We start from the raw sequence: 89230 nt of genomic DNA, 5'->3' as shown, positions 1-89230 counted from the left end.
CTGCGTATATCATAACCTTATTCCTCTCTTTGGTTCTTTATGATTAAATGTTAAAGTTAATAGATTGCTAACTTAAGACGTATAGACAACTACTCTCACAATAATTCATCTTTTGGTAGTAAAGCATCAAAAGAAATTAAAGAATTTTTATATGTCATAGAATTTGAATTTATCTATAACAATAAAACTTATAAAAATGAATGCTTTTTTGAACACAAATCTACCTTTGAAAACATTTCTTTTGAAACAGAATTACCTATCAAGTTTTTAAAGAACAATCCTAAAAAGACATTTTTAAGACGTAGAAAATTATCCTATCAAATCGGAATCCCTGAAAAAATGTGTCAATAAATTACCTAAACTCATTAAAAAATTAACTTCCCTAATCAAGAATACAGCTTAACTCAATATTCATTTTAAAAAGCATAACTTAAAAGTAAGTTTGATGTATAACATTAAAACTTACAATTATGAACAATGCCATTAAATTAAACATCAAATCACCTTGCAGTGAAGATTTTAACCAATTTAAGCTAACTGCAAAAGGTGGTTTTTGCGCTACGTGCACCAAAGAAGTCATTGATTTTTCTAAAATGAATTCTGAGGACATCATCAACTATTTCAACACTAAAAACACAGCAAACACTTGCGGTAGATTTAAAAGTGAACAATTAACCACATATCAAATTCCTGTAAAACGAAGTAAATTAAGTTGGTTAACTGGTATTGGATTAGCGTGTTTATCTTTTTTTACATTTGGAACAGCTAACGCACAAGTAAAAACTACTGAAAACAATACAATTGAAAGCACTTCTGCAAAAGACAACTTAACCATAAAAGGTACAATTACAGACCAAGATGGTTTACCACTTCCTTCTGCAACCATTTTGCTTGAAGGCACTTCAATAGGAACAGCAACAGACTTTGATGGTAATTTTGAATTTCCTCAACCATTAAAAAAAGGTGATATTTTACAAATAAACTACGTCGGTTACGAGCCTAAAAAAGTGGTAATAGACGGAAAAGCCAAAGCCCAAACTATTCAATTAAATATTAGTATGGATGTTGGCTCTGTAATAATGATGGGAAAAGTATCCTCTAAAAAATTATACAAATCTAAAAAGGATTAATAGCTATGCGAAATGTACTTACTATCATTTCTGTTTTAATCTTAAATGTTGCTTTTGCGCAAGTTTCAGATTTTAAATCTATCGATTTTACCATTGCAGATAATATTGCAAAACTCAACAATGGTAAAAACTTAGATAATTTACCACTGCTTGCGCATGAGCTAACTTATAAATTAGATACAGATGTTGAAAAATTTAGAGCCATCTACACATGGGTTTGCAACAATATTAAAGGCGATTTAAGTGTTAGCGATAAAGTATTACACAAAAGAAAAAAACACAAAAATGACAGTTTAAGCTACACACAATGGAACAACAACTATCTAAAAAAAGCATTTAAAAAACTATTTAAACACAAAAAAACAATGTGTACTGGTTATGCTTATTTAATAAAGCAACTTTGCTTTTTTGCAAATATTGAATGTGAAATCATTAACGGTTACGGAAGAAGTTTTGATACAAATGTTGAAAGTTTAGAGCTTATCAACCATTCTTGGAATGCAGTAAAACTAAACAACAAATGGTATTTATGTGATGCCACTTGGTCTAGCGGCTATTTTTTAGGTACAATTTTTATTGAAGATTATAATTTAGGCTACTTTTTAACCGAGCCTACATTATTTGCAAAAAACCACATTCCAAAAGATAAAAAATGGTTCCTTAATGAAACTTTAATTAATCGTGAATACTCAGTTGCTCCAGTAGTTTACGGCGAAACTTTTAAACACAAAACACTTCCTATTAGTCCTCAAAACATGCATGTAGAATTAAAAAAAGGAGAGCATCTAAATTTCAGTTTTAAAGCTTTTGAATCTATTGATATCGATAAGGTTTCGTTAGTCCAGTTTGTTGGAATCAATCCTGTAAATTTTGAAATAAACAATCTAAAAGAAGACAACGGAATGGTTTCATTTTCAACTACATTTAAACACAAAGGGTTTTACGACGTGCATTTAGCTATTGGTGATGATGTTGTTGCAACCTATACTGTAAAGGTCACTAAATAATCGTAAATAATTTAGCTACCTTTGTATAAATAAATTAGCTAAATGTCATTTAAAGACTTACAATTAAATAAACCTTTACGTCGTGCTGTTGCAGAAGCTGGTTACGACAACCCAACTTTGGTGCAAGAAAAAGCAATTCCTGCTATTTTAAATAAAAAAGACGTTATTGTTTCTGCGCAAACAGGTACTGGTAAAACTGCAGCATTTGCGTTACCAATTTTACAGTTACTTTTTGATCAACAAGACGCACCTAAACGCGGTAAAAAAATTAAAGGGCTTATTGTAAGTCCAACACGCGAATTAGCTGTACAAATCGCAAAAAACTTCGAAACCTACTCTACTTACACCAACCTAAGAACAACTGTGGTTTTTGGTGGCACATCTGTAGAACCTCAAAAAGATATACTAAAAAAAGGCGTTGATATTTTAATCGCTACACCTGGTAGATTGTTAGATTTACATAAGCAAACAGCTTTACATTTAGATCAAGTTGAAGTATTGGTTTTGGATGAAGCCGATTTAATGCTAGACATGGGATTTATTGATGATGTAAGAAAAATTGAACGCTTATGTCCTACCGAAAAACAAACACTTTTATTTTCGGCAACAATACCTCATAAAGTTGAAGATTTAGCAAAAACCATTTTAAATAATCCAGAGCGTATTTTGGTTGCCCCAAATGCTTCAACTTCAAAAAAGTTAGAACAATTATTATACTACGTACCAAAACGCAACAAAATAGAACTGTGTTTGCACTTATTGCGTAACACAATAAAAGGACATATTATCATTTTTAGACGTACCAAATTTGGTGTTAGTAAATTAGAACAAACACTACTAAAAAACGGTTATAAAGTAGATAGTATTCATGGTGATAAAAGTCAAAGTGCAAGACAGGAAGCGCTAAATAAATTCACAAAAAAAGAAGTTAACATTTTAATAGCTACAGATGTTGCTGCACGTGGTATAGATATAGACAGTTTGGATGCGGTAATCAATTTTGATTTACCTAACATACCAGAAACTTATGTACATAGAATTGGTCGTACAGCACGTGCTGGTCAAACTGGTGTTGCGCATTCGTTTTGTAGTGCAGACGAAAAAAATTATATTAAAACCATCCAACAATTAATTGGTTTACAATTAGATATTATTGAGGATCATCCATATCCTTTAGATCCCAAAGCAAAACCTATTGTGCATACCTCAAATAAAAAGAGTAAGCACAAAAAAGGCAGAAAAGGAAAAGGAAGTAAACAAAAGAAAAAACGTTGGTATTAAACACATTACTTTTTTAGATGAAATATATATCATTTTTAATTTTCATAGTTTCTATACAATTAGGCTTTAGTCAAACCTTTGTAAAAGACAGCTTAAACAATCAACCTGTATCTTTTGCAACCATAGATTTTGGCAATGGTTATGGTACTTTTGCAGACGAAGAAGGTAAATTTTATTACAGCGAAAAACTTTATAAAGGTATTGACACTTTAATAATTTCGGCTTTAGGATATAAAAAGAAAAAAATTGCTACTAACAAACTAACAGACACCATCAAATTGCCTCACGAAGCTTCTATATTAGAAGAAGTTATAGTCACAGCAAAACCCAAAGGGAAATTTAAAATAATGACTATAAAGCCTAACGGACATGAAGATTATTTTAAATGCTGGTTACCAACAATAGAAAGTGAAATTGCTGTATATTTCCCAAATAATTCGCCAAACACAAAACGAATTTCAAAACTTTTGCTTCCTATAAAAACGGAAGCTAAAAATTGGGACAAACGCCATAAAGACAAACACGAAAAAAGACCATTTTCAACCCTTTTTAGAGTTCATTTTTATGAAAATAACAAAGGGTTGCCAGGCGATGTTTTAACTTACGAAAAGATTTTATTCATAGCCAATCAAAATACAGATCCTATTTTTGAACTAGATGTTACTAAAAGCAACATCATGATTCCTAAAGATGGTATTTTTGTATCCATTCAAGTATTAGGATATACCGATAAAGACGGAAAATTATTACCCAACAAAAAATATAAAGAAGTCGAGACAAAACGAGGTATTGTTAGAGTTTCTACAACATTTAGACCTTTATTACCATTTACAGACAAGATTGCTAGCAAACAAACCTTTGTAAAACGAATTTTTCATAATAACGGAAAATGGGTGTTATTCGACTTAAAAAATATTAATAACTCTAATCTTTTAAAAGCTGGTTTAAACAACTACGGAATGGGATTAGAAGTAGAAGTTTATAAAGAAAAATAAAACTTCAATTTTTAAACTTGGATAAAGCTTTTTAGTTTCAATTAAAATTACACGATTACAGCTTGTACATTAACAATTTTGTAGTATTTTTAATATTCATTCATTATAATAATATAAGGCTATAATTATATGACAGAGGTTGATATTGAAAAAGAAAATGCAGCAATTGCCAAAGCCTACAAAGAGCTTTTAAAAGTTAGCTACCGCACACTTTCTAAAGAAGACAAACAACTAATTAGAAAAGCGTTTAACGTTGCTGTAGAAGCACATAGCGATCAACGCCGTAAAAGTGGAGAAGCTTACATCTTCCATCCTATTGCTGTTGCAAAAATTGTAGCGCAAGAAATTGGTCTAGACGCTACTTCTATCGCTGCAGCTTTACTTCATGATGTCGTAGAAGATAACGAAAACTATAACATAAAAGACATAGAAAATCTGTTTGGAGAAACAGTTGCTAGAATTGTTGACGGATTAACCAAAATTTCGTCTTTAAAAAAAGACATGAATGTTTCTCTGCAAGCAGAAAACTTTAGAAAAATGTTACTTACTCTTAATGATGATGTTAGGGTAATTATCATAAAAATTGCAGACCGTTTGCATAATATGCAAACTATGGACTCTATGCGTCCAGACAAGCAAGAAAAAATTGCTAGCGAAACACTTTACATTTACGCTCCTTTAGCGCATAGAATTGGTCTTTATAACATTAAAACAGAACTTGAAGACCTTGGCTTAAAGTATACAGAACCAGAAGTATACAACAGCATCTTATTAAAGATGAAAGAAAGCAAAGAAGAGCAAGATGCATACATAAACGAATTTAGTGATCTATTAAAAAAATCTTTAGATAAAGAAGGTCTAAATTATATTATAAAAGGTCGACCTAAATCTATTTTTTCAATAAAGAAAAAAATGGATAAACAAGGTGTTTCTTTTGACGAGGTTTATGACAAATTTGCCATAAGAATAATCTATAAATCAGACCGTGATAACGAAAAATTCTTAGCTTGGAAAATATATTCGATTGTCACAGATCACTTTAGACCAAACCCAACACGCTTACGCGATTGGATATCTTCACCAAAATCTACAGGATACGAAGCCTTACACATAACCGTTGTTGGATCAAAAAGCAGATGGGTAGAAGTACAAATTCGTAGTGAACGCATGAACGAAATAGCCGAAAAAGGTTACGCCGCTCATTACAAATACAAAAACGTAGATGATAACGACGATAATCTTGATATGTGGATTAACCGTCTACAAGATGCTTTAGAAAACGCGTCTACAAATGCAGTAGACTTTGTAGAGCAATTCAAACTAAACCTATACTCTAAAGAAATATTTGTTTTTACACCTAAAGGCGAATTAAAATCCTTACCAAAAGGCGCAACACCTTTAGACTTTGCTTTTAGCATTCACACAGAAGTTGGTAGCAAAACAAGAGGCGCAAAAGTTAACGGAAAATTAGTCCCATTAAGCCACGTTTTAAGCAGTGGTGATCGTGTAGAAATTATTACTTCAGAAAATGCTAAACCTAATCCAAACTGGCTAGATTATGCTACTACAGGTAAAGCAAGAAGTAAAATTAAATCACTTCTAAAAGAAGACACTAAGATAATTGGTGAAGAAGGTAAAGAAATTTTAAGAAGAAAATTAAAACAACTTAAAATTGAGCTAAACGAAAAGTCGGTTAACGAAATGGTTAATCATTTTAAACTAAAAACAAGTTTAGACCTTTTTTATCGCGTTGGTACAGGAAACATAGATAGTAAAGCATTAAAAGAATATGCTGCATCACGTAGTAATGCTTTAGTTAGTTTTATAAAAAATAAAATTAACAGAAAGCAAACCGTTAATCAAGAAGACATTAATAAAGACGAAATCACACACAAATACGATTTATTAGTCTTTGGTAAAGAAGAAGAAAAACTTGATTACAAATTTGCAAACTGCTGCAATCCTATTCCTGGCGATCCTGTTTTTGGTTTTGTAACCATAAACGATGGTATTAAAGTACACAAAAAATCATGTCCTAACGCTGTTAGTCTTCAAGCAAATTATGCGTATAGAATTATGCAAGCCAAGTGGATAGACTCTTCTCAGCGCGAGTTTGCAGCTCAAATAAAGCTTTCAGGAATCGATAATTTAGGATTAGTTAACGAGATTACTAAAGTCATTTCATCAAACATGCACGTTAATATGAAAAGCATTAACTTTAGTAGTGATGATGGCGTGTTTTCAGGAAAAATAAATGTAGTGGTTCGTAACAATACACTACTAAAAAAGTTAATGGAAAACCTAAAAAAAATTAACGGTATAGATAAGGTATCAAGAATTTAATCTTCAAGTTGTTAATAACTATTAATAACACATCTTTTAATCCAACAAAAAATAGCATTTAACCACAAAAAAAAATGTAAATTTGTCGGATAATTATGAGTGCAAATACGGACATAAAAAATCAAGAAATCGTTAAAAATGTGTTTACAGCTTTTTTAGAAGAAAAAGGGCACCGTAAAACACCAGAACGTTATGCTATACTTCAAGAAATATATTCTAGTAATGAGCATTTTGATATCGAATCTTTATATCTAAATATGAAGAACAAAAAATATCGTGTTAGTCGTGCAACACTTTACAATACGATAGATCTTTTGTTAGATTGTGGTTTGGTTAGAAAACATCAGTTTGGGAAAAATCAAGCACACTACGAAAAATCATATTTTGACAAACAACACGACCACGTTATTTTACAAGACACAGGAGAAGTTATAGAATTTTGCGATCCACGCATTCAAGCAATCAAAAAAACCATAGAAGAAGTGTTTGATATAGAAATTAATAAACACTCTTTATACTTTTACGGTAACCGAAAAAAATCACAAAACAACTAAATATAATGGCAGTAGATTTACTACTTGGTTTACAATGGGGCGACGAAGGCAAAGGAAAAATTGTTGACGTTTTAACCTCTAAATATAATATTATTGCGCGTTTTCAAGGAGGACCCAACGCTGGTCACACATTAGTATTTAATGGTAAAAAGCACGTATTACACACAATCCCTTCAGGTATATTTCATGAAAACGCAACTAACCTAGTTGGTAACGGTGTTGTGATAGATCCTGTTATTTTTAAAAAGGAATTGGACAAGTTAGCAGAGCAAGACGTAGATTATAAAAAGTCATTATTAATTTCGCGTAAAGCGCACATCATTTTACCTACGCACCGCTTACTAGATGCCGCTAGTGAAGCCTCTAAAGGAAAAGCAAAAATAGGTTCTACTTTAAAAGGAATTGGACCAACTTACATGGATAAAACAGGTCGTAATGGTTTACGTGTAGGAGATTTAGAATTAGATAATTGGCAAGAAAAGTACCGTAGTTTAGCAGACAAGCACGAATCTATGATTGACTTTTACGACGCTAAGATAGAATACGATTTAAAAGAATTAGAAAGCGAGTTTTTTGAAGCTGTAAACGTTTTAAAAAGCTTAACATTTATAGATTCTGAAGAGTACGTTTTTCAAGCTCAAAAATCTGGGAAAAGTATTTTAGCAGAAGGTGCTCAAGGATCATTATTAGATATCGATTTTGGAACATATCCTTTTGTAACATCTAGTAATACCACTGCTGCAGGTGCTTGTACTGGTTTAGGCGTAGCACCAAACAAAATAAAAGAAGTGTTTGGTATATTTAAAGCTTACACAACACGTGTTGGTTCTGGACCTTTCCCAACAGAATTATTTGACGAAGACGGCGCAACTATGGCTCGCGTTGGACATGAGTTTGGAGCAACAACAGGTAGACCAAGACGTTGTGGTTGGTTAGACCTAGTAGCATTAAAATACGCTTGTCAAGTTAATGGCGTTACACAATTAATGATGATGAAAGCAGATGTTTTATCTGGTTTTAAAACTTTAAAAGTAGCTACAGCATATAAATATAAAGGTGAAGAGATTAAGCATTTACCATACAATATCGAACCTGAAAATGTAGAACCAGTTTACACAGAGTTTAAAGGTTGGTCAGAAGATTTAACTGAGATGTCTGAAGCTTCTACATTACCTAAAGAACTAAATGAATACATTGCATTTTTAGAAAAAGAATTAGAAATTCCTATTACAATAGTTTCTGTTGGACCAGACAGAAAACAAACTATTTTTAGATAAAAATTTCTTTTAAAAAAGATTTAAAAACCTGCTAACAATTTAATTAGCAGGTTTTTCAGTCTTAAATAAATACTAATAGATAATACGAAGTAAGTTAAATCGTTATTTTTGCATCAAACACATTAAAATTGAAGTCAATAAAAACAAAATATCTCCTACTCTTTCTAATAGTTTTTATATCTTATTTTGCATCTGCACAACGTAAAACTATTGAGATTAAATACGCTGGTTTTGGAGAAAAAGACGAAGAAAAATTTCCTGGTGCACAAATATTAACCAGAAATGATGCACAACAAATTCATATTTTCCATGATGGTATAGACATGTATTGTGACAAAGCCATTTTTTACGGAAAAGAAGATTTTGTTGAAGCCTACGGAAATGTTAAAATGGTTCAAGGCGACACCATAAACCTGAATTCAAAATACGCAGAATATTCAGGAAAAACCCAATTAGCATTTGCTTCTGGAGATGTTATTTTAACCGAACCACAATCTATTCTAACTACAGACACTTTATACTTTAACCGTGCTAAACAAGAAGCTTATTATAAAACAGGCGGTAAAGTTGTAAGAGATTCTTCTGGAACAATTACCAGTAAAATTGGACGCTATTTTATGCCAAGAAAAAAGTATAGATTTCAAGATAGCGTTAAGCTTGTTAATCCAGAATATACTTTAAAAACAAAAATTTTAGATTACTATACAGATACAGGTCATGCATATATGTATGGACCATCAACTATTGAAGATGCTGCAAGTAAAATTTATTGTGAACGCGGTTTTTACGACACCGAATCTGACACTGGTTACTTTGTAAAGAAATCAAGAATAGATTATGACAACCGTGTTTTTGAAGGCGATAGCATGTATTTTGACCGTAATAAAAACTTCGCTTCTGCAACAAACAATATTAAAGTCACAGATACATTAAACAATAGTATTGTTAAAGGTCACTATGCCGAAGTCTACCGTGCAAAAGACTCTGTTTTTATTACAAAGCGCGCATTAGCCATTACACTTCAAGAAAAGGATAGCATATTTATGCATGCAGATACGTTAATGGTAACAGGTAAACCAGAACACCGTATTACTAGAGCCTATTATAATGCCAAGATTTACAAATCAGATATTAGCGGTAAAGCAGATTCGGTACACGTAGATCAAAAAACAGGATTAACACAGCTAATCAATTTAGCAAGAATGAATAAAGGCGATGCATTTTCAGCAGCAAGAAAGCCTATTCTTTGGAATGTAAAAAACCAAATGACTGGAGACACTATTCATCTTAAATCCAACCCAAAAACCGAAAAACTAGACTCTTTAATTGTATTTTATAATGCATTTGTAATCAGTAAAGACACATTAAGTGACGATGGTTACAACCAAATTTCTGGAAAGCGATTAATTGGTCTTTTTGATGATGAAAATAATCTGAAGCAAGTTGATATTCTTAAAAATGCAGAATCTATTAATTATAGTAGAAATGAAAATGGCGAATTAATAGGTATTGAAAAGTCAAAATCTGCAGATATTGAAATGTATTTTGAGAATAAAGAATTGACAGAACTAAGAAAACTACGTCAATTTGACGGAAAACTTTACACCGAAGAAGATTTTCCTGCAAACGCCAGAAAACTAAGAGGATTTGATTGGCGTGAAGACGAGCGACCTGCATCTGTAGAAGACCTTTTTGCAGATGATCCACCATTAAATTTACCAGTAATAAAAGGTTTAGAGCCTTACAATGACGAAGAAGAATTTTTTAACGACGATTTAATTGGTCGTGTAAAAAAAGCAGATCAAGAAGCCGAAGATAAAAACTTGATTAAAAAAGACGAAAAACCAAAAGCGTCAAGAAACGTACCTAATAAGTTTTTAAACAAAAAAGACACTTCAAAAGAAAAAACGGGTAAAAAACTAAATAAAATACCTGAACTAAAAAAGGATTAAACTATTGAAAGATTTATTCTTTAAATATCAAGCGCAAACGTCGCCATTTCCTTTAGGTATGGAAGTTTCTCACGCCAAAGGAAGTTATATATATGACACCAACAACAATGCACATTTAGACTTTGTAGCTGGTGTATCTGCATGTACTTTAGGGCATTGTCACCCAAAAGTTATAGAAGCAATAAAACATCAAGCCGATCAATATTTACACGTCATGGTTTATGGCGAGTATGCTCAAGGTCCTGCAGTAGATTTATGTCAATTTATAGCAGACCATTTACCTGATCCGTTAGAACAAACTTATTTAGTAAATTCTGGTACAGAAGCTATTGAAGGTGCATTAAAACTAGGACGTCGTGTCACTGGAAGAAGTCAAATTATAGCGATGAAAAATGCTTATCATGGCAATACAATGGGTTCTTTAAGTTTAATGAATTATGAAGAAAGAAAAGCGCCTTTTAGACCATTAATTCCTGATGTGCATCATATTAACTTTAATAGTGAAACGGACTTAGATTTTATTTCTAAAAAAACTGCTGCTGTTATAGCAGAAACTATTCAAGGTGGTGCAGGTTTTATAGAACCAACTAATAATTACTTAGCTAAATTAAAAGCAAAATGCCAAAGCGTTGGCGCTTTATTAATTTTAGACGAAATCCAACCAGGTATTGGTAGAACAGGTAAACTTTTTGGTTTCGAAAACTATAATGTTATTCCAGATATTGTCGTAACTGGTAAAGGTCTTGGTGGCGGTTTACCTATTGGTGCTTTTACAGCTTCAAAAAAGCATATGTCACTATTAAAAGACAACCCAAAAATGGGACACATCACTACTTTTGGTGGTAATCCTTTAATTGCTGCTTCTGCTTTAGCAACATTAAAAGAAGTAATTAACAGCAATTTAATGCAAGAAACTTTAGAAAAAGAGAAATTGGTAAAAGACCTTCTTTTACAACATCCTTTAATTAAAGAAGTGCGTGGTCGTGGTTTAATGTTAGCTGCAATTACAAAGTCTGCAGAAGTTACTAACCATGTAGTTTTAGAAGCTCAAAAACAAGGTTTAATTCTATTTTGGTTACTATTTGAACCAAAAGCCATACGCATAACACCGCCACTAACAATCAGTAAAGACGAACTTAAAAAAGGCTGTGGCATTATTATTGACATACTTAATAAATTACTGTAATAAAGTTATCTTCTAACCGACTAAAGCTCAACTAAAAAACAATTAAAATAGTAATTGTTCATTACTTTGTTAAAAACAAATCATCTAAAAGTTTAAAAAAAGTACAATAGAACATTACATTTATTACAAGGAAATTAAAAATGCCTATGGAATTTAGCCAAGATAGCCCTAACAATAATGTTTCTCTAAATAAATTTGAGTCAATGCTAAAAACAAACAATGTATTGTTTTTTGACTCAGAAGAATTTGAAAACATTATACATCATTACCTAAATCAAGGTAAAGTTGCTCTTGCAAAAAAAGCAATAAAATTAGGATTAGAACAACATCCATCTTCAACTAATTTAAAATTATTTAAAGTTGAAGTTTATGTTTTTGAAAACAAATTAAAAGAGGCTAATCAACTACTAGATGCACTTTATGTTTTAGAGCCATCAAATGAAGAAGTGTACATCCAAAAAGCTAATATTCTTTCTAAAGAAGACAAGCATGAAGACGCAATCAAAGTATTAAAAATAGCATTAAACTTTTCTGAAGAAGTTTCAGAAATACATGCTTTAATAGGCATGGAATACTTGCTCTTAGACGACTTTGAAAAAGCCAAGCAAAGCTTTATGAGTTGTTTAGAAGAACAACCAGAAGACTATTCTTCATTATATAATATTATATACTGCTTTGATTTTTTAAATCAAAATGAAGAAGCAATTACATTTTTAAATAAATACTTAAATTCTAATCCTTATTGTGAAGTTGCATGGCATCAATTAGGCAAACAATACTTCTCTGCTAAAGATTATAAAAAGGCACTTAGCGCATTTGACTTTGCGATAATTTCTGATGACCGTTTTATAGGTGCTTACTTAGAAAAAGGTAAGGTTTTAGAAAAATTAAAACGCTACAAAGAAGCGATAGAAAACTATTTACTTACACTAGAACTTGATGACCCAACTAGCTTTGCTTTATTAAGAATGGGTTGTTGTTATGAAAAGTTAGGTCAATTAGATTTAGCAAAACAATACTATTATAAAACAGTAAAAGAAGACCCATTACTAGACAAAGGTTGGATTGCAATTACTAAATTTTATTTAAAGCAACATAATTACCAAAAAGCATTATATTACATCAATAAAGCAATAAATATTGATGCAGAAAATGTAATCTATTGGAAACTTTATGCCCAAATAAATCAAAGACTTAACTTTTTAGAAGAAGCAGAAAAAGGTTATAAAAAAGCAATAGAATTAGGTAATTACGAACTAAACACTTGGCTGTCCAGAACAGATATACTTATTCAGATAGGAGAATTAGATGCTGCTAGTTTAAATTTAATACAAGCAACAGAATTTTATCCAGAAAATGCCGAAATAGAATTTAGACTAACCGGTATATACTATAAAGTTTTAGAAACCGAAAAAGGCAGTTATCATCTTAAAAACGCAATGACTTTTAATAAAGAATTCTTGTTTATTGTAGAAGAGCTATTTCCTGAAGTATATCACTCTATTACTTTTCAAAAGGCGTTAAAAAAGGTACAATAAAGTAATCTTGTTTCTAATTTTACATACCTTTGAAGCTTTAAAACAAAAAAGATGCAAAGACGTTTAAAAGACTATCTTTTTATTAGCTTAAAAGGTGTTGCAATGGGCGCAGCAGATGCTGTACCTGGTGTTTCTGGAGGAACTATAGCATTTATTTCTGGTATTTACGAAGAACTAGTAACAACTATAAGTAATGTAGACTTTTCTTTATTTAAAACCTTAAAAAAAGAGGGCATTCTTCCTTTCTGGAAACAGTTAAACGGTAATTTTTTATTAGCGCTTTTAACAGGTATTATAATTAGCTTTATTTCCTTTATGAGATTGGCTAAATTTCTTTTAGAAGAACATCCTGTACTTATTTGGTCTTTCTTTTTTGGATTAATTATTGCAAGCATTTACTTTGTTGGTAAACAAATAAAAAAGTGGTCATCATCTACTATTATTGCTCTTATTGCTGGTGCTGTAATAGCTTTTTACATTACAGGTTTACCGTCCTTAGCTAGTAATACTAATTCTTATTTTCTTTTTATTGCTGGTGCTATAGCTATTTGTGCTATGATTTTACCAGGGATTTCTGGTAGTTTTATTTTAGTTATTCTAGGTGCTTACAAGACTTTAAGTGATGCATTTCATGATTTTGATATCAAAAAAATAGCCCTTTTTGCATCTGGTGCTGTAGTTGGTCTTTTATCTTTTAGTCGTGTTCTTAAATGGCTATTTAAAAATTATCATAATCTAACATTAGCTTTATTAACTGGTTTTATTTTAGGCTCTTTAAACAAAGTTTGGCCATACAAAAAAACCTTAAAGGTTATGGAAGATACCACAGGAAATATTGTTGATTTTGAGACGGTATCAAACTTTGGAACATTAGGTATATATCAAAAATCTATTCAGAATTTTGACAGTTACAAAATGGTAATAGAACAGAGTATTTCTCCTTCATATTACGCCGAAATTAATCAAGTCAATGCGCAACTACCGCTAGCAATTGGCTTAATGGTTGTAGGATTTTTAACTATTTTTATACTTGAAAAAGTAGGAAACAAACCAGAATAATGCAAAGCACCAGAACATTAAAAGATCGTATTTTTTTAGTTCTTAAAGGTTTAGGAATGGGCGCAGCAAACAAAGTGCCTGGTGTTTCTGGTGGTGTGGTTGCTTTTGTTGCAGGCTTTTATGAAGAGTTTATTTATTCTCTTCAAAAAGTAAATATAAAAGCGTTTAAACTACTATTTAATGGTCGTTTTAAATCATTTTATAATTATATAAATGGTAGATTTTTAAGTCTCTTATTTTTAGGGATGGTAATTAGTTACTTTAGTGTTTCTAAAATATTAGACTATCTAATAACCCACTATCAGCTTTATGTATGGAGTGTGTTTTTTGGGATGATTATTGGATCTATTTATTATATAAGTAAAGATTTTAAAGATTGGAAACCTACAACATACTTAGCATTAACTATTGGTATTGCTATTGGTTTAAGTATTAGCTTTTTAGATCCTGCAACACAAAATGATAATTTATTATTTGTGTTTTTTTGCGGGATAATTAGTGTATCAGGTATGACTTTACCTGGTTTTTCAGGTTCCTTTATTTTAATACTTTTAGGTAATTACGTGTTACTATTAGTAGACTCTGTTAATGCTTTGTATGACACTGTAACCGAAATTATAACCGGAGACTTTAGCTTTACATCTAATTTAGAGCGCATAAGAATGCTTAAGGTTTTAGCTGTTTTTACGCTTGGTTCTGTAGTTGGATTAGTCACATTTTCTCACGCATTAAATTATATTTTAAAACATTATAAAAGTGTAACTATCGCATCAATAATTGGCTTTATCGTTGGCTCTTTAGGCGTCGTTTGGCCATTTAAAGAAACCATTTATAAAACCAATAATAATACTTTTGTACTAGACTCAAGAGGAGAAAAAATCATCGAAAATTACAAACGTTATTTACCAGAACTAACACCAGAAACCTACTATGCTATTGCTTTTACAATAATTGGTATAGCTATAGTTTTAGCTTTAGAGTTTTACGGACAAAAAACAAGGCAAGCCAATGCGTAGATTTGGATTAATCGGTAGAGATATCTCCTATTCATTTTCTCAAAATTATTTTTCAATAAAATTTAAAGATGAAAATATTAAAAATGCATCTTACGAAAATTTTGATATAGAAAACATAAATCAATTTAAAACTGAGGTATTAAATCAAGATATAAAAGGTTTAAACGTTACAATTCCTTATAAAGAAGAAATTATTCCTCAATTGGATAGCTTAGATAAAAAAGCAAAAAAAATTGGAGCTGTAAACACTATAAAAATCTCAAAAAAAGGAAAAACAAAGGGTTATAATACCGATTGTTATGGTTTTAAAAAATCACTTAAACCTCATCTTAAAAAAAGACATAAAAAAGCACTTATTTTAGGTACTGGTGGCGCAAGTAAAGCTATAGCATTTGTTCTTAAAAAATTAGGGATTAAATACAAATTTGTTTCAAGAACATCTTCAACAAAAGCAGATTATACGTATTTAGATTTAACAGAAGACATCATAAACGACCACAAAATAATCATTAATTGCACACCTGTAGGCACCTATCCCAATATAGATAACGCTCCTGACATACCTTATAATTTCATTTCTAAAAAACATATTTTATTCGATTTAATTTATAATCCTTCGGAAACTACGTTTCTAAAAAACGGAAAACTAAAAGGCGCAAAAATCATTAATGGTTACGATATGTTGGTATTTCAAGCAGGAAAAGCTTGGAAAATATGGAATAAATAGCGCATAGCTTAGAATTTTGTTTGTAGTTTTTCAACTTGTTACTATCTTTAAAATCTAAATTTTAAAACATTTTAAAGATGTCAGAGCTAGATAACCTGCAAAACGCAGACGGAACGGAAGAACAAAAAGAAACTGTACAACCAACAACAGAAGACAATTCAAACAACGACGATGATAAAGTCTTAAATGAAATTGAAGACTCTAACGCAGAAGATGCCGAAGATGAAGGCAATAAAGACAGACATAATATTGAAGAAAAAGATTATGAGTCTTTAAACATGGAACAATTGGTTATAGAACTTGAACGTTTGGTAAAAAACGAAAAAGTACAAGCTATAAACAAACATGTTAATGCCTTAAAACAAGAGTTTGATAAACAATTTAATGACTTACTTGAAGAAAAGAAAGAAGAGTTTTTAAGTAATGGCGGTGTAGAGATGGACTTTAGATACAACTCTCCGTTACAACGTAGCTTTAGAGACACTTATAAAGACTACAAACAACGTCTAACTGCACACTACAAAAATTTAGAAAAAAACTTAAAGCAAAATTTAAATAATAGGCTAGAAATTATTGAGCAAATAAAAGCACTTACAGAAGATGCAGAAGACTTAATGAGTTCTAAATATAAGACATTTAAAGATTTACAAGACCAATGGAGAAATGCTGGTCCAATACCAAGAGATAAATATAATAACGCTTGGAATAGCTACCATTTTAATGTAGAACGTTTCTATGATTTATTACACTTAGATCGAGATTTACGCGATAAAGATTTTGAACATAATTTAGAACAAAAAACAAAAATTATAGAGCAAGCAGAAGCACTAGCTAAAGACGATAATATAAACAGAGCCTTTAGAGAACTTCAAAATCTTCATAAAATCTGGAAAGAAGAGCTTGGTCCTGTAGCAAGAGAACACAGAGAACCAATCTGGGAACGATTTAAAGAAGCTACAAAGAAAATTAATGAAAATAGACAAGAATACTTTAAAAGCTTAGATAAATTATACGAGCAAAATCTTGTAAACAAACAAGCTATTATAGATAAGATTGCTCAAATTTCTTCAGAAAATATAAATACTCACAAAGGTTGGCAAAATAAAATTAAAGAAGTTGAAGCGTTAAGAGAAGAATTTTTTAAAGCAGGAAAAGTACCTATTAAAGTCAATGAAGCTACTTGGGCAAAATTTAAAGATGTGGTACGTTCTTTTAACCGTAAGAAAAATCAATTTTATAAAGACTTAAAAAAGGAACAATACATTAACCTTCAAAAAAAGGAAGAATTAGTAAAAATTGCTGAAGAAAACAAAGACAATGACGATTTTGAAGCAACGACACCTTTAATGAAAAAAATACAATCCAATTGGAAACAAATTGGACACGTACCAAGAAAGGATAGTGACAAAATCTGGAAGCAATTTAAAAAAGCTTGCAACCATTATTTTGACAGATTAAAAGACCAACGCAATGCAGCTACAGCTGAAGAAGAACAAGCTTTTAAAGAAAAAGAAGCTTTATTAGCTCATGTTAAAGAATTAAAACTTTCTGGAGAACAAAAAGAAGATTTAGCGACCATAAAAGAGCAAATTAATAAGTGGAAAAATATTGGTCGTGTACCAAGAAACAAAAGACATATTGAAGGCGACTTTAATAGTACTCTAGATGGTTTATTTAAAAACTTAGACTTAAATAAATCTGAAGCAGAAATGATAAAATTTGAAAACAAACTTCAAGATTTATCATCTACAGATAATCAAAGAGTGATTGATAATGAGCGTTTTTACATTCAGAAAAAAGTAGATGAAATTAAAGGCGAAATTAATCAGTTAGAAAATAACCTTCAGTTTTTCACTAATGTTAAATCTGATAACCCTTTAGTAAAAGAAGTGCATAAAAATATTAAAAAGCACAAAGAGGAGTTAGCACTTTGGAAAACCAAACTTAAAAAAATTAAGTCTTTATATTAATGAAAGGTAACCATTGGTGGGATAAGCTTATAAATTACATAAAGTTTAAAAACTTTTTTGCTTTAATAATTTTGGGTATTTTACTTATAACTTTGATCGTTAAAATCATTATTGAAAACTTATTTTAATAAAAAAACCAAACCCTATTTCTGAGAAGAAATAGGGTTTTGGCTCCTAACTAAACTAACCAATTATTTCTCTTCGCTTACAAGAAATAATTCTACTTTCTATGACACCTAATATGATGTGTGCTATTAATCAACTTTATGTGTGTAAAGGAAAGATTAAATGTCATATATTTTATATACGACACATATTTTATTTTGGATGTTTTGGATTTAAAAAAAGTATATTTTTTTAAAATTTTAACATAACAATCAGTAAAACAATAGGTTACAACCTTTTAAAATTACATTTTTTTGGCTTCTTCCCAAAAAACATCCATTTCAGCAAGTGTCATTTGTTTTAAATCCTTGTTTAATGCTTTTGCTTTATTTTCTAAATACATAAAACGTTTTGAAAATTTTTTATTAGTACGTTCTAATGCATTTTCTGGATTAATTTTCAAGAACCTTGCGTAATTTACCATAGAAAATAGCACATCTCCAAACTCGCTTTCCATAGCGTCTTTGTTTCCTTTTTGTACTTCTTCTTTAAATTCAGATAACTCTTCTTCTACTTTCTCCCAAACTTGTTCTGGTTGTTCCCAATCAAAACCAACGCCAGCTACTTTATCTTGTATTCTATTTGCTTTTACTAGTGCTGGCAAGCTATTTGGTACGCCTTCTAAAACACTTTTTTTACCTTCTTTTAGTTTAAGGTTTTCCCAATTTCTTTTTACATCGTCTTCATTTTCAACTTTTACATCTCCATAAATATGCGGATGCCTATGTATTAGTTTATCGCAAACAGTATTTAGTACATCGGCTATATCAAAATCATTAGTTTCACTTCCTATTTTTGCATAAAAAACTAAGTGAAGCATTAGGTCTCCTAGTTCCTTTTTTACTTCTTCTAAATCATTATCCAAAATAGCATCGCCTAGTTCGTAAGTTTCTTCTATAGTAAGATGGCGTAAGCTTTGCATGGTTTGTTTTTTATCCCATGGACATTTCTCGCGTAACTCATTCATAATAGTTAATAAACGGTCAAATGCTTTTAATTGATCAGGTCTTCTATTCATAAAAAAGGGTTTTGGTAAAAGTACAATGATTTATTATTGCGTAAAACATTGGCACAAAAAAATCCAGCTTTAAGGCTGGATTTTTTTATATTTTAATAAACAAGTTTATTATTCTTCTTCGTCACTTGTTGTTACTTCTTCTTCTAAATTTAAAAGATCATTTTTAACAAGTAAATTATACCACTGAATTACTTTTTTAATATCACTAACATATACTCTATCTTCATCATAATCTGGTAATACTTCAAAGAAGTATTCTTCTAACTTATCTTTAGAGTCTTTATGGCTAATAGCTGTTTCTTGTCCGTTTTCTTTTTCGCTTATTTTTCTAAAAACATCTGCTAAAGGCACTTCTTCGGTTAAAGTATATATTGCTATCTCGCTTAATACACTTACATTTTGTTGTATACCAATAGATAATCTTTTTTGATCTATTAAAGATTCTGCTATAAAGCCCGTTCTTGTTTGAGTTACTAATTTGTATAATCCAGGTTTACCTGAAATTGCTAAAACTTTTTCTAAAGCCATAAATTTATTTTTAAGGGTCGCAAATATCTAATGTTACTTTGGGTTTTCCAAACGTTTAACGTTTCTTTTTCATTAACGGAAACTTCATTCGGTAATCTACGTTTATTTTTCCTTTAGAAATATTGGTTAGCTTTCCTTTAATTAAGCGTTTTTTAAGTGCAGATAATTTATCTGTAAATAACACGCCTTCAATATGGTCATACTCATGTTGAAATACTCGTGCTGCAAGACCTGACAACTCTTCTGTATGTGTATTAAAATCTTGATCTTGATATTGTATTTTTATATTTGGTTGTCTAAACACGTCTTCTCTAACATCTGGTATACTAAGACAGCCTTCGTTAAATGCCCATTCGTCTCCAGTTTCTTCTAGTATAGTTGGGTTAATAAAAACACGTTTAAAATCTTTTAATTGTTCTTGCTCTTCTTTTGACAAATCATCATCTTCTGCAAATGGTGATGCATCTACTATAAAAAGTCTAATCGATAACCCAATTTGTGGTGCTGCAAGACCAACACCGTATGCACCATACATAGTTTCAAACATGTTATCTATTAATGTGTCAAGATTTGGGTAATCTTTTGTTATTTCTTTGGCTTGCTTTTTTAAAACGGGATCGCCGTAAGCAACTATAGGTAATATCATAAACTATTATTTATTATAAAGGTAACTTTGTAAGATGATAGTTGCACTAACCTCATCTAACAAAGCTTTGTTTTGTCTTTGTTTTTTCTTTAATCCACTATCAATTAAGGTTTGCGCTGCCATTTTGGAGGTAAAACGCTCGTCTACTCTTTCAATAGGAATGTGCGGAAATGTAGATCTTAGTTTAGAAATAAATGGTTTAATTAAAGCTTCGCTTTCGCTAGCTGTATTATCCATTTGTTTTGGCTCTCCAACTAAAAAAAGCTCTACATTCTCTTTTTCTGTATATGTCTTTAAGTAATCTAAAAGCTCTTTTGTAGCTACAGTAGCTAGTCCTGATGCTATAATTTGCATATCGTCTGTAACTGCTAATCCTGTTCTTACTTTACCGTAATCTATTGCTAATATTTGAGCCATCTTAAAATTTTATGCAAATTTATGGTTTTATAGATTAACACCTTAAATATTATGCCATATTTTAATTTATAGGAATTATATTTGCGTGAAGGATTGAAGCGACATCCTTTTTTTGCTGCCATATATGGCAAAAAAAGATATAGCGTAAAGCCTGACCTTTAGGGCACGCCAAAAAATTGAAATTACAAAAAATGAAAGATTTACAACAAATTATTGAAACTGCTTGGGATAACCGAGAGCTTTTAACCGAGACATCAACTATTAAAGCAATTAGAAAAGTGATAGCGCTTTTAGATGAAGGTACACTTCGTGTTGCTGAACCTACTACAGATGGTTGGCAAGTTAACGAATGGGTAAAAAAAGCAGTTGTTTTATACTTCCCGATACAAAAAATGGAAACTTTAGAGGTTGGTATTTTTGAATATCATGATAAAATCCCTTTAAAAACTGGTTATAAAGAAAAAGGAATTAGAGTTGTACCTCATGCTGTGGCACGTCATGGCGCATATATTTCTGCAGGTACTATTTTAATGCCTAGTTATGTAAATATTGGCGCTTATGTAGACGAAGGTACTATGGTAGATACTTGGGCTACTGTTGGTAGTTGTGCGCAAATTGGTAAAAACGTACATCTTTCTGGTGGTGTTGGTATTGGTGGTGTTTTAGAACCTTTACAAGCTGCTCCTGTAATTATTGAAGATGGTGCTTTTATTGGTAGTAGATGTATTGTTGTAGAAGGTGTTAGAGTTGGTAAAGAAGCTGTTTTAGGTGCAAATGTTGTTTTAACTATGAGTACTAAAATTATTGATGTTAATGGTGATAAACCTGTTGAAATGAAAGGCTATATACCAGAACGTTCTGTAGTAATCCCTGGAAGTTATACTAAAGAGTTTACTGCTGGAAGTTACAACGTACCTTGCGCTTTAATTATTGGTAAGCGTAAAGAAAGTACGAACAAAAAAACATCGCTTAACGATGCGTTACGCGAATATGATGTGGCTGTTTAAATGAAAATATTAATCATACAACAGAAAATGATTGGTGATGTGTTAACAAGCAGTATTCTGTTTGAGGCACTTAGAGAAAAATATCCTAACGCTCAATTGGATTATTTAATTAATTCTCATACCTACCCTGTTGTACAAGAAAATCCTTTTATTAGCGATTTTGTATTTATTACCCCCGAAATTGAAAACAGTAAGTTTAAGTTTTATAAATTTCTAAAATATATTAAGCATCAAAAATATGATGTAGTAATAGATGTTTATGGAAAAACAAGTAGTAATTTAATCAGCGTATTTTCTGGTGCAAAAATTAGAATAGCATATTATAAAAAACACACTTCGTTTTTATATTCACACACATTAAAAAGAAGCAAAAAACCTTCATCCAATGTTAGTTTAGCAATAGAAAACAGACTAAGATTATTAAAGTTTTTGCATATAGACTTTAAAACCTATAAACCAAAAATAACGCTTTTAGAATCTGAAAAAAAAACAGCTAAACTTTATTTGCAAAACAACGGAATCGTTTTTTCAAAACCATTATACATGATAAGTGTTTTGGGAAGTAACCCTAATAAAACTTATCCATCTAAATATATGTCTAAAGTTTTAGATATTATTATCCAAAACAAACCTGACGCTCAAATTTTATTTAATTACATTCCTAAACAAGCAGAACATGCAAGAGCAATTTTAGAAGCTTGCAAACCAAAAACAAAACAACAAATTTATTTTAATGTTTTTGTTAAAAACCTAAGAGATTTTTTAGCAATTACATCATTTTGTAAAGCTATGATAGGCAACGAAGGTGGTGCTATCAATATGGCTAAAGCTTTAGATATTAAAACATTTACAATATTTTCTCCTGGTTTAAATAAACAAAATTGGTTTGGACACGAAGAAACTAATAAACATATTGCAATACATTTAGCAGACTATATTAATTTAGAAGATAAAGATTATATTAGTGCTAAAGCCAATCCTAAAGAAGCTTATTTGAAATTAAAACCTGCTTTTTTTATAGATGAGTTAAACTTATTTATAAACAACTTAAATAATGAACTATAAATTTTTAATATATATATCTTACAGTTATGCTGTACCCATTGGTAACCCTCTTGAAAAAGAAATAAAAAAACAAGGCTATACTATTAAATGGTTTAGTGATTTAGATGATGGTAAAAATGCTTTAAGTGACAAAAATGATGTAATAAAACATATTAAAGATGTTATTAATTATCAACCTGACATTGTTTTAACTGCAACAGATAATGTCCCAGATTTTATTTCTGGTCTAAAAGTACAAGTGTTTCATGGATTTTTAACTTACAAAAGGCCCGAAAAATCTAATATAGAAGCTCACTTTAGAATAAGAGGTTTCTTTGATTTATATTGTACTCAAGGTCCTTCTTCGACTCAAGGTTTTTTAAAACAACAAAAAAGACATCCTCATTTTGAAGTTTTAGAAACAGGATGGTCAAAAGTAGACCCTTTATTTCCTCTACAAGACATAAGGAAAACAGAAAAAAAACCAATTATTTTAATTGCTTCAACTTTTACAGAAAGATTAAGTTTAGCTTACAGAGATGATGTTTTTGATAAAATAAAAGAATTATCCTTAGGGAACAATTTTATATTTAAAATGGTATTGCATCCAAAAATACCTAAAGAGATTAAAGAAAAATGGAATCGTTTAGATAATGATAATTTTAAATTTTATAACACAACAAATTTAATTCCTTTATTTAAAGAATCTGACATACTATTTGCTGATACGACATCTGCTATTCAAGAATATTTATTACAAATCAAACCTGTTGTTACCTTTAATCATACCTTTAATCATAATTATTTGATAAACATTAACGATGTTAGCCAAATAGAAAGTGCTTTTGTTAAGGCTTTAAAATATCCTAAGGCTTTAATTAATGAAGTAGAGGACTTTGTAAATCAGCTTCATCCTTATTTTGACGGAAAATCTAGCGAAAGAATTATTAATGCAAGTATTTTTCAACTAACAAGAGATAAAAGTTATTTAAAAAACAAGCCATTAAATTTAATCAGAAAGCTTAAAATGAGAAAACGTTTAGGTCATTTTACATTAAAAAGCTATAATAAACCCTACACAAAATAAATTTTTACTTAATAATACCAAACTTAGTAAATGTACTTTTATTAGATTTTGTTTGCTTTCTTATCTCTTTATTAATAATTATTGCCTCTTCATTTTTATATGGTCTTTCATGATGCAAATGAACACATATTAAGCTATACCTGGCTTGAATTGGTATAATACCCAAGTTAATTAATCGTTCGCCCATTTCTCTATCTTCACCTCCGTACTTCATTCTCTCATCAAAACCGTTTACTTTTAAGATATCTTTTTTCCATCCAGAAGTGTTCATTCCATCCCAAGTAGCTTTAGTTGTTGTAAAAGTGTTTAAAAACCACTCTTTAAAACCAAAAGAAGTAAGTTTATTAATTTTAAAATTAATCTTCAAGCCTTTAGACAACAACCAGTCTTTATCAAAGCATCTCTGTTCTATGATATCTTCATGGCTAATAGCTTTAGAAATATGCTTTGGAAGTTTAAAATATCCACCTGATAAAAAACAATTTTCTTTTCTTAATTCTAAATGTTTTTTTACAAAATCTGACCTTGGGATACAATCTCCATCAGTAAAAATCAAATAATCAGAGTCAACAACTTTAATTGCTTTATTAAGTATTTTCGTTTTATTAAACCCATTATCTTCTTGCCATACGTGTTTTACAGATATATTTGATAATGATTTAAATTGATCTATTACTAATTTAGTTTCTTCTTTAGATCCATCATCAGCTATTATGATTTCAAAATCAGATTCTATTTGCTGTTCGAATCCTTGAAGCACTTTTTTTAGCCATTTAGGCTGATTATAAGTGCTAATAACTACAGAAGATTTAGGTTTTTTCATTTTGACAAATGTAGTATTTTTACATTTAATTAAAGTAGCTAAAAATGGTTAAAATTTCGGGAGTAGTAATAACTTATAATGAAGAAAAACATATTGACGCTTTAATTAAAAACTTAAATTTTGTAGATGAAATTCTTGTTATTGACTCTTTTAGCACTGATAATACAGCTGAAATTTTAAAAAATCACCCTTCTGTAAGTTTCATTCAACATAGATTTAAAAATTTTGCTTCTCAAAGAAACTATGCAATTTCTAAAGCTTGCGGTGAATGGATTCTGTTTTTAGATGCTGATGAAAGAATCTCTACTGATTTAAGAAATGAAATATTAACAATAATAAACAAACCAAGTCAACCAGTTGCTTATAAAATCCCTAGAAAATTTTATATAAATAAAAAACCTATCAACTTTAGTGGTTTACAAACAGACTATATTTTTAGGCTATTTAAAAAAGGTAAAGCTTTTTATGACGAAAACAAATATGTCCACGAACAACTTAACTTTTCAGGTGATTTTGGATTATTAAATGCTTATATTAAGCATTATACCTACAAAAATTTTAGTGATTACAAAAACAAAACAATTTTTTATGCTAATTTGAAAGCTAAAGAGTTGGTAGATTCAAAAAAACAATTTTCTTATTTTAAACTTATTCTAAAACCTCTTTACAAATTTTTTTATAATTATATTTTTAGATTAGGTTTTTTAGATGGAAAACAAGGCTTTATAATTTGTTATCTTAACGCTTATGGTGTTTATATTCGATATAAAAAATTAAAAGACTTAACATCTTAATTTTTCCAAAATTTAATTTTCTTCTTTAGTTTTCTTTTGTTGTGAAATTTTCTTTGAAATAAAACAGTCTCATTCCACATATTTTTAAAAACTCTTTCATAATTAAATCCAGAACATTTAGCATATTCATCACTCATAATTTCAACCATAAATTTATGAGTAGTTAATCTATTAAAATTTTTAATTCTCTCTTCAAATGAAAGCTTTTTAAATTTCATTCTGTTTAAGTCTACTAAATAAAACTTATAATCATTATCTAACCTTTTTATTAAAGTATTACCAGGAGAATGATCTAAAAATAAAATATTCTTTTCATGCAATTCATATGTAAATCTTGTAAAGGCTCTTAAAATATTTTCGTAATCTGGTATATTAAAATCTTTTGTTAGGTCCCTATAAGTATAATCACAATCTAACTGTTTACTTACATAAAAACTTTTTTTAAATAAAAAAAGGGTTGTAAACTCATAAAATGCTATGGGCTCTGGTGTACCTATTTTTAAATGGTTTAATTTATTGGCATATATAAATGATCTTTGCGCCTTACTTTTTCTAAAAAATTTATAGGTTATTTGATTTATTAGATTGGGTATTTTAAATGATTTGATATTAATTATTGTACCGTCTAAATCAAATAACTTTATAGTATTTCTATCTGCTTTTCCAAACAGCTTTCCTTTAGTCTCAAAAACAGCAATAAACTTAGAGACCTGTTCTTTCTTATTTTCGTATTTTTTATTAAAAACTTTATACATATTGCAATATTACAATTAGTTTTATTTTTTATTTAAAAAAAATACAATTAACTACATTTTTAATTACTTTGCACAAAAAGAATTTAATGCCTAATATTTTTTTAGAATCTCATAATATAAAAAATTTAAATTTTGGTTTTGGACAGTTTAATTATCATTTAATTCAAGGGATTTATAAGCAAAACCCAAAAGATTTTAAGATTACGCTTCATGCAAAAAATATAAATAAATTAGAAAGTGAATTTGGTGATTTTTTTGACTACAAAAAGTATTATTCTTTTAGACGTTATAAATCTTTTGCTATTAGAAAAAAATTTAATTTATGGCATAGTTTAAATCAAAATTTAAAAATTGAACCTTATCATAACATTCCATATTTACTTACTGTACACGACGTTAATTTTATTGATGAAGTTTCTAGTAAACTAGATCACCCACGCAATATTAGGTTTCAAGAAAAACTAAATAGAAGTCATGCTATAACTTACATTTCAAATTTCTCTAAAACTTCAACACATAAACATTTTAAAGTTCCTAATGTACCAGAGTATGTTATTTACAATGGTAATACCATTAAACAAATTATAGATTTTAAAGATTATAAACCACAAATTGTTTTTAGAAAACCTTTTTTATTTAGTATTGGAGAGTTTACTATACGTAAAAACTTTCATTCGTTAATAGAGATGTTAAATTTTTTACCTGACTATAATTTAATTTTATCTGGTAATAACAATACGGCTTACACAAAAGAAATAATATTACCTCTTATAAAAAAATACAAACTTAACAAAAGAGTTATTATAACAGGAAAAATATCTGAGAAAGACAAGCAATATTATATGTCACATTGCCAAGCTTTTGTTTTTCCTTCTTTACGTGAAGGTTTTGGTATACCTCCTATAGAAGCTATGCGATTTGGCAAACCTGTGTTTTTATCTAACCTTACATCTTTACCAGAAATTGGTGGCAAACACGCCTTTTATTGGGATAATTATGATCCAGAATACATGGCTAATATTGTTAAAAATGGTCTGTCTTTTTTTAAATTAAATAAAACTGAATTACAAAAAAAATATATTACACACGCAAAATCTTTTAACTGGGACAATGCAGCTAAAGCTTATATAGAAGTTTATCAAAGTTTACTTAAATAAATGCTTAAAATATTGACCTAGATTTTTTGCTACTATATAAATACTAGAGGGTATTATTTTGTTTATATCAAGATTCTTTTTTAATTCATAAATATTTTCTCCTTCACAAAACTCTAAATATTTCCATTTTTCTGGTTCTATATAAAAAAAATCTTCTCTTTCTTTATAGTTGGATTTATTTGTAGTTCGCCATTTTTCAATAAACCCTTTTTTATCTTTCATGTCTGTATTATGTCCCCAATTATCAAACTTAAACAATAATTCTTCTTCATCTCTAGCTATGCTTTCATGTAATAACAAGTTTTTTGTATAGATAATACGCTTTCTTGTTACTCTAGCTACTTTATAATTTGGATAATTTGTTGCCACAACAGCTTTTGTTGGCTTTTTTACATATAAAACACCACCATCTGTATACTTATATAAATTAAGAGAATATAAAGCTATTTGAATATTGTTTTCTTTAGGTTTTTTTAAAAATCTATCATATTTTTTTAAATCTTTAACAAACTTTTCAAAATCTAAAAAATATTCATCACTATCTATTTGTATTAGCCAATTGCCTATCCCCATTTTTAATGAAAGCATGTGGCGCTCTCTATTATCATTTTCTATTGCTTTTAAATTTGGATCGTAAAAATCGTCTCTGTACAATGTAATTTTATTATCAATATCAAAGTTTTCTAACCAATTAAAAAAAGAATCATCTACTTTAAAAGTTTCTCCAGACCAAGTTCTTAAATCTTTATCTATTGCAATAAATATGTGATCTGCTGCTTTGTAAACAGGTGGTATTGATTTTTTTAATTTTTCATAGTCATATGACAATAAAAAGCCAACATGTATTTTTTTCATCATTAAGATAATTATAAAACAAATATATAAACTTAAGGTAGTAAATTTAAGTAATTTGCTAATTTTACAGTTTTAATTTAAATTTAAAAATGACTCAAAAAATTTGTTTAATAAGTTTTGACCATTGGGATTATGATTACCATATTGTTAACGAATTAAATAACCAAGGATTTGAAAGTTACCATATTAAAATATCCAACTACAAACACCTTAGTATTAAAGATAAAATCACAAATGCTTTTAGTAAGTTATTTCTAAAAAAAAACTTAAAAAAAATAAGAAGACAAGAGGCTATAATTAAACAGCTTGATAGGCTTGGTTTTCAAGATCAAATTTTAATCATTAACCCAGAATTGGTAGATTACAAATATCATCTAGAAATAAAAAAAAGAACCAAATCATACAAAGCTTATCTTTATGACAGTGTAAAAAGAAACCCTATTAACCATTTATTAGATGGTATCTTTGATGAAATTTATAGCTTTGACAAATATGACATCGAGAAATATAATTTCAAAAAAGCATCAAATTATATATACTTACCTGTTCAATCAAAAAAATCAAAAATTGAATATGAAGTGTTGTTTGTTGGCTCATTAGATGAACGAATCTACAGTCTAATCAAATTGGGGGATTATTTAAAATCAAAAAAAATTTCTTTTAAGTTTATTGTAATTGGCAAAAGAAAGAAACTAAAAAAATTTAATTTATCAGAAGAAGAGCTTGACTTAATAGATTTTCAAGAAAAAAAAATAAATCAAGAACAACTTATTGAGTTTTATAAAAAATGCAATATAATTGTGGATCTTGTTAGAAAAAATCAAACAGGTTTAAGCTTTAGATTTTTTGAAGCTATGCCTTTACAGAAAAGAATTATCACTAATAACTTAAATGTAAAAAACTACTCCTTTTATAACACAAATAACATACTAATAATAGATGACGATAAAATACCTGATAGTTTTTTTGAAAATAAATTTGAAAAATTAAGTACTAAAATATACAATAACTACACTATTTCGTCATGGGTAAAAAGGATTTTTGATTTGAATTAGTAAAAAAATTTAAAATTACAAACAACATAAAAATGAAGCTATCTGTTGCGCTATGTACATTTAATGGAGAGATTTTTTTAAAAGAACAATTAGACTCTATACTTAACCAATCTATTAATATTGACGAAATTATTGTTTGTGATGATCAATCAACTGATAATACCAAACAAATATTAGAATCTTACAAAAAAGATAATCCTGACTTATTTAAAATTTATTATAATGAAAAAAATTTAAGAAGTAATAAAAATTTTGAAAAAGCAATAAAATTAACTTCTGGAGATTATATCTTTTTATCAGATCAAGATGATATTTGGAAAGAAAATAAAGTAGAAGAAACATTAGCTGTTTTCAAAAAAAACAAAGAAGCACTTGGAGTTTTTTCCAATGCAGATTTAATTGATGAGAATGGGAATTTAATATCAAAAAAAAAGTCTTTATGGGATAGTGTTCATTTTTTTGAAGAACACATACCAAAACCTATTGACTTGAATAAAATATTAATTTTTAGAGGTAATTTTTTAACTGGTGCTACACTATGTATAAAAAAGGACGTTAAAGAATTTTGTTTCCCTTTTAGGACTATAGAGAAAAAATTCCTTCATGATGAATGGTTTGCTTATATTTTATCAAAAAGAAAATCCTTATTTTACTCAACTAAAAAACTAATCTCTTATAGACTACATAGCAATCAACAGATTGGAGTTGGTACCTTAAACAAAAGGTCTTTTAAACCGACAAAGTATTATAAATTTATTTCTGGAATCGAAAAACCTAAATCATTCAAAGATTACAAAATTTTAACAAGAAATCTATTTAATCAATATGAAAAATATAAAAATTTAAACAGCAAACATCCTGTTTTTGCAGAAGACATTGAGAATAAACTACTTGAAACATATTTAGAAGCAGACATAAATATGAAAAAAAGTAACCCAATATTATATTTTTTTAGAAAAAGAAAAGACAAAAAGAAAGGTAAGAGACAATTAAACTAGCTCTAATAAGACAAATGCTAAAACAACTTAAAATAATTAAAACGTTAAAAGGTAATTTTTCTTTATTTGAATCGATAAAAATTTATTTTGCTTTAAAAAACCAAAAAGAAAAAGTATACCTAAGTAAAAGAAAACAAAACATATTTTTTCGAAAAGACACGAAAGATTACGAAACTTTTGAGGAAATTTTTATATCTAAAATTTATAATTTAGAGCTTACATTTAAACCCATCACTATTATTGATGCAGGTGCAAACACAGGTTTTGCCTCTTTATTTTTTAAATTTAAATATCCTTTATCAGAAATTGTTGCTTTAGAGATTGATAAAGGAAACCTTAAAATGATTAACAAAAATCTTAACAATCATAAACGAATAGAAATAATTAATAAAGGACTTTATAACAAATCTTCTTTTTTTAAAGTAGAAAACCCATACAATGCTACAAATAGTTTTGTCATCAAAGAAGTTAATAAAAACGAAAGCTTTGATATAGAATCCATCACTATAGATAAAATTCTAGAGCACAAAAAATGGAACACCATAGATATCTTAAAAATAGATATTGAAGGAGCTGAAAAAGAACTTTTTGAAAAAAATTATGAAAATTGGTTACCTAAAGTAAAAGTTATTTTTATAGAAACTCATGATAGAATGAAGCGTAATTGTGCCTATACTGTTTTTAGAACAATTTACAAGTATCAACAATTTATTCTATATACAACTACCGAAGGTACGCTTATTTTTTACAATACAGATTTAGTACGATTACCGTAATGCTAACCGAGATTACAAACACAATAAACCAACTAAAGAAAGGCAACACCATACTTTACCCAACAGATACGGTTTGGGGAATTGGTTGCGATGCTACAAATTTTGAAGCAGTAAAAAAAATCTATCAATTAAAACAGCGTGAAGCCTCTAAAGCATTAATATGCTTGGTTAGTGATTTAAAAATGTTAGAAAAATATATTCAAGAGGTACCAGAAGTTGCTTACCAAATAATAGAATTTAGTGACAAACCAACAACTATTATTTATGATAATCCAATTGGTTTAGCTACTAATCTAATTGCTGAAGACAACACGTTAGCTATTAGAATTCCAAAAGATGAATTCTGTCAAAAACTTATCCAACAATTTAGAAAACCCATCGTTTCTACCTCAGCAAATATTGCTGGAGAACCAACACCAAATTCCTTTAAAGAAATAACTCAAGCGGTTTTAAAAGGTGTGGATTATGTTGTAAATTTGCAAAACGAAAAAATTAACACCAAACCATCTACAATTATAAAATTGTCAAATAATGGTGAAGTAAAGATTATTCGTGAGTAAGACAAGCCACTAATTCACAAATATATTTTTGTAAATGAATAAACTGATTTATAAAGATGAAAGTTATGCTATAATAGGAGTGCTTTTTGAGGTATATAATAATCTTGGCAGTGGCTTCTCCGAGATTGTTTATAAAGATGCTTTAGAGTATGAATTTAAGCAGCAAAATATACCTTTTGAAAGAGAAAAAGAATACAAAGTAAACTACAAAAACATCACTTTAAAACATAAATTCTATGCAGATTTTGTTGTTTTTGATAAGATTATTTTAGAAATAAAAAGTGCCGAAAACATACATGATAAACATATATCACAATGTATTAATTACTTAAAAGTATCTGAAAACAAGTTAGCTATTTTAGCTAATTTTCATAAAGATTTTTTAGACCACAAAAGGATAGTTTTATAAAACATTCGTGTATTCGTGGCAAAAAATAATATTTAATGAATTACAAACAAGCACTACAAAACCCAATATTTAAAATAATCTCTCAAGCCTCTAAAAACCTTAACTTAGACAGTTATGTAATAGGTGGTTTTGTAAGAGATTTTATTTTAAAACGTGGTAATGCAAAAGATATAGATGTGGTAGCAATTGGTAGTGGTATAGCACTTGCAAAAGAAGTGTCTAAATTATTACCAAACAAACCAAAAGTTCAAGTATTTAAAACCTACGGAACAGCAATGCTACGGTATGAAGATATCGAAATAGAATTTGTTGGTGCACGTAAAGAATCCTACAACGAAGATAGTCGTAATCCTGTTGTAGAAAATGGTACGTTAGATGACGATCAAAACCGTCGTGATTTTACTATAAACGCATTAGCTTTAAATCTTTCTGAAGCTAATTTTGGAGACTTACTAGATCCATTTAACGGTATTGAAGATTTAGAAAAAAAAATCATACGTACGCCATTAAATCCAGATATCACTTATAGTGACGATCCATTGCGCATGATGCGCGCAATACGATTTGCTACACAATTAGATTTTAAAATCGAAAATCAATCGTTAAGAGCCATTTCTAAAAACAGCGAGCGCATTAAAATTATCACTAAAGAACGTATTGTAGTAGAACTAAATAAAATTTTAGAAAGTCCAACACCTTCAATAGGGTTTTTACTTCTTGAAAAAACTGGACTTTTACAAATAATTTTACCAGAATTAACCGCTTTAAAAGGTATTGACGAAAAAGAAGGACAACGTCACAAAGATAATTTTTATCACACTTTAGAAGTTGTTGATAATATCGCAAAACATACCGAAAATGTTTGGTTGCGTTGGGCTGCATTATTGCACGATATTGGTAAAGCACCAACAAAAAAGTTTAGCAAAAAAGTAGGTTGGACGTTTCATGGTCATGAATTTGAAGGTTCTAAAATGGCATATCACTTATTTAAGCGCTTAAAAATGCCTTTAAATGATAAGATGAAATACGTCCAAAAACTAGTCTTTATGAGCTCTAGACCAATTGTTTTAGCTCAGGACATCGTAACAGATTCGGCAGTTAGACGTTTATTATTTGATGCTGGAGATTATGTTGATGATTTAATGACGCTATGTGAAGCAGACATCACGACAAAAAATCCTAAAAAATTTAAAAAATATCATAACAACTTTAAAATTGTAAGAGAAAAATTAGTTGAAGTTGAAGAAAAAGACTCTGTAAGAAACTTTCAGCCACCAGTTTCTGGAGAAGAAATCATGGAGACTTTCAACTTAAAACCTTCAAGAGAAGTTGGATTAATTAAAGAAGCTATAAAAGAAGCAATTTTAGAAGGCGATATTCCAAACGATCACGAAGCAGCTTTCAAATTAATGCTTGAAAAAGGTAAAGCTTTAGGTTTAAAAACTTAATAGTTATGAAAAAGAAAGACAACAAAAAAGTAATTTATTGGCTACTAACAGGCTGTTTATTAATTTTTATAATGGTTATTGTTGGAGGCATCACACGTTTAACCCATTCTGGTTTATCAATTTCTAATTACAAATTAATTTCTGGTACAATTCCTCCAATGAATAACGCCGAATGGAATGCTGCTTTTGACCTTTACAAACAATACCCAGAATATCAAAAACTTAATAACCATTTCACTTTAGAAGATTTTAAAGACATCTACTTTTGGGAATGGATCCATCGTGTTATTGGTCGTGTTATTGGGTTAGTGTTTTTCTTTCCTTTTGTATACTTTTTAATTACAAAACAACTCACCAAACAAACTATAAAAAAAGCAATAGGCTTGATGTGTCTTGGTGCTTTTCAAGGATTTTTGGGTTGGTACATGGTAAAAAGCGGTTTGGTAGATCGACCAGATGTTAGTCACTTTAGATTGGCTGCACATCTAACTACTGCTTTTATCACTTTTGCACTAACATTTTGGGTTGCATTAGATTTAATATTTCCTTTTAACAAGGTTACAGATTCTGCTTTTAAAAACTTGTTACGAGTAACTACATTTGTGCTATTAGTACAGATAATTTATGGTGCTTTTGTTGCTGGTTTAGATGCAGGTTGGATACATAACCATTGGCCAATGATGAGTGAAGGTAAATTTATTCATGAAACTGTGTATACCGAACAAAACTCGCTTTTATTAAACCTAACCGAAGGTAAAAGTGGTGTACAGTTTGTACATCGTACACTTGCTTATTTTGTAGTTGCATTAATACTAATCGTATTTTTTAAAGGACAAAAATTTATAGAAACCAAATACCAAAAACTAGCTTTAAATAGTCTTGTAGGCTTAGTCTTTTTACAATTTGTTTTAGGTGTATTGACCCTATTATTACAAGTTCCGGTTTGGTTAGGTGTTGCACATCAAGTTGGTGCATTTTTCTTATTAACAGCAATGACATTTACTTTACATAGATTTAGCAAATAAGGATTAAAACCTTATCTTTGTAAACTTATTTTTTTAATTATGATTTACCGTTTTAGAGCTATTTTAGACAACGATACAGAAGAAGATATCTTTAGAGATTTTGAAATTCGTGAAAACGATACTATGGAAGATCTACACAATGTTATCACTCAATCTTTTGGGTTTGATGGTACAGAAATGGCGTCTTTTTATATTAGTGATGACGAATGGAATCAAGGTGAAGAAATTAGCCTTTTTGACATGAGCGATGGTTTAAATCAAGTTAAATTAATGAATGAAACTACCATTGCAGACATCGTACACGAAGCACAAACAAAACTTATCTATGTTTACGACTTTTTAAGTATGTGGACATTTTTTGTTGAATTAGCTGAAATTGTTGAAGAAGCGCAAGGTACAGATTACCCAAACCTAATGTATGTGCAAGGTCAAGTTCCTACAGAAGCTCCAGAAAAAGTTTTTGAAGCCGATAGTGATGACGACTTTAATGAATTTGACGACGACTATGATGTTGATGATTATGAAAGTTTAGATTTTGATGAAAACTGGAATTAATACCCTTTGGTATTAACATCTTGATAGTTTCGTTTTACAAAATCTAAAGCGTTTTTTAAGATTTCGCCCATATTTTTGCTACGCCTAAACTCTATATCCATAGTATAATCATAGATTTTAGATTTAAGCATTTCGATATGTTTTTCAATAGAAATAGTATCGTTAGTCATACAATCTAACAACTCTCCTATTCTATCTTGATAACTAATCATACGTTTTGCTATAGTAGATCGTTCTTCTATTTTGTATTGATCAATAGAATCTTTTGTAAGTTTTTCTGCAACTAATGCCACCATTTTATTATTCTCTTTAAAAAATTGTGGTCGGTAAACATTAAACTTACCTTCATAACATTGCTGATCAAAATCTATAGCTCTAATTTTAAACACCACATGATCAAAATCGTGCGTTGGTACAATGACATAATTGTATGCGCGCATATCACCAAGTAATCTAATCATACAACGCTCGTTAAACTTTACAAACTCTTTGGCGATTTGAGATTTTTCTGAAGGAGAGCAATCCTCCAACATATTTTCTATAAATTCATCACCAGGTATTCCTGCAATATGCTCTTCAATTAAGGTGTTTTTATAAACCAAAAAATTTAGGTTGTAAGGCGATAGCATATGCTCTAATTCTAATCCATAAATTCTTGACGCATCTGCTTTTTTTACATAAAAATAGGTGTAATTATCGTTTAAAATATTTCTAACTTTTACTCTAAAAGGCTTACTATTACCAAACGTACAGTAATCTACAGCATCTACATTTAAAAAAGGAATGGTTTTTTCATTTCCGTCAGAGTGTAATTGCGTGTAGACTTTTTTTAGGTTAAGATCAATTTCTGCGCGATCAAATTCGTTATAATATACGCGTATCCAAAGCGTGTCATTATCATCTTTATCATAAACGGTAACAGAACCTTGAAAACGCAACAAATCTTCATATAAAATCGAAATTTTTAAATTTCTATTATATTCATTTAAATACTTGTGTAATTTTTCATTTACAGGATATGATGGTTTCTTTTTAGAAATTTTTAAATCTTGCATAGACACTAATTTACTCAAAATTAGTAACAAATTTTATAAATTGTAACAAAACCAAGCGACAATCGTCTTACTTACATCAATCAAAAACCAAAAATATTTTGAGCACAATTTTAACCATCTCAAACCTTACAAAAAAGTACGGATATTTAACCGCAGTTAACAATCTATCTTTCACTATTGAAAAAGGAAATGTTTACGGAATTTTAGGACCTAATGGAAGTGGTAAATCTACTACTTTAGGTATTACACTTAATGTTGTAAATAAAACTTCAGGAAATTTTCAATGGTTTAACGGAGATTTATCTACACACGAAGCATTAAAAAAAGTTGGCGCTATTATAGAGCGTCCTAACTTTTACCCTTACATGTCTGCTTACAAAAACCTTAAGCTAGTTTGTAAAATTAAAGATATTGCTGAAGAAAAAATAGACGAAAAATTAGAACTTGTTGGACTTATTGAAAGAAAAAATAGTAAGTTTAAAACATTTTCTTTAGGGATGAAGCAACGTCTTGCTATAGCTAGTGCACTGCTTAATGATCCTGAAATTTTAATCTTAGACGAGCCTACAAATGGGCTTGATCCACAAGGTATACATCAAATTAGATCTTTAATCAAAGAGATTGCAAGTAAAGGTACAACTATACTTTTAGCATCTCATTTATTAGACGAAGTTGAAAAAGTATGTACCCACGTTGTCGTTTTAAGAAAAGGCGAAAAACTTTATGAAGGTCCTGTAGACCAAATGATTACTAGTAATGGTTTTTTTGAACTAAAAGCAGAAAACACAGATGCATTAATTAACTTTTTAAATAACAATCCAAACATTAAAGATGTAAAAGTTAATGGCGATCTAGTAACTGCATTTTTAGATCAACCTATGTTATCTAGCTCTTTAAACAAGCTGTGTTTTGATAATGGCATCAACCTATCTCATTTAGTTTTACGTAAAGAAAGTTTAGAAGAGCAATTTTTACAACTTACAGACCAATTATCTTAAACAAACCCAACCAAAAAACCGACAATAATGTTACGACTTTTAAATATAGAATTAATCAAACTTTGGAATAACCGATCAAGTAAGGTGCTTATTTTAGCATACTTTATATTATTAACATCAATAGCATTAATAGCTTCAATCAAATTTGATATTGGACCTGTAAAGTTTCATTTAGCAGAACAAGGAATTTTTGACTTTCCTTACATTTGGCATTTTAATACTTATGTTGCTGCATCGTTAAAATTTTTCTTAGCAATTGTTATTGTGTCTATGATGGCAAATGAATATAGTAACAAGACCATTAAGCAAAACTTAATAGATGGTTTAAGTAAAAAAGAATTTATCGCCTCTAAATTTGTAACCGTAAGTGTTTTTGCTTTAGTATCAACCGTTTTCGTATTTATAATTACACTAATATTAGGATTTGCATTTTCTGATATAACTGAGCTTTACCATGTGTTTTCTGACACAGAATACCTTTTAGCCTTCTTTGTAAAATTAATAGGTTTCTTTTCTTTCTGCTTATTTTTAGGTATTTTAATTAAACGATCTGCATTTGCATTAGGCTTTTTATTTGTTTGGTTTATTATAGAAAAAATAGCATACGGATTATTACGTTGGGAAATAGAGCTTACCGAAAACTCATGGAGATCAATTACACAATTCTTTCCTTTAGAAAGTATGTCAAATCTAATCGTAGAACCAGGATCAAGACTTGGCGCAGCTAAAGAACTAGCCAAACAGGTAGGAGAAGATTTTAATTTTGATTACTCTGTACATTGGTATCAAATTGTTATTGTTTTAGCATGGACAGCTTTATTTATTTACGGCTCTTACAAACTGTTGCAAAAAAGAGATTTATAGGTATTTAACATTTTATATCTTTTCGTTTTTCATTTTTGTAATATCTTTACAAATCTGGCTATACTAGATTATGAAAAAGATATTATTACTAACATTTTTGCTGTTAGTGTCATTTGTTCATTCTCAAAATGAGGCTTCCAACTGGTACTTTGGTAACAATGCAGGAATCAATTTTGATCTTTCGACAAATACTGTAACAGCACTTACCAATGGGCAATTAGCTACAGATGAAGGTTGTACAAGTATTTCTGATGGAAATGGTGATTTATTATTTTACACAGACGGAATAACTGTATACAATAAAAACCATCAGGTAATGACTAATGGAAATGGTTTAAAAGGAAATCCTTCTAGCACACAATCTGCTATTATAATACCAAAACCTCAAGATGCTGATATCTATTATATTTTTACTGTAGATACAGAGTTTCAAGGTAATCCAGACGAAGGTTTTCATTATTCCGAAGTAGACATGACAGCTAATGGCGGTTTAGGAACTGTTACAACAAATAAAAATATTAATCTTTTAAACAATACTTCAGAAAAATTAAGCGCTGTCTTAAAAGACTGTCAAACAGAAAATATTTGGGTAATTACATTTGCAGACACTAATGGTGGTGACTTAAACAACTCAATATTTGCTTACGAAGTAACTGCTACTGGTGTAAACACTACTCCTGTAATTTCAGACCTAAATATAGTTGTTCCAGAAAGAAGAGGTTATCTTAAAATCTCTCCAGATGGGACAAAAATAGCATGTGCTAATATTGCTTCTGGATTATATCTTTTTGATTTTGACACTAATTCTGGTCAAGCTTCTAATGCTCAACAAATAAACATTAATTTAAATCCAGATGGAAAAACGCAAAGACCTTACGGTGTAGAGTTTTCCCCGAATAGTCAAATCTTATATGTTTCAACCTATTTTGAGACTCCTCAAGATGACTTTAATAATGCTAATGCACAATATGGAGCCTTGCTTCAATATGACTTAAACGCCAACAACATTAGTGCTTCAGAAGAAATATTGGACCAAAGAATTATGTATAGAAGTGCATTGCAACTTGGACCTGATGGTAAAATTTATAGATCATTAAGTGCTACTTATAATCAAGGTACGCCTTTTTTAAGTACAATAAATTCTCCTAACAGCTTAGGGCAAGCAGCAGATTATCAACACCAATCTGTAGATCTAAATGGACTAGTTTCTAGACAAGGCTTACCGCCATTTATCGCATCCTTTTTTGTTGAAAAAATTGATATTATCCCAACCGATAATGCTAATACTGTAGATTTACCATTATGTACTGGAGATGACTATACACTAATTGCAGAAGATATTCCTGGTGCAACATATACTTGGACTCAAGATGGTAATGCAATAGCAACACCAGCAATTCCTAATGAATTATTAGTGACACAAAACGGAAATTACGAAGTTATAATAGACTTAAATAACGGTGATTGTGATACAAAAGAAGGTCAAGCAATTGTAACCTATTACGATATTCCTACTGCAACAACGCCAAATAACATTGTAATTTGTGATGATAATAACGACAATATTTGGGACTTTAATCTGACTGATCTAAACACAGAAATATTAAACGGTCAAGATGCTGCAGTTTACGAAGTTAAATACTTCAAAAACCAAGCAGATGCAGATAATAACCAAAACGAAATTACCGGTAATTACCAAAACACATTACCTCAAGAAACAATTATTGCTCGTGTAGAAAACATTAATAACCCTAACTGTTATGCTACAACTAATTTTGATATTTCAGTATTTCAAACACCGGTAATAGATAGCTTAAATGACTTTGAAGTTTGTGATGATTTATCTGATGGTGATGATACAAACGGTCAAACAACTGTAGACTTATCAAGTTATAATAGTCAAGTTTACAACGGACAAAACACTACTTTATTCAATATTAGTTATCACGCTAATTTAAATGATGCAGAAAATAATTTAAGTCCATTAAACCTAAACTACTATAACAACACACCTTTTCAAGAAGAAGTATATGTAAGACTAGAAAACAGTAATAACACAGACTGCTATGCAGTTAATAGCTTCAATTTAATTATCAATCCAGTACCAGCATCTTTTGACCATACGTTATTACAATGTGACGAAGATGGTATACCTGACGGGTACACTATTTTTAATTTAGAAGAAGCTATAACTAATATAACTAACAACAACGCTAATTTATCTGTTGTTTTTTATGACACATTAAACGATGCTAATAATGAAGTTACACCAATTACTAACCCAACATCTTATAACAACTTAAGTAACCCACAAATAGTTTATGCGGTTTCAAAAGACAGTAATACTGATTGTGTAAACATTACAGAACTAACACTAGAAGTTAGTACCACTCAAATTAATAATTATGAATTTGAAGTATGCGACGAGTTAGGCTCTGAAGATGGTTTTAACACTTTCGATTTAAATGAAATAAGCACTAACATGACATCGGCATTACCAGGAAATATTTCAATTAATTTTTACGAAAACTACAATGATGCGTTGACAGAAAGTAATGCCTTACCTTCAACTTTCACCAATACTTCTGCTTACTTTCAAACTATATACGCTCGTGCAGAAAACAATAACAATTGTTATGGTATTAGCGAAGTCGATTTAATTATTAATGAAAGACCTGATTTAGATGAAGACGAAACTGTTTTTTACTGTCTTAATTTCTTCCCAGAAACTGTTACACTAAGTGCTACTTCACCTATTAATAACAACTATTATTTTAATTGGTCAACAGGACAAAACACAAATAGTATAGAAGTAAATCAACCAGGAAATTATACCGTAACTGTTACAACGGTTGATGGTTGCGAAAAAGTAAAAACTTTTACTGTAGAAGCATCTAACATAGCTACAATTGAAAATATTGATATTTTAGACGGAAACACAACTAATAATCAAGTTAGTATTTTAACCTCTGGAGAAGGTACTTATGAATACGAATTAATCAATAGTGAAGGAGAAAGTACAGGCTTCCAAAGTGACTCTGTTTTCACTCAAGTACCACCAGGAATATATACTGTTAATATTATTGACGTAAAAAATGATTGCGGATTAATTTCAGATACATTATCTGTTATTGGTTTTCCTCAATTTTTTACTCCTAATAACGATGCAATTAATGATTATTGGCAAGTTTATGGAGTATCAAGTCAATTTCAACCAAATTCTAAAATATATATTTTTGATAGATACGGTAAATTGTTAACCCAAATAGATCCTAAAAGTAAAGGTTGGGACGGTACTTATAATGGACAACCAATGCCAAGTAATGATTATTGGTTTTCTGTAACACTACAAGATGGACGTGTTTTTAAAAGTCATTTTACTTTAAAAAGGTAGTTTTTTGTAATTTTAGAAAGTAATGTCCTAAATATGAAAAACTTTACTTTCTTATACTTAGTAATTTTACTTTGCTTTTTAAATACTTTAGAAGCTCAGGATATTACATTATTTCAGCAATTTAATGGTAGGTATGATTACACTGCAATTGGCAATACATTAAACCCAGCAGAGAATAACCTTGACAGTAGTTTTTGTACGTTGCCTACTTCTGCTTCAGCTAATTTAAACTTACCTAATAATGTTAATATAATTGCGGCTTACCTGTTCTGGTCTGGCTCTGGTAATGGAGATACTCAAGTTTCCTTAAACAATATAACTATTAATGCTCAAGACACATATAACGTAAATTATGATGCTGGTAGTAATGGACAACTCACTTACTTTGCCTGCTATGCAGATGTGACAAATCAAATAATTAACGAAGGTAACACAACATATAACCTTTCTAATTTAGATGTCAATTCGGTCCTAATAAGTACACCTGGATTTTGTAACAATCGTACTAATTATGCTGGTTGGAGTTTATACGTTATCTACGAGGATAATAACTTACCTCTTAATCAAATTAATCTGTTTCAAGGTTTAGAAATTATAAATTCTGAAGTTCAAGAAAAAACAATTATCCTAGACAACATTGATGTTTTAGATAATGACAATGCTAAAATTGGTTTTTTAGCTTGGGAAGGAGACAATGCTTTAAACTACGGAGAAAGTCTTTCTATTAACGGAAACATTCTATCCAATCCACCTTTAAACTTACCAGATAACGCTTTTAATGGCACAAATACTTTTACAAATTCTACAAATTTTTACAATGCAGATTTAGATGTTTATAATATTGAAAACAACATATCTATAGGCGACACACAGGTTACCATTAAAATGACTACTGGCGGTGTGGACCAATTTGGAATTTTTAGAGCAGATTTAATTATTCTTAACAACATAATTACGGTTTTAAACAGCCAATTACCAGACGCCACAATTGCAATAAACAATTATGATGTGTTTTGTGCAAATCGGGAAATAGATATAAATTACACCGTTTATAACACTAACAGCACAGATATTTTACCTGTTAACACACCAATTTCATTCTATATTGACAATACACTAATTGGGCAAAGTACAACACAAAATGACATACCAATCAATGCTTCAGAAAATAACCAAACAACCTTAACAATACCGCCTAATTATCCCGATAATTTTATTTTAGAAATCGTAGTAGATGATAATGGATCTGGCAACGGAATTGTTACTGAAACCAATGAAAACAATAATAATACGTTTCAAACTATTCAATTAATTCCATTACCAGAAACTATATTACTTAACCCTATATCTGCTTGTAACCAAGGAAAAAAGAAAGCTAATTTTGATTTAACACAAGTGTTTAGCCAAATAAATGAAATAGAATATAACAGCTTTAGTTTTTTTGAAAGTTTAGAAGATATAAATGAAGATTACCCTATCCTTTCACCAGCAAATTACGCTTCAAACTCTACGCCTCAAACAATATATATAACTGCAGAAACAGAAGAGTGTTTTGATATTTTTCAATTTGAATTACAAACTGAAAACTGTCCACCTTTTGTTCCACAAGGGTTTTCTCCTAATGGAGACTCAAAAAACGATTTCTTCAACATACAAGGATTATATGATATATTTGAAAATCACGAGCTTTTAATATACAATCGCTACGGAAAGCTAATTTTTAAAGGCAATAATAATCTAAAGTGGCATGGTCAAACCAATCAAGGCATATTAGCTTTTAGTGATGTTGTACCAACAGGAACATATTTTTACGTATTAAAACTTCATGATCCTAAATACGATGATTTGGTTGGCTGGGTATATCTTAATAAATAGTTAATAACATTTTAACGCTAAAATTTGCATTTTATCGATTAATTAAATACGTTTGTTCGCAACATAAACATACCCCAAGTTTATTTAATTGACTGATACATAGCATGAAAGCGCATAAAACCTACAAAAATAGTCTAATATTTTGGCTAACAGTAACTCATTTTCTTATTGGTTACTTATCTTTTGGACAACAAATAACTGTAAATGACAGTTTTACCTCACAACAACTTATCGAAAATAATTTAGTACAAGGTTGTGTAGAAGTTAGTAACATAAACTCTAATTATAATGGTCAAGTTGATGGTTTTCAAAGCTTTGGATATTTTGAAAGAGCAAACTCAAACTTTCCATTTGAAAATGGTATTGTTTTATCTACAGGACAAGTAACTTCTGCAGGAAATACAACTAACACTAGTGCATTAAACGAAGGTAGCGATAGCTGGACTACAGATCCTGATTTAGAAGCTGCACTTGGAATAAATAATACCCTAAATGCTACATCTATTGAGTTTGATTTTATTTCTACCTCTAGTACAATTTCTTTTAATTATATATTAGCATCAGAAGAATATTTTGCAGATTACCCTTGTCAATACTCCGATGGATTTGCTTTTTTAATTAGAGAAACAGGAAGTAATAATCCGTATCAAAATATTGCATTGGTACCAGGCACATCAACACCTGTAAACACTAATACTATTCATGATGAAATAGTTGGTTTTTGCCCAGAAGAAAATAGTAATTATTTTGAAGGTTATAATATTGGAGACACTAATTTTAATGGTCGTACTACAGTAATGACAGCTTCTGCAAATATTACACCTAACGTACAATATAGCATAAAACTAATAGTAGCCGATCAAACAGACAGAAACTTTGACACTGCAGTATTTATAGAAGGAAACAGCTTTACAGACTCTGTAGATTTAGGTGAAGATATTACAACTTGTGATGCATCTATAACTTTAGATGCAAATACTAACAATCCACAAGCTACATACCAATGGTTTTTAGACGGAAATATAATTAATAACGAAACTAGTAGTACTTTAAATGTTACTACAGATGGTAATTACACTGTTGAAGTTACAGTACCTTTAAGCTCAGATTTTTGTTCTTTTCAAGATAGTATTAATGTTGTATTAAACACCGTTCAAAATGGACCAACAATTTCTGATATTGAAGTGTGTGATGATGCCTCAAATGATGGCACAGAGATATTTGATTTAACACCAAAAACTTCTGAAATCGAAGCTACACTTCCGCCTTCAACTTACGATATAACGTTTCATACCTCTCAAAATGATGCAACTAATGACCAAAACCCAACAACATCTGTAACTAGTACTACAGCTGTTTTACCTATCTTCTACAATGCTCAAGATACCACGTCTGGTTGTATTTACATAGGTACTTTCAACTTAATAATTAATCCTTTTCCTACAATAGTTAATCCATCACCTTTATCTGTTTGTTCTGATGGTGGAGGCAATGTAGATATGACTGTTAAAGATGATGAAATAACGTCTTCAAATACCAACTATGTAGTGTCTTATCATTTTTCTAATGCAGATGCTTTAACAGGAGACAATCCAATACCTCAACCTTATACACCTTCTAACCCAACCGAAACTGTTTTTGTACGTGTTGTAGATATAACTACAGGCTGTTTTACAACTACAACGCTTGATATTGAAGTTAATACAAATCCGCAAATTAATCCTGAAACTGTTCAATTAGATGCTTGCGAGCAAGATGGCGATGGTTTTGACACATTTGATCTTACTCAAGAAATTGATCAAATATTACAAGGGTTAACAAACGTAACTGTGACTTATCACGAGTCTCAAGAAGATGCTAATAATGGAACAAATCCAATAGTAAACCCAACAAGTTATGATAATATAGACCAAGATGTTCAAACTGTTTTTGTACGTGTTGAAGATAATACAACTGGTTGTGCTTCTGTTGTACCTATGGAGCTTCACGCATTTCTTTTAGAAACAGGCACAAATATTACCGACTTTTATGAGTGTGATGATGCATCGAATGATCAAATTGTAGATTTTGATTTATACCATATAGGATTAGAAATTATTAATGATTTAGAAAACGTTACTATTGATTTTTACGAAACAGAAACTGATCAAATCAATAATACCAATGCTATTAATCAATCTGTACCTTATACTATTAATGCTAGTCCTACTCTATTATACATAACCTTAAATAGTAGTAGCTGCAGTCATTTTTCAAATATTCAACTATTAATAAACGAAGGTTTTGAAGTAATTTTAACAGATACACAAACTTACTGCGATACAGATGACGACGGATTTACAAGTATAGATTTAACCTCTTTTGATGCGTTTTCTGGTAATGGTATACCTAATCCATCTGTAGATTACTTCTTAACACAAGCAGATGCAGATAATAATACTAATAGCTTGCCTGCATTTTACACCAACACAACAAATCCTTTAACATTATATGTACGTGTACAAAATACCATGACTGGTTGTTACGCAACGTCTTCTTTAGATATTGAAGTTTTACCAGCTCCAACCATTAATCAACCTTCAGATATTATAATTTGTGATGATGATCAAGATGGTTTTTTTATAGTAGATTTAGACGCAAAAATTCCAGAGATTGTTAATACCACTACAGATCGAGCTTTTAGCTTTCATACCTCATTAACTGATGCAGAAACTAATAGCAGTCCGATTACAGATACGCAAAATTATAATGCTAATACACAAACTGTATATTGCCGTGTAGAGAATACTAATACCGGTTGTTACGCTGTGCAATCTATTACTATAATAGTAAACACATTACCTATATTTACACCAATAGAAACTTATACCAATTGTGAAAATGATGGTAATCAAACCGCAGACTTTATCTTTCAAGAAAAAGATGCAGAAATTTTAAACGGTCAAACAGGAAAAGAAGTTTTATATTTTGAAACTGCTCAAAATGCTATAAACAACGTAGCTCCTATTGATAAAACTGTTGCGTATCAAAATACATCTTCGCCTCAAACTATTTTTGTTAGAGTACATAATATTACAGATCAAAGTTGTTACGATACAACTTCTTTTGATATAGAAGTTGGCGCTTACCCAATTTACAATACTCCAACAGATATATTTGTTTGTGACGACAACTCTAATGATGGATCAGAAACTTTTAATCTAGATGATATTACTTCAGAAATCACTCAAGGTTCATCAGAAAATTTAACGGTTACTTATCATTTATCTCTAGCTGAAGCTGAAGCGCAAACTAATCCTTTACCAAATTCTTTTACAAATACAGTAAATCCTCAACAGATTTTTGCTGTTGTTGATAATGGTACTTATTGTAAAGGTATTTCTAGCTTTGAATTTAATGTTATACAAGTCCCGATAACAAACACACCAAACAGCTTAGAGACTTGCGATAATGATACAGACGGTTTTACAACTTTTGATTTAACCGTTTCAGAAATTGAAGTATTGCCAATTAGACAGAATAATACAGAGATTGAATATTACACAAACCTTACAGATTTAGAGCAAGGTACAAACCAGATTGCTAACCCAGAAAACTTTACAAATACAGTAAATCCACAGACAGTTTTTATTAAAGTTGTAAATACTATTTCTAATTGTTATGCAGAAATTCCTTTAGATTTAATTGTTGAAGTACCACCTGTTATTAATCCAAATGTAACTACTCAAATTTGTGAAGAAAATACTTTATCTTATAATTTAAACAATATATTACCAGACTTAGTAGACACAACACAGCCTATTGAAACTGAGTTTTATTTATCTTTAAACGACGCTCAACTTCAACAAAATACTTTAGACTCAAATTACAATTACAACGTTGGTAATCAGACTATTTTTGTAAGATCTAATTTTACTGGAAGCAACTGTTTTAACGTAGAGTCTTTTACACTACAAGTAAACCCTTTACCAACAGCAAATACTATTCAAGATTTAGAAACTTGTGATGATGATGATGATGACTTGTTTGCTAATTTTGATCTAGGCGAGCAAACTCCGCTTGTATTAGGTAATCAAAACTCTTCAAACTTTACGGTAAGCTATTATACATCTCAATTAGATGCTAATAATAATGAAAACGCCTTAACAGATTTAAATGTATTTAGTGAAGATGGAACAACATATTTTATCCGTATAGAAAACAACACTACAGGATGCTACAACACTACAAGCTTTAATACAATTGTACATAGAAAACCAGAATTAGATATTGAAGACCAAGTACTTTGCTTAGATAATTTACCATTGTTAATTTCTGCCGAAACAAATGTACCAACAGACAGCTATTTATGGTCTAACGGAAGTACAAATTCTTATATAGAAGTTAATCAAACTGGAACATATTCTGTAACTGTTACAACACAATTTGGTTGTTCTACTTCTACAAGTTTTTCTGTTTCTCAATCTGAAGCTGCTACTATTGACTTTACAGAAACTATAGATTTTTCAGACCCAAACAATGTTACTGTAGAAGTTTCAGGAATTGGAGATTATTTGTATCAATTTGATGATGAAGATCCACAAGAATCTAATTTCTTTTACAACGTACCAATTGGTCCTCATACAATAACAGTAATAGATTTAAACGGATGTAATTCGACTTCAAAAGACATAATAATTATTGATGTACCTAAATTTGTAACACCTAATAATGATGGATATTTTGATACTTGGCATATTACAGGTGTAGAGCAGTTAGAAGGCACAATAGTACATATCTTTGATCGTTACGGTAAACTTTTAAAAACACTAAATCATACCTCTCAAGGTTGGGACGGAACTTATAACGGAAATCTATTACCTGCAACAGATTACTGGTATGTTGCTAATGTTAAAAAAGGCGCTATAGAATTTGAAATTAAAGGGCATTTCACATTAAAGCTTTAACATTTTTATAGTCCTAATAATTAGATTTGTTACGTATATTTGCATGCCAGTTTAAAATGTATGAAACAAGCGTTTATTTTATTTATTTTACTAAGTATAAATTTAGCTGTATCACAAAATGTAACTACAGATTGGACATCTTACACACCACAACAATTAATTGAAGATGTTTTAATAGGTAATGCGTGTATATCTAATGTTCAAGTCACTAATGTCGTTGGTGGTAATTTTAACACAAACGATTTAAGTTACGGATATTTTAATGCTAACGGATCTTCATTTCCGTTTCAAGAAGGTGTTGTTTTAAGCACAGGTAAACTCTCTAACGTAAACGGACCAAACACAAGTCTTAGTGATGATAATGCTAATAATTGGCAAGGTGATACAGATTTAGAACAAATTTTAAATGAAAGTAATACAATTAATGCTACCATTATAGAGTTTGAATTTACTGCTCCTGCAAACCAAATAAGCTTTAGATATTTATTTGCATCAGAAGAATATCAAGAAGGTAATCCCAACACCTGTCAATATTCCGATTTATTTGGATTTTTAATTAGGCAAAGTGGCACACAACAGTACGAAAACATCGCTTTGGTACCAGAAACTAATACTCCGGTAAAGGTAACGACTGTTCATCCAGGAATACCTGGTGCTTGTCAAGAAGAAAATCAAGCGTATTTTGGAAGTTGGAATAACAGCAATGCACCAATAAATTTTAATGGTCAAACAGCTGTACTTACTGCTATTGCAAATACAACACCTAATGTTACTTATGAGGTAAAATTAGTTATAGCAGACGAGCAAAATTACCGTTATGATTCGGCAGTATTTTTAGAAGCAAGTAGTTTTGAATTATATACAGACTTAGGTCCTAATTTACTTCAAAACACTAATAATGCATTATGCGAAAATGACACCACAACATTAGACGCCTCACAACCAAACGCAACAACTTACACATGGTTTAAAGATAATGTTTTACAGCCCGAAATTACTTCTGATTTTTTAGTAGATTCTCCAGGAACCTACAGTGTAGAAGTTACTTTAAATAATGGATGCATTTCTTATGGTGAAGTTGTTATTGAAGAGTTTCAACAACCTATTGTTCAAAACACATCATTAACAAATTGCGATATTGATCAAGATGGATATACCACATTTAACCTAAACTATGCAGAGCAGACTATTATAAACAATGATAGCAATTTATTTGTAGTAGATTATTTTACTAATTTTAATGATGCGCAACAACAAATTAACCCAATACAAACGCCTGATAGTTTTAATAACACACAATTAAATCAAACTGTATTTGCACTGGTTAGCTCTACTCAGTCTAATTGTTCTAGCATAGCAGAAGTTAACTTAAGTATTTCAAATAATACATTATCAAGTTTTTCTTTAGACGCTTGCGATGAAGGTGAATTAGACGGTTTTACAACCTTTGATTTAACCCAAGTACAATCGCAAATTGCTAATGCTGTTCCTGCAAATTCAACAATAACATTCTATCAAAATTTAGATAACGCTTTCGCGGAAACAAACCCTTTACCTTTAAGCTTTGAAAATACCGAAGTTAATTTTCAAACTATATATGCTAAAGTTACTAGTAATGGTAATGAATGTTTTGCAGTTACTAATGTAGATTTATCTGTGTTATACACACCACAAATAGAAGCAGATCAATCTTTAGATTACTGCTTAAATAATTACCCTGAAACTATCACGCTTTATGGTGGTGTTTTAAATGACTCACCAAGCAATTATTATTACCAATGGTTATTAAATGGTGTTGACACTGGAGTTAACACAAGTTTTATTGATATTAATGAAATTGGTACCTATACCGTAATTATTACAGATCCTAACGGTTGCTCAAACTCAAGAAATATAATTGTAAATCCAATTGAAGCACCAATAATAGAAAGTATAGATTACACCGACTTTTCTAATAACAATACAGTAACTATTAATTTAGAAAATACTGGTCAATTTAGTTACGCAATAGATGGTCAAGCTTATCAAAACAGTAATACATTTACTAATGTTTCAGCTGGTTTACATACTGTTTATGTTACAGAAATTAACGGTTGTCAAACTGTAGAGCAAACAATAGCAATAATTGGTTTTCCTAAATACTTTACACCAAATAATGATACAATACATGATTTTTGGAAACCATACGGAATGACAGATGGTTACAACACTAATCTTGATGTTAAAATTTTTGATCGCTACGGTAAACTTATACATATTATTAACCCAAACACAAAAGGCTGGGACGGAACTTACAGAGGAAGGTTAATGCCAGCAAATGACTATTGGTTTTTACTTACAGATACCAATGGTAGAACATATAGAAGTCATTTTGCTTTAAAAAGATAAACAACTAACTTTTACTTAACACAAATAAGATAAAATATTGTTTTATTTGCCGTCCTATTTATACAAATGAAACATATTTATTTTTTAGTTCTTTCTAGTAATACGCTTTTAGCTACAAGTTGTCCAGACCCAATAATTAATACAATTAACCCTAGTTCTGGTCCCGCAAACACGTTAATTACTATAAATGGCAGCAATTTTTTTACAACATCTCAAATTACTATTGATGGTATTTCTGCGACTTATAACATCATTGACAATACTCATATAGAAGTTTTTATTCCTACAGGAACTAATGGTTTATCAGATTTAATAATAAATACTTCTGGTGGTTGTTCTACAACAGCAGCAACGCAAATAAATGTATTAGATTCTTCTTGTAATACTAGCGAAATTTATATTTCAGAAATATATGACTCAGAACCTGGAAGTTATGGCGTTATAGAACTTTACAACCCTTCCAACACTACTGTAACTTTAGATGGCATTTATGATATAGAACGCTACGGAGATATTGGTAATGCTACACCTTCTATAACTGTTCCTTTAGTTAATACCATTGGGCCACAACAAACTTATATCTTGCAAATGGGTAGTAATGGAAATACCTGTTCTGTTTCTGCAGACGAAAGTGTTGGTTCTGGTTTTAACGATAATGATGAATTTAAATTACTTAAAAATGGTGTCGTTATCGATGTAGTAGAAGCTTTAAACGAAAGAGGCTATAGTTTTATAAGAAACCCTAACGCTATTGCTCCTATTAGTATTTTTAACGCTTCAGACTGGTCTATCTCAGGGACAGAAAATTGTAGTGATTTAGATAGCCACACAACTAATTTTAATAATAGCAACCCAACGATAACTCATCCAAACTCTCAAACAATTTGTGATAATTCAAATATAAGTTTTACAACAAATGTAGACACAGGTTCGTATACTTACCAATGGTTTACTTTAAATTCTGTTGGTGTTTGGGTTCCATTAAATAACGACTCTATTTTTTCTGGAGTTAACACTAATACTTTATCGATTACAAATGCACCAACTGCTTTAGATAACAGTCAATATTACTGTCAAATGGTTTCTACAGATTGCAATTTATACAGTAATACCGCTCAACTTTATATTTTAAATCCACAAGTTGATACTCTTTCAGACCAAACCGTTTGCCAAGATTATACTTTACCTACTTTAACCAACGGAAGTTATTTTACTGGTACCAATGGTAGCGGAACCATGTTAAACGCTGGAGATATTATTTCTACATCACAAACTATCTATATTTATAATGAAATTGGTACTGTGCCAAACACGTGTAGTAACGAGTCTAGTTTTACAGTAACAATATCTGGTAATCCACCAGTTGATACTATCGCAGACCAAACCGTTTGCCAAGATTATACCTTACCTACTTTAACCAACGGTAATTATTTTTCTGGTGCTAACGGTAGCGGAACCATGTTAAACGCTGGAGATATTATTTCTACATCACAAACTATCTATATTTATAATGAAATTGGTACTGCGCCAAACATGTGTAGTAACGAGTCTAGCTTTACGGTAACAATATCTGGTAATCCACCAGTTGATACAATCTCAGACCAAACCGTTTGCCAAGATTATACCTTACCTACTTTAACCAACGGAAATTATTTTACTGGTGCCAATGGTAGCGGAACCATGTTAAACGCTGGCGATGTCATTTCTACATCACAAACTATCTATATTTATAATGAAATTGGTACTGCGCCAAATACCTGTAGTAACGAGTCTAGCTTTACGGTAACCGTCTTAAATATTGATTTCACTTTAGATCAAAACAACATAACAATTATTGAAGATACTATAACAGTTTCTATGTCAGACAATACTATATTTTATGAGTATTCTTTAGACAATATAACTTATCAAAACAGTAATACTTTTTCAAACTTATCAAACGGAACGTACACATTATTTGTAAGAGATATTAATGGTTGTGTAGTTAGACAGTTAAATTTTGATATAAATGTTTCTGTTGTAAATGAGCTTTTCATCCCTAAGTATTTCACTCCAAACGGAGATGCTTACAATCAAGTTTGGCAAATTATAGATCCTAATCAAATCATAAAAGAAGTATATATTTTTGATAGGTATGGAAAATTGTTAAAACAAGTATCTACTGTTCATTTAAGTTGGAATGGTATGTATAACGGAAACGTTTTACCTACTAACGATTATTGGTATCTTATTAACTTAAAATCTGGAGAACAGCTTAAAGGTCACTTCACCTTAAAACGTTAACTTTTATAAAAGAAAATATCTGATTTTTATTCAGTAATTTTACAATATGAAATTCAAAATAAAATCAGAATTTAAGCCAACAGGTGATCAACCACAAGCTATTAAGCAATTAGCAAGTGGTTTAGATAATAATGAAAAATACCAAACCTTACTTGGTGTTACAGGATCTGGTAAAACATTTACGGTTGCTAATGTTATAGAAGAAGTACAAAAACCAACGTTAGTTTTAGCACATAACAAGACTTTAGCTGCTCAGTTATATTCTGAATTTAAACAGTTTTTCCCTGATAATGCTGTAGAGTATTTTGTATCGTACTATGATTATTACCAACCAGAAGCTTATATACCAACATCTGGTGTTTACATAGAAAAAGATTTATCGATTAATGAAGAAATCGAAAAAATGCGACTTAGCACAACATCGTCTTTACTTTCTGGTAGACGCGATGTTTTAGTAGTTGCTTCTGTTTCGTGTTTATATGGTATTGGTAATCCTATTGAATTTCAAAAAAACGTAATAAGTTTAGAAGTTGATCAAGAAATATCACGCACTAAACTACTTCACATGTTAGTTCAAAGCTTGTACTCTCGTACCGAAGCAGATTTCAGACATGGTAATTTTAGAATTAAAGGAGATACCATAGATGTATTTCCTAGTTATGCTGATGATGCATTTAGAATTCATTTTTTTGGTGACGAAATTGAAGATATAGAGCAATTTAACATCCAAACTAACGAAGTCATAGAGCATTATGATCGCTTAAACATTTATCCTGCAAATATGTTTGTAACATCACCAGATGTACTGCAAGGTGCAATAAGACAAATTCAGGATGATTTAGTTAAGCAACACGATTATTTTAAAGATATTGGTAAACACCTTGAAGCAAAAAGACTAAAAGAACGTACCGAATTTGATCTTGAAATGATTAGAGAATTAGGCTATTGTTCTGGTATAGAAAATTACTCTAGATACTTAGATGGTCGCGAGCCTGGTACGCGTCCATTCTGTTTATTAGATTATTTTCCTGATGATTATTTAATGGTAGTAGACGAGAGTCATGTGACCATTTCTCAAGTTCACGCTATGTATGGCGGCGATAGAAGTCGTAAGGAAAATTTAGTAGAATATGGTTTTAGATTACCTGCTGCAATGGATAACAGACCGTTAAAGTTTGAAGAATTTGAAGCATTACAAAATCAAGTAATTTATGTATCTGCAACGCCAGCAGATTACGAACTTGAAAAAACAGATGGTGTTTACGTAGAGCAAGTAATTAGACCAACAGGTTTATTAGATCCAATTATCGAGGTAAGACCAAGTTTAAATCAAATAGATGATTTAATTGAAGAAATACAGCAACGTGTAGAAAAAGACGAGCGTACGTTAGTTACAACCTTAACAAAGCGAATGGCTGAAGAGTTAACAAAATACTTAAGTCGAATTCAAATACGTGTGCGCTACATACATAGTGATGTAGATACTTTAGAACGTGTTGAAATTATGCAAGACTTGCGTAAAGGTTTGTTTGATGTATTAGTTGGTGTAAACTTGCTTCGTGAAGGTTTAGACTTACCAGAAGTATCTTTAGTAGCTATTTTAGATGCCGATAAAGAAGGGTTTTTAAGATCTAACAGATCATTAACCCAAACTGTAGGTCGTTCTGCGCGTAACCTAAATGGTAAAGCAATAATGTATGCAGACAAAATAACCAAAAGTATGCAACAAACTATTGACGAAACTGAGTACAGACGCCAAAAACAAATTGCTTACAATACAGACAATAATATCACGCCAAAAGCTTTAAAGAAAAACTTAGATAGTGTTTTAGCTAAAAACTCGGTTAGTACTTATAGTTATGAGTTGGAAGCTGCTAAAGCTGCAGAACCAGAAAGCGAATATTTAAGTAAACTTGAATTAGAAAAGAAAATTAGAGAAAAACGAAAAACTATGGAGCAAGCTGCAAAAGCTTTAGACTTTATTGTTGCAGCACAGTTACGTGATGAGATTAAAGCCTATCAAGAAAAGTTAGAAGCCATTAAAAGTTAATTATACTGAGTTCTAAATATATCTATTAAAACTGCAGCTGGAACAATACGATCAGGAAAACCGTCCATAAGATAAAGAACTCGCAATATAGAATCGTGATTTAAGCCCATTTTAAGTCCGTAATTAAATAGTTTAGCTTCTTCTGCTGGATTTTTACTACTATCTAAATGAGCTAATAAAACTAACCTATGAAACTGTACAATACGTTCACTATAAGATTTTAAAGTAATACCTCCTATCGGGTTTGAAATTAAATAATCAAAATCTTCTCTAGAAATGTTTAGTTGTTTAGATACACCTAATAAAAAATTAAACTCAATAGGCTTTAAAGTATCATCTTCTTTTGCAAAAGCAATCATTTCTGATAAAAGACTTAATTTCTCAACTCGGTTAGACACAACTATTTTTTTCTTTTATAAAATTACGTATTATGTTTTTTTTATAGTCGTTAAAAGTGTGCCACTTATCGAAAAATGAGTAGTTTTACAACGTATTTAAACGTATTTTATCTTTATAACCCAATAAAAATACAGTTTTAATTATTGATTTTCAAATACTTAAACATGACAAACAACGATATTTTCAAAAAACTAAGAGTTGCTCATAAGCTTCGTGATACTGATATAATTGAAATTTTAGCTCTTGTTGATTTTAGAGTTACAAAGTCTGAATTAAGTGCTTTTTTTAGACGTGAAGATCATCCTAATTATGTAGAATGTGGCGACCAAATCTTACGTAATTTTTTAAACGGTCTTATTATTCATTTACGTGGACCAATGCCTAAAAAAGGAGAGCAACAAAAGGTAATCCTACAACAAAAACAAATCCAAAAAAATTTAATAACAAGAAAAACTTTAATAAGCCAAAGTCAAAAAAAGACTAATAAATAAGTTTTTATATTGTATTAAAAACACCATTAAACAGACAATTCAATAATTAAACTTTAGTTTTTATTGTAATTACTTAAAAATTTTTCGACAAATTTCATATCCAAAAAATCATTGCTATCTTGCAAGTTCGTAAAGATTGATTATGTTCGAGACAACTCCCAAAACAATAGTTAAGCCTAACATTTCTGAAGAAGAAATAAAAGCGCTAAATAAAAAGTATAAAACCTTATCGGTTACAGAAAGAATAGCAGAACTTTATAAAGATTTTAAACAAGAAGACGTGATGTTAACCAGCTCTTTTGCTGCAACATCTGCTTTTTTATTAAAATTAGTTTCTGATGTTAATAAAACTCAAAAAGTATATTTTATTGATACAGGTTATCATTTTGAAGATACTTTAAAATATAAAGAAGCATTAACTAAAAAATATGGTTTAAATGTTGCTTCTATAGGTGCTTTAAAAGAAGAACATGAGTTTACTACTAAAGACGAAACTTGGCGAAAAAACCCTGACTTTTGTTGCTCTATAAACAAAGTAAAGCCTTTAGACCTTATTAAAAACCAATATAAAGTTTGGGTTTCTGGTTTAATGAAATGGCAAAGTGACCACAGATCTACTTTGGATATTTTTGAACTAAGAGGTGATATTTTAAAATTTTATCCGCTTTTAGATGTAACAAAAGAAGAGCGTGATGCTTATATTGAAGAGCATCAACTTCCTTTTCATCCTTTAGTATCTAAAGGGTATCACTCTATAGGTTGCAAGCATTGTACTGTTCCTGGAGAAGACCGATCTGGTCGATGGAATAACAACCCAAAAACAGAATGTGGTTTACATTTATAAGACAATAAAAACAAATAAAAAAAAAGAGCAACTATTAAGTTGCTCTTTTTAATTTATATCTATTTAAAGTATTAAGATAATACTTCTTGTACTTTATCTGCAGCTTCTTGGAATTCAGTTGCACTTAATACATCTAATCCTGAGTTGTCAATTAATTCTTTAGCGATATCTGCGTTAGTACCTTGTAATCTTACAATAATTGGTACTTGTATTGCATCACCCATATTTTTATAAGCATCTACAACACCTTGTGCTACACGGTCACAACGTACAATACCACCAAAAATATTAATTAAGATAGCTTTTACGTTTGGATCTTTTAAAATAATTCTAAAAGCAGCTTCTACACGAGCAGCATCTGCAGTACCACCAACATCTAAGAAGTTAGCTGGCTCACCACCTGCTTGCTTAATTAAATCCATTGTAGCCATTGCTAAACCAGCACCGTTAACCATACAACCAACGTTTCCGTCAAGGTCTACATAGTTTAATCCTAATTCTCCAGCTTCAACTTCAATTGGGCTTTCTTCACGTAGGTCACGTAATTCTGCTAAATCTTTATGTCTGTATAATGCGTTAGCATCTAAAGTTACTTTGGCATCTACTGCCATAATTTTATCATCACTTGTTTTTAATACAGGATTAATTTCAAATAATGAAGCATCAGATTTGTCGTAAGCTGTATATAATGCTGTAACAAATTTTGTCATTTCTTTAAACGCAGTACCGCTTAAACCTAAGTTAAAAGCTACACGACGTGCTTGGAAAGGTAAAATTCCTGTTGCTGGATCTATTTCTTCAGTAAATATTAAATGAGGTGTTTTTTCTGCTACTTCTTCTATATCCATTCCTCCTTCTGTAGAGTACATAATCATGTTACGACCATTACCTCTATTTAAAAGTACAGACATGTAAAATTCGTTTGGTTCAGAATCTCCAGGATAGTATACATCTTCTGCTACTAATACTTGGTGAACACGTTTACCTTCGGCAGAAGTTTGAGGCGTTACAAGGTCCATTCCTATAATTTGACCAGCTATATCTTTAACTTCGTCTAGATTTTTAGCAAGTTTAACTCCGCCACCTTTACCACGTCCACCAGCGTGAACTTGAGCTTTAATAACGTGCCAACCTGTACCAGTCTCTTCTGTTAATTGTTTAGCTTTTGCAACTGCTTCGTCTGCTGTTTGGGCAACTAATCCGCGTTGGATACGTACACCAAAACTGCTTAATAATTCTTTTCCTTGATATTCGTGTAAATTCATCTTGTTTAGAGTAAAATTTTAAGTTCAACAAAAATAAATAATCACATTTACTTACCCTAATATTTAGGAGCTAAAAAAGATAATTCTTTTAAATAGAATTTTTCTACTTGTTAAATAATTAACATTTTGTATCAAATTTGTAATATTATAAAGTATTCCTTTTTTTATTCTTCTAAAAAAATACCTTTGACAAAAAATTGATGTATGGAAAACAGTCAACTTCTACAAATTGCTAAGGACTTTGGTAGTCCTGTTTACGTTTATGATGCCGATAAAATTGTTAGTCAATATAATAGATTAACAGCTGCTTTTAGCAAGGTTAAAAACTTAAAGGTTAACTATGCTGTGAAGGCACTATCTAATGTTTCTGTTCTAAAATTAATGAAAAAATTAGGATCAGGAATTGATACTGTTTCCATTCAAGAAGTACAGCTTGGTTTAAAAGCTGGTTTTAAACCAGAACAAATAATTTACACACCAAACGGAGTTTCTTTAAAAGAAATAGAAACCGCTGCAAAACTTGGTGTACAAATTAACATTGACAACCTTTCTATTTTAGAACAATTTGGTACTAAACATCCAAAAACACCAGTTTGTATTAGGATAAACCCACATGTTATGGCAGGTGGAAACACTAACATTTCTGTAGGTCATATTGATAGTAAATTTGGAATTTCTATACACCAAATCCCACATATACTTCGTATTGTAGAGAATACTAAAATGAATATTAACGGTATACACATGCATACTGGTAGTGATATTTTAGATATAGATGTGTTTTTATATGCTAGTGAGATTTTATTTGATACCGCTAAGCATTTCAAAAATTTAGATTTCATAGACTTTGGTTCTGGTTTTAAAGTCCCTTATAAAGAAGGAGATATTGAAACTAATATTGAAGAGCTTGGAGAAAAACTTAGCAAAAGATTTAATGAGTTTTGCAAAAACTATGGAAAAAAATTAACCCTAGCTTTTGAACCTGGAAAATTTTTAGTCAGTCAAGCTGGTCAATTTTTAGTTAAAGTAAATGCTGTAAAGCAAACTACATCAACTGTTTTTGCGCAAGTAGATAGTGGCTTTAATCACTTAATTAGACCAATGCTTTATGGCGCACAACACGAAATAAGAAACATTTCTAACCCTGATGGACGCGAACGTTTTTACAGTGTTGTTGGCTACATATGCGAAACCGATACTTTTGCAAATAATCGAAGAATTAAGGAGATTAACGAAGACGACATTTTAGCTTTTAGTAACGCTGGTGCATATTGTTATAGTATGTCAAGCAATTACAACTCAAGATACAGACCTGCAGAAGTACTAGTGTATAATGGAGATGCGCATCTTATACGAAAAAGAGAAACGTTTGAAGATATAATAAAAAATCAAATAGAAATTAAAATTGAATAGATAATCATTATCCTTTTTAATTAAAAAAAAAAAAAAGCTATTTTTGAAGTCCCTTAAAAAAAACTGATTAATAGCATTTTAAATTGAAAAACGATTTTATTCTCCCAAAAACAGACATTTCACACAAAGATTTATTTTTATTCATACAACAAGCTGCAACTATTGGTAGTTGGGAATATGATATTGAAAATAATAATCTTACATGGAGTGAAGTTACTAAAGACATACATGAAGTAGAAGCTGATTTTGTCCCTAATTTAGAAAATGCAATAGAGTTTTATACAGAAGAAGATAGCAAGAAGAGAATTACTAATGCTGTTAATGACGCTATTATTGAGAACAAAAATTATGACCTTGAGTTAGAAATAACTACTAAAAAAGGTAATAAAAAATGGGTAAGAGCCATAGGTTACCCTGTACATTCAGGTAATAAATGCGTTAAACTTTATGGGCTTTTTCAAGACATAACACCTTCTAAAAGTCTAAAGATTAACATTAAGTCTTTATTAAAGATAACAACTAACCAAAATAAGCGTTTATTAAACTTTGCGCATATCGTATCTCATAATTTAAGATCACACTCAACTAACTTTAACATGTTGCTAAATCTTATGAAGGATGAATATCCTGAAATAGAGAAAAACGAGTTTTATCCTATGCTTACTAAAGCGTCTGCAAAACTTAACGAAACAATACATAATTTAAATGAAGTTGCACAAACTGATATTCATTTAAAAGAAAACTTTGTAGAAATTAATGTATATGAAGAAATTAATAAAATAGTAGAAAGCTTATCAGGTAAAATCAAATCTTCAAATGCTAAAATTGTCAATAAAGTTGATCGTAACATAAACATAAAAACAATACCTGCTTATTTTGAAAGTATTTTCTTAAATTTAATTTCTAATTCTATTAAATACAAAAAGGACAGTAAAGACCCCGAAATATTAATAAGCTCCTTATTAAAAGACGAATTCTTTATAGTCAAATTTAAAGATAAAGGAAAAGGAATAGACCTAAAACTTAATAAACATAAGATTTTTGGTATGTATAATACTTTTCATGAAAACAAAGACTCTAGAGGATTAGGTCTATTTTTAATAAAGAACGAAATAGAAGCTATGCAAGGTAAAATTACCGTAAAAAGCAAACTAGACCTAGGAACCACTTTTTATCTACACTTTAAGTTATGAGAAAAATAAAACTTACCTACTTAATTGATGATGACGAAATATACATCTTCACAGCAAAAAAACTTATTAATAAAACAGACTTCTCAGAAGAGGTTAAGTTTTTTTATAACGGTAAAGAAGCTTTACGTGCAATAAAATCTAAACTTTACAACGAAGAAGAATTACCAGATGTAATCTTACTTGACTTAAACATGCCAATTATGGATGGTTGGCAATTTTTAGATGAGTTTATAAGAATCAAAACAAAAAAGACAATAAAGGTTTATATTGTTAGCTCTTCTGTAAATCCAGTTGATTTAGAACGAGCAAAAACATATAACATGGTTAGTAACTATATAGTTAAACCTATATCTAGGGAAAAACTATATTCAATAACAGAAGAAGTATTTACTTAATTATAAATTGTTTTGATAAAATACTAAACCATTCTTATCAATATCATAAAAGGCAAACTCTTTTGTACCCCAATCTGTATTTCTAACTTTAGTATCTTTATTAAAAACGTTTTTAAAGTTATATTCTTGAAATAGGATGTCAACATTTTCTGTGACAATTCTTAGCATTGGTCGGTCTACCTCAACGTCCCATTCTTTTGCATCGTGCCACTGTAAGTGTATTTCTATATCATCACGTCTAATTCCTGCATAAGTTGGTTGCTTACTATCATTTGCAAAAGCGATAGTAAATCCAAGTTTATTGACATAAAACTTTAACGATTCTAATACATTTTTTACAGGTAAAACAGGATGTATCTGATGTAGTTTTGCTTGCATTACCCTATTTTTTTATTTTTTGACGTGTACCTATTAAAAAATACAGTAAAGCCCCAAAAATATTTAAAAACAAAATAACTAATACCCATATTAATTTATCATTTGACCCTTTAAAATTGCTTCTTATTACATCTACTAAGGCTATTATTGGTAATAATAAACCAACTAATAAAATTAATACTTGCCAAGGTCCTACCATTCCTAATATTTTCATTACTCTTTATTTTAATTTTTAAATTCTTTAACTTCTGGTATGTTGTCTATTCCATATTTATCAAACAGGTAAATAAGACTAGTCATGGTTGCTGCACCTAACTCTAACTCACGTTTATTAACTGCATCAAACGTATCGTTAGCTGCGTGATGATGATCAAAATACCTTTGAGAATCTGGTCTTAATCCTGCTAAAACATTACTTGTAGTTTTTAATGGTCCTACATCTGCACCGCTTCCTCCTTTTTCAAAATAATGAATGAGATAAGGTTTAAATAAAGATTTCCAACTTAATACTTTTTCAAAATTAGCATCGCTACAATCAAAGCTAAATCCACGAGGTGTAAATCCGCCAGCATCACTTTCTAAAGCAAAAACATGAGTTTCTTTATTAACTTTTGCTTCTTCAGCGTATTTTTTTCCACCACGTAATCCGTTTTCTTCATTCATAAACAATACAACTCTAATACTGTGTTTTGGTTTAATACCACTTTCTTTTAATAATCTTAAAACATCCATAGATTGTACTACGCCTGCACCGTCATCATGTGATCCATCTCCTAAATCCCAAGAATCAAGATGTCCACCTACAATCATATATTGATTAGGAAATTCTGTTCCTGTAATTTCTCCTATAACATTGTAAGATAAAACATCATCAAACTGCTGGCAGTTTTGCTTAAAATAAAACTTTAGATTACTGTCTTTTTTTAAGGCTTCTGAAAGTTTATCGGCATCATTTGTACTAATTGCTGCAGATGGGATGTGTTGATTGTTTGGTAAATCTCCGTAAGACATACTTCCGGTATGAGGTAAATCGTCTTGACGTAAATTCATAGATCGTACAATTACGCCAACTGCTCCGTATTTTATAGCTTCCATTGCACCTGCATAACGTTGGTTTACACAACCTCCATATGCCATAAAGGTTTGTATTAAATCTGCTTGCATCGGTCTGTTGTAAAAGACAATCTTTCCTTTTATTTTTTCTTCACCAAGCACTGATAATTCTTCAAAATTCTGCACTTCAATAACTTTTGCTGTTAGTCCATTTTTTGGCGTAGCTATAGATCCGCCAAGTGCACAAATATTTACATTAATAGTTGTTGAATTAGTAATAAAATGCGCCACTTCTTTTTCTCCTCTAACCCATTTTGGTACCATTACTGGTTGTAGCCAAACTTTATCTAAACCTAGTTTTTCTAATTCAGATTTTGTGTATTGTACTGCTTTTTCGGCATTTTCTGAACCTGATAATCTACCGCCTATTTTGTTTGATAAATGGTCTAACCATTGATAACTTTTACCATTGGTTAAAGATTGTGTATAAATGGTTTTTAATACATCTTGATCTGTTTGCGCATTGATGTTTGCAAATAGTAATAGTGTTACGATTATTGTAAGCTGTTTCATGATTGTTGCGTTAGCGATTGAACGGTTTGTTTGAGCGCCTCGTAGAGCGCGAGTAGTGAAAGCGCGACCCTTGTGGTAACGCCCAAAAAAGACTACTCGTTATTTAATTGTTCTCTGTAAAGATGCAAGTTAGCTTTGGTTGCTTCGTCTAATTCTGGCTCTTCTATGTCTGTGTATTCTTTTAATGTGTCGTATAAAATAGAAGCTACGATTAGTCGCGCAGTTGGTTTATCGTCTGCAGGAATATTGTACCAAGGTGCTTTATTTGTACTGGTGCGGTTTATGGCATCTTCGTAGCAAACCATATATTTATCCCAAAGTTTGCGCTCTTTTAAGTCGCCTGCTGAGAATTTCCAGTTTTTACGTTTTAAATCTAAACGTCGTAATAATCGATTTTTTTGCTCTTCTTTTGATAGGTTTAAAAAGAATTTAAAAATGATGGTTCCGTTTTCTGCTAAATGATTTTCGAAGTTTTTGATTTGCTCGAATCGTTTATTCCAAAAAGCATCATCTACATCCTCTACACTGTTTACAAAGGGTAATTTTTCGTTTAAAATATATTCTGGATGTACGCGTGTTACCAAGACATTTTCATAATGTGTACGATTGTGAACACCAAATTTACCTCTAGCAGGTAAATGTAAATAATGTCTCCATAGATAATCGTGCTTTAGCTCTAAATCGGTTGGTACCTTAAAGCTCATTACTTCTACACCACGTGCATTAAAATCTTTGAAAACTTCTCGTATCAAACTGTCTTTTCCTGCTGTATCCATACCTTGCAAGCACACTAAAACAGAATATTTACCGTGTGCGTACATGGTATCTTGAAGTTCGCCTAAGTTGCGTCTTACTTTTTTTAGTGCTTTTTCGGTTTCTTTTTTATCTGCGCCTAAATCTACTCTGCTTGGTAAATCGGTTATTTGAACTTTTTGTGTGATTTTATGATTGGCTATATCTATAGATTTCATCTTAAATTTAAGTTTGGATAATAAATATACAGAAGATTTTGTAGTTTGCAATTAAAAACCGTCAATGATACAACGCTTTTTTTGTTTTGTAGTTTTAGCCTTAATTACTCAACTAGGTGTAAGTCAAACTAAGGACAGCATATTTTTTAGTAAAGAAAATATTAATAAGCCTAACCTACTCTCTACACATAGTTTTGGTGTGTTTTTTATGCGTTTGCAAGGTCATTTTGAAATGAATGCTCCCAAAAAAACATCTTTTAATATTAGTGTTGAAAGTGGAAATGTTTGGAGTCCTCCTTTAAAAGTATACATTCCAAAAAACGAAGCAGATCGTGAAATAATTAGAGAATACGATTGGGATTTTGCTCATACTGCTTTTGATGAAAACACCATAGAAAAAGACTCTTTTAACATCTCTAATGACGGCGTTATCAAAGGTTTTAAAGCTAACTTAAACTTTAGATTAGCTAGAAAACATGAGTTACAAATTGGATTTAGAACTTATCTTCTAACAAAAGGAAAAACACCTTTTACAATACTTACCGGTGATGAGTTTATTGAGAACTTTCATAGAGATATTGCTGGTGGTGATGATCCATTTGACAGAAAAGTATTTGGGTTAAACCAAGCCAATATCAATTATACTGACAGAAACGGTAATAATATGAATATTAATGCTGGAGATTTTTTTGCAACTGGCATAGAAACTAGTTACTATTACTATCCTGACAGCTTTAAATCTAAAAACAATACGCTTGCTTTTAATGTTGGCGCACATTTGGGCACAAACCTTTCTAAACACAATCAATCTATTGATTTTGGACTATCTACAAATGGAGTTAAAACCTTTAAGATTAACGACAAAAGCCTAATAAATATAGGATTAAACTTAGGTTTCTTAAGAAAAGGACTGATTGACTTTAATAGCTCTAACCTTGAATTTGGCACCAATAATTTTATAGCTAATCTAGAAAACGCAGTTGAGTACAGTTTTAAAACTAGCAAAAACTTTGTGCATTCTTTTGGAGCAAACTTTTACCTGCAAACTAGTCTTAATAAAAAAGATGAATTTGAATACATCATACCCATACGCCATCCAGACGCTTTTAAATCTTGGGGACAAGGTGCATTAAACCTCTATAAAAACAATAATTACTGGAGCTTTATTTATTCATTCTCAAGAAAAACGACAACATACTTTTACTTACAACAAGATTTAACTTTAAACAATAACCCAGACTTACAAACTGGTATTGGATATAAATTTTACTTATAAAAAAACTCAATAATATTTATTGAGTTTTTTTAGATTTATTTACTAGCAAATAACTTCACGTCTTTTTCGCTAACTTCTTTTTCTCCTAAAATAAGTAAACGTTCTACGACATTTCGTAATTCACGTATATTTCCTGTCCAATCATATTCTTGAAGTAACTTAATCGCCTTTTCTGAGAATGATTTTTGTGCCGTACCTTGTTCTTCTGCTATTTTTTTAGAAAAATGAGTAATAAGTAAAGGTATATCTTCTCTTCTATCATTTAAAGCAGGAACTTTAACTAAAATTACTGCTAACCTGTGGTATAAATCCTCACGAAATTTACCGTCTTCAATTTCTTTTTTTAAATCTTTATTAGTTGCTGCTACAACACGTACATCTACTTTTATATCCTTATCGCTACCTACACGTTGTATACGACTTTCTTGCAATGCGCGTAATACTTTTGCTTGCGCAGAAAGAGACATATCGCCTATTTCATCTAAAAAAATAGTTCCGCCGTTTGCTGCTTCAAATTTTCCTGCACGGTCTTTATTTGCACTGGTAAAAGCGCCTTTAACATGTCCAAATAATTCGCTTTCTATTAATTCTGAAGGTATTGCTGCACAGTTAACCTCTATCATTGGTCCTTTACTACGTTGGCTTTTTTGATGTAACCAATGTGCGACAAGCTCTTTTCCTGTTCCGTTTGGTCCTGTAATTAAAACTCTTGCATCTGTTGGAGCTACTTTATCTATTATCTCTTTGATTTGAGATATGGCGTCGCTTTCTCCAATCATTTCGTATTTTTTGCTGACTTTCTTTTTAAGAATTTTGTTTTCTATAACTAATTCTTTTCGGTCTAACGCATTACGAACAGTATTTAGTAATCGGTTTAAGTCTGGCGGTTTTGAGATATAGTCAAACGCACCTAAACGCATTGTATTTACTGCGGTATCTAAATCTCCGTGACCAGAAATCATTACCATTGGTATTTCTGGTTTTATTTTTTTTACTGCTTCTAAAACTTCAACACCATCCATTTTTGGCATTTTGATGTCGCAAAGTATTAAATCGTAATCTTCTTTTTTAACTTTTTCTATACCGGCTAATCCGTCTTCTGCTTCTTCAACTTGATATTTGCTGTTCTCTTCAGAAAGAATTTTAACTAAAACCCTTCTAATTGCAGCTTCATCTTCTATTACTAATATTTTTGACATTATATTTTAAATTTTAATCCGGTTCTTAAATAAAATGTATTGGTTTTATCTAGCGTATAAACATCGTTACGGTCTTTGTCTCTTAAAACGTTATTCATCATAAAAGTGCAACCTGCGTAAGTGTATAAAACTAAATGATCTGTAAAGTTATAATCGTATCCTAGACCAAGTACAGCTACTGATAATGAGATGTTATCTACTTGTTTACCTAAAACACTAGTTGGTCTTTGTAAGTGTGCAAAATAACCATCTAAACCTACAAAAGCTTCTAAGGAATGTTTATCGTTAAAATAATAAGTAGCATTAGATTTTGGCACACCTAAACTTAAAGACCAATTTTCGTTTACTTGTCTAAAATAATTTACAAATGGTAATGGAAAAGGCATACCTGCTGTAGTATTATAGGTTAACCCTAAAATTAAACGATATGGTCTTTTTATATCGGCATCTCTTCTATCCTTTATGGCGTATACACCTCCATTTAAAAACAAATCGTCCGATGTTATTTTTTGGGTTAGTGTAGAAGCTATTCTTGGTGTTATTTTAGCACCTACACGCCAATTTTCGTTCCATTTAAACGTGTAGCCTATGTTTAGATCTATTACATTTAAGGTCTTTAAAGGTTCTGTATCAAAGGGATAATTATCTTCTAGATTTAAGATAATTCTGTTATATTCTCCTCCAAAAATTAAATATGAATCTTCTTTAGTTTTAATAGGAAAGTTTAGCAACGCTCTAAGACGCGTGTATTGATCTTCAGATTTTCCTTTAGGAATAAAAGAATACTCTAACCGTGCTAAATCTGTTAATTGTGCTGATGCCGAAAAACAAAAGCTAAACAGCAGTAAGGTTAATAATATTTTAGTTTGGGTTTTCTTCATGTGAATCTTTTATAATATGAACATCTCTTTGAGGGAAAGGAATACTTATATTGTTATCTTTAAATAATTTATTGATTTTAAATCTTATTTCGCTTTGCGGTATTGCAGCTGTAAAGCTATCGTTAAGTGTAAAGACTAGTTTAAAATTAAGTGAGCTGTCTGCAAAATCTGTAAATAAAACTAATGGAGGAGGAAATTTTAATACCTTAGGATGCTCTTTTGCTGCCTGAAGTAAGAGTTTTTTTACTAATTCTACATCACTTCCATAAGCAACACCAACAGATACGCTTTCTCTTGTTGTAGTTCCGTTTTGCGTCCAATTATATAAACTATTTGTTAAGTATAAATGATTAGGTATAATTAGCACTTTATTATCAATAGTTACAGCTCTTGTGGTACGTAATTTAATTTCTTCAACACGACCAACTTTTCCGTCAATTTCAATAATATCACCTACATGTGCAGATTGGTCTATCAAAATAAAAACACCAGAAATTATATCCTGAAAAAAAGTTTGCAACGCTAAACCAATACCTATTAAAAGTGCAGCAGATGCAGCAAAAACAGCGGTAACATTTACACCAATAGCATTTAGCGTTATTAATAAGATAATAACATAAATAAGCCATCTAAAATACCCGTAAACTACCGAAAATTTCCCTTTATCATGTTCGGGTAAGCGTTTTGTTAATATCTTAAATACTATTCTTAACACTACTGTAGTGATAAAAATAACAAAACTGATGACTAATAAATCTTTTATAGATACAGAGATTTCTTCAGTAAAATCTACATGTAGGTTTAAAAACTCGTTAAGTTTTTCCCACATAGAGCTTTCTACTATAACGTCTTCTAGGTCTTCTATTTTCTGTTCTACTTTATTTTGCATTAATATTTAATCCATTTAATTAGTTCTTTATAGCTAGGTTTTTTGCCATACATTAAAATACCTACTCTATATATTTTTGCAGCAAACCAAACTGTAAATAAAAAGGTACCTACTAATAATAATAAAGATACTATTTGTTGCCATAACGGTACACCAAAAGGAATACGCATTAACATAACTACAGGAGATGTAAATGGTATAAATGAAAAAACAGTACTTACTGTACCGTGAGGATCTTCTATCACTGTAAACATACCAACATAAACAGCCAAAATTAATGGCATTAGTATTGGCAACATAAATTGTTGTGTATCTGTCTCGTTATCTACTGCTGCTCCAATTGCTGCATATAAAGAACTATATAGCAAATAACCACTAATAAAGAACAGTAAAAAAGCTATAATCAAGTTGGCTAAAGGTAAATTAAAAAATGCCGAAAATATAATTTGTGCTTTTTCTGCTGCATCTGGATCGGTCATTGCTTGCTGCATCATTTGTTGCTGTGGTGATTGGATTTGTGTCATATCAATACCAAATATAGCTGTAACAACAACCATTAAAACACCTCCTAAAATTAACCAAATTACAAACTGTGTAATTCCGGCTAAAGAGGTACCTATAATCTTACCAAGCATTAATTGTATTGGTTTTACTGACGAAATGATAACCTCTATAATTCGGCTAGTTTTTTCTTCAATAACACTACGCATAATCATATTACCATAAATAATAATAAACATAAAAAGCAAATATCCTGCTGCACCACCAAATGCTAATTTAACAACACTATCAAATTTTGAAGTTTTCTCTCCTGAAAAATTTTCCTGAGTTATATCAATATTAATTTTTGAATCATCAATTAGTTTTGTGTCTATATTTTTTTCGGCAAGATTTTTATGAGTTAATTCGATTTCAATAAGTTTTTCTAAATCTGAAATTAATGATAACGATGGCGTTTCTTCAGAATAAAACTCGACACTATTTTTAGCTTCAGATAGACTATTCATCTTTTTAATATGAAGCAAACCGTAATTATCTGCTTCTTTTACAATTTGCTTTGCATTTTCAAGATTTTTATCTGTTAAGATATTATATTTTATACTTTCAGAGTCTTTAAAAACTCCAGTTAAATAACCAGACTCATCCAATACTGAAATTTGTCTTTGTGAGTCATTATTTAACTGCGATAAATACGCAACAACTGCTATAAGTGCTATAAAAATTAGCGGACTTAAAATAGTCATAATTAAAAACGCTTTGTTTTTAACTTTATTTAAATATTCTCTTTTTATAATAAGTGGAAGATGGTTCATAATTAGTTATTCTTAACCGTTTGAATAAATATGTCGTTTGCACTTGGGATTATTTCTACAAAATGAGAAACTTGTCCCTTTGTGGTTAAATAGTTTAGCAAATCGTTAGCTGTTTCGTTTTCTGAAAGTTTAATATTTAGTTTTAAATCGTTTCCTAATGTTTTAAAACTTGCAGGTGTGATGCTAAATTTTTGTGCTAACTCTTGTTCTAAATTGTCTTGTTTTGGATTTATACCAATTTCAAAAGTATTGGTTTTGTATTGACGTTTTACATCCATTAAATTACCATCCAAAATTTTGTTTGATTTGTTTAACAAAGCTATATGATCACATAATTCTTCTACAGATTCCATACGATGTGTAGAGAATATTACCGTAGCGCCTTCGTCTCGTAACCTTAGAATTTCATCTTTTATTAAGTTGGCATTTATTGGGTCAAATCCTGAAAATGGCTCATCAAAAATCAATAGTTTAGGCTCATGCAATACAGTAACAACAAACTGAATTTTTTGCGCCATACCTTTAGATAACTCTTGGATTTTTTTGTTCCACCAATCACCTATTTCTAACCTTTCAAACCACATTTTAAGACGCTTTTTGGCTTCAGATTTATCCATTCCTTTTAACTGCGCAAGGTATAATGCTTGCTCACCAACTTTCATAGACTTATATAAACCACGCTCTTCAGGTAAGTAACCAATATCTTTTATATGGTGATTTTTTAATGTTTCGCCATCTAAAAAAACTTGTCCAGTATCTGGCATTGTAATTTGGTTAACTATTCTAATTAAAGTAGTTTTTCCTGCTCCGTTTGGACCAAGTAATCCAAAAATACTTCCTTTAGGTACAGCTATAGATACATTATTTAATGCCGTAAAATCTCCAAATTTTTTAGAAACCGATTGGACTTCTAATAAGTTACTCATATTATTGTTTAAAATTGATTAGTTAGTGCTTTACACATAAATGTAAATATAGAAAATGTTAAAAAAGTAACACTGCTGATTAGTGTATTTTTAACTTAAAAACTAAAAGAGCACATTAGATAAGGCATAAAAAACAAAACCCACCCTTTAAAAAGATAAAGGATGGGAAAAAATTGCTATGAAAAAGAAAAATTACCGTTGGTTTAACCCAACGATAAATCAAATATACTATTTTTTATTAAAACAGATATAAATTGACATAAATAGTTAAACAAAAAGTCTGCTTTTAGCAGACTTTTATGTTTTGTTTATGTGTTATTTAGGAAAACATATCTTTTACTTTCTCGAAAAATGACTTATCTCCTCTTTCTGGTTTTGGAGTAAAATGGTCATCTTCTCTCATGCTTTCAAAAAATTCTTTTTGAGATTTATTTAAAGTTTTTGGTGTCCAAACATTTACGTGTACTAATAAATCTCCTTTACCGTAACCGTTTATACTTGGTATACCTTTTCCGCGTAAGCGTAAAATTTTACCAGATTGCACACCTGCTTCTATTTTAATTCTTACTTTACCTGTTACGGTATCAATTTCTTTAGATGTACCTAATATAGCGTCTGGTAGACTTACATATAAATCGTAATGTAAGTTATCTCCTTCACGTTGTAGATTGTCGTGTTCTAACTCTTCTATTGCTACTAATAAATCTCCAGAAACACCGTTACCTGGCGCCTCGTTACCTTTACCAGATACTTTAAGCTGCATACCATCTACAACTCCTGCAGGAATATTAACTGGTATAGTTTCTTCTTTTATTATTAACCCTTGTGCATCTGCATCGTTTGGTTTTTTATCTATAATCTGTCCTGCGCCACCGCAAGTATTACACGGCGCGGATGTTTGCATACGTCCTAAAATGGTATTAGTAACTCTTGTTACTTGTCCTGTACCGTTACATGTTGTACAAGTTTTATAGGTTGTTCCTGGTGCTTGAACTTTACGTTTTACTTTTATTTTTTTCTCTACACCATTAGCTATTTCTTCTAAGGTAAGCTTTAATCTAACTCGAAGGTTACTTCCTTTAACACGACGTTGTCCGCCACCAAAGCCACCACCAAAACCAGAGAATCCGCCGCCACCAAAAGCACCACCAAAAATATCTCCAAATTGGCTGAAGATGTCGTCCATATTCATGCCGCCACCGCCAAAACCACCAGCGCCTTCAAAAGCTTGATGACCAAATTGATCATAACGCGCTTTTTTATTCTCGTCACTTAGCACTTCATAAGCTTCGGCTGCTTCTTTAAATTTAGCTTCTGCTTCTGCATTATCAGGGTTTTTATCTGGATGGTATTTTATTGCCTGCTTACGATAAGCCTTTTTAATTTCAGCTTGTGATGCAGATTTATCTATACCTAATATTTCGTAATAATCTCTTTTTGCCATATTTATTTTGCTTTTAGCTGTTCGCTTTTAGCGTTTTATATTTTTACTGACCAATAACTACTTTAGGAAAACGTATTACAGTTTCTCCTAATTTGTAGCCTTTTTCTATAACGTCTACAATTTTTCCTTTTAGATCATCTGTTGGTGCTGGTATTTGTGTAACAGCTTCATGATGATCTGGATCAAATTTATCGCCTTTTTCTACTTCAATTTTAGCCAAACCTTTTTGTTGTAGTGTTTGTATTAATTTGTTGTAAATTAATAAAACTCCTTTTCTTAACTCTTCTGCCTCTTTGTCTTCTTCTATATGCAGCAAAGCACGTTCAAAATCATCTAACACAGGTAGCATTGCAACCATTACATCTTTACTAGCTGTTTGAAATAACTCTATACGCTCTCTAGAGGTACGTTTTTTATAGTTTTCAAACTCTGCAAAAAGACGTAAATATTTGTCTTTTTCTTGCTGTACTTGCTCTTTTAACTGCTCTTCTACAGTAACTTCTTCTGTTGTTTGTTCTGTTGCTGTATCAGTTTCTGCTTGTTGTGAAGCTTTTATAGCTTCATCATCTATATGCTTTTCTTCTTTATTGTTTTTGCTCATGTTGTACTTGCTTTAAAATACTTTACAATAGTTGGCAAAAGTACTGCCATTAATAATAAAATGTCAAAATGTCACAAATTTTTTTTAATAATTATTTAATTATCTTCCATGGAATATTTTTTATATATTTGCATATCAAATAAAAATAAACAAGATAAACCATGAAAAAATTAGTATTAAACCTATTTACTTTTGCTGCTATAGGTTTAGCAGTTGTAAGTTGTAAAAATGAAAATAAAGCTGAAACTTCTGATGCTAAAGAAGTAAAAGAAGTTGTTGCTTCTGCAAATTATAAAGCGGTACCAGAAAGCTCTATGATTATGTGGAGAGCAAACAAAGTTGTTGGTGGACACGAAGGAACTATTAACGTATCTGAAGGTGTTGCAAAATTAGAAGGCGACCAATTAGTTGGCGGTAATTTTGTTTTTGATATTAACACAATTAACCCAACAGACATACCTGAAGATGATGAAAATCATGCAAAATTAACTGGTCACTTAAAAAATGCTGACTTTTTTGATGTTGAAAAACATGATACTGCCACCTTTGAAATTACTAATGTAGAAGGAAACAATATTAGCGGTAACTTAACAATGAAAGGTATTACAAAAAACGTAACTTTCCCTGCAAACATCTCTGTTAATGGTGATGAATTAAATATTACCAGTGATAAATTTACGATTGACAGAACTGAATGGGGAATTGAGTACAATTCTGGAAAAGTAATGGATGCTGCTAAATTAGGTGATTACTTAATTAAAGACGATGTAGTTTTACAAGTTAAAGTAAAAGCAGATAAAGCTTAGTTTTTAGTTGAAACTATTTTATAAGTGAAATTGCCACAACATATGTTGTGGCTTTTTTTATTTCAACTCTGCAGTTAGAGCACTTTTAAGTTTGTAATATTTAAAATTAAATCCTGTAGCTTCTATTTTTTTAGAACTTACTCTTTGACTTTCAAATAGTAAAATATGCATTTCTCCTAATATCATTTTTAAAATACCTTTAGGCACATTAGGTAGAAAAAATGGTCTGTTTAGTGTTTTTGCAATTAGCTTACTTAATGTTTGGTTAGTTTCTGGGTTTGGGGCTACTGCATTGTAAGTACCGGTTAACTCTTCTTCTAAAACATGAATAAATAGTCTGGCTAAATCCTTTATATGTATCCAAGATTGCCATTGTTTACCAGAACCTAAAGCTGCACCTAAACCAAACTTAAATGGCTTTATCATTTCTGGTAGTGCTCCTCCTTTTTGGGATAACACTAAACCTATTCTTATCTTAGAAACCTCGACACCTATCTCTTTAAAAGCATCTACTGCATGCTCCCATTTTTCTACAACTTGCCCTAAAAACGAATGACTAATACTAGTTTCATCTTCAGTATAATAATTGGTTAAAGAATCTGGATATATACCTATTGCACTTGCAGATATAATTTGTTTGATATGATGTGAATTGTTCTGTAATGTATTAAATAGTAATTGTGTAGATTGGGTACGACTTAAAATAATTTCCTTTTTATAAGTCTCTGTCCAACGCTTAGAGATAGTCGCTCCAACTAGATTTATTATAACATCAACATCTTTAATACAATCTGTATCAATTTCATTTTTAGAAGGATTCCATAAAAATCCTTTATAATTATTGTCTTTACTAAGTTTAGATTGGCTGGTGGTTAAGAAGTTAACTGCTATATTTTTATCGTGACATAATTTAACAATTTCCGTTCCTATTAATCCTGTTGCTCCTGTTATTAATACACGCATTTTCATTTCAATTTTATACAAAAATAACCAATAATTAGCAGGTAAAAACGGGCTTTAAGTAGGATTTAACAGTAAATAAAAACTTATTTTATTGCTCGTAACATATGTCTTTTGTTTGGTGGACCAGGACATCGTTGCATAGTAAAACCAACACTTTGCATAACACGTCTTGCTGCTCCTTGCGCGCAATAAGTAACTAAAACACCTTTATCTTTTAATGATTTAAAAAGAATTTCAAAAATTGGAGCTGTCCATAATTCTGGTTGTGATCCAGGACCAAAAGCGTCATAAAAAATTAGATCATAATAGTTTTCATCTTTGAAGTTGAAAATATCTTGTTGACGTTTTTCTAAAGTGAAATTTTTCGAAATTTTCACAGACTTCTCCCATTCTGTATCATGCATTTTATAAAAAGTAGATTGCAAATCTTCTCTTTTAAATGCTTTAGGGAAATTTAATTGAGATACTATTTCTATAGATATTGGGTATTGTTCTACTCCAACATAATCTATGTTTAATGCTAATTCTTCTGAAGAAATTAATGTATTAAATGCATTTAAACCACTACCAAACCCTACTTCTAAAATGCGACATGTATCGTTTTGTAGGTTAGTTTTTATAAATTTTAAACCTGCATCAATAAAGACATGATTAGACTCTTCTATTGCTCCAAAAATCGAGTGATAATGTGTGTTAAATTTGGGATGCAATAAAGTATTAGAACCATCTTTAGTAACTTCGATTTTAGGACTTATAGCCATGATAATTATTTAATTATCAACTTTTTTATACGTGGTATTGGTCCTGTACATTCGGTAGTATGACACGATATACAAATACCAATTGCAGTATTAAAACGTGTTTCTATTGGTACTTTAGAGTTTGGATTAAAAACTTCTTTTTCTGCCTGAATGTATAAATTAGAGAAGCTTTTGAACGTTTCATTTCGGCTTTTAAAATCTGATAACTGCGCGGTATGAATGTTTAAAAACTTCTCTGGAAATTCTGTAGGTATTTTACCGTCTATGATATCTTTTTTTAGCTGTTCGTTATAGGTATACATTTCGTTCATAAGATTTGCCATCTCAGAAGGCGTGTACATATCGTAAACTTTCTCAGCTTTTTCAGTAGTTTGTGCTTGGTCTTTTTTATCGTGACAAGCAAATAAAATAAAGACTATTAAAGGGTAAAATATAGATTTCATGTTTATTTTTCTACTAATAAAACACCATCTGCAACTAACGCATAAGTGCGCTTTGGTTCTGTGATAGCTTCTATTTCTTCTTTTGTCTTACCTGCGTCTTCTGCATAATGACGTAATTCTTCTACAGGCATTTCTTTAACAAACGCTTGACCGTTTACAATTACCTCTTCTCCAGAAATATTTTTTGGCATAAAAAATCCATAATCTTTAAAAGTAACTCTTACTTCGTTACCATCTCCTAAATCTGCTGTCATCCAACATCCTTTAGCCTGGCAAACTTCGTTTACTTTTAATTTAACTTTTGTATTAATACTGTCTCCAACTTTTAAATCTTTGTAATGATTTAAAATCGAATTGGCAACAATAGCATCGTCTGCCATAATTTCTTTTCCAAAAGATTTATAGTTTACATCTACAGTTTCTGTTTCTACTTCTGTAGTATTTGATTCTTGCTTTGCTTCGTTTTTACAAGCTAGAAAAGAAACAGCAACAGCCATCATTAAAAAATATTTTTTCATGTTTTTAGTTTTAGTTATTTATACCTCAAAGATAGTATTTTAGGTCGAAATTACTGTTTTTAAAGCTTATTTCTGTATTTTTGCAGCCTAAAACCAAGCCTATTTATGAATTCTATAAATAAAAACGATATTAAAGTATTTAGAACAGAAAATTCTAAATTAGATCAAACCGATTTTGAAAACTTAGCTTTTGGACAGGTTTTTTCTGACCATATGTTAACTTGTGACTTTAAAAATGGTATTTGGCAAAAACCAATTATTGAGCCTTACGGACCAATATCTTTAATGCCTTCTGCAAAGATTTTTCATTACGGACAGTCTATTTTTGAAGGTATGAAAGCCTACAAGGACAAAGACGGTAAAGTGTTTTTATTTAGACCTATGGAAAACGTAAAACGTTTAAATAAATCTGCAAAACGTCTTGCTATTCCTGAGTTACCAGAAGACTTTTTTATGGAAGGCTTAAAAGCACTTTTAGAAGTAGAAAAAGATTGGATACCAGAAAAAGAAGGTAGCTCTTTATATATAAGACCATTTGTTTTTGCTACAGGTGAAGGTTTTCATGCGTCTCCTGCAAACCAATATAAATTTATAATTGCATTAGCACCTTCTGGAGCTTATTTTGCAGGTAAAGTAAAGGTTTTAATTGAAGAAAAATACTCACGTTCTGCAAATGGTGGTGTTGGTTATGCTAAAGCTGGTGGTAATTACGCAGGACAATTTTATCCTACACAATTAGCAAAAGATAAAGGCTACCAACAAGTGATTTGGACAGACGATACCTCTCATGAATATATTGAAGAAGCTGGTGCTATGAATGTTTTTGTAAGAATAAATGACACCTTATTAACGTCTCCAACTAGTGACCGTATTTTGGATGGTGTGACTAGAAAAAGTGTTTTAAAAATTGCTGAAGACGAAGGAATTAAAACAGAAGTTAGAAAAGTAAAAGTGAGCGAAATTGTTGAAGCTGCTAGAAATGGTGATCTTAAAGAAATGTTTGGAGCTGGTACGGCTGCTGTAATTTCGCCTATTTCTGGATTTGGATTTAGAGATGAAGATTTTGAACTACCAGAATTAGAAATCTCTTATGCTATGCGTATTAAAAAACGTATCGTAGATATACAAACCAATAAAGCTGAAGATCCTTTTGGATGGAGAGTACAGGTTTAGTATGCAGTAGATAGTACGCAGTACACACTTTACATATAAACTATAAAAAAAGCAACCTATTTTGGTTGCTTTTTTTTATAGTTCCATTCTTCATTCTTCATGCTTAACGCTTCAAGCTTTTTAACTTTTCTCTAAAATTTCTTTAATGTTTGGCTTAAAATAGTTTGGTCCTTTTAAGACTTTCCCGTCTTCGCGGTAAATTGGTTCGCCATCTTCACCTAATTTAGACATATTACTGCGTTGAATTTCTTCAAAAACTTCTTCTATTTTATGCTGCAAACCATGTTCTATAATAGTGCCACATAAAATGTAAAGCATATCGCCTAAAGCGTCTGCAACTTCAACTAAATCATCATTATTTGCTGCTTCAAGATATTCTTCATTCTCTTCACGCATTAGCTTATAACGCAACAGGTTTTTATCTGTTCCTAAGTCGGCTTTTGGTGTTTCTCTATGTCCTATTTTAAAAGCTGTATGAAAGGCTTTTACTGCATCTATTTTATCTTGCATAATACTTTGTATTCTTTTTGTTTGGAGATATTGGTTTTAGTAATTTTGCTTAAAAATAAATTATGTTTAGTAAAGGGCAAATCATTTTTGGAGTTTTATTCGCTATCGCTTTTATAATTGTGATGGTTTTTATGTATCGTAAAGATTTAAAACTTCATAAAATACATTATCGTGGTGTACTTTGGATTTTATTAGCTTTTATTGCTTTTATCGGACTTATTGCTTCAATCAAATTTATTTTTATGTAGACTTATTAATTAATACATATTCATAAAAAAAGACCTCACAAATTTTAGAAATCTGTGAGGTCTTTTTTTTGTTGTAATTAAAACTTAATTACGTGCTGGTAAAAAATTGTAGTTAGTACTGTAATCTAACATTTGTCCTTCAAAAGTATCTGGTTGTGTTACTTTTATCGCTGTAATTTCTCCTGCGTCATTAGTTTCTGGTACTAAAACAGGATTTACAAATCCGCTGTAAGGAGCAGATTTGAATTGTTTATTACGTTCTAAAACTTCGGCATGGATAGCTTGATCTACTTTTACACCGTAATCTTCTACTAAAGCTTCTACTGCTGCATAATCTCCTTCTGATTTAATACGTTGCGTTTCTCTTAATAACTGACCGAATAATTCGTGTAGTTTATCATAATCATTAATATTGAAATACGTTTTACCATCACGAGTTACTTTTTCTATCACGTTATCTGCTTTTCCTTTTTCATAAACCCAAGCACTTACCCATTGTCTGTTACGCATATGCGCTTCTTCTACATCATCTCCTAAATTTAAACGAATTAATTGCGTCATTAATCCATTACGTATGTAACCATCGTAAGCTGCTTTTCCTACAGATTTCCAATCGTCTACTAAACCTAATTCTTGTAATTTTGGGTTATATAAATAGTAAAGTCCAACTAAATCTGCACGACCTTCTTCTAAGGTAGAAGCATAATTTTTAAGCGTTTCTTTAGTCTCACCAACTCCTGGATTTAATTGTCCTGATGCATGACCAATTACTTCGTGTAACGCTGTATGCAACTTATCTGCTAATTGCCCATATTTTTCTTCTAGTTGAAGCTCTTGTTCATCATGAACAAATTCTTTTAATCGTCCTGTGCTACCTGCATTATTGTAAGCTTCAATTATGTTTCCTAAAGATACAGACTTACTTCCTACTGCTGCTCTAATCCAGTTTGCATTTGGTAAGTTTACACCAATTGGTGTACTTGGTGAAGCATCACCAGCTTCTCCAGCAACATTAACAACTTTGTATGTAACACCAACGACGTTTTTCTTTTTATGCTCGTCCATTAATGGTGAATTATCTTCGAACCATTGCGCATTTTCAGATAAAACCGACATTTTTTTAGACATATCAAAATCTTTGATTTGTACGATAGTTTCGTAACTTCCTCTGTATCCTAATGGATCGTTATACACTTCAATAAAACTATTAATGTAGTCTATATCACCATCGGTAGCAGCAGTCCAAGCAACGTTGTAATCATCCCAAGTTTGTAAATCTCCTGTTTTGTAATAGTCGATTAACAATCCTAAGGCGTTACCTTGAGCTTCATTTTCAGCAACACTTTTTGCTTTTTCTAGCCATTTAATGATTTCGTCAATTGCGCTTCCGTATAATCCTCCAGATTTATACACGCGTTCTTTTAATTGACCGTCTTCTTTTACTAATTGCGAGTTTAAACCAAAAGATAATGGCTTTTCTGGATTAGGAGATTTTTTTTGTTTGTAAAAAGAAATAACATCTTCATTAGTCACATTTGGACCATAAAAATTAACTGCAGAAAGCGCTACATTATCTACGCCTTTTGCTTGATTTACTTTTTTAAGGTCTTGATCATTAAAGATTACATCAAACGCTTCGCCTTCTAAAGTTGTTTCTGTATCAGCTAATAATTGCTTTAAATAATCTGAAGAAAACTCAGGTTTAAGCTTATCGTTAGAATAATGATGATGAATACCATTACTAAACCATACACGTTTTAAATAGGTTGTAAATGCTTGCCAATCTGATGAAGTTTTATCGCCTTCATACGTTTTGTAAACATTTTCTAAAGCTGCTCTAATAGCTAAGTTATGCCTGTAGTTTTGATCCCACATTATATCACGACCAGCTAATCCAGCTTGTGTTAAATAATAAGCTAATTGTTGTTGTTTAAGACTTAAATTATCCCAACTAGGAATTTGATAACGTAAGATTTTTATATCAGCAAAAGTATCTACGTTATAATCAAAAGTAGATTCTTTTTTAACTGAAGTGTCTTCGGTTGTTTGTGCTTTTTTGTCTTCTCCACAAGAAAATAAAAGTGAAGTCATTAATGCAGCACTAAATATTGTTTTTAGTTTCATTGAATAAAATTTTTAAAAGTGCTTAAAGATATAAATATTTAACCTATTAAATTTGATTATATTTGAATTACTAACCACAATTTTTATAGGTAATGAAATTCTTAAAATATATATTTTTCATCTTACTAATAGCCATCATTGCAGTATCTATTTATGTTGCTGTCCAACCTAGTAATTTTGAAGTTTCAAGAACTAGAATAATCAATGCACCTTCTGGAGTTGTGTATAATAATGTTGCCGATTTAAAACTTTGGGAAAATTGGTCTCCTTGGAAAGAACAAGATCCAACAATGAAGATTATGTACAACGACCAAACCAAAGGTGTTGGCGCAAGCTACAGTTGGACAGGAAAAGATGGAAATGGCAACATGAAAATTGTTAATACAAATCCACCAAAATCTATAGAACACCAATTACAATTTGAAGATTATGATCCTTCTAAAATCAATTGGACTTTTACACCAACTAACGACGGAAAAACCGAAGTAAAATGGCAAATGAATAGCGAAAATATACCGTTTATGTTTAAAGCATTTGGTTTAATGTCTGGCGGATTTGATAAAATGATTGGTCCTGATTTTGAGCGCGGATTAGAAAAATTAGATAGCGTTACAACAACTCAAATTAGACAATATAATATTGAAGTTAATGGTGTTACAGAACATAGTGGCGGTTATTATTTATACAATACAACGTCTTGTAAGATTAGTGATTTTCAAAAAAAAATGGCAGAAATGCTACCTAAAGTTGGACAGTTTGTCGCAGAAAATAATATTACAGTTTCTGGATCTGCATTTGTAATTTATCACAAATGGGATGAAGAAAATAATACTGTTATGTTCTCTTGTGCTATGCCAACGCCAAATAAAGTAGTTACTACAACAAGCGACATTTTAACTGGTCAATTAGAACCTTTTAAAGCAGTAAAAACGACCCTAAAAGGCGATTACAGCAACCTAAAAGAAGCTTGGGATAAAGGCATGAAATATATAGAACAGTACAATCTTGTTTTTGATGAAGATGGTGTTGCTATTGAAAGCTACGTTACCGATCCATCAAATGAGCCAAACCCTGCAAAATGGATTACAGAAATCTATATGCCTGTAGAATAACATGAAGCAACTAGTATTAGTTTTTATTGGTGGTGGCTTTGGTAGCGTATTACGTTTTATTATTGGTAAATGGCTAAACAGCAATCAATCAGGAATACCTTATGGTACATTTTTAGCTAATATTTTAGGTTCGCTTTTAATTGGATTTATTTTAGGATATGCCTTAAAAAATAATAGCTTAAACCAAAACCAAACCTTATTATTAGCAACTGGTTTTTGTGGCGGTTTCACTACCTTTTCTACCTTTGCTTATGAAAACCATTTATTTTTAAAAAGTGGCGACTTTACTAGCTTTGCTATCTATACAATCGCTAGTTTTATTTTAGGATTTTTAGCGGTGTTTTTAGGTATCTGGCTAGCTAAATAAATTATTTTTCATACACTTTAACACCAGATTTTACAGCAACATCAAGATAATTTTCTCTTGGAACAATTGGGCAAGAAAATTTTTCGTTATAAGCGCAATATGGGTTGTAGGCTTTATTAAAATCTATTTCTATTGTATTACCTTCTGGTATTCTTAAATCTATATAACGTCCGCCGCCATATGTAGTATCTCCGTTAGTATCATCCAAAAAAGGTAAGAATAAATAATCCTCAAAGCCTTCTTTTGTCATTAACTCTTTACCTTGATAGACATTAAGCGTATATGCTTTTCCTTTTAATTGAAAGTTTAAAACACCATAAACACGCTCGTCTGTAGTTTCATTTAAGGTTCTTTTCATTTTAAACCATTTAGAGTTTGGTGTGCGTTTTAATGTTGCTTTAACAACAAAAGTACTGTCAAATTGAAAAAAATCTAAACCTTTAAAATTTTGTCTATCTCTATCTTTTAAAGGCGATTTAGAAGCATCTTTAAACATGGCGTTTTGCTCTTTTTGCCAATCAGTTGCTCCTAAAATTGGTTGTTTACCTTCTTTACAACTAAAGATTATTAGTACAAAACTGAAAATAAAAAAGAAGTTTTTCATTTTTAAAAAATTAAATTATTTAGTTTCAAAAATACGACTTATTAAAAATTTTACTTAGCTTTGATTCAAACTTTTAAGAAAAGAATGAAAAGAGTCAACACATATTGTAAGCAACAAACCACTTCTACCAAAGATTGTGATAGAAGAAGGATGCTTTATATGTTTTGATGATTTAGATATCAAAAATAAGTATATAAAAAGTCCAGCTTCATTGTTGGGCTTTTTTATTTTTAAGCAACAATGAGGTTGATCTTTTTTAAAACCAGCCAAAAAAAAATGAAAAGATTACTTAAACTTTATTTAAACACCTTTGATGGGCTATCAAGAGAAGTTTGGTGGCTAGCTTTAATTACATTAATCAATCGTGCTGGTACGATGGTTATTCCTTTTTTATCATTATATCTTACTGAAGATTTAGAATTCTCTCCGTCTACAGTTGGATCGATTATGGCTGCTTTTGGATTAGGATCTGTTGTAGGATCTTGGCTAGGCGGAAAATTAACCGATAAGATTGGCTACTATAAAATTATGGTATTTAGCCTTTTTGTTTCTGGGTTATTATTCGTCTTACTTCAATATTTAAAAACCGTACTAAGTTTATCCATTGGTATTTTTGTATTAATGTTAGTTGCAGATATGTTTAGACCAGCAATGTTTGTGGCATTAAGCGCATACAGTAAACCCGAAAATAAAACAAGAAGCGTTACTTTAATTAGATTAGCTATTAATTTAGGATTTTCGGCTGGTCCTGCTGTTGGTGGTTTAATAATTGCTGGATTGGGTTACAACGGATTATTTTGGGTAGATGGTATAACTTGTATTTTGGCTACCTTACTTTTAATTCAATTATTAAATCCGAAAAAATCTAAGGTTTTAGACGAGGTTAAAGTTGAAGAGCCTTACTCGGCATACAAAGACAAAGCGTTTATTATCTTCCTCTTTGCTTTATTTTTATTCGGAGTTATGTTCTTGCAATATTTCTCTACCATGCCAATATATTACAGAGACAGTCACTTTTTAACAGAACCTGAAATTGGTTTGCTTTTAGGTGCTAATGGTTTTTTTATCTTTTTATTGGAAATGCCTCTTATAAAATGGTTAGAAAATACAAGATTTAATAAAGTGACACTTATCTGGTTTGGTGCGTTATTAACAAGTTTAAGCCTTTTAATTTTAAACTTTACAACGTGGTCTGGCATACTAATTATCGGTATGTTTTTAATGACGGTTGGAGAGATGATTGCGTTTCCGTTTGCTAATGCTTTTGCCTTACAACTAGCTAAAAAAGGTAATCAAGGCGAATACATGGCATTATACTCTATTGCTTTTTCTTTTGCTCATATTTTTGGTCATAAAGCAGGCTTAGAAAGTGTTAGCATGTACGGTTTTGATAACACTTGGTACATTTTTACAGGAGTTGGTGTGGTATGTATATTTTTACTTTTAATCTTAAAACAATTTTTAAAAGCTAAAAAACATAGTAAGTTAAGCATTTAAAACTTTGTTAATGTATGTCCTCTAATCTAAGTTTTTTTATCTAATACATTAACTTTGTATTGCTTATGAAAACGACAAATTTAGACATCATCATCATTGGCGCAGGTCCAATTGGTATTGCCTGTGCTTTAGAATGCAAAAAACGTAACTGGAATTATTTAGTAATAGAAAAAGGTGCGTTAACCAATTCTTTATTTAATTATCCTTTAAATATGACGTTCTTTTCTACTTCAGAAAAGTTAGAAATAGATAACATTCCGTTTATTAGCAATAACCCAAAACCTACGCGTAATGAGGCTTTAGAATATTACCGAAGAGTAGTGACATCTAATCAATTAAATATTAAGTTATACGAAGAGGTATCTACTATTAAAAAAGTAAATGATGACTTTAACATTGAGACAAGCAAAAACCAATACAAAGCAAAAAAGGTGATTATAGCTACTGGCTTTTACGATATCCCAAATTTTTTGGATGTGCCTGGTGAAGATTTATCAAAAGTATTTCATTATTACAAAGAAGCACATCCGTTTACCTTACAAAATATAGCAGTTGTTGGTGCAAGTAACTCGTCTGTAGATGCTGCTTTAGAAATTTACCGTAAAGGCGGAAACGTAACTATGATTGTTAGAGGCGAATCTATTGGCGAACGCGTTAAATATTGGGTAAAACCAGATATTTTAAACCGAATTGAAGAAGGTAGCATTAAAGCTTATTTTAATTCTGAAATCACTAAAATTGAAGAACACCAAATTACAATTAAAACACCTAAAGGTCAAATAAACATACCAAACGATTATGTTATTGCCTTAACTGGTTACCAACCTAACTTTAAGTTTTTAGATCAAGCTGGAATCAAATTTTCTGAAGACAAAAAACACATCCCAAATTATAATCCAGATACTATGGAATCTAACGTTGAAGGACTATATCTTGCTGGTGTTATTTGTGGCGGTATGGAAACACATAAATGGTTTATAGAGAACTCTCGCATTCATGCAAAACTAATTGCAGAAGATATTGCCTCTAAAAGTTAAAGCTTTTTTATCGCATTGTTTTTTACCACATGAGATAAGATAATTTGCGTTTTACATTCGCCATAAACAATTAATTGATCAATAAAACTCTCTAAGTGCTTTTGGTTTTTTAGGATTACTTCCATAACGATGTTTTCGTTACCAGTAATTCGATAGCAATTAACAACTTCATCAAATGTTTTCACCTTTTCTAAGAACGGTTTTAGTTTTCCCATAAAAGCTTGTAATGTAATTAAGGCTTTTAACTGATAACCAACTTCAAAAGGCGATATTAATGTGATGTGATTTTGGATAATCCCTAAATCTTCCATCTTCTTTATACGTTCAGAAACTGCAGGAGAGGTTATACCAACCTGCCTTCCTATTTCTGCATTAGATTGTCTTGCGTTTTGCTGTAAGCACCTCAAAATCTTCCAATTAAGATTATCTATATTCATTTTTAAAGAATTTTTAAAAAATAATTTAATTATTAAAGCAAATATATGGTTTTACTTTAATACCTAAAGACGAAAACGTTATCATGTTAGTAATTTTGGTAAAAAGAAAAATTAAAATGTCGGCTCAAGTCCCTTCTCACCTATCAGATTTACCCGTTTACAAACAGGCTATACAAATTTTCACACTGTCTAGAAGTATTTCGTCTTATTTAAATCAAGATTTAGCCTATTTATATGAAGATGGAAAAGAGGATAACAATATCTATTTTTCTGGAGATATTGTGCAACAATCTGAATCTCTAGCTCCAGAAATTATTAATGCCGAATTGCAACGTCATTCTGATAAAAAACACAAACATGCTGCATCTGTTAGACGTTTAACCAACAGACTTTATAGAAATTGTAAGCGTCTAGAAAGATGTAATAGTAACGGTAAAGACTTTCTTCCGTTGTTAAAAAAAGAACTTAGAGTATTTAGAAAGTTACAACGTAATTGGATGATGACGCTTTAAGTATCACTTTACTTTTACTAGTCTAGCATTAAACATAAAGCTATCTTGATACGCTGCTATTTTAGAATTGAAATTTTCAGAGAAAATTACAAACTGCGCTTTGGGTGTACTTTCGGTTAATCTTAAAATATAATTATGATTGTTATCTCTATTTATAAAATCTGCATCATGTACCACAAACAATTTTAACTCGCCAGTATGCACACTATTTAAGTGATATAATTTGCTTAATTGTTTTGGTGTTGCAATTAAAATATCTACACCATAATAAATATCTTCACGTTGTGTTTCTAAGTTTTTAGCGGCATATGCACAATACAATCGTAAATCTGTATTTGCTGTAAAGGCTTCAAATTTTTCTTTTAATTGTAAGGCTTCTTGCTTGTCCTTTACCAAAATTAATGCTCTTGGAGAGTCTTCAAAAGCTTCTGCTTTTAATTTTTGAATCACAGAAATAATTAAAGCAGTCGTTTTACCACATCCTTTTGGTCCAATACCATACACACTTGCACCACTTTTTATAATGGGTAATATTTTTTTCTGAAAAGCATTAGGCTGTTCAATACCTAATGTTTCCAAAGATTCTTTTAATAAAGGATGGTATTTTTTGAAAGACATAATTATTATTTGCTACGAAAATAGGGATTATATGGTGGATAATAAAAAACTATGCCTTTTTATAACAAAGTAAAACACCACGAATCAATAGATTGATTTTCTGTATATTACATGTAAAACCAAATTATAATGCTAAAAAAATCTATTCTTATTGAGCAAAAAAGCTCTGTGACATGTAAAAACCTACAATTAATAATCAAAAACAAAGTTAGAGAAGCCTCTATTCCTATTGAAGATATTGGCTTTATAGTTATTGACAATCCAGAAATTTATATAAGTATTACTGCTTTTAATCTTTTAATAGACAATAACACTGCTGTAATAATATGCAATAACAACCATTTACCTAATGGTATGTTTCTTAATCTTAACAGTCATCACATACAACAAGAAATCTTTAAAAATCAAATAGCCGCAAGTCTACCTTTAAAAAAGCAACTATGGCAACAAACCATAAAAGAAAAAATTAAAAATCAAGGTATACTTTTAAATAAGATTACTAATAAGGCAAACCATTTTGAGTTCTTATCTAGTAAAGTGTTAAGTGGTGACACATCTAACATGGAAGCTGTTGCTGCTAGTTTTTATTGGAAGTCATTTTTTAATCACAATTTTAAACGAGAACGTTTTGGTAAATACCCAAACAACTTTTTTAATTATGGATATGCAATCTTAAGAGCTGCAACAGCTCGTGCCTTATCAGGAAGTGGCTTACTAAACACACTAGGTATACATCACAAAAGTAAATATAATGCATTTGCTTTAGCAGATGATATTATGGAACCCTTTAGACCAATAGTTGATGAAGCTGTAAATACTATAGTTCAACACTATGATGAAGAAGAGCTAAATACTGAAATAAAATCGGTGCTATTACAAACCCTTACAAGAACAGTATATTTTAAAAATGAAAAAAGCACTTTAATGGTAGCACTTCAAAAAACAGCAAGCTCATTACAACAATGCTATTCTGGTAAAAGAAAAAAAATTAAATATCCAGAATTATGGAACTAAACGCTTATAGAATTATGTGGCTATTTGTATTTTTCGACCTACCAACAGATACAGCAAAAGACAGACGTAATGCAGCTGGTTTTAGAAAGAATCTATTAAAAGATGGATTTACAATGAAACAGTATTCTGTATACATGCGGCATTGTGCCAGTAGTGAAAGTGCAGACGTACACGAAAAACGTATAAAACGCCTATTACCGCCTCTTGGTAAAGTAAGTGTGTTACGTATAACCGATAAGCAATTTGGCAATATAATGAATTTTTGGGGACGTGCAGAAGTCCCCAAAGAGCCACAACCCACACAATTAGAACTATTTTAAAAAACACAAAACAACACTCCTTGTCATTCCGACGCTCTTTGTTATTTCGACGCTCTTTGTCATTTCGACACAAGGAGAAATCTCATAATAAATACAGAAAACAAAAAATGCTTCAATCTTACCTTATCACTGTAAAAAAGAAGCATTTTTTATAACGATTTTCAAACCTAAAGCACTATATATCAACAGACAACAATCCAACTAATATCGTGTTTTCTAATCTTTAATCAAACCACAACAACTCTACGTCACCATCCACTACATTATCTAATATCGTGTTTTCTAATCTTTAATCAAACCACAACTACAGAAACCTCTATTTGTGAAATAGCTAAAATATCGTGTTTTCTAATCTTTAATCAAACCACAACTGATATTTACATAACACTAACCTTGCGTTAATATCGTGTTTTCTAATCTTTAATCAAACCACAACTATACTTATATGTAAAGTCATTTTGTTGTGAATATCGTGTTTTCTAATCTTTAATCAAACCACAACCACAAAGTTATTATAATGCTTACCACCAACAATATCGTGTTTTCTAATCTTTAATCAAACCACAACATGTATGAAGTGATTTTTTATTGTTTACAAATATCGTGTTTTCTAATCTTTAATCAAACCACAACAAAGATGCTTTAAAATCTACAGGTGTAACTAATATCGTGTTTTCTAATCTTTAATCAAACCACAACCGTGCCGGAATGCGTATGTCAAGAAGACGTAATATCGTGTTTTCTAATCTTTAATCAAACCACAACAACGGAATTAAAGACGTTGCAGACGTTTTAATATCGTGTTTTCTAATCTTTAATCAAACCACAACTAATAAATATGGATAATTGTCTGGTTACTTAATATCGTGTTTTCTAATCTTTAATCAAACCACAACAGGTTAGAGGTTTTTCAAAATCGCGACTTGAATATCGTGTTTTCTAATCTTTAATCAAACCACAACATATCAAAAAATACTTGTGCTTCATTTTCTAATATCGTGTTTTCTAATCTTTAATCAAACCACAACATTGTGTAAGATGTACACTTTACGTGTTTGAATATCGTGTTTTCTAATCTTTAATCAAACCACAACATAAATCTATAAATCAATAAAAATGAAAACAATATCGTGTTTTCTAATCTTTAATCAAACCACAACAGATAGGGCTATTGGATTGACAAAAAAACAAATATCGTGTTTTCTAATCTTTAATCAAACCACAACACAGCAGGCTGTCTAATAGCCGACTTTAAAAATATCGTGTTTTCTAATCTTTAATCAAACCACAACACAATGGTTAATCTATCTAAGCGACCATAAAATATCGTGTTTTCTAATCTTTAATCAAACCACAACATGTCACCTCTTTATTGCTTAAAGCCTATCAATATCGTGTTTTCTAATCTTTAATCAAACCACAACACTTCTTTGTCTAGGTTAAGCTTATCGTATAATATCGTGTTTTCTAATCTTTAATCAAACCACAACAACCGTATAATACTTTAGATTTTGTGTAGAAATATCGTGTTTTCTAATCTTTAATCAAACCACAACTCTTCTTCTGGTTTTACCAAACTTTGACTAAATATCGTGTTTTCTAATCTTTAATCAAACCACAACAGATAGTATTGAGAATAAACAAAATGATGT

At 30.5% G+C, this 89230-nt stretch carries 80 protein-coding genes, 1 pseudogene and 1 CRISPR repeat array (1 of these 82 running past the window's edge); of the genes and pseudogenes, 51 read left to right on the top strand and 30 right to left on the bottom strand.

Annotated elements, in window-relative coordinates:
- Nucleotides 1–470 precede the first annotated feature (470 nt).
- From WA340_RS01805 to WA340_RS01740, 14 genes are all read left to right on the top strand, one after another.
- Entirely contained in the window at nucleotides 471–1130 is a 660-nt protein-coding gene (locus WA340_RS01805; protein WP_336127041.1) for a carboxypeptidase-like regulatory domain-containing protein, read from the top strand.
- A 5-nt stretch (nucleotides 1131–1135) separates the two neighbouring features.
- The gene (locus WA340_RS01800) at nucleotides 1136–2137 is read left to right on the top strand and encodes a transglutaminase domain-containing protein (RefSeq protein WP_336127040.1); all 1002 of its coding nucleotides are present in this window, start codon (nucleotides 1136–1138) and stop codon (nucleotides 2135–2137) included.
- Between the two features lie 42 nt (nucleotides 2138–2179).
- Entirely contained in the window at nucleotides 2180–3418 is a 1239-nt protein-coding gene (locus WA340_RS01795; protein WP_336127039.1) for a DEAD/DEAH box helicase, read from the top strand.
- Between the two features lie 17 nt (nucleotides 3419–3435).
- Complete coding sequence (locus WA340_RS01790; RefSeq protein WP_336127038.1) at nucleotides 3436–4413, top strand: hypothetical protein; 978 nt, start codon at nucleotides 3436–3438, stop codon at nucleotides 4411–4413.
- A 129-nt stretch (nucleotides 4414–4542) separates the two neighbouring features.
- Nucleotides 4543–6756 carry a RelA/SpoT family protein gene (locus tag WA340_RS01785; protein WP_336127037.1) on the top strand — a complete coding sequence of 738 codons (2214 nt, stop codon included), beginning with the start codon at nucleotides 4543–4545 and terminating at the stop codon, nucleotides 6754–6756.
- A gap of 95 nt (nucleotides 6757–6851) precedes the next feature.
- Nucleotides 6852–7310 (top strand): Fur family transcriptional regulator, encoded by a 459-nt coding sequence (locus WA340_RS01780; RefSeq protein WP_027880118.1) that lies wholly within the window; start codon nucleotides 6852–6854, stop codon nucleotides 7308–7310.
- 5 nt (nucleotides 7311–7315) lie between these two features.
- Nucleotides 7316–8587: an adenylosuccinate synthase gene (locus WA340_RS01775; protein ID WP_336127036.1), complete on the top strand. Its 1272-nt coding sequence runs from the start codon at nucleotides 7316–7318 to the stop codon at nucleotides 8585–8587.
- 128 nt (nucleotides 8588–8715) lie between these two features.
- Nucleotides 8716–10539, top strand: a complete 1824-nt coding sequence (locus WA340_RS01770) for an OstA-like protein (RefSeq protein WP_336127035.1) — start codon at nucleotides 8716–8718, stop codon at nucleotides 10537–10539.
- A gap of 4 nt (nucleotides 10540–10543) precedes the next feature.
- Entirely contained in the window at nucleotides 10544–11725 is a 1182-nt protein-coding gene (locus WA340_RS01765; RefSeq protein ID WP_336127034.1) for an aspartate aminotransferase family protein, read from the top strand.
- Nucleotides 11726–11871: 146 nt separating this feature from the next.
- A complete protein-coding gene (locus WA340_RS01760; protein ID WP_336127033.1) occupies nucleotides 11872–13263 on the top strand; it encodes a tetratricopeptide repeat protein in 1392 nt (463 codons plus the stop codon).
- 51 nt (nucleotides 13264–13314) lie between these two features.
- The gene (locus tag WA340_RS01755; protein WP_304143197.1) at nucleotides 13315–14322 is read left to right on the top strand and encodes a DUF368 domain-containing protein; all 1008 of its coding nucleotides are present in this window, start codon (nucleotides 13315–13317) and stop codon (nucleotides 14320–14322) included.
- A complete protein-coding gene (locus tag WA340_RS01750; RefSeq protein WP_027880123.1) occupies nucleotides 14322–15338 on the top strand; it encodes a DUF368 domain-containing protein in 1017 nt (338 codons plus the stop codon). Before WA340_RS01755 ends, WA340_RS01750 begins: the two co-directional genes overlap by 1 nt.
- Entirely contained in the window at nucleotides 15331–16065 is a 735-nt protein-coding gene (locus tag WA340_RS01745) for a shikimate dehydrogenase family protein (RefSeq protein ID WP_336127032.1), read from the top strand. Before WA340_RS01750 ends, WA340_RS01745 begins: the two co-directional genes overlap by 8 nt.
- 77 nt (nucleotides 16066–16142) lie before the next feature.
- Entirely contained in the window at nucleotides 16143–18035 is a 1893-nt protein-coding gene (locus WA340_RS01740) for a DUF349 domain-containing protein (RefSeq protein ID WP_336127031.1), read from the top strand.
- A gap of 409 nt (nucleotides 18036–18444) precedes the next feature.
- On the opposite strand, the gene mazG is transcribed toward WA340_RS01740, so the two are convergent.
- The 4 genes from mazG to ruvX all read right to left on the bottom strand — a co-directional run bounded on the left by mazG (nucleotide 18445) and on the right by ruvX (nucleotide 20809).
- Nucleotides 18445–19218: a nucleoside triphosphate pyrophosphohydrolase gene (gene mazG / locus WA340_RS01735; RefSeq protein WP_336127030.1), complete on the bottom strand. Its 774-nt coding sequence runs from the start codon at nucleotides 19216–19218 to the stop codon at nucleotides 18445–18447.
- Between the two features lie 108 nt (nucleotides 19219–19326).
- Nucleotides 19327–19746, bottom strand: a complete 420-nt coding sequence (locus WA340_RS01730) for a DUF5606 family protein (protein WP_304143187.1) — start codon at nucleotides 19744–19746, stop codon at nucleotides 19327–19329.
- A 55-nt stretch (nucleotides 19747–19801) separates the two neighbouring features.
- Nucleotides 19802–20392 carry a peptide deformylase gene (def, locus tag WA340_RS01725; protein WP_304143185.1) on the bottom strand — a complete coding sequence of 197 codons (591 nt, stop codon included), beginning with the start codon at nucleotides 20390–20392 and terminating at the stop codon, nucleotides 19802–19804.
- Between the two features lie 6 nt (nucleotides 20393–20398).
- Nucleotides 20399–20809, bottom strand: coding sequence for a Holliday junction resolvase RuvX (ruvX, locus tag WA340_RS01720; RefSeq protein WP_106679339.1), 411 nt, complete (start codon nucleotides 20807–20809; stop codon nucleotides 20399–20401).
- A gap of 191 nt (nucleotides 20810–21000) precedes the next feature.
- Here ruvX and WA340_RS01715 point away from each other — a divergent pair, with 191 nt between their 5' ends.
- The 3 genes from WA340_RS01715 to WA340_RS01705 are packed head-to-tail and all read left to right on the top strand — an operon-like array spanning nucleotide 21001 to nucleotide 23947.
- Nucleotides 21001–21816 (top strand): 2,3,4,5-tetrahydropyridine-2,6-dicarboxylate N-succinyltransferase, encoded by an 816-nt coding sequence (locus tag WA340_RS01715; RefSeq protein WP_336127029.1) that lies wholly within the window; start codon nucleotides 21001–21003, stop codon nucleotides 21814–21816.
- Nucleotides 21817–22881 carry a glycosyltransferase family 9 protein gene (locus tag WA340_RS01710; protein WP_336127028.1) on the top strand — a complete coding sequence of 355 codons (1065 nt, stop codon included), beginning with the start codon at nucleotides 21817–21819 and terminating at the stop codon, nucleotides 22879–22881.
- Entirely contained in the window at nucleotides 22871–23947 is a 1077-nt protein-coding gene (locus WA340_RS01705; protein ID WP_336127027.1) for a CDP-glycerol glycerophosphotransferase family protein, read from the top strand. Before WA340_RS01710 ends, WA340_RS01705 begins: the two co-directional genes overlap by 11 nt.
- Before the next feature lie 4 nt (nucleotides 23948–23951).
- Here the strand turns inward: WA340_RS01705 and WA340_RS01700 are convergent, their stop codons facing one another.
- Nucleotides 23952–24770: a glycosyltransferase family 2 protein gene (locus WA340_RS01700; protein WP_336127026.1), complete on the bottom strand. Its 819-nt coding sequence runs from the start codon at nucleotides 24768–24770 to the stop codon at nucleotides 23952–23954.
- A gap of 44 nt (nucleotides 24771–24814) precedes the next feature.
- Here WA340_RS01700 and WA340_RS01695 point away from each other — a divergent pair, with 44 nt between their 5' ends.
- Nucleotides 24815–25564 carry a glycosyltransferase family 2 protein gene (locus tag WA340_RS01695; RefSeq protein ID WP_336127025.1) on the top strand — a complete coding sequence of 250 codons (750 nt, stop codon included), beginning with the start codon at nucleotides 24815–24817 and terminating at the stop codon, nucleotides 25562–25564.
- On the opposite strand, the gene WA340_RS01690 is transcribed toward WA340_RS01695, so the two are convergent.
- Entirely contained in the window at nucleotides 25561–26319 is a 759-nt protein-coding gene (locus tag WA340_RS01690) for a lipopolysaccharide kinase InaA family protein (RefSeq protein WP_336127024.1), read from the bottom strand. The genes WA340_RS01695 and WA340_RS01690 overlap by 4 nt on opposite strands.
- A gap of 86 nt (nucleotides 26320–26405) precedes the next feature.
- On the opposite strand from WA340_RS01690, the gene WA340_RS01685 reads away from it, so the two are divergent.
- A complete protein-coding gene (locus WA340_RS01685) occupies nucleotides 26406–27476 on the top strand; it encodes a glycosyltransferase family 4 protein (protein ID WP_336127023.1) in 1071 nt (356 codons plus the stop codon).
- Here the strand turns inward: WA340_RS01685 and WA340_RS01680 are convergent.
- Entirely contained in the window at nucleotides 27465–28334 is an 870-nt protein-coding gene (locus WA340_RS01680) for a hypothetical protein (RefSeq protein WP_336127022.1), read from the bottom strand. The two genes, WA340_RS01685 and WA340_RS01680, sit on opposite strands and share 12 nt — an antisense overlap.
- Nucleotides 28335–28420: 86 nt before the next feature.
- Here WA340_RS01680 and WA340_RS01675 point away from each other — a divergent pair, with 86 nt between their 5' ends.
- The 8 genes from WA340_RS01675 to WA340_RS01640 are packed head-to-tail and all read left to right on the top strand — an operon-like array spanning nucleotide 28421 to nucleotide 35157.
- The gene (locus tag WA340_RS01675) at nucleotides 28421–29386 is read left to right on the top strand and encodes a hypothetical protein (protein WP_336127021.1); all 966 of its coding nucleotides are present in this window, start codon (nucleotides 28421–28423) and stop codon (nucleotides 29384–29386) included.
- A 32-nt stretch (nucleotides 29387–29418) separates the two neighbouring features.
- Nucleotides 29419–30384 (top strand): glycosyltransferase family 2 protein, encoded by a 966-nt coding sequence (locus WA340_RS01670; RefSeq protein WP_336127020.1) that lies wholly within the window; start codon nucleotides 29419–29421, stop codon nucleotides 30382–30384.
- A 14-nt stretch (nucleotides 30385–30398) separates the two neighbouring features.
- Entirely contained in the window at nucleotides 30399–31160 is a 762-nt protein-coding gene (locus WA340_RS01665; RefSeq protein WP_304143165.1) for an FkbM family methyltransferase, read from the top strand.
- Nucleotides 31160–31720, top strand: a complete 561-nt coding sequence (locus WA340_RS01660; protein WP_304143163.1) for an L-threonylcarbamoyladenylate synthase — start codon at nucleotides 31160–31162, stop codon at nucleotides 31718–31720. The genes WA340_RS01665 and WA340_RS01660 overlap by 1 nt, the downstream gene beginning before the upstream one ends.
- A 34-nt stretch (nucleotides 31721–31754) precedes the next feature.
- Nucleotides 31755–32129: a GxxExxY protein gene (locus tag WA340_RS01655; RefSeq protein WP_304143161.1), complete on the top strand. Its 375-nt coding sequence runs from the start codon at nucleotides 31755–31757 to the stop codon at nucleotides 32127–32129.
- A gap of 35 nt (nucleotides 32130–32164) precedes the next feature.
- Nucleotides 32165–33577, top strand: a complete 1413-nt coding sequence (locus tag WA340_RS01650; RefSeq protein WP_336127019.1) for a CCA tRNA nucleotidyltransferase — start codon at nucleotides 32165–32167, stop codon at nucleotides 33575–33577.
- Nucleotides 33578–33582: 5 nt separating this feature from the next.
- Nucleotides 33583–34602, top strand: a complete 1020-nt coding sequence (locus WA340_RS01645; RefSeq protein WP_336127018.1) for a COX15/CtaA family protein — start codon at nucleotides 33583–33585, stop codon at nucleotides 34600–34602.
- 39 nt (nucleotides 34603–34641) lie between these two features.
- The gene (locus tag WA340_RS01640; RefSeq protein ID WP_106679302.1) at nucleotides 34642–35157 is read left to right on the top strand and encodes an IS1096 element passenger TnpR family protein; all 516 of its coding nucleotides are present in this window, start codon (nucleotides 34642–34644) and stop codon (nucleotides 35155–35157) included.
- On the opposite strand, the gene WA340_RS01635 is transcribed toward WA340_RS01640, so the two are convergent.
- Complete coding sequence (locus WA340_RS01635) at nucleotides 35154–36212, bottom strand: hypothetical protein (RefSeq protein ID WP_336127017.1); 1059 nt, start codon at nucleotides 36210–36212, stop codon at nucleotides 35154–35156. The genes WA340_RS01640 and WA340_RS01635 overlap by 4 nt on opposite strands.
- A 98-nt stretch (nucleotides 36213–36310) precedes the next feature.
- On the opposite strand from WA340_RS01635, the gene WA340_RS01630 reads away from it, so the two are divergent.
- The 8 genes from WA340_RS01630 to uvrB all read left to right on the top strand — a co-directional run bounded on the left by WA340_RS01630 (nucleotide 36311) and on the right by uvrB (nucleotide 55010).
- Nucleotides 36311–37210 (top strand): ABC transporter ATP-binding protein, encoded by a 900-nt coding sequence (locus tag WA340_RS01630; RefSeq protein WP_336127016.1) that lies wholly within the window; start codon nucleotides 36311–36313, stop codon nucleotides 37208–37210.
- 27 nt (nucleotides 37211–37237) lie between these two features.
- Nucleotides 37238–38074 (top strand): ABC transporter permease, encoded by an 837-nt coding sequence (locus WA340_RS01625; RefSeq protein WP_336127015.1) that lies wholly within the window; start codon nucleotides 37238–37240, stop codon nucleotides 38072–38074.
- Between the two features lie 70 nt (nucleotides 38075–38144).
- Complete coding sequence (locus WA340_RS01620; RefSeq protein ID WP_336127014.1) at nucleotides 38145–41468, top strand: T9SS type B sorting domain-containing protein; 3324 nt, start codon at nucleotides 38145–38147, stop codon at nucleotides 41466–41468.
- 33 nt (nucleotides 41469–41501) lie between these two features.
- Nucleotides 41502–43343: a gliding motility-associated C-terminal domain-containing protein gene (locus WA340_RS01615; protein ID WP_336127013.1), complete on the top strand. Its 1842-nt coding sequence runs from the start codon at nucleotides 41502–41504 to the stop codon at nucleotides 43341–43343.
- Nucleotides 43344–43447: 104 nt separating this feature from the next.
- A complete protein-coding gene (locus WA340_RS01610) occupies nucleotides 43448–48289 on the top strand; it encodes a choice-of-anchor L domain-containing protein (RefSeq protein ID WP_336127012.1) in 4842 nt (1613 codons plus the stop codon).
- 60 nt (nucleotides 48290–48349) lie between these two features.
- The gene (locus WA340_RS01605; protein WP_336127011.1) at nucleotides 48350–50677 is read left to right on the top strand and encodes a choice-of-anchor L domain-containing protein; all 2328 of its coding nucleotides are present in this window, start codon (nucleotides 48350–48352) and stop codon (nucleotides 50675–50677) included.
- 66 nt (nucleotides 50678–50743) lie between these two features.
- Entirely contained in the window at nucleotides 50744–52960 is a 2217-nt protein-coding gene (locus WA340_RS01600) for a T9SS type B sorting domain-containing protein (protein ID WP_336127010.1), read from the top strand.
- 46 nt (nucleotides 52961–53006) lie between these two features.
- On the top strand, nucleotides 53007–55010 hold the full coding sequence (gene uvrB, locus WA340_RS01595) for an excinuclease ABC subunit UvrB (RefSeq protein WP_336127009.1): 2004 nt from the start codon (nucleotides 53007–53009) through the stop codon (nucleotides 55008–55010).
- Here the strand turns inward: uvrB and WA340_RS01590 are convergent.
- Entirely contained in the window at nucleotides 55007–55408 is a 402-nt protein-coding gene (locus WA340_RS01590) for a TerB family tellurite resistance protein (protein WP_223076299.1), read from the bottom strand. The two genes, uvrB and WA340_RS01590, sit on opposite strands and share 4 nt — an antisense overlap.
- A 165-nt stretch (nucleotides 55409–55573) precedes the next feature.
- On the opposite strand from WA340_RS01590, the pseudogene WA340_RS01585 reads away from it, so the two are divergent.
- Both WA340_RS01585 and WA340_RS01580 read left to right on the top strand, forming a co-directional pair.
- Nucleotides 55574–55810: pseudogene (locus WA340_RS01585) on the top strand (DUF1456 family protein); the annotation flags it as partial.
- Between the two features lie 232 nt (nucleotides 55811–56042).
- A complete protein-coding gene (locus WA340_RS01580; RefSeq protein ID WP_336127008.1) occupies nucleotides 56043–56744 on the top strand; it encodes a phosphoadenylyl-sulfate reductase in 702 nt (233 codons plus the stop codon).
- 71 nt (nucleotides 56745–56815) lie between these two features.
- Here WA340_RS01580 and sucC read toward each other — a convergent pair whose 3' ends face one another.
- Nucleotides 56816–58009: an ADP-forming succinate--CoA ligase subunit beta gene (gene sucC / locus WA340_RS01575; protein ID WP_106679278.1), complete on the bottom strand. Its 1194-nt coding sequence runs from the start codon at nucleotides 58007–58009 to the stop codon at nucleotides 56816–56818.
- Nucleotides 58010–58213: 204 nt separating this feature from the next.
- On the opposite strand from sucC, the gene lysA reads away from it, so the two are divergent.
- From lysA to WA340_RS01560, 3 genes are all read left to right on the top strand, one after another.
- Entirely contained in the window at nucleotides 58214–59422 is a 1209-nt protein-coding gene (lysA, locus tag WA340_RS01570) for a diaminopimelate decarboxylase (RefSeq protein WP_336127007.1), read from the top strand.
- 83 nt (nucleotides 59423–59505) lie between these two features.
- Nucleotides 59506–60615 carry a sensor histidine kinase gene (locus tag WA340_RS01565; RefSeq protein WP_336127006.1) on the top strand — a complete coding sequence of 370 codons (1110 nt, stop codon included), beginning with the start codon at nucleotides 59506–59508 and terminating at the stop codon, nucleotides 60613–60615.
- Entirely contained in the window at nucleotides 60612–61010 is a 399-nt protein-coding gene (locus tag WA340_RS01560) for a response regulator (protein WP_336127005.1), read from the top strand. Before WA340_RS01565 ends, WA340_RS01560 begins: the two co-directional genes overlap by 4 nt.
- On the opposite strand, the gene WA340_RS01555 is transcribed toward WA340_RS01560, so the two are convergent.
- The 4 genes from WA340_RS01555 to WA340_RS01540 form a co-directional block, all read right to left on the bottom strand.
- On the bottom strand, nucleotides 61011–61388 hold the full coding sequence (locus tag WA340_RS01555) for a VOC family protein (protein WP_106679269.1): 378 nt from the start codon (nucleotides 61386–61388) through the stop codon (nucleotides 61011–61013).
- A 4-nt stretch (nucleotides 61389–61392) separates the two neighbouring features.
- A complete protein-coding gene (locus WA340_RS01550) occupies nucleotides 61393–61602 on the bottom strand; it encodes a PLD nuclease N-terminal domain-containing protein (protein WP_027880775.1) in 210 nt (69 codons plus the stop codon).
- Nucleotides 61603–61613: 11 nt separating this feature from the next.
- The gene (locus tag WA340_RS01545) at nucleotides 61614–63014 is read right to left on the bottom strand and encodes a M20/M25/M40 family metallo-hydrolase (protein WP_336127004.1); all 1401 of its coding nucleotides are present in this window, start codon (nucleotides 63012–63014) and stop codon (nucleotides 61614–61616) included.
- 92 nt (nucleotides 63015–63106) lie between these two features.
- Nucleotides 63107–63985, bottom strand: a complete 879-nt coding sequence (locus WA340_RS01540; protein WP_336127003.1) for a PPK2 family polyphosphate kinase — start codon at nucleotides 63983–63985, stop codon at nucleotides 63107–63109.
- A 64-nt stretch (nucleotides 63986–64049) separates the two neighbouring features.
- On the opposite strand from WA340_RS01540, the gene WA340_RS01535 reads away from it, so the two are divergent.
- A complete protein-coding gene (locus tag WA340_RS01535) occupies nucleotides 64050–65261 on the top strand; it encodes a hypothetical protein (RefSeq protein WP_336127002.1) in 1212 nt (403 codons plus the stop codon).
- 35 nt (nucleotides 65262–65296) lie between these two features.
- Here WA340_RS01535 and WA340_RS01530 read toward each other — a convergent pair whose 3' ends face one another.
- From WA340_RS01530 to WA340_RS01500, 7 genes are all read right to left on the bottom strand, one after another.
- The gene (locus WA340_RS01530; RefSeq protein WP_336127001.1) at nucleotides 65297–66460 is read right to left on the bottom strand and encodes a sigma-54-dependent transcriptional regulator; all 1164 of its coding nucleotides are present in this window, start codon (nucleotides 66458–66460) and stop codon (nucleotides 65297–65299) included.
- A complete protein-coding gene (locus WA340_RS01525; RefSeq protein ID WP_336127000.1) occupies nucleotides 66460–67341 on the bottom strand; it encodes a DUF6268 family outer membrane beta-barrel protein in 882 nt (293 codons plus the stop codon). The genes WA340_RS01530 and WA340_RS01525 overlap by 1 nt, the downstream gene beginning before the upstream one ends.
- Nucleotides 67322–68230, bottom strand: a complete 909-nt coding sequence (locus tag WA340_RS01520; protein ID WP_106679253.1) for a mechanosensitive ion channel family protein — start codon at nucleotides 68228–68230, stop codon at nucleotides 67322–67324. Before WA340_RS01520 ends, WA340_RS01525 begins: the two co-directional genes overlap by 20 nt.
- Nucleotides 68230–69543: an ABC transporter permease gene (locus WA340_RS01515; protein ID WP_106679251.1), complete on the bottom strand. Its 1314-nt coding sequence runs from the start codon at nucleotides 69541–69543 to the stop codon at nucleotides 68230–68232. Before WA340_RS01515 ends, WA340_RS01520 begins: the two co-directional genes overlap by 1 nt.
- A 2-nt stretch (nucleotides 69544–69545) precedes the next feature.
- On the bottom strand, nucleotides 69546–70469 hold the full coding sequence (locus tag WA340_RS01510) for an ABC transporter ATP-binding protein (RefSeq protein ID WP_027880767.1): 924 nt from the start codon (nucleotides 70467–70469) through the stop codon (nucleotides 69546–69548).
- 319 nt (nucleotides 70470–70788) lie between these two features.
- A complete protein-coding gene (dnaJ, locus tag WA340_RS01505) occupies nucleotides 70789–71913 on the bottom strand; it encodes a molecular chaperone DnaJ (protein WP_336126999.1) in 1125 nt (374 codons plus the stop codon).
- 43 nt (nucleotides 71914–71956) lie between these two features.
- On the bottom strand, nucleotides 71957–72514 hold the full coding sequence (locus WA340_RS01500; RefSeq protein WP_304143110.1) for a nucleotide exchange factor GrpE: 558 nt from the start codon (nucleotides 72512–72514) through the stop codon (nucleotides 71957–71959).
- Between the two features lie 161 nt (nucleotides 72515–72675).
- Between WA340_RS01500 and WA340_RS01495 the strand changes: the two genes are divergently transcribed.
- The gene (locus WA340_RS01495; protein WP_336126998.1) at nucleotides 72676–73320 is read left to right on the top strand and encodes a YceI family protein; all 645 of its coding nucleotides are present in this window, start codon (nucleotides 72676–72678) and stop codon (nucleotides 73318–73320) included.
- 57 nt (nucleotides 73321–73377) lie between these two features.
- Here WA340_RS01495 and WA340_RS01490 read toward each other — a convergent pair whose 3' ends face one another.
- The 4 genes from WA340_RS01490 to WA340_RS01475 all read right to left on the bottom strand — a co-directional run bounded on the left by WA340_RS01490 (nucleotide 73378) and on the right by WA340_RS01475 (nucleotide 76005).
- Nucleotides 73378–74283, bottom strand: a complete 906-nt coding sequence (locus WA340_RS01490; RefSeq protein ID WP_336126997.1) for a TIGR01777 family oxidoreductase — start codon at nucleotides 74281–74283, stop codon at nucleotides 73378–73380.
- Nucleotides 74284–74366: 83 nt separating this feature from the next.
- Nucleotides 74367–75044, bottom strand: a complete 678-nt coding sequence (mnmD, locus tag WA340_RS01485) for a tRNA (5-methylaminomethyl-2-thiouridine)(34)-methyltransferase MnmD (protein ID WP_336126996.1) — start codon at nucleotides 75042–75044, stop codon at nucleotides 74367–74369.
- A 5-nt stretch (nucleotides 75045–75049) separates the two neighbouring features.
- Complete coding sequence (locus WA340_RS01480; protein WP_304143102.1) at nucleotides 75050–75487, bottom strand: hypothetical protein; 438 nt, start codon at nucleotides 75485–75487, stop codon at nucleotides 75050–75052.
- A gap of 2 nt (nucleotides 75488–75489) precedes the next feature.
- Nucleotides 75490–76005 (bottom strand): DUF4920 domain-containing protein, encoded by a 516-nt coding sequence (locus WA340_RS01475; protein ID WP_304143101.1) that lies wholly within the window; start codon nucleotides 76003–76005, stop codon nucleotides 75490–75492.
- A gap of 105 nt (nucleotides 76006–76110) precedes the next feature.
- On the opposite strand from WA340_RS01475, the gene WA340_RS01470 reads away from it, so the two are divergent.
- Nucleotides 76111–77178, top strand: coding sequence for a branched-chain amino acid aminotransferase (locus WA340_RS01470; RefSeq protein WP_304143099.1), 1068 nt, complete (start codon nucleotides 76111–76113; stop codon nucleotides 77176–77178).
- A gap of 120 nt (nucleotides 77179–77298) precedes the next feature.
- Here the strand turns inward: WA340_RS01470 and WA340_RS01465 are convergent, their stop codons facing one another.
- Nucleotides 77299–77688, bottom strand: coding sequence for a nucleoside triphosphate pyrophosphohydrolase family protein (locus tag WA340_RS01465; RefSeq protein ID WP_223076279.1), 390 nt, complete (start codon nucleotides 77686–77688; stop codon nucleotides 77299–77301).
- Between the two features lie 62 nt (nucleotides 77689–77750).
- Here WA340_RS01465 and WA340_RS01460 point away from each other — a divergent pair, with 62 nt between their 5' ends.
- Nucleotides 77751–77936 (top strand): hypothetical protein, encoded by a 186-nt coding sequence (locus WA340_RS01460; RefSeq protein WP_027880757.1) that lies wholly within the window; start codon nucleotides 77751–77753, stop codon nucleotides 77934–77936.
- Between the two features lie 84 nt (nucleotides 77937–78020).
- On the opposite strand, the gene WA340_RS01455 is transcribed toward WA340_RS01460, so the two are convergent.
- The gene (locus tag WA340_RS01455; RefSeq protein ID WP_336126994.1) at nucleotides 78021–80060 is read right to left on the bottom strand and encodes a dipeptidyl-peptidase 3 family protein; all 2040 of its coding nucleotides are present in this window, start codon (nucleotides 80058–80060) and stop codon (nucleotides 78021–78023) included.
- 92 nt (nucleotides 80061–80152) lie between these two features.
- On the opposite strand from WA340_RS01455, the gene WA340_RS01450 reads away from it, so the two are divergent.
- Both WA340_RS01450 and crcB read left to right on the top strand, forming a co-directional pair.
- The gene (locus WA340_RS01450; RefSeq protein ID WP_304143092.1) at nucleotides 80153–81172 is read left to right on the top strand and encodes an SRPBCC family protein; all 1020 of its coding nucleotides are present in this window, start codon (nucleotides 80153–80155) and stop codon (nucleotides 81170–81172) included.
- 1 nt (nucleotide 81173) lies between these two features.
- Nucleotides 81174–81539, top strand: coding sequence for a fluoride efflux transporter CrcB (gene crcB, locus WA340_RS01445; protein ID WP_223076276.1), 366 nt, complete (start codon nucleotides 81174–81176; stop codon nucleotides 81537–81539).
- 1 nt (nucleotide 81540) lies between these two features.
- Here the strand turns inward: crcB and WA340_RS01440 are convergent, their stop codons facing one another.
- Nucleotides 81541–82143 carry a DUF1684 domain-containing protein gene (locus WA340_RS01440; RefSeq protein WP_304143090.1) on the bottom strand — a complete coding sequence of 201 codons (603 nt, stop codon included), beginning with the start codon at nucleotides 82141–82143 and terminating at the stop codon, nucleotides 81541–81543.
- A 276-nt stretch (nucleotides 82144–82419) separates the two neighbouring features.
- Between WA340_RS01440 and WA340_RS01435 the strand changes: the two genes are divergently transcribed.
- Entirely contained in the window at nucleotides 82420–83640 is a 1221-nt protein-coding gene (locus tag WA340_RS01435) for an MDR family MFS transporter (protein WP_304143089.1), read from the top strand.
- 65 nt (nucleotides 83641–83705) lie between these two features.
- Nucleotides 83706–84677: a YpdA family putative bacillithiol disulfide reductase gene (locus WA340_RS01430; RefSeq protein WP_336126993.1), complete on the top strand. Its 972-nt coding sequence runs from the start codon at nucleotides 83706–83708 to the stop codon at nucleotides 84675–84677.
- Here the strand turns inward: WA340_RS01430 and WA340_RS01425 are convergent.
- The gene (locus WA340_RS01425) at nucleotides 84674–85114 is read right to left on the bottom strand and encodes an Lrp/AsnC family transcriptional regulator (RefSeq protein WP_027880750.1); all 441 of its coding nucleotides are present in this window, start codon (nucleotides 85112–85114) and stop codon (nucleotides 84674–84676) included. The genes WA340_RS01430 and WA340_RS01425 overlap by 4 nt on opposite strands.
- 116 nt (nucleotides 85115–85230) lie before the next feature.
- On the opposite strand from WA340_RS01425, the gene WA340_RS01420 reads away from it, so the two are divergent.
- Entirely contained in the window at nucleotides 85231–85626 is a 396-nt protein-coding gene (locus WA340_RS01420; protein WP_223078052.1) for a hypothetical protein, read from the top strand.
- A 3-nt stretch (nucleotides 85627–85629) separates the two neighbouring features.
- On the opposite strand, the gene WA340_RS01415 is transcribed toward WA340_RS01420, so the two are convergent.
- Nucleotides 85630–86244: a DEAD/DEAH box helicase gene (locus tag WA340_RS01415; protein WP_336126992.1), complete on the bottom strand. Its 615-nt coding sequence runs from the start codon at nucleotides 86242–86244 to the stop codon at nucleotides 85630–85632.
- Nucleotides 86245–86373: 129 nt separating this feature from the next.
- Between WA340_RS01415 and cas1 the strand changes: the two genes are divergently transcribed.
- Both cas1 and cas2 read left to right on the top strand, forming a co-directional pair.
- Complete coding sequence (gene cas1 / locus WA340_RS01410) at nucleotides 86374–87258, top strand: type II CRISPR-associated endonuclease Cas1 (protein WP_304143079.1); 885 nt, start codon at nucleotides 86374–86376, stop codon at nucleotides 87256–87258.
- Nucleotides 87249–87578 (top strand): CRISPR-associated endonuclease Cas2, encoded by a 330-nt coding sequence (gene cas2 / locus WA340_RS01405; protein ID WP_304143077.1) that lies wholly within the window; start codon nucleotides 87249–87251, stop codon nucleotides 87576–87578. Before cas1 ends, cas2 begins: the two co-directional genes overlap by 10 nt.
- A gap of 203 nt (nucleotides 87579–87781) precedes the next feature.
- Nucleotides 87782–89230: a CRISPR direct-repeat array (repeat unit 36 nt; unit sequence AATATCGTGTTTTCTAATCTTTAATCAAACCACAAC); it runs 825 nt beyond the window's last position.

The sequence above is a fragment of the Mesoflavibacter sp. CH_XMU1422-2 genome (genome assembly GCF_037029245.1).
Taxonomy (GTDB): Bacteria; Bacteroidota; Bacteroidia; order Flavobacteriales; family Flavobacteriaceae; genus Mesoflavibacter; species Mesoflavibacter zeaxanthinifaciens.
The sequence above is the reverse complement of the archived record's forward strand: the minus strand, read 5'-3'. Positions and strand labels throughout refer to the sequence as shown.

What these genes read in the sequence shown, in the direction of transcription:
- WA340_RS01805 (WP_336127041.1), top strand. Translation starts at nt 471, where the DNA reads ATGAACAATGCCATTAAATTAAACATCAAATCACCTTGCAGTGAAGAT.
- WA340_RS01800 (WP_336127040.1), top strand. Translation starts at nt 1,136, where the DNA reads ATGCGAAATGTACTTACTATCATTTCTGTTTTAATCTTAAATGTTGCT.
- WA340_RS01795 (WP_336127039.1), top strand. Translation starts at nt 2,180, where the DNA reads ATGTCATTTAAAGACTTACAATTAAATAAACCTTTACGTCGTGCTGTT.
- WA340_RS01790 (WP_336127038.1), top strand. Translation starts at nt 3,436, where the DNA reads ATGAAATATATATCATTTTTAATTTTCATAGTTTCTATACAATTAGGC.
- WA340_RS01785 (WP_336127037.1), top strand. Translation starts at nt 4,543, where the DNA reads ATGACAGAGGTTGATATTGAAAAAGAAAATGCAGCAATTGCCAAAGCC.
- WA340_RS01780 (WP_027880118.1), top strand. Translation starts at nt 6,852, where the DNA reads ATGAGTGCAAATACGGACATAAAAAATCAAGAAATCGTTAAAAATGTG.
- WA340_RS01775 (WP_336127036.1), top strand. Translation starts at nt 7,316, where the DNA reads ATGGCAGTAGATTTACTACTTGGTTTACAATGGGGCGACGAAGGCAAA.
- WA340_RS01760 (WP_336127033.1), top strand. Translation starts at nt 11,872, where the DNA reads ATGGAATTTAGCCAAGATAGCCCTAACAATAATGTTTCTCTAAATAAA.
- WA340_RS01755 (WP_304143197.1), top strand. Translation starts at nt 13,315, where the DNA reads ATGCAAAGACGTTTAAAAGACTATCTTTTTATTAGCTTAAAAGGTGTT.
- WA340_RS01750 (WP_027880123.1), top strand. Translation starts at nt 14,322, where the DNA reads ATGCAAAGCACCAGAACATTAAAAGATCGTATTTTTTTAGTTCTTAAA.
- WA340_RS01745 (WP_336127032.1), top strand. Translation starts at nt 15,331, where the DNA reads ATGCGTAGATTTGGATTAATCGGTAGAGATATCTCCTATTCATTTTCT.
- WA340_RS01740 (WP_336127031.1), top strand. Translation starts at nt 16,143, where the DNA reads ATGTCAGAGCTAGATAACCTGCAAAACGCAGACGGAACGGAAGAACAA.
- mazG (WP_336127030.1), bottom strand. Translation starts at nt 19,218, where the DNA reads ATGAATAGAAGACCTGATCAATTAAAAGCATTTGACCGTTTATTAACT.
- WA340_RS01730 (WP_304143187.1), bottom strand. Translation starts at nt 19,746, where the DNA reads ATGGCTTTAGAAAAAGTTTTAGCAATTTCAGGTAAACCTGGATTATAC.
- def (WP_304143185.1), bottom strand. Translation starts at nt 20,392, where the DNA reads ATGATATTACCTATAGTTGCTTACGGCGATCCCGTTTTAAAAAAGCAA.
- ruvX (WP_106679339.1), bottom strand. Translation starts at nt 20,809, where the DNA reads ATGGCTCAAATATTAGCAATAGATTACGGTAAAGTAAGAACAGGATTA.
- WA340_RS01715 (WP_336127029.1), top strand. Translation starts at nt 21,001, where the DNA reads ATGAAAGATTTACAACAAATTATTGAAACTGCTTGGGATAACCGAGAG.
- WA340_RS01710 (WP_336127028.1), top strand. Translation starts at nt 21,817, where the DNA reads ATGAAAATATTAATCATACAACAGAAAATGATTGGTGATGTGTTAACA.
- WA340_RS01705 (WP_336127027.1), top strand. Translation starts at nt 22,871, where the DNA reads ATGAACTATAAATTTTTAATATATATATCTTACAGTTATGCTGTACCC.
- WA340_RS01700 (WP_336127026.1), bottom strand. Translation starts at nt 24,770, where the DNA reads ATGAAAAAACCTAAATCTTCTGTAGTTATTAGCACTTATAATCAGCCT.
- WA340_RS01695 (WP_336127025.1), top strand. Translation starts at nt 24,815, where the DNA reads ATGGTTAAAATTTCGGGAGTAGTAATAACTTATAATGAAGAAAAACAT.
- WA340_RS01690 (WP_336127024.1), bottom strand. Translation starts at nt 26,319, where the DNA reads ATGTATAAAGTTTTTAATAAAAAATACGAAAATAAGAAAGAACAGGTC.
- WA340_RS01685 (WP_336127023.1), top strand. Translation starts at nt 26,406, where the DNA reads ATGCCTAATATTTTTTTAGAATCTCATAATATAAAAAATTTAAATTTT.
- WA340_RS01680 (WP_336127022.1), bottom strand. Translation starts at nt 28,334, where the DNA reads ATGATGAAAAAAATACATGTTGGCTTTTTATTGTCATATGACTATGAA.
- WA340_RS01675 (WP_336127021.1), top strand. Translation starts at nt 28,421, where the DNA reads ATGACTCAAAAAATTTGTTTAATAAGTTTTGACCATTGGGATTATGAT.
- WA340_RS01670 (WP_336127020.1), top strand. Translation starts at nt 29,419, where the DNA reads ATGAAGCTATCTGTTGCGCTATGTACATTTAATGGAGAGATTTTTTTA.
- WA340_RS01665 (WP_304143165.1), top strand. Translation starts at nt 30,399, where the DNA reads ATGCTAAAACAACTTAAAATAATTAAAACGTTAAAAGGTAATTTTTCT.
- WA340_RS01660 (WP_304143163.1), top strand. Translation starts at nt 31,160, where the DNA reads ATGCTAACCGAGATTACAAACACAATAAACCAACTAAAGAAAGGCAAC.
- WA340_RS01655 (WP_304143161.1), top strand. Translation starts at nt 31,755, where the DNA reads ATGAATAAACTGATTTATAAAGATGAAAGTTATGCTATAATAGGAGTG.
- WA340_RS01650 (WP_336127019.1), top strand. Translation starts at nt 32,165, where the DNA reads ATGAATTACAAACAAGCACTACAAAACCCAATATTTAAAATAATCTCT.
- WA340_RS01645 (WP_336127018.1), top strand. Translation starts at nt 33,583, where the DNA reads ATGAAAAAGAAAGACAACAAAAAAGTAATTTATTGGCTACTAACAGGC.
- WA340_RS01640 (WP_106679302.1), top strand. Translation starts at nt 34,642, where the DNA reads ATGATTTACCGTTTTAGAGCTATTTTAGACAACGATACAGAAGAAGAT.
- WA340_RS01635 (WP_336127017.1), bottom strand. Translation starts at nt 36,212, where the DNA reads ATGCAAGATTTAAAAATTTCTAAAAAGAAACCATCATATCCTGTAAAT.
- WA340_RS01625 (WP_336127015.1), top strand. Translation starts at nt 37,238, where the DNA reads ATGTTACGACTTTTAAATATAGAATTAATCAAACTTTGGAATAACCGA.
- WA340_RS01620 (WP_336127014.1), top strand. Translation starts at nt 38,145, where the DNA reads ATGAAAAAGATATTATTACTAACATTTTTGCTGTTAGTGTCATTTGTT.
- WA340_RS01615 (WP_336127013.1), top strand. Translation starts at nt 41,502, where the DNA reads ATGAAAAACTTTACTTTCTTATACTTAGTAATTTTACTTTGCTTTTTA.
- WA340_RS01610 (WP_336127012.1), top strand. Translation starts at nt 43,448, where the DNA reads ATGAAAGCGCATAAAACCTACAAAAATAGTCTAATATTTTGGCTAACA.
- WA340_RS01605 (WP_336127011.1), top strand. Translation starts at nt 48,350, where the DNA reads ATGAAACAAGCGTTTATTTTATTTATTTTACTAAGTATAAATTTAGCT.
- WA340_RS01600 (WP_336127010.1), top strand. Translation starts at nt 50,744, where the DNA reads ATGAAACATATTTATTTTTTAGTTCTTTCTAGTAATACGCTTTTAGCT.
- uvrB (WP_336127009.1), top strand. Translation starts at nt 53,007, where the DNA reads ATGAAATTCAAAATAAAATCAGAATTTAAGCCAACAGGTGATCAACCA.
- WA340_RS01580 (WP_336127008.1), top strand. Translation starts at nt 56,043, where the DNA reads ATGTTCGAGACAACTCCCAAAACAATAGTTAAGCCTAACATTTCTGAA.
- sucC (WP_106679278.1), bottom strand. Translation starts at nt 58,009, where the DNA reads ATGAATTTACACGAATATCAAGGAAAAGAATTATTAAGCAGTTTTGGT.
- lysA (WP_336127007.1), top strand. Translation starts at nt 58,214, where the DNA reads ATGGAAAACAGTCAACTTCTACAAATTGCTAAGGACTTTGGTAGTCCT.
- WA340_RS01560 (WP_336127005.1), top strand. Translation starts at nt 60,612, where the DNA reads ATGAGAAAAATAAAACTTACCTACTTAATTGATGATGACGAAATATAC.
- WA340_RS01555 (WP_106679269.1), bottom strand. Translation starts at nt 61,388, where the DNA reads ATGCAAGCAAAACTACATCAGATACATCCTGTTTTACCTGTAAAAAAT.
- WA340_RS01550 (WP_027880775.1), bottom strand. Translation starts at nt 61,602, where the DNA reads ATGAAAATATTAGGAATGGTAGGACCTTGGCAAGTATTAATTTTATTA.
- WA340_RS01545 (WP_336127004.1), bottom strand. Translation starts at nt 63,014, where the DNA reads ATGAAACAGCTTACAATAATCGTAACACTATTACTATTTGCAAACATC.
- WA340_RS01540 (WP_336127003.1), bottom strand. Translation starts at nt 63,985, where the DNA reads ATGAAATCTATAGATATAGCCAATCATAAAATCACACAAAAAGTTCAA.
- WA340_RS01535 (WP_336127002.1), top strand. Translation starts at nt 64,050, where the DNA reads ATGATACAACGCTTTTTTTGTTTTGTAGTTTTAGCCTTAATTACTCAA.
- WA340_RS01530 (WP_336127001.1), bottom strand. Translation starts at nt 66,460, where the DNA reads ATGTCAAAAATATTAGTAATAGAAGATGAAGCTGCAATTAGAAGGGTT.
- WA340_RS01525 (WP_336127000.1), bottom strand. Translation starts at nt 67,341, where the DNA reads ATGAAGAAAACCCAAACTAAAATATTATTAACCTTACTGCTGTTTAGC.
- WA340_RS01520 (WP_106679253.1), bottom strand. Translation starts at nt 68,230, where the DNA reads ATGCAAAATAAAGTAGAACAGAAAATAGAAGACCTAGAAGACGTTATA.
- WA340_RS01515 (WP_106679251.1), bottom strand. Translation starts at nt 69,543, where the DNA reads ATGAACCATCTTCCACTTATTATAAAAAGAGAATATTTAAATAAAGTT.
- WA340_RS01510 (WP_027880767.1), bottom strand. Translation starts at nt 70,469, where the DNA reads ATGAGTAACTTATTAGAAGTCCAATCGGTTTCTAAAAAATTTGGAGAT.
- dnaJ (WP_336126999.1), bottom strand. Translation starts at nt 71,913, where the DNA reads ATGGCAAAAAGAGATTATTACGAAATATTAGGTATAGATAAATCTGCA.
- WA340_RS01500 (WP_304143110.1), bottom strand. Translation starts at nt 72,514, where the DNA reads ATGAGCAAAAACAATAAAGAAGAAAAGCATATAGATGATGAAGCTATA.
- WA340_RS01495 (WP_336126998.1), top strand. Translation starts at nt 72,676, where the DNA reads ATGAAAAAATTAGTATTAAACCTATTTACTTTTGCTGCTATAGGTTTA.
- WA340_RS01490 (WP_336126997.1), bottom strand. Translation starts at nt 74,283, where the DNA reads ATGCGTGTATTAATAACAGGAGCAACAGGATTAATAGGAACGGAAATT.
- mnmD (WP_336126996.1), bottom strand. Translation starts at nt 75,044, where the DNA reads ATGGCTATAAGTCCTAAAATCGAAGTTACTAAAGATGGTTCTAATACT.
- WA340_RS01480 (WP_304143102.1), bottom strand. Translation starts at nt 75,487, where the DNA reads ATGAAATCTATATTTTACCCTTTAATAGTCTTTATTTTATTTGCTTGT.
- WA340_RS01475 (WP_304143101.1), bottom strand. Translation starts at nt 76,005, where the DNA reads ATGAAAAAATATTTTTTAATGATGGCTGTTGCTGTTTCTTTTCTAGCT.
- WA340_RS01470 (WP_304143099.1), top strand. Translation starts at nt 76,111, where the DNA reads ATGAATTCTATAAATAAAAACGATATTAAAGTATTTAGAACAGAAAAT.
- WA340_RS01465 (WP_223076279.1), bottom strand. Translation starts at nt 77,688, where the DNA reads ATGCAAGATAAAATAGATGCAGTAAAAGCCTTTCATACAGCTTTTAAA.
- WA340_RS01460 (WP_027880757.1), top strand. Translation starts at nt 77,751, where the DNA reads ATGTTTAGTAAAGGGCAAATCATTTTTGGAGTTTTATTCGCTATCGCT.
- WA340_RS01455 (WP_336126994.1), bottom strand. Translation starts at nt 80,060, where the DNA reads ATGAAACTAAAAACAATATTTAGTGCTGCATTAATGACTTCACTTTTA.
- WA340_RS01450 (WP_304143092.1), top strand. Translation starts at nt 80,153, where the DNA reads ATGAAATTCTTAAAATATATATTTTTCATCTTACTAATAGCCATCATT.
- crcB (WP_223076276.1), top strand. Translation starts at nt 81,174, where the DNA reads ATGAAGCAACTAGTATTAGTTTTTATTGGTGGTGGCTTTGGTAGCGTA.
- WA340_RS01440 (WP_304143090.1), bottom strand. Translation starts at nt 82,143, where the DNA reads ATGAAAAACTTCTTTTTTATTTTCAGTTTTGTACTAATAATCTTTAGT.
- WA340_RS01435 (WP_304143089.1), top strand. Translation starts at nt 82,420, where the DNA reads ATGAAAAGATTACTTAAACTTTATTTAAACACCTTTGATGGGCTATCA.
- WA340_RS01430 (WP_336126993.1), top strand. Translation starts at nt 83,706, where the DNA reads ATGAAAACGACAAATTTAGACATCATCATCATTGGCGCAGGTCCAATT.
- WA340_RS01425 (WP_027880750.1), bottom strand. Translation starts at nt 85,114, where the DNA reads ATGAATATAGATAATCTTAATTGGAAGATTTTGAGGTGCTTACAGCAA.
- WA340_RS01420 (WP_223078052.1), top strand. Translation starts at nt 85,231, where the DNA reads ATGTCGGCTCAAGTCCCTTCTCACCTATCAGATTTACCCGTTTACAAA.
- WA340_RS01415 (WP_336126992.1), bottom strand. Translation starts at nt 86,244, where the DNA reads ATGTCTTTCAAAAAATACCATCCTTTATTAAAAGAATCTTTGGAAACA.
- cas1 (WP_304143079.1), top strand. Translation starts at nt 86,374, where the DNA reads ATGCTAAAAAAATCTATTCTTATTGAGCAAAAAAGCTCTGTGACATGT.
- cas2 (WP_304143077.1), top strand. Translation starts at nt 87,249, where the DNA reads ATGGAACTAAACGCTTATAGAATTATGTGGCTATTTGTATTTTTCGAC.